105 protein-coding genes and 2 tRNA genes (2 of these 107 running past the window's edge) are annotated in these 111,945 nt (G+C 71.9%); 33 read left to right on the top strand and 74 right to left on the bottom strand.

Annotated features, from left to right (window positions below):
• Window positions 1–417: the beginning of a tRNA dihydrouridine synthase DusB gene (gene dusB, locus ABZ386_RS00745; RefSeq protein ID WP_356617338.1), read on the bottom strand. Its footprint begins 717 nt before the window's first position; the window shows 417 of its 1,134 coding nt (coding positions 1–417); it begins with the start codon at window positions 415–417; its stop codon lies off the left edge, out of view.
• 78 nt (window positions 418–495) lie between these two features.
• Between dusB and ABZ386_RS00740 the strand changes: the two genes are divergently transcribed.
• Entirely contained in the window at window positions 496–1,947 is a 1,452-nt protein-coding gene (locus ABZ386_RS00740) for an MFS transporter (protein WP_358962750.1), read from the top strand.
• Between the two features lie 118 nt (window positions 1,948–2,065).
• Window positions 2,066–2,275 carry a hypothetical protein gene (locus ABZ386_RS00735; RefSeq protein WP_114252269.1) on the top strand — a complete coding sequence of 70 codons (210 nt, stop codon included), beginning with the start codon at window positions 2,066–2,068 and terminating at the stop codon, window positions 2,273–2,275.
• A 36-nt stretch (window positions 2,276–2,311) separates the two neighbouring features.
• Here the strand turns inward: ABZ386_RS00735 and ABZ386_RS00730 are convergent, their stop codons facing one another.
• From ABZ386_RS00730 to ABZ386_RS00710, 5 genes are all read right to left on the bottom strand, one after another.
• Complete coding sequence (locus ABZ386_RS00730; RefSeq protein WP_356617342.1) at window positions 2,312–3,226, bottom strand: GNAT family N-acetyltransferase; 915 nt, start codon at window positions 3,224–3,226, stop codon at window positions 2,312–2,314.
• 50 nt (window positions 3,227–3,276) lie between these two features.
• The gene (locus ABZ386_RS00725) at window positions 3,277–3,864 is read right to left on the bottom strand and encodes a TetR family transcriptional regulator (protein ID WP_356499428.1); all 588 of its coding nucleotides are present in this window, start codon (window positions 3,862–3,864) and stop codon (window positions 3,277–3,279) included.
• Window positions 3,865–3,890: 26 nt separating this feature from the next.
• Complete coding sequence (locus ABZ386_RS00720; RefSeq protein ID WP_358962747.1) at window positions 3,891–4,895, bottom strand: aldo/keto reductase; 1,005 nt, start codon at window positions 4,893–4,895, stop codon at window positions 3,891–3,893.
• A gap of 102 nt (window positions 4,896–4,997) precedes the next feature.
• Window positions 4,998–5,612: a LysE family translocator gene (locus ABZ386_RS00715; RefSeq protein ID WP_351346295.1), complete on the bottom strand. Its 615-nt coding sequence runs from the start codon at window positions 5,610–5,612 to the stop codon at window positions 4,998–5,000.
• A gap of 152 nt (window positions 5,613–5,764) precedes the next feature.
• Window positions 5,765–7,147 carry a glycine--tRNA ligase gene (locus tag ABZ386_RS00710; RefSeq protein ID WP_114252284.1) on the bottom strand — a complete coding sequence of 461 codons (1,383 nt, stop codon included), beginning with the start codon at window positions 7,145–7,147 and terminating at the stop codon, window positions 5,765–5,767.
• 171 nt (window positions 7,148–7,318) lie between these two features.
• On the opposite strand from ABZ386_RS00710, the gene ABZ386_RS00705 reads away from it, so the two are divergent.
• Genes ABZ386_RS00705 through ABZ386_RS00690 form a run of 4 tightly spaced genes read left to right on the top strand, consistent with a single transcriptional unit; the run spans window position 7,319 to window position 10,479 of the window.
• Window positions 7,319–8,311, top strand: coding sequence for a zinc ABC transporter substrate-binding protein (locus tag ABZ386_RS00705; RefSeq protein ID WP_351346291.1), 993 nt, complete (start codon window positions 7,319–7,321; stop codon window positions 8,309–8,311).
• A gap of 20 nt (window positions 8,312–8,331) precedes the next feature.
• A complete protein-coding gene (locus ABZ386_RS00700) occupies window positions 8,332–9,099 on the top strand; it encodes a metal ABC transporter ATP-binding protein (RefSeq protein WP_114257389.1) in 768 nt (255 codons plus the stop codon).
• Entirely contained in the window at window positions 9,099–10,001 is a 903-nt protein-coding gene (locus ABZ386_RS00695; RefSeq protein ID WP_114252288.1) for a metal ABC transporter permease, read from the top strand. Before ABZ386_RS00700 ends, ABZ386_RS00695 begins: the two co-directional genes overlap by 1 nt.
• Before the next feature lie 58 nt (window positions 10,002–10,059).
• Window positions 10,060–10,479 carry a transcriptional repressor gene (locus ABZ386_RS00690; protein WP_358962744.1) on the top strand — a complete coding sequence of 140 codons (420 nt, stop codon included), beginning with the start codon at window positions 10,060–10,062 and terminating at the stop codon, window positions 10,477–10,479.
• A 140-nt stretch (window positions 10,480–10,619) separates the two neighbouring features.
• On the opposite strand, the gene ABZ386_RS00685 is transcribed toward ABZ386_RS00690, so the two are convergent.
• Genes ABZ386_RS00685 through ABZ386_RS00670 form a run of 4 tightly spaced genes read right to left on the bottom strand, consistent with a single transcriptional unit; the run spans window position 10,620 to window position 12,695 of the window.
• The gene (locus ABZ386_RS00685; RefSeq protein ID WP_351346288.1) at window positions 10,620–11,453 is read right to left on the bottom strand and encodes an isoprenyl transferase; all 834 of its coding nucleotides are present in this window, start codon (window positions 11,451–11,453) and stop codon (window positions 10,620–10,622) included.
• Window positions 11,454–11,483: 30 nt separating this feature from the next.
• Window positions 11,484–12,230, bottom strand: a complete 747-nt coding sequence (recO, locus tag ABZ386_RS00680; RefSeq protein ID WP_351346286.1) for a DNA repair protein RecO — start codon at window positions 12,228–12,230, stop codon at window positions 11,484–11,486.
• 46 nt (window positions 12,231–12,276) lie between these two features.
• Entirely contained in the window at window positions 12,277–12,492 is a 216-nt protein-coding gene (locus ABZ386_RS00675; RefSeq protein ID WP_031111682.1) for a hypothetical protein, read from the bottom strand.
• On the bottom strand, window positions 12,489–12,695 hold the full coding sequence (locus ABZ386_RS00670) for a hypothetical protein (protein WP_114252301.1): 207 nt from the start codon (window positions 12,693–12,695) through the stop codon (window positions 12,489–12,491). The genes ABZ386_RS00675 and ABZ386_RS00670 overlap by 4 nt, the downstream gene beginning before the upstream one ends.
• Before the next feature lie 197 nt (window positions 12,696–12,892).
• Between ABZ386_RS00670 and ABZ386_RS00665 the strand changes: the two genes are divergently transcribed.
• From ABZ386_RS00665 to ABZ386_RS00655, 3 genes are all read left to right on the top strand, one after another.
• On the top strand, window positions 12,893–13,390 hold the full coding sequence (locus tag ABZ386_RS00665) for a GNAT family N-acetyltransferase (protein ID WP_351346283.1): 498 nt from the start codon (window positions 12,893–12,895) through the stop codon (window positions 13,388–13,390).
• 94 nt (window positions 13,391–13,484) lie between these two features.
• Window positions 13,485–13,967, top strand: a complete 483-nt coding sequence (locus tag ABZ386_RS00660) for a cupin domain-containing protein (protein WP_351346281.1) — start codon at window positions 13,485–13,487, stop codon at window positions 13,965–13,967.
• Between the two features lie 72 nt (window positions 13,968–14,039).
• On the top strand, window positions 14,040–15,530 hold the full coding sequence (locus ABZ386_RS00655) for an alpha/beta hydrolase (protein WP_358962742.1): 1,491 nt from the start codon (window positions 14,040–14,042) through the stop codon (window positions 15,528–15,530).
• A 2-nt stretch (window positions 15,531–15,532) separates the two neighbouring features.
• Here the strand turns inward: ABZ386_RS00655 and ABZ386_RS00650 are convergent, their stop codons facing one another.
• The 3 genes from ABZ386_RS00650 to ABZ386_RS00640 all read right to left on the bottom strand — a co-directional run bounded on the left by ABZ386_RS00650 (window position 15,533) and on the right by ABZ386_RS00640 (window position 18,060).
• Window positions 15,533–16,684, bottom strand: coding sequence for an abortive phage infection protein (locus tag ABZ386_RS00650; protein ID WP_358962740.1), 1,152 nt, complete (start codon window positions 16,682–16,684; stop codon window positions 15,533–15,535).
• A 95-nt stretch (window positions 16,685–16,779) separates the two neighbouring features.
• Window positions 16,780–17,217, bottom strand: a complete 438-nt coding sequence (locus ABZ386_RS00645; protein ID WP_356669181.1) for a protein phosphatase — start codon at window positions 17,215–17,217, stop codon at window positions 16,780–16,782.
• 105 nt (window positions 17,218–17,322) lie between these two features.
• Window positions 17,323–18,060: a FadR/GntR family transcriptional regulator gene (locus ABZ386_RS00640; protein WP_351346275.1), complete on the bottom strand. Its 738-nt coding sequence runs from the start codon at window positions 18,058–18,060 to the stop codon at window positions 17,323–17,325.
• Between the two features lie 241 nt (window positions 18,061–18,301).
• On the opposite strand from ABZ386_RS00640, the gene ABZ386_RS00635 reads away from it, so the two are divergent.
• From ABZ386_RS00635 to ABZ386_RS00615, 5 genes are read left to right on the top strand one after another with little or no spacing between them, the layout of a single operon-like run.
• Window positions 18,302–19,933 carry an ABC transporter substrate-binding protein gene (locus ABZ386_RS00635; RefSeq protein ID WP_358962738.1) on the top strand — a complete coding sequence of 544 codons (1,632 nt, stop codon included), beginning with the start codon at window positions 18,302–18,304 and terminating at the stop codon, window positions 19,931–19,933.
• Between the two features lie 4 nt (window positions 19,934–19,937).
• Complete coding sequence (locus ABZ386_RS00630) at window positions 19,938–20,900, top strand: ABC transporter permease (protein ID WP_355712902.1); 963 nt, start codon at window positions 19,938–19,940, stop codon at window positions 20,898–20,900.
• An 8-nt stretch (window positions 20,901–20,908) separates the two neighbouring features.
• Complete coding sequence (locus tag ABZ386_RS00625) at window positions 20,909–22,882, top strand: dipeptide/oligopeptide/nickel ABC transporter permease/ATP-binding protein (protein WP_355712905.1); 1,974 nt, start codon at window positions 20,909–20,911, stop codon at window positions 22,880–22,882.
• 38 nt (window positions 22,883–22,920) lie between these two features.
• The gene (locus ABZ386_RS00620; protein ID WP_355712981.1) at window positions 22,921–23,940 is read left to right on the top strand and encodes an ABC transporter ATP-binding protein; all 1,020 of its coding nucleotides are present in this window, start codon (window positions 22,921–22,923) and stop codon (window positions 23,938–23,940) included.
• A complete protein-coding gene (locus ABZ386_RS00615; protein ID WP_355712908.1) occupies window positions 23,937–24,869 on the top strand; it encodes a dihydrodipicolinate synthase family protein in 933 nt (310 codons plus the stop codon). The genes ABZ386_RS00620 and ABZ386_RS00615 overlap by 4 nt, the downstream gene beginning before the upstream one ends.
• Window positions 24,870–24,941: 72 nt before the next feature.
• On the opposite strand, the gene ABZ386_RS00610 is transcribed toward ABZ386_RS00615, so the two are convergent.
• The 5 genes from ABZ386_RS00610 to leuA form a co-directional block, all read right to left on the bottom strand.
• Complete coding sequence (locus ABZ386_RS00610) at window positions 24,942–25,604, bottom strand: response regulator transcription factor (protein ID WP_351346265.1); 663 nt, start codon at window positions 25,602–25,604, stop codon at window positions 24,942–24,944.
• On the bottom strand, window positions 25,601–26,779 hold the full coding sequence (locus ABZ386_RS00605; RefSeq protein ID WP_356617399.1) for a histidine kinase: 1,179 nt from the start codon (window positions 26,777–26,779) through the stop codon (window positions 25,601–25,603). The genes ABZ386_RS00610 and ABZ386_RS00605 overlap by 4 nt, the downstream gene beginning before the upstream one ends.
• A 109-nt stretch (window positions 26,780–26,888) precedes the next feature.
• Complete coding sequence (locus ABZ386_RS00600) at window positions 26,889–28,985, bottom strand: MMPL family transporter (protein WP_358962735.1); 2,097 nt, start codon at window positions 28,983–28,985, stop codon at window positions 26,889–26,891.
• 145 nt (window positions 28,986–29,130) lie between these two features.
• Window positions 29,131–29,829 carry a TerB family tellurite resistance protein gene (locus tag ABZ386_RS00595; RefSeq protein WP_114252322.1) on the bottom strand — a complete coding sequence of 233 codons (699 nt, stop codon included), beginning with the start codon at window positions 29,827–29,829 and terminating at the stop codon, window positions 29,131–29,133.
• A gap of 186 nt (window positions 29,830–30,015) precedes the next feature.
• On the bottom strand, window positions 30,016–31,737 hold the full coding sequence (leuA, locus tag ABZ386_RS00590; protein ID WP_351346259.1) for a 2-isopropylmalate synthase: 1,722 nt from the start codon (window positions 31,735–31,737) through the stop codon (window positions 30,016–30,018).
• A gap of 335 nt (window positions 31,738–32,072) precedes the next feature.
• Between leuA and ABZ386_RS00585 the strand changes: the two genes are divergently transcribed.
• From ABZ386_RS00585 to ABZ386_RS00575, 3 genes are read left to right on the top strand one after another with little or no spacing between them, the layout of a single operon-like run.
• Window positions 32,073–33,134, top strand: coding sequence for a M4 family metallopeptidase (locus ABZ386_RS00585; RefSeq protein WP_351346257.1), 1,062 nt, complete (start codon window positions 32,073–32,075; stop codon window positions 33,132–33,134).
• 20 nt (window positions 33,135–33,154) lie between these two features.
• Window positions 33,155–33,421 (top strand): protealysin inhibitor emfourin, encoded by a 267-nt coding sequence (locus tag ABZ386_RS00580; protein WP_114252327.1) that lies wholly within the window; start codon window positions 33,155–33,157, stop codon window positions 33,419–33,421.
• Between the two features lie 46 nt (window positions 33,422–33,467).
• Window positions 33,468–34,802, top strand: a complete 1,335-nt coding sequence (locus tag ABZ386_RS00575; protein ID WP_358962732.1) for a GH1 family beta-glucosidase — start codon at window positions 33,468–33,470, stop codon at window positions 34,800–34,802.
• On the opposite strand, the gene ABZ386_RS00570 is transcribed toward ABZ386_RS00575, so the two are convergent.
• The 3 genes from ABZ386_RS00570 to ABZ386_RS00560 all read right to left on the bottom strand — a co-directional run bounded on the left by ABZ386_RS00570 (window position 34,792) and on the right by ABZ386_RS00560 (window position 36,832).
• The gene (locus tag ABZ386_RS00570; protein WP_351346329.1) at window positions 34,792–35,604 is read right to left on the bottom strand and encodes an SAM-dependent methyltransferase; all 813 of its coding nucleotides are present in this window, start codon (window positions 35,602–35,604) and stop codon (window positions 34,792–34,794) included. The two genes, ABZ386_RS00575 and ABZ386_RS00570, sit on opposite strands and share 11 nt — an antisense overlap.
• Before the next feature lie 113 nt (window positions 35,605–35,717).
• A complete protein-coding gene (locus ABZ386_RS00565) occupies window positions 35,718–35,969 on the bottom strand; it encodes a DUF397 domain-containing protein (protein ID WP_114252333.1) in 252 nt (83 codons plus the stop codon).
• Window positions 35,966–36,832, bottom strand: a complete 867-nt coding sequence (locus ABZ386_RS00560) for a helix-turn-helix transcriptional regulator (protein WP_356617359.1) — start codon at window positions 36,830–36,832, stop codon at window positions 35,966–35,968. Before ABZ386_RS00560 ends, ABZ386_RS00565 begins: the two co-directional genes overlap by 4 nt.
• A 248-nt stretch (window positions 36,833–37,080) precedes the next feature.
• Between ABZ386_RS00560 and ABZ386_RS00555 the strand changes: the two genes are divergently transcribed.
• Complete coding sequence (locus tag ABZ386_RS00555; protein WP_351346250.1) at window positions 37,081–37,527, top strand: ATP-binding protein; 447 nt, start codon at window positions 37,081–37,083, stop codon at window positions 37,525–37,527.
• A 12-nt stretch (window positions 37,528–37,539) separates the two neighbouring features.
• On the opposite strand, the gene era is transcribed toward ABZ386_RS00555, so the two are convergent.
• Window positions 37,540–38,502: a GTPase Era gene (era, locus tag ABZ386_RS00550; protein ID WP_351346248.1), complete on the bottom strand. Its 963-nt coding sequence runs from the start codon at window positions 38,500–38,502 to the stop codon at window positions 37,540–37,542.
• 160 nt (window positions 38,503–38,662) lie between these two features.
• Between era and ABZ386_RS00545 the strand changes: the two genes are divergently transcribed.
• Together ABZ386_RS00545 and ABZ386_RS00540 are read left to right on the top strand one after the other, a co-directional pair.
• Complete coding sequence (locus ABZ386_RS00545; protein ID WP_356669997.1) at window positions 38,663–39,973, top strand: ammonium transporter; 1,311 nt, start codon at window positions 38,663–38,665, stop codon at window positions 39,971–39,973.
• Window positions 39,970–40,308: a P-II family nitrogen regulator gene (locus ABZ386_RS00540; RefSeq protein ID WP_053669183.1), complete on the top strand. Its 339-nt coding sequence runs from the start codon at window positions 39,970–39,972 to the stop codon at window positions 40,306–40,308. Before ABZ386_RS00545 ends, ABZ386_RS00540 begins: the two co-directional genes overlap by 4 nt.
• Window positions 40,309–40,331: 23 nt before the next feature.
• Here ABZ386_RS00540 and ABZ386_RS00535 read toward each other — a convergent pair whose 3' ends face one another.
• The 3 genes from ABZ386_RS00535 to ABZ386_RS00525 form a co-directional block, all read right to left on the bottom strand.
• Window positions 40,332–40,808, bottom strand: coding sequence for a hypothetical protein (locus ABZ386_RS00535; protein WP_351346244.1), 477 nt, complete (start codon window positions 40,806–40,808; stop codon window positions 40,332–40,334).
• Between the two features lie 160 nt (window positions 40,809–40,968).
• Window positions 40,969–41,322, bottom strand: a complete 354-nt coding sequence (locus ABZ386_RS00530; RefSeq protein WP_351346242.1) for a cytidine deaminase — start codon at window positions 41,320–41,322, stop codon at window positions 40,969–40,971.
• Between the two features lie 27 nt (window positions 41,323–41,349).
• A complete protein-coding gene (locus ABZ386_RS00525; RefSeq protein ID WP_355712987.1) occupies window positions 41,350–42,171 on the bottom strand; it encodes a helix-turn-helix transcriptional regulator in 822 nt (273 codons plus the stop codon).
• A gap of 145 nt (window positions 42,172–42,316) precedes the next feature.
• Between ABZ386_RS00525 and ABZ386_RS00520 the strand changes: the two genes are divergently transcribed.
• The gene (locus ABZ386_RS00520; protein ID WP_355712932.1) at window positions 42,317–43,762 is read left to right on the top strand and encodes an MFS transporter; all 1,446 of its coding nucleotides are present in this window, start codon (window positions 42,317–42,319) and stop codon (window positions 43,760–43,762) included.
• Here ABZ386_RS00520 and ABZ386_RS00515 read toward each other — a convergent pair.
• The 7 genes from ABZ386_RS00515 to ABZ386_RS00485 all read right to left on the bottom strand — a co-directional run bounded on the left by ABZ386_RS00515 (window position 43,724) and on the right by ABZ386_RS00485 (window position 50,667).
• A complete protein-coding gene (locus tag ABZ386_RS00515) occupies window positions 43,724–44,083 on the bottom strand; it encodes an MmcQ/YjbR family DNA-binding protein (RefSeq protein WP_356672550.1) in 360 nt (119 codons plus the stop codon). The two genes, ABZ386_RS00520 and ABZ386_RS00515, sit on opposite strands and share 39 nt — an antisense overlap.
• Entirely contained in the window at window positions 44,080–45,390 is a 1,311-nt protein-coding gene (locus ABZ386_RS00510; RefSeq protein ID WP_355712937.1) for a hemolysin family protein, read from the bottom strand. The genes ABZ386_RS00515 and ABZ386_RS00510 overlap by 4 nt, the downstream gene beginning before the upstream one ends.
• 7 nt (window positions 45,391–45,397) lie before the next feature.
• Complete coding sequence (ybeY, locus tag ABZ386_RS00505; protein ID WP_358962728.1) at window positions 45,398–45,895, bottom strand: rRNA maturation RNase YbeY; 498 nt, start codon at window positions 45,893–45,895, stop codon at window positions 45,398–45,400.
• Window positions 45,896–45,909: 14 nt separating this feature from the next.
• Window positions 45,910–46,977, bottom strand: coding sequence for a PhoH family protein (locus tag ABZ386_RS00500; RefSeq protein ID WP_114252348.1), 1,068 nt, complete (start codon window positions 46,975–46,977; stop codon window positions 45,910–45,912).
• A 179-nt stretch (window positions 46,978–47,156) separates the two neighbouring features.
• On the bottom strand, window positions 47,157–48,293 hold the full coding sequence (locus ABZ386_RS00495; RefSeq protein WP_351346231.1) for a PfkB family carbohydrate kinase: 1,137 nt from the start codon (window positions 48,291–48,293) through the stop codon (window positions 47,157–47,159).
• 140 nt (window positions 48,294–48,433) lie between these two features.
• On the bottom strand, window positions 48,434–49,723 hold the full coding sequence (locus tag ABZ386_RS00490) for a glucarate dehydratase family protein (protein ID WP_356499403.1): 1,290 nt from the start codon (window positions 49,721–49,723) through the stop codon (window positions 48,434–48,436).
• Window positions 49,720–50,667: a 5-dehydro-4-deoxyglucarate dehydratase gene (locus ABZ386_RS00485; RefSeq protein ID WP_351346229.1), complete on the bottom strand. Its 948-nt coding sequence runs from the start codon at window positions 50,665–50,667 to the stop codon at window positions 49,720–49,722. Before ABZ386_RS00485 ends, ABZ386_RS00490 begins: the two co-directional genes overlap by 4 nt.
• A 95-nt stretch (window positions 50,668–50,762) precedes the next feature.
• Here ABZ386_RS00485 and ABZ386_RS00480 point away from each other — a divergent pair, with 95 nt between their 5' ends.
• On the top strand, window positions 50,763–51,545 hold the full coding sequence (locus ABZ386_RS00480) for an IclR family transcriptional regulator (protein WP_351346227.1): 783 nt from the start codon (window positions 50,763–50,765) through the stop codon (window positions 51,543–51,545).
• 226 nt (window positions 51,546–51,771) lie between these two features.
• Window positions 51,772–53,085 (top strand): MFS transporter, encoded by a 1,314-nt coding sequence (locus ABZ386_RS00475; protein WP_358962726.1) that lies wholly within the window; start codon window positions 51,772–51,774, stop codon window positions 53,083–53,085.
• A gap of 3 nt (window positions 53,086–53,088) precedes the next feature.
• On the opposite strand, the gene ABZ386_RS00470 is transcribed toward ABZ386_RS00475, so the two are convergent.
• The 10 genes from ABZ386_RS00470 to hrcA form a co-directional block, all read right to left on the bottom strand.
• Window positions 53,089–54,081, bottom strand: coding sequence for an adenosine deaminase (locus ABZ386_RS00470; protein ID WP_351346223.1), 993 nt, complete (start codon window positions 54,079–54,081; stop codon window positions 53,089–53,091).
• A gap of 20 nt (window positions 54,082–54,101) precedes the next feature.
• Window positions 54,102–55,007 carry a ribonuclease Z gene (locus ABZ386_RS00465; RefSeq protein ID WP_358962723.1) on the bottom strand — a complete coding sequence of 302 codons (906 nt, stop codon included), beginning with the start codon at window positions 55,005–55,007 and terminating at the stop codon, window positions 54,102–54,104.
• Window positions 55,008–55,012: 5 nt separating this feature from the next.
• Window positions 55,013–55,366, bottom strand: coding sequence for a histidine triad nucleotide-binding protein (locus ABZ386_RS00460; RefSeq protein ID WP_114252364.1), 354 nt, complete (start codon window positions 55,364–55,366; stop codon window positions 55,013–55,015).
• Between the two features lie 123 nt (window positions 55,367–55,489).
• Complete coding sequence (locus ABZ386_RS00455; protein WP_351346219.1) at window positions 55,490–58,693, bottom strand: S41 family peptidase; 3,204 nt, start codon at window positions 58,691–58,693, stop codon at window positions 55,490–55,492.
• A 72-nt stretch (window positions 58,694–58,765) separates the two neighbouring features.
• Complete coding sequence (locus ABZ386_RS00450; protein ID WP_351346217.1) at window positions 58,766–59,323, bottom strand: hypothetical protein; 558 nt, start codon at window positions 59,321–59,323, stop codon at window positions 58,766–58,768.
• Window positions 59,324–59,372: 49 nt separating this feature from the next.
• Window positions 59,373–59,765 (bottom strand): VOC family protein, encoded by a 393-nt coding sequence (locus tag ABZ386_RS00445; protein ID WP_351346215.1) that lies wholly within the window; start codon window positions 59,763–59,765, stop codon window positions 59,373–59,375.
• Between the two features lie 18 nt (window positions 59,766–59,783).
• Entirely contained in the window at window positions 59,784–60,524 is a 741-nt protein-coding gene (locus ABZ386_RS00440) for a 16S rRNA (uracil(1498)-N(3))-methyltransferase (RefSeq protein WP_351346213.1), read from the bottom strand.
• A complete protein-coding gene (locus ABZ386_RS00435) occupies window positions 60,521–61,609 on the bottom strand; it encodes a nitronate monooxygenase (protein WP_355712967.1) in 1,089 nt (362 codons plus the stop codon). Before ABZ386_RS00435 ends, ABZ386_RS00440 begins: the two co-directional genes overlap by 4 nt.
• Window positions 61,610–61,709: 100 nt before the next feature.
• Entirely contained in the window at window positions 61,710–62,846 is a 1,137-nt protein-coding gene (gene dnaJ, locus ABZ386_RS00430; RefSeq protein WP_351346209.1) for a molecular chaperone DnaJ, read from the bottom strand.
• Complete coding sequence (gene hrcA, locus ABZ386_RS00425; RefSeq protein ID WP_031111606.1) at window positions 62,846–63,862, bottom strand: heat-inducible transcriptional repressor HrcA; 1,017 nt, start codon at window positions 63,860–63,862, stop codon at window positions 62,846–62,848. Before hrcA ends, dnaJ begins: the two co-directional genes overlap by 1 nt.
• A gap of 172 nt (window positions 63,863–64,034) precedes the next feature.
• Here hrcA and ABZ386_RS00420 point away from each other — a divergent pair, with 172 nt between their 5' ends.
• The gene (locus ABZ386_RS00420; protein WP_351346206.1) at window positions 64,035–64,766 is read left to right on the top strand and encodes an MBL fold metallo-hydrolase; all 732 of its coding nucleotides are present in this window, start codon (window positions 64,035–64,037) and stop codon (window positions 64,764–64,766) included.
• 31 nt (window positions 64,767–64,797) lie between these two features.
• Complete coding sequence (locus ABZ386_RS00415) at window positions 64,798–65,601, top strand: DUF3097 domain-containing protein (protein ID WP_351346204.1); 804 nt, start codon at window positions 64,798–64,800, stop codon at window positions 65,599–65,601.
• 126 nt (window positions 65,602–65,727) lie between these two features.
• On the opposite strand, the gene hemW is transcribed toward ABZ386_RS00415, so the two are convergent.
• Entirely contained in the window at window positions 65,728–66,960 is a 1,233-nt protein-coding gene (gene hemW / locus ABZ386_RS00410; protein WP_351346202.1) for a radical SAM family heme chaperone HemW, read from the bottom strand.
• 48 nt (window positions 66,961–67,008) lie between these two features.
• Window positions 67,009–69,234 carry a SpoIIE family protein phosphatase gene (locus tag ABZ386_RS00405; protein WP_358962721.1) on the bottom strand — a complete coding sequence of 742 codons (2,226 nt, stop codon included), beginning with the start codon at window positions 69,232–69,234 and terminating at the stop codon, window positions 67,009–67,011.
• Window positions 69,235–69,336: 102 nt separating this feature from the next.
• Between ABZ386_RS00405 and ABZ386_RS00400 the strand changes: the two genes are divergently transcribed.
• On the top strand, window positions 69,337–73,413 hold the full coding sequence (locus ABZ386_RS00400) for a HAMP domain-containing protein (protein WP_358962718.1): 4,077 nt from the start codon (window positions 69,337–69,339) through the stop codon (window positions 73,411–73,413).
• Window positions 73,410–73,889 (top strand): response regulator, encoded by a 480-nt coding sequence (locus ABZ386_RS00395; RefSeq protein ID WP_356499393.1) that lies wholly within the window; start codon window positions 73,410–73,412, stop codon window positions 73,887–73,889. The genes ABZ386_RS00400 and ABZ386_RS00395 overlap by 4 nt, the downstream gene beginning before the upstream one ends.
• On the opposite strand, the gene ABZ386_RS00390 is transcribed toward ABZ386_RS00395, so the two are convergent.
• The 3 genes from ABZ386_RS00390 to lepA all read right to left on the bottom strand — a co-directional run bounded on the left by ABZ386_RS00390 (window position 73,877) and on the right by lepA (window position 78,498).
• Window positions 73,877–74,302 (bottom strand): MarR family transcriptional regulator, encoded by a 426-nt coding sequence (locus ABZ386_RS00390; RefSeq protein ID WP_351346196.1) that lies wholly within the window; start codon window positions 74,300–74,302, stop codon window positions 73,877–73,879. The genes ABZ386_RS00395 and ABZ386_RS00390 overlap by 13 nt on opposite strands.
• Window positions 74,303–74,491: 189 nt before the next feature.
• Entirely contained in the window at window positions 74,492–76,366 is a 1,875-nt protein-coding gene (locus ABZ386_RS00385) for an AMP-dependent synthetase/ligase (protein WP_114252386.1), read from the bottom strand.
• A 263-nt stretch (window positions 76,367–76,629) separates the two neighbouring features.
• The gene (gene lepA, locus ABZ386_RS00380; protein ID WP_114252388.1) at window positions 76,630–78,498 is read right to left on the bottom strand and encodes a translation elongation factor 4; all 1,869 of its coding nucleotides are present in this window, start codon (window positions 78,496–78,498) and stop codon (window positions 76,630–76,632) included.
• A 240-nt stretch (window positions 78,499–78,738) separates the two neighbouring features.
• Here lepA and rpsT point away from each other — a divergent pair, with 240 nt between their 5' ends.
• Window positions 78,739–79,005 carry a 30S ribosomal protein S20 gene (gene rpsT, locus ABZ386_RS00375; protein WP_010042013.1) on the top strand — a complete coding sequence of 89 codons (267 nt, stop codon included), beginning with the start codon at window positions 78,739–78,741 and terminating at the stop codon, window positions 79,003–79,005.
• 196 nt (window positions 79,006–79,201) lie between these two features.
• Here the strand turns inward: rpsT and ABZ386_RS00370 are convergent, their stop codons facing one another.
• Complete coding sequence (locus ABZ386_RS00370) at window positions 79,202–79,597, bottom strand: nuclear transport factor 2 family protein (protein ID WP_351346191.1); 396 nt, start codon at window positions 79,595–79,597, stop codon at window positions 79,202–79,204.
• Window positions 79,598–79,698: 101 nt separating this feature from the next.
• On the opposite strand from ABZ386_RS00370, the gene ABZ386_RS00365 reads away from it, so the two are divergent.
• Complete coding sequence (locus ABZ386_RS00365) at window positions 79,699–80,124, top strand: VOC family protein (protein WP_351346189.1); 426 nt, start codon at window positions 79,699–79,701, stop codon at window positions 80,122–80,124.
• Window positions 80,125–80,135: 11 nt separating this feature from the next.
• Here the strand turns inward: ABZ386_RS00365 and holA are convergent, their stop codons facing one another.
• The 9 genes from holA to leuS form a co-directional block, all read right to left on the bottom strand.
• A complete protein-coding gene (holA, locus tag ABZ386_RS00360) occupies window positions 80,136–81,125 on the bottom strand; it encodes a DNA polymerase III subunit delta (protein ID WP_358962713.1) in 990 nt (329 codons plus the stop codon).
• 345 nt (window positions 81,126–81,470) lie between these two features.
• Window positions 81,471–81,716 (bottom strand): hypothetical protein, encoded by a 246-nt coding sequence (locus ABZ386_RS00355; protein ID WP_356499387.1) that lies wholly within the window; start codon window positions 81,714–81,716, stop codon window positions 81,471–81,473.
• A gap of 38 nt (window positions 81,717–81,754) precedes the next feature.
• Window positions 81,755–82,636: a YceI family protein gene (locus tag ABZ386_RS00350; RefSeq protein ID WP_351346185.1), complete on the bottom strand. Its 882-nt coding sequence runs from the start codon at window positions 82,634–82,636 to the stop codon at window positions 81,755–81,757.
• Window positions 82,637–82,810: 174 nt separating this feature from the next.
• Window positions 82,811–83,647, bottom strand: a complete 837-nt coding sequence (locus tag ABZ386_RS00345; RefSeq protein WP_351346183.1) for an arylamine N-acetyltransferase — start codon at window positions 83,645–83,647, stop codon at window positions 82,811–82,813.
• A gap of 4 nt (window positions 83,648–83,651) precedes the next feature.
• Window positions 83,652–86,216, bottom strand: a complete 2,565-nt coding sequence (locus tag ABZ386_RS00340; RefSeq protein ID WP_356499715.1) for a ComEC/Rec2 family competence protein — start codon at window positions 86,214–86,216, stop codon at window positions 83,652–83,654.
• 14 nt (window positions 86,217–86,230) lie between these two features.
• A complete protein-coding gene (locus tag ABZ386_RS00335; protein ID WP_356499385.1) occupies window positions 86,231–87,427 on the bottom strand; it encodes a helix-hairpin-helix domain-containing protein in 1,197 nt (398 codons plus the stop codon).
• A 119-nt stretch (window positions 87,428–87,546) separates the two neighbouring features.
• The gene (locus ABZ386_RS00330) at window positions 87,547–88,392 is read right to left on the bottom strand and encodes a DegV family protein (protein ID WP_114252404.1); all 846 of its coding nucleotides are present in this window, start codon (window positions 88,390–88,392) and stop codon (window positions 87,547–87,549) included.
• A gap of 72 nt (window positions 88,393–88,464) precedes the next feature.
• A complete protein-coding gene (locus ABZ386_RS00325) occupies window positions 88,465–89,205 on the bottom strand; it encodes a hypothetical protein (RefSeq protein ID WP_358962707.1) in 741 nt (246 codons plus the stop codon).
• Between the two features lie 161 nt (window positions 89,206–89,366).
• Window positions 89,367–92,240, bottom strand: coding sequence for a leucine--tRNA ligase (gene leuS / locus ABZ386_RS00320; protein ID WP_358962704.1), 2,874 nt, complete (start codon window positions 92,238–92,240; stop codon window positions 89,367–89,369).
• 466 nt (window positions 92,241–92,706) lie between these two features.
• Between leuS and ABZ386_RS00315 the strand changes: the two genes are divergently transcribed.
• Together ABZ386_RS00315 and ABZ386_RS00310 are read left to right on the top strand one after the other, a co-directional pair.
• Window positions 92,707–93,969, top strand: coding sequence for a ferric reductase-like transmembrane domain-containing protein (locus ABZ386_RS00315; RefSeq protein WP_358962701.1), 1,263 nt, complete (start codon window positions 92,707–92,709; stop codon window positions 93,967–93,969).
• Window positions 93,966–95,579, top strand: a complete 1,614-nt coding sequence (locus ABZ386_RS00310; protein ID WP_114252412.1) for an NADH-quinone oxidoreductase subunit NuoF family protein — start codon at window positions 93,966–93,968, stop codon at window positions 95,577–95,579. Before ABZ386_RS00315 ends, ABZ386_RS00310 begins: the two co-directional genes overlap by 4 nt.
• 117 nt (window positions 95,580–95,696) lie before the next feature.
• Here ABZ386_RS00310 and ABZ386_RS00305 read toward each other — a convergent pair.
• The 10 genes from ABZ386_RS00305 to ABZ386_RS00260 form a co-directional block, all read right to left on the bottom strand.
• Window positions 95,697–95,769 (bottom strand) — tRNA-Ala (locus tag ABZ386_RS00305).
• Between the two features lie 124 nt (window positions 95,770–95,893).
• A complete protein-coding gene (locus ABZ386_RS00300) occupies window positions 95,894–96,127 on the bottom strand; it encodes a hypothetical protein (RefSeq protein ID WP_006136074.1) in 234 nt (77 codons plus the stop codon).
• A 3-nt stretch (window positions 96,128–96,130) separates the two neighbouring features.
• Entirely contained in the window at window positions 96,131–96,304 is a 174-nt protein-coding gene (locus ABZ386_RS00295; protein ID WP_114252414.1) for a hypothetical protein, read from the bottom strand.
• 200 nt (window positions 96,305–96,504) lie between these two features.
• A tRNA-Ala gene (locus ABZ386_RS00290) sits at window positions 96,505–96,577 on the bottom strand.
• Window positions 96,578–96,650: 73 nt separating this feature from the next.
• Window positions 96,651–97,316, bottom strand: coding sequence for a histidine phosphatase family protein (locus tag ABZ386_RS00285; protein ID WP_351346162.1), 666 nt, complete (start codon window positions 97,314–97,316; stop codon window positions 96,651–96,653).
• Window positions 97,313–97,759 carry a ribosome silencing factor gene (rsfS, locus tag ABZ386_RS00280; protein ID WP_358962698.1) on the bottom strand — a complete coding sequence of 149 codons (447 nt, stop codon included), beginning with the start codon at window positions 97,757–97,759 and terminating at the stop codon, window positions 97,313–97,315. Before rsfS ends, ABZ386_RS00285 begins: the two co-directional genes overlap by 4 nt.
• A gap of 104 nt (window positions 97,760–97,863) precedes the next feature.
• The gene (locus ABZ386_RS00275; protein ID WP_358962695.1) at window positions 97,864–99,582 is read right to left on the bottom strand and encodes an LCP family protein; all 1,719 of its coding nucleotides are present in this window, start codon (window positions 99,580–99,582) and stop codon (window positions 97,864–97,866) included.
• A 16-nt stretch (window positions 99,583–99,598) separates the two neighbouring features.
• Entirely contained in the window at window positions 99,599–100,342 is a 744-nt protein-coding gene (gene nadD / locus ABZ386_RS00270; RefSeq protein ID WP_355715876.1) for a nicotinate-nucleotide adenylyltransferase, read from the bottom strand.
• An 85-nt stretch (window positions 100,343–100,427) separates the two neighbouring features.
• A complete protein-coding gene (locus ABZ386_RS00265; RefSeq protein ID WP_094057638.1) occupies window positions 100,428–100,592 on the bottom strand; it encodes a hypothetical protein in 165 nt (54 codons plus the stop codon).
• A gap of 173 nt (window positions 100,593–100,765) precedes the next feature.
• Window positions 100,766–100,924, bottom strand: a complete 159-nt coding sequence (locus tag ABZ386_RS00260; RefSeq protein ID WP_198678153.1) for a hypothetical protein — start codon at window positions 100,922–100,924, stop codon at window positions 100,766–100,768.
• 125 nt (window positions 100,925–101,049) lie between these two features.
• On the opposite strand from ABZ386_RS00260, the gene ABZ386_RS00255 reads away from it, so the two are divergent.
• Window positions 101,050–102,177: a M48 family metallopeptidase gene (locus ABZ386_RS00255; RefSeq protein WP_351346323.1), complete on the top strand. Its 1,128-nt coding sequence runs from the start codon at window positions 101,050–101,052 to the stop codon at window positions 102,175–102,177.
• Window positions 102,178–102,291: 114 nt separating this feature from the next.
• Here the strand turns inward: ABZ386_RS00255 and ABZ386_RS00250 are convergent, their stop codons facing one another.
• From ABZ386_RS00250 to proB, 5 genes are all read right to left on the bottom strand, one after another.
• Window positions 102,292–103,362 carry a hypothetical protein gene (locus tag ABZ386_RS00250; protein ID WP_351346153.1) on the bottom strand — a complete coding sequence of 357 codons (1,071 nt, stop codon included), beginning with the start codon at window positions 103,360–103,362 and terminating at the stop codon, window positions 102,292–102,294.
• An 89-nt stretch (window positions 103,363–103,451) separates the two neighbouring features.
• The gene (locus ABZ386_RS00245; RefSeq protein WP_351346151.1) at window positions 103,452–104,054 is read right to left on the bottom strand and encodes a hypothetical protein; all 603 of its coding nucleotides are present in this window, start codon (window positions 104,052–104,054) and stop codon (window positions 103,452–103,454) included.
• A 143-nt stretch (window positions 104,055–104,197) separates the two neighbouring features.
• The gene (locus tag ABZ386_RS00240) at window positions 104,198–105,484 is read right to left on the bottom strand and encodes a glutamate-5-semialdehyde dehydrogenase (protein WP_356499375.1); all 1,287 of its coding nucleotides are present in this window, start codon (window positions 105,482–105,484) and stop codon (window positions 104,198–104,200) included.
• 82 nt (window positions 105,485–105,566) lie between these two features.
• Window positions 105,567–106,025 (bottom strand): hypothetical protein, encoded by a 459-nt coding sequence (locus ABZ386_RS00235; RefSeq protein WP_114252433.1) that lies wholly within the window; start codon window positions 106,023–106,025, stop codon window positions 105,567–105,569.
• A 134-nt stretch (window positions 106,026–106,159) separates the two neighbouring features.
• Window positions 106,160–107,266 (bottom strand): glutamate 5-kinase, encoded by a 1,107-nt coding sequence (gene proB, locus ABZ386_RS00230; protein WP_114252435.1) that lies wholly within the window; start codon window positions 107,264–107,266, stop codon window positions 106,160–106,162.
• A gap of 316 nt (window positions 107,267–107,582) precedes the next feature.
• Here proB and ABZ386_RS00225 point away from each other — a divergent pair, with 316 nt between their 5' ends.
• Window positions 107,583–109,619 carry a hypothetical protein gene (locus ABZ386_RS00225; RefSeq protein WP_358962691.1) on the top strand — a complete coding sequence of 679 codons (2,037 nt, stop codon included), beginning with the start codon at window positions 107,583–107,585 and terminating at the stop codon, window positions 109,617–109,619.
• A 178-nt stretch (window positions 109,620–109,797) separates the two neighbouring features.
• Here ABZ386_RS00225 and ABZ386_RS00220 read toward each other — a convergent pair whose 3' ends face one another.
• Both ABZ386_RS00220 and ABZ386_RS00215 read right to left on the bottom strand, forming a co-directional pair.
• Entirely contained in the window at window positions 109,798–111,006 is a 1,209-nt protein-coding gene (locus ABZ386_RS00220; protein ID WP_114252440.1) for a glycosyltransferase, read from the bottom strand.
• Between the two features lie 204 nt (window positions 111,007–111,210).
• Window positions 111,211–111,945 carry the 3' end of a hypothetical protein gene (locus ABZ386_RS00215; protein WP_358963652.1) on the bottom strand. The gene runs 1,344 nt beyond the window's last position, so the window shows 735 of its 2,079 coding nt (coding positions 1,345–2,079); its start codon lies off the right edge, out of view — the gene reads right to left on this strand; its stop codon occupies window positions 111,211–111,213.

The raw sequence follows: 111,945 nt of genomic DNA, 5'->3' as shown, positions 1-111,945 counted from the left end.
GGCGCCGCTGACGGCTTCGCGCAGGATGGCACGGAGCAGGTTCCGCTTGTACGGCAGGGCGGAGCCGCCGCCCTTGCGGGTCACCTTCGGGACCGGGCAGCCGAAGTTCAGGTCGATGTGGTCGGCCAGGTCCTCCTCCGCGATCATGCGGACGGCCTTGCCGACGGTGACCGGGTCCACGCCGTACAGCTGGATCGACCGGGGCCGCTCACTCGCGTCGAAGTGGATGAGCTGCATGGTCTTCTCGTTGCGCTCGACCAGCGCCCTGGTGGTGATCATCTCGCTGACGAACAGGCCCTTGCCGCCGCTGAACTCCCTGCACAGGGTGCGGAAGGGCGCGTTGGTGATCCCGGCCATGGGGGCCAGGACGACGGGCGGCTGGACGGTGTGCGGGCCGATCTGGAGGGGCGTGGACATGCCTCCATTGTGCCGTGCAATGAAAAGGCAAAATTCATTAGTTAGCCACACTATTGAATTCGGCGTACGATGGAACCCATGCCCGAGCTCAGTCACCGCCGCCGCATGCTGGTGCTCGCGATCTGCTGCATGAGCCTGCTGATCGTGAGCCTGGACAACACGGTCCTGAACGTGGCCCTGCCGTCGATGCAACAGGACCTGCACGCCAGCACGTCGGGCCTGCAGTGGACGATCGACGCGTACACGCTGGTCCTGGCCTCGCTGCTGATGCTCGCGGGCTCCACGGCCGACCGGATCGGACGCAAGCGCGTCTTCATGGCGGGCCTGGTCGTCTTCACCCTCGGCTCGGTGCTGTGCTCGCTCGCGCCGAACCTTCAGGCCCTGGTCGCGTTCCGGATGGTGCAGGCGGTGGGCGGCTCGATGCTGAACCCGGTCGCCATGTCGATCATCACCAACACGTTCACGGACCCCCGGGAGCGGGCCCGGGCGATCGGCGCCTGGGGCGCGGTGGTCGGCATCTCCATGGCCGCCGGGCCACTGGTCGGCGGCCTGCTCGTCGAATCGGTCGGCTGGCGCTCGATCTTCTGGATCAACCTGCCGGTGGGGCTGGCGGCCCTGCTGCTCACCCTGCGCTTCGTCCCCGAGTCCCGTGCGCCCAGGGCCCGCCGGCCCGATCCCGTAGGGCAGGTGCTGGTGATCGCGCTGTTCGGTTCGCTGACGTACGCGATCATCGAGGCGCCGAGCACGGCCTTCGCGTCCCTGGCCCCGCTGGTGATCCTGGCCCTGGCGGCCCTCGCCGCCCTGCTCCGGTACGAACCGCGCCGCGCGGAGCCGCTGATCGACCTCCGCTTCTTCCGCTCGGCGCCGTTCAGCGGGGCGACGGTCATCGCCGTCAGCGCGTTCGCGGCGCTCGGCGGCTTCCTGTTCCTGTCGACGCTGTATCTGCAGAACGTGCGGGGTCTGACCGCCCTGGAGGCGGGGCTGTGGATGCTGCCCATGGCCGTGCCGACGTTCCTGTGCGCGCCGCTGTCCGGCCGCCTGGTGGGCTCGCGCGGACCCCGGCTCTCCCTGCTGATCGCGGGCCTGGCGATGACGGCGAGCGGCGTGCTCTTCGCCGCGTTCGAGGCCGAGACGTCGAACGTCACGCTCTTCCTCGGCTACGTTCTGTTCGGTGTCGGCTTCGGCTTCGTCAACGCGCCCATCACCAACACGGCGGTCTCCGGCATGCCGCGGGCCCAGGCGGGCGTGGCGGCGGCGGTGGCCTCGACGAGCCGGCAGCTCGGGCAGACGCTGGGGGTCGCGGTGGTGGGGGCGGTGCTCGCGTCGGGCGTGGGCGCGTCCTCGTACCGGGAGGCGTTCGTGTCGGCGGCGCGGCCCGGCTGGTGGATCCTGGCGGCCTGCGGGTTCGCGGTGCTGGCACTGGGGGCGGTGACGAGCGGGCGCTGGGCCCGGGGGACCGCCGAGCGGGCCGCCACGGCGCTGGAGTCGGCGGAGGTGCGGGACGCGGTGGTGACCGCGGACCGCTCCTGAGTGCCTCCTCACAGCCTGATAACCGGCTCCCTGGGAAGCCCTGTTGATGTTGGTCGTGCTGCACACTCCTTGCTGCGAGCAGACCGGATCGGCCGGATTCCTGGACGCGGGAGGCGTCATGGCGCAGAGCGACACGAGCAAGGTGAGCCGCTGGGACCAGCACGGCCGGGAGCACGTGGTGCGGGTGCGGCGCACGGGCGTGCAGCGCACGATCAGGTGCGACACCTGCGGCTGGCGCAGAGGCGCGCAGTTCCTGCCCTGGCTGAAGGCGGAGGAGCACCTGGCGGAGGCCCACCAGGCGACGGTGGACCCGACGTCCGCGGCGTGATGCGCCCGGCAGGACCTGGCAGGGGCCTGGCAGGACCTAGTAGAGGATCGAGGGCAGGTAGGCCCCGTCGGGCTCGTTGTACAGGCCGATGGTCATCAGGCTCATCAGCTGGACGACCTTGAGGCCGTGGGACAGGCACCACCGGAGCAGTGCGCTGTCACCGGTGGGTACGAGGATGCCCGGGCCGCGGAACTGCGGGGCGGAAGCGATCAGGGCCTGGAGGTCCGGGGTGGTCTCGCCCACGGCGTGCGCGAAGAAGGCGAGGTCGGTGGCGTAGCCGGTGACGCGTCCGGCGCGCTCCACGACCCGGGCGGTGCCCTGTTTGAGCGCGTCGGCGACCTCGCCGCCGCGGTCGACGCCGTGGACCTGCCGGCACACGTCGTTGCAGGCGCCGAGGTCCGCGTCCGTGGCCTCCCGCACCGTGTACCCGGGCATCGCTTCCTGGAGCGGTGGTCCCTGTACGCAGGCCAGTGTGGCCCGGTGGACGAAGCCCAGGCTCACGTACAGGGAGAACGACCTGTTGTGGTAGCCGCTCTGCAGGAGCCGGATGCCGGGTGCCCCGCGTTCGGTGGCCCGGTCCATGACGTCCCGCATGAGGCGGCGGCCCACGCCCGCGTTCTGCACGGTGGGGTCGACGGTGATGGGCCCGACCCCGACGACGGGCGAGCGTTCGTCGAGGAAGTTGCTGCCCACGACCCGCCCGTCGAGCTCGGCGACGACACTGTAGAACCCGGGGTGGGTCAGGGCGCCCTCGATCAGCGCGACGCCCACCTCGGGGCTCGGGAAGTCGGGTGGGAACGCGTGCTCCTTCGCGATGCCGGCGAAGGCCTCGTAGCAGATCCGGCCGCACTCAGCGGCATCGTCGGCGGTACCCGGGCGCAGTGTGAGTTCCACGATCGCCATCCCCTTCTTTCGCGCGTCCCGCGCGGCGACCCGCCCCTCGCTTCCCATCCTGTGCCCCTGCCGCCGACGGCGCACCCGGTGGGCGGCCCGCCAAGGAACTAGGCGCGCAACCCCCGCACCAGCAGGTCGACGACCGCCTCGAAGTCGGCCTCGACGCCTGGTTCGCGCCACTCCTGCGCGTAGCCCGGGTCGTGGAAGCGGGCCGTCGCCTGGAAGACCGCGCGGGCCGTGGCCTCCGGGTCCGCCGCGGTGAAGGAACCGCTCTCGGCACCGGCCCGGATCACCCGGGCCAGCTGGGCGGTGAGATCGGCGATGTGCTCGCTCACCGCCGTGCCGTTCTCGCCCGTGAGGACCGAGTACGTGGCGAACAGTTCCGGATCGTCGCCCGCCTTGCGGCGCTTCGCGGCGAACAGCGCGGCGAGCCAGTCCCGCAGCCGGCTCTCCGGGTCGCGGTCCGCGGCGGCGATCCCGGACAGTTCGCCGGACGTGCGGTCCAGCCAGCGCTTGGTGACCGCCTCGCGCAGCGCCGCCTTCGTCCGGAAGTGGCGGTAGACACTGCCGTGGCTGACACCGAGCGCGCGGGCCACGTCGACCACGGTGGCCTTGGCCGGGCCGTGGCGGCGCAGCACCTCCTCGGTGGCTTCGAGGATGCGCTCGGCGGTGAGGATCTCGCTGGTCGGTGCCATGCCCACGACCGTACCCGGAGCCCGGTTCAGCGCTCGACGTGCGTCAGCTGCGCCGCCGGGTAGCGGGCGCCGGCGGCGGCACCGGCCGGTACGGCCTCCTCGATCGCGGCCAGGTCGGCGGCGTCCAGCGTGACGTCCAGCGCGCCCAGGGCCTCGGTGAGCCGGTCGCGGCGGCGGGCGCCGACCAGCGGCACGATGTCCGCGCCGCGGCTGAGCACCCAGGCGATGGCGATCTGCGCGACGGTGACGCCCTTCTGCTCGGCGATCTTCCGCAGCGCCTCGACGAGGTTCAGGTTGTGCCGGAGGTTGTCGCCCTGGAATCGCGGGGACATCGCCCGGAAGTCGCCCGGGGCGAGCTGCCGGTCGGCGGTGAAGTGCCCGGAGATCAGGCCGCGGGAGAGGACTCCGTACGCCGTGATGCCGATGCCCAGCTCACGCGTGGTCGGCAGGATCTCGTCCTCGATGCCGCGCGAGAGGAGGGAGTACTCGATCTGGAGGTCGGAGATCGCTGCCGTGGCGGCGGCGCGGCGGATGGTCCCGGCGCCGACCTCGCTGAGGCCGATGTGCCGCACGTAGCCCTTCTCGACCAGTTCCGCGATGGCGCCGACCGTCTCCTCGATCGGCACGTCGGGGTCGAGGCGGGCGATGCGGTAGACGTCGATATGGTCGACGCCGAGCCGCTGGAGGGAGTAGGCGGCGAAGTTCTTGACGGCCGCGGGCCGGCCGTCGTAGCCGGACCAGCCGCCGTCCGGGTCGCGCAGGGCGCCGAACTTGACGCTGACCAGGGCCTGTTCGCGCCGGGCGGCGGGGGCAGTGCGCAGGGCCTCGCCGATCAGCAGTTCGTTGTGGCCCATGCCGTAGAAGTCGCCGGTGTCGAGCAGGGTGACGCCCGCTTCGAGCGCTGCGTGGAGGGTCGCGAGGGATTCGGCCCGGTCCGCCTCGCCGTACAGGGCGGACATGCCCATGCAGCCGAGGCCGAGGGCGGAGACCTGGGAGCCGGTGGTTCCGAGGGTTCGGGTTGGCATCGTCATGCCTTCCACTGTCACATGACAGCTGACAGATTTCAATATCTGTCATTCGATATCCGTCAGCCGAAGCCTGTCATGCGATACCTGTCATTCGCTACTTGTCAGCTACCGCGCGGTGACCGCCAGCTTCGCGCCCAGCGCCACGAACGACCCGGCGAACCCCCGGCGCAGCCACGCCATCACCCGGGGCCGCCCCAGGACCTGGCTGCGCACGGACGCGGCCAGCAGCCCGTACGCGGCGAACACCAGGAAGGTGACCAGCATGAACACCCCGCCGAGCCCGGCCATCCGCACCAGCGCGTGCGGTTCGCCGGGGCTCACGAACTGCGGCAGGAACGCGAAGAAGAAGATCGTCAGCTTCGGGTTGAGGATGTTGATCAGCACACCCCGCACGATCACCCGCCGCGCGGACAGCGGCGCGGGCTCCCCCTCCTCGACCGCGAGGGCGTCCTTGTCGCGCAGCGTGGCCCACGCCATGTACAGCAGGTAGGCGACCCCGGCGTACTTCAGCACCTGGAAGGCGGTCGCGCTGGCGTGCAGCAGCGCGGCGACGCCGGTGACCGTGGCCAGCAGATGCGGGACGATCCCGAGCGTGCAGCCGACGGCCGCGACGACACTGGCGCGGCGGCCCCGGGACAGCGCGGCGGCGAGGGTGTAGACGACGCCGGTGCCCGGCGTGGCGACGACGACCAGGGTCGTCAGCAGGAACGCGATGCTCATGCCCCCACCCTGGCGCCGCCCCGCACCCGGATACAGGACCAATCGGCGCCGGACCTGAGGGACCAATCCCGCGCGCCGCGTCCGGCGCCGTACAACGCGACGGTGCCGGGCCCCCGAGAGGGGACCCGGCACCGTCGTACGACGTGAGGCGGTCAGCAGCCGATCAGCCGGGCCGCCAGGTAGCCCTCGATCTGGTCGAGGGAGACGCGCTCCTGCTTCATCGAGTCGCGCTCGCGGACGGTGACCGCGTTGTCCTCGAGCGTGTCGAAGTCGACGGTCACGCAGAACGGCGTACCGATCTCGTCCTGGCGGCGGTAGCGGCGGCCGATGGCGCCGGCGTCGTCGAACTCGATGTTCCAGTGCTGGCGCAGCGCCTGGGCGAGGCCCTTGGCCTTCGGCGACAGCTCCGGGTTGCGGGACAGCGGCAGGACGGCGACCTTCACCGGGGCGAGGCGGTGGTCGAGGCGCAGCACCGTGCGCTTCTCCATCTTGCCCTTGGCGTTGGGCGCCTCGTCCTCGACGTAGGCGTCCAGCAGGAACGCCAGCATCGCGCGGCCCACACCGGCCGCGGGCTCGATGACGTACGGCGTCCAGCGCTCGCCGGCCTCCTGGTCGAAGTAGGTGAGGTCCTGGCCGGAGGCCTTGGCGTGGGCGCCGAGGTCGTAGTCGGTGCGGTTGGCCACGCCCTCCAGCTCGCCCCACTCACTGCCGCCGAACTGGAAGCGGTACTCGATGTCGGCGGTGCGCTTGGAGTAGTGGGAGAGCTTCTCCTTCGGGTGCTCGTACCACCGCATGTTCTCCTCGCGCAGGCCCAGGCCGGTGTACCAGTTCCAGCGCTGCTCCATCCAGTACTCCTGCCACTTCTCGTCCTCGCCCGGCTTGACGAAGAACTCCATCTCCATCTGCTCGAACTCGCGGGTGCGGAAGATGAAGTTGCCGGGCGTGATCTCGTTGCGGAAGGACTTGCCCATCTGGGCGATGCCGAACGGCGGCTTGCGGCGCGAGGTGGTCTGCACCTGGGAGAAGTTGGTGAAGATGCCCTGCGCGGTCTCGGGGCGCAGGTAGGCGATGGAGCCGGAGTCCTGCGTGGGGCCGAGGTGGGTGGACAGCAGGCCCGAGAACTGCTTGGGCTCGGTGAACTGGCCCTTGTTGCCGCAGTTGGGGCAGTTGACGTCGGCCAGGCCGTTCTCCGGCAGGCGGTTGTGCTTGGCCTCGTAGGCCTCCTCCAGGTGGTCCGCGCGGAACCGCTTGTGGCAGGAGGTGCACTCGGTCAGCGGGTCCGTGAAGGTGGCGACGTGGCCGGAGGCGACCCAGACCTCGGGGGCCAGGATCACGGACGAGTCGATGCCCACGACGTCCTCGCGCGACGTCACCATGTAGCGCCACCACTGGCGCTTGAGGTTCTCCTTGAGCTCGACACCCAGCGGGCCGTAGTCCCAAGCGGCGCGCTGGCCGCCGTAGATCTCACTACAGGGGAATACGAAGCCACGGCGCTTGCTCAGGCTGACGATGGTGTCGATCTTGTCGGCGGCCACGGTGCTCTCTTCATTACGACGACGGGCGACGAAGCGAGATGCTTCCAGCGAATGCCTCAGGTTACCGGCGGGGGCGCCCCCTCAATCAAATCGCTCCCCCTCCCGCGGCCTCAAGGCCCCGGTCAGGACGTTTGTTGACAACGGTTTCCATATTTGTTGAAAATGAGTGTCATGAACGTACGACGACGCCTCATACCCGCCGCCCTGGCCTCCGCTCTCGGCCTGGGCGCCCTCACCGCCTGCTCCAGCGACAGCGCGGCCTCGGGCAACACGGACAAGTTCGACGTCGTCGCGTCGTTCTATCCGATGGCGTTCCTCGCCGAGCAGATCGGCGGGGACCACGCGAACGTCACCAGCCTGACCGAGCCCGGCCAGGAACCGCACGACCTGGAGATCAGCACCAAGCAGCGGGCGCAGCTGGAAGAGGCCGACGCGGCGCTCTTCCTCAAGGGCCTGCAGCCCGCCGTCGACGAGGCCGTGCAGCAGACCGACATCAAGACGAAGATCGACGCGGCCACGCTCACCACCCTCGAGGACCACGGCACCGGCGGCCACAGCCACGAGGGCGAGGAAGGCCACGCCGAGGAGGGCCACGCCGAAGAGAGCCACGCCGAGGAAGGCCACTCCGAGGAGGAGGAGCACGCCCGCGACCCGCATGTCTGGCTGGACCCGGTGAAGTACGCCGAGGTCGCCCAGGGCGTGGGCAAGGCCTTCGAGAAGGCCGACCCGGACCACGCGGCCGACTACAAGAAGAACACCGAGGCCCTGGTCAAGAAGCTGAACGGCCTCAACGGCGAGTTCGAGAACGGCCTGAAGAACACCAAGACCAAGGTCTTCTTCACCAACCACGCCGCCTTCGGCTACCTCGCCGAGCGCTACGGCCTCACCCAGGAGGCCATCTCCGGCCTCGACCCCGAGAGCGAGCCCAGCGGCGCCCGGGTCAGGGAGCTCCAGCAGGAGGCCAAGGCCGACGGCGTCACCACCGTCTTCTACGAGACACTGGTCTCCGACAAGACCGCCAAGACCCTCGCCCGCGACGCGAACCTGAAGACGGACGTCCTCGATCCGCTGGAGGGCATCACCGACAAGTCCCGCGGCGACGACTACTTCCAGGTCATGGAAGCCAACCTCAAGGCCCTGCAGAAGGCCCTGGGAGCCAAGTGATCGACCCATCGGAGGACGGCATGAACGAGCCCGTCGTATCCCTGCGCGGCGTCCGCGCCGACCTGGGCTCGCGCCCCGTCCTGCGCGGCATCGACCTCACCGTGCGCCGCGGTGAGGTCGTCGCGCTGCTCGGCGCGAACGGCTCCGGCAAGTCGACGGCCGTGCGCAGCGTGATCGGCCAGGTGCAGACCGGCGCCGGCGAGATCGAGCTGTTCGGCACGGACCGCCGGCGGTTCCGCGACTGGCACCGCGTGGGCTACGTCCCGCAGCGCACCACGGCCGCGTCCGGCGTGCCCGCCACGGTGACCGAGGTGGTGCTCTCCGGCCGCCTGTCCCGGGCCCGCTTCGGCATGCTGCGCAAGGCGGACCACGCGGCCGTGCGCAAGGCCCTGGAGCTGGTCGGCATGGCGGACCGGGCCAAGGACCCGGTCGACGCCCTCTCCGGCGGTCAGCACCAGCGTGTCCTGATCGCCCGCGCGCTGGTCTCCGAGCCCGAGCTGCTGATCATGGACGAGCCGATGGCGGGCGTCGACCTCGCCAGCCAGGAGGTGCTCGCGCACACCCTCCGCGAGCAGGTCTCCCAGGGCACGACGGTCCTGCTCGTGCTGCACGAACTGGGCCCCCTGGAGCCCCTCATCGACCGGGCCGTCGTCCTGCGCGACGGCTGCGTCGTCCACGACGGGCCGCCCCCGAAGGCCGTCGGACAGCACGCCCTGCCCGGCCACGACCACGTACACCCGCACGCGCCGGCGGGCACCGAACCGATCCGCACGGGACTGCTGAGCTGATGGACTTCCTCGACTACGCCTTCATGCAGCGGGCCCTGCTCGCCGCCGTCCTGGTCGGCATCACCGCCCCGGCCGTCGGCATCTACCTCGTGCAGCGCCGCCAGGCCCTGATGGGCGACGGCATCGGCCACGTGGCGATGACCGGCGTCGGCCTCGGCTTCCTGCTGACCTGGTCCCCGGTGTGGATGGCGACCCTCGTCTCCGTCCTCGGCGCGGTCCTCATGGAGCTGATCCGCTGGTACGGCAAGACCCGCGGCGACATCGCCCTCGCGATGCTCTTCTACGGCGGCATGGCCGGCGGTGTGATGTTCATCAACCTCGCGCCGACAGGCTCCAACGCCAACCTCACCTCGTACCTGTTCGGCTCGCTGTCGACGGTCTCCGAGTCGGACGTCACGGCGATCTCCGTCCTGGCCGCCTTCGTCGTCCTGGTCACCCTGGGCCTGCGCCGGCAGCTCTTCGCGGTCAGCCAGGACGAGGAGTTCGCGCGGGTGACGGGCCTGCCGGTGCGCGCCCTGAACCTGCTGACGGCGATCACCGCGGCCGTCACGGTCACGGTGGCGATGCGCGTGGTCGGCCTGCTGCTGGTCAGCGCGCTGATGGTGGTGCCCGTCGCGGCCGCCCAGCAGATCGGCCGCAGCTTCGCCGCGACCTTCGCGATCGCCGTCGCCATCGGCGTGAGCGTGACGATCGGCGGCACGGTCACCTCGTACTACCAGGACGTGCCGCCCGGCGCGACGATCGTGCTGCTGACCATCGGCGCGTTCATCGTGCTGACGGCGCTCGCGGCCCCGCTGGCCCGCCGCCGCGCCCGGGCCCGGACCGCCGCGGACGCCACCGCGGACCCGGCGGAGTGTGCCATTCCGGGCAGCCGGGAGGCGACCGACGAGGTCGGCGTCTGACCGCCCCCACCCCGGGCTGGCACAATGGCCCGGGCAAGGCAGACGTGAGGAGGCAACGGTGACGACCGCTGGACCGTCCGTGAAGGGCCGCGCCACCAAGCAGCGTGCCGCCGTGGCGGCGGCCCTGCAGGAGGTCGACGAGTTCCGCAGCGCGCAGGAACTGCACGACATGCTCAAGCACAAGGGCGACTCGGTCGGGCTCACCACGGTCTACCGCACCCTGCAGTCCCTCGCCGACGCCGGCGAGGTCGACGTCCTGCGCACCGCCGACGGCGAGTCCGTCTACCGCCGCTGCTCCACCGACGACCATCACCACCACCTCGTGTGCCGCAACTGCGGCAAGGCCGTCGAGGTGGAGGGCCCGGCCGTGGAGAAGTGGGCCGAGGCCATCGCCGCCGAGCACGGCTACGTCAACGTGGCCCACACGGTGGAGATCTTCGGCACGTGCGCGGAGTGCGCGGCTGCCATCGGCGGTTGAGCCGTTGGGCGCCGCGTGGGCGAGGCCCGGCCGTCGGCTGCGGGCCCGTGGTGGCCGGGCGCGCCCGCGCGGCGGAGCCGCATATCGATGCAGCCCCGCGCCCCTGAGGGAACCGCGCCGCCCCGGCCTGTGAAGCGCCGCTACTCCTGCCTGCCCTCCATGGCCAGCAGTTCCTCGTTCGGGATGGCGCCGCCGAAGCGGCGGTCGCGGGAGGCGAACTCCAGGCAGGCGCGCCACAGGTCACGCCGGTCGAAGTCCGGCCACAGCACGTCCTGGAAGACCATCTCGGCGTAGGCGCTCTGCCAGAGCAGATAGTTCGAGGTGCGCTGCTCGCCGCTCGGGCGCAGGAACAGGTCCACGTCCGGCATGTCCGGGTAGTACATGTACTTCGCGAAGGTCTTCTCGTTGACCTTCGACGGGTCGAGCTTGCCGCTCTTCACGTCCTCCGCGAGCGCCTTGGCCGCGTCCGCGATCTCGGCCCGGCCGCCGTAGTTCATGCAGAAGTACAGGGTCAGCCGGTCGTTGCCCTTGGTCTGCTCCTGGGCGATCTGGAGCTCCTTGGCGACGGACCGCCACAGCTTCGGCATCCGCCCCACCCAGCGCACCCGCACGCCCAGCTCGTCGAGCTGGTCCCGGGTCTTGCGGATGAAGTCGCGGTTGAAGTTCATCAGGAAGCGCACCTCTTCCGGCGACCGCTTCCAGTTCTCGGTGGAGAAGGCGTACAGGGAGATGGCGCCCACGCCCATCTCGATGGCGCCCTGCAGCACGTCCAGGACGCGCTCGGCGCCGACCTTGTGCCCCTCGGTGCGGGGCAGGCCGCGCTCCTTGGCCCAGCGGCCGTTGCCGTCCATGACGATCGCCACATGCTGCGGTACGAGCTCCCCGGGGAGCTTCGGCGGCCGCGCGCCGGACGGGTGCGGCTCCGGCGTCCTGTACTCCCGGCGCTGCCGGCCCAGGATCCCGCGTACGGCCATGTGTTTCTCGTCTCCTCGTGCTTGCTTGTCTTACTTCTCGACGTAGCGCAGGGAGCGCAGCCCGCGCTCCATGTGCCAGTGCAGATAGGCGGACACCAGCCCGCTGCCCTCCCGGACGTAGCGCGGCTCGCACGCGTCCGCGGTCTCCCAGTCTCCCGTAAGCAGTGCGCCGAGGAGTTCCAGGGCCTGGGGCGAGGGTACGACGCTGCCGGGCACCCGGCAGTCCACGCAGACGGAACCGCCCGAGGCGACCGAGAAGAAGCGGTTGGGCCCGGGCATTCCGCACTTCGCGCAGTCGGTGAAGCTCGGGGCGTAGCCGTTGACGGCGAGGGACCGCAGCAGGAACGCGTCGAGCACGAGGTGCGGCGCGTGCTCCCCCCGTGCGAGGGTCCGCAGCCCGCCCACGAGCAGCAGGTACTGCTGCACGGCCGGCTCCCCCTCGTGGTCGGTGAACCGCTCGGCGGTCTCCAGCATGGCGGTGCCGGCGGTGTACCGCGCGTAGTCGCTGACGATGCCGCCGCCGTACGGGGCGATGGTCTCGCTCTGTGTGCACAGCGGCAGGCCGCGGCCGACCAGCTCGCTCCCCTTGGCGAAGAACTGCACGTCGACGTGGGAGAAGGGTTCGAGGCGCGCACCGAACTTCGACTTCGTCCGGCGCACGCCCCGGGCCACCGCACGTACCCGGCCGTGACCGCGTGTGAGCAGCGTGATGATCCGGTCCGCCTCACCCAGCTTCTGGGTGCGCAGCACGATGCCGTCGTCGCGGAACAGACTCATGCGGCCATTCTCGCCTACGCGGAGGCCCCCCGGACCGCGAGGTGGGTCAAGGAACCTCCCCTCGACTGCGTGCGTTGGCGTACGCGGTCGCCGCGCGCAGCCGCTCGGCCGGGGTGGCGTGCCGGACGGCACCGGGGTCGGCGTCCCACTCCTTGCCGCCCCCGTACGGCCTCAGCTGCACATAGGGCCCCTCATGCCCCATGACGATGCCGAGGCGTCCGCTGCGGGTGTCCACGACGTACGCGCCGACCGGGGGCTTCATCGCAGCACCGCCGCGAGCCGCCGGGCGGTCTCCACGGTGCACCGGCCCAATTCCACGAGCGGGCAGGGTGCTTCCCGCGCAAGACTCACCGGGTCGAGCCCCAGTGACGGCAGGATAATTCCGGCCTTGGCGAGTTCTGCCCGCAATTCTTTCACCGCATCCTCCGCTTCTTCGACGCAGAGCGCCGAGTGTCGTGCCTCCACCGTGCTCCCCTTCCTTTTGGAATTTCACTCTTCGCATCCCCTTGGTGACGCTCCGCGTCTACACTCGGGAAGGGTCTGTGCCCCTACAACTGCGGCGCGGCACAAAGAGGTTCGGCAATGGCCAACGGTTCCTGTGAGTTCTGCCTGCGGTTTTTTCCCGGCCGGTGCGCAGGAAGCCGATGGGCCACAATCAGGCCATGGATGCGGGTATAGCGGCGAAGAAGACCCGGCCCGGCCGGCGCCCGGAACCGGAATGGTCCTTGCGCCCGGCGGAACCGGCCGACGTGGAGGCGATTGCGGAACTGCGGGCGGTGGTGATGCGCCCGGATCTGGAGCGGCTGGGCCGTTTCGACGAGCACCGGGTCCGGCAGCGTTTTCGCGACGGCTTCTCGCCGCGGCACACGTCGGTCGTCCTGGCCGGCGGCGCCTTCGCGGGCAGCGTCGCCCTGCGCCCCGCCGAGGACGGCCACTGGCTGGAGCACTTCTACCTCGCCCCGGACCTGCACGGCCGGGGCCTGGGCTCGGCCGTCCTGCGCACCCTGCTGAGCGGGACGGACGCCGCCGGCGCAGTTGTCCGCCTGAACGTCCTGCAGGGCAGCCCGGCCCAACGCCTGTACGCCCGCCACGGCTTCACGGTCGAGAGCCAGGACCCGGTCGACGTCTTCATGCTGAGACACCCGAGGGCCAGGCCCTAGTCCGCCGGCCCGCCCTCGTCCTCCGTCCAGCGGCCGATGACCGGGCGGCACGCGGCGTGGGAGAGTCCCCGTAGCGCCTCACGAAAGGGATCCCATGTCGTACCCGGAGCCGCGTTACCTGGGCGAGAACGGTGAGATCAACGCCGTGTTCAGGTCCGCCGACACACCGCCCGACATCGTCTCGCCGGGCGGCACCACCACCCACTACCTCGCGAGCCACGCCTCCACGGGAGGGGAGTTCGGGCTGTACAAGGTGGACATGGGGCCGAAGGCGCCGGGTGCGAAGACGCACTTCCACCGGAGCATTTCCGAGTCCTTCTACGTGCTGTCCGGCGAGATCGAGCTGTACGACGGCGAGCGCTGGGTCACCGGGCGGCAGGGCGACTTCCTGTACGTGCCGGTCGGCGGACTGCACGCGTTCCGGAACGACAGCGACGACCCCGTCTCCATGCTGATGCTGTTCTCGCCGGGCGCCCCGCGCGAGGAGTACTTCGAGCGGGTCGCCGAGTTCGCGCAGCGCGGCGGGGAAGAACTCCGGGAGTTCCAGGTGCGGCACGACAGCTACTTCATCCAGTAGGGGGTAAACCCCCTGGAACATCCGGCAGTTGCCCGGATGTGGAGCGGGGCGGGGAGCCGTCAGGCTCGGGGCATGAAGCAGATCACGCGCAATGCCTCACTGCTCGCGGCCTCCGCCGTCCTGCTCGGGCTCGCCGTCCCGCTCACCGCGTCCGCGGACCAGCCCCCGGCCGCCGGGCCGCCCTCACCGGCCTGGACCGACTGCGAAGGCAGCGGCCTCGACCCCAGACAGCGGTGCGCCACCGTGGACGTCCCCATGGACTACTCCGACCCCGACGGCCGGACGATCCGCATCGCCGTCTCGCGCATCCCCGCCGAGAAGCCCTCGGCCCGCCGGGGCACGCTGTTGCTCATACCGGGCGGCCCCGGCGGCGACAGCCTCCACGACCCGTCCGGCAAGGGGCAGAAGCTGCCGCAGCAGGTGCGGGACGCCTACGACCTCGTCGGGTTCGCGCCGCGCGGCATGGCGCCCTCCACCGCCGTCGACTGCGAGCTCGACCCCGCCGACCTCGGCACGACCAAGCTCCTGCCCTGGCCCGACACGGACGGCTCCGTCGCCGGGAACATGGCCACGGCGCGGCGTACGGCCGAGGCCTGCGCCCGCAACGGCGGGGAGCTGATCCGGCACATCAGCACCGCCAACGAGGCCCGTGACCTCGACCGCGTCCGGGCCGCCCTCGGCGAGCGGAAGATCTCCGCCTGGGGTGTCTCGTACGGCACGTACGTCGGCGCCGTCTACAGCCAGCTGTTCCCGCACCGCACCGACCGCATCGTGCTGGACAGCAACGACGACCCGGACCCCACCCGCGTCACCCGGGGCTGGCTCGCCGCCTTCGAGAGGGGCGTCGAGGACAACTTCCCCGAGTTCGCACGGTGGGCGTCGCAGCCCGGCAATCCGCACCGGGTGGCCCGTACGCCCGCCGAGGTCCGCTCCGGCTTCCTGAGCCTGGCCGCCCGCCTGGACCGCGAGCCCCTCCCCTGGCCCGGCGCGAACCCGCCGCGGCTCGACGGCAACGCACTCCGCCAGACCATGCTGACCAGCCTCTACGACCCCGACGACTACCCGGTCCTGGCGAAGGCGATCCTGGCGGCCCGCAAGGGCACCGTGCCGCCCGCGCCCGAGTCCCCGCCCGAGTCGGTGCTGCAGAACGTGGCCGCGGTCGGCGTCGGCACGATCTGCAACGACGTCGACTGGCCCGACTCCGCCGCCGCCTACCAGAAGGACGTCGACGAGAGCCGGGCGACGTACCCGCTGACCGCGGGCATGCCGCGCGGGCCGATGGTGTGCGCCGCCTGGCCGTTCGCGCCGAAGGAGCCGGCCGTCCGGGTCACCGACGAGGGGCCGTCGAACATCCTGCTCGTGCAGAACGAGCGGGATGTCGCCACCCCGCTCAGCGGCGCCCTGAAACTCCGTCAGGCCCTCGGTCGGCGGGCCGTCATGGTCACCGTGAACTCCACCGGCCACGACGCCTACCTCGCCAACGGCAACGCCTGCGGCGACCGGACCGTCTCCCGCTTCCTGGCCACCGGGCAGCGGCCCGGATCCGACCGGTACTGCGCGTGACGTCAGCGGTGGCCCGCCGCCCCGTACCGGCGGGCCACCGCGTGGAACGCCTCCTTCGGCTCCCAGTGCCAGCCGGAGGCGGGGTCGTCCGGGCGGTCCTTGACGGCCTTCGTGATGGCGTACGTCGCCATGTCGAGGTCGAGGCGGGGCTCGTCCGGGCGGTGCGGGGCGTCCGCGCTGAGGAACTCGAAGGTCATCGCCGCGTACAGGCCCATCGAGGTGAAGACGTCGAGCAGTTCGCCCACGTACTCGGCCTGGACGCGCTCACTGCGCACGAGGTCGCCCTTGATCTCCGGCGGCTCCTTGTCGTAGTCGACGACGTCCCAGCCCATGCCGCCGGTCTCGGGGGCGCCGACGTAGGCGCACGTGCCGAACTCGGTGATGGCGAGCGGCTTGCCCCAGCGCAGGTACCGCTTCAGCTCGCGGACGTAGTCGGACCGCTGCGCGAAGTACGAGTAGTAGTCGATGCCGACGATGTCGAAGAGGGACCAGTCCGGGTCGTCGATGCTCTGGGCGGCGGCATAGCTCAGGTTGCCCCGGAAGACGGAGCGGCCGGTCCTCGCGGCCTTCGCGGTGAAGTCGGCGAGGCGGCGCATCGTCCGCGGCCAGTCGACCGTGCCGTTCTGGAGGTTCCGGATGCGCTCCAGGACCGTCTCGCCCGGCAGGATGCCGGGGACGAACAGCCAGAACTCGCAGCCGACGCTGAGGTCGACACTCGCGCCCTGCCGCCGCAGCCGCTCCGCGAACCGGCCGGTCTCGGCGAGGTGCTCCAGGATGTCCCGCTGCGGGGCGTCCCCGAGGGTGGGCTGCAGCCAGACGTGCAGCCCGCGTTCGGCGGCCTCGGCGGCGGTGGCGGTGAGCCGCTCGACGCCGTCTCCCGTGACGTCGACGGTGTCGGCGTGCAGGTCGTCGCGGATGGCCCGCACATCGGCCCGCATCCGGCGGGCGCTCCACGCGGTGCCCGGCGTCTCCCCCGCTCCGACCGTGTAGACGACGCCCCGCCTGCGCAGCCCTCCGCCGCTGGGCCGGGCTTGTGCCGCCCGGGCCTGTCCCGCCGTTCCCACCGCCCCCGCGACCCCCGCCGCGGCCGCCCCGGCCAGGAACCGCGCCCGGCTGATCCCCGTCGCCTGCTTGTTGCCCTTGGTCTCTGCCATGCTCCTCACTGTGGCGGGGCGGGCGCCGGGTCCGCTGTCGGCCGTCGGTCTACGGCGGCGCGACCAAGGTATGAGGTGCCGTGCCGAAGGAGGGCTCAGCCCTCGGCGAACCGGCGTACGTACCGCCGCTGCCAGGGCGTTTCCACCGCGTGCCGGTCGTAGTGCCGGCGGACGTACGCCACCGCCTCCTCGCCGGGGACGCCGTCCAGGACCGCGAGGCAGGCCAGGGCCGTGCCCGTGCGGCCGCGGCCGCCCCCGCAGGCGATCTCCACGCGCTCCCCGGCGGCCCGCTCCCACGCCACCAGCAGGGCCGTGCGGGCGGCCGCCCGGTCCGTCGGGAGCCGGAAGTCGGGCCAGCGGATCCAGCCGGACTCCCAGGGCACCTCGGGCGGCTGCCTGCCGAGCAGGTAGATGCCGTAGGAGGGGGTGGGGGCGGCCGGGTCGAGGGGGTGGCGCAGGCCCCGGCCGCGGATCAGCCGGCCGGAGGGCAGCCGCAGTACGCCGGCGTCGCGCTCGCTCCACAGCTCACCCATGTCGGCATCCTCGCTCTCGTCGGCCGTCCGGAGGCCCATTCCAGCGCGTCCTCGCGGCCCGGGCGACCTGGTTCACCGACAGCCGAAGCGGAACCGCGCCCCCGCTCACCCCACCCCTCGCGGCCCCTGTGCCGCCCGCGCCTCGATGCCCCGGAAGTGGACCGCCATGGCCCGCTGCGCGCCCTCCGCGTCGCGGGCGCGCAGCGCCGTGACGATGTCGCGGTGGCGGCGGGCGGTGGTCCCGGGGGACGGGTCGTCGGGCCGGCCGCGGGCGCCGGAGACCCGGCGGAAGACCGTCCAGAAGGCGGCGAGGAGCTGCGGGACGAGGTCGTTGCCGAGGGAGGCGTACAGGACCTCGTGGAACTCGCGGTCGAGGTCGGAGAAGGAACGGCCCGGGCCCGAGGTGTCCGCGCCGCCGGTATCGGCGGCGGACTCCATCCGGGCCACCACGTCCTCCAGCTTGTCCAGTTCCGCCTCGGTGACCGTCGCGGCGACCCGGCGGATCAGCCCCACCTCCAGTACCTCGCGGACCTGGAGGATCTCGGCGAGGGCGGCGGTGTCGTCGTCGTGCCGGGCCAGGGTGCGGAAGGTCAGGCCGTCGACGAGCGGGGTGAGGGAGGCCCGGCCGACGTAGGTGCCGTAGCCGTGTCTGATCTCGACGATGTCGAGGGCCTGGAGGGCCTTGAGGGCCTCGCGGACGGAGTTGCGGCTGACGCCGAGGGCCTCCATCAGCTCGGCCTCGGTGGGCAGCGGCGCGCCGGCGGTGAGTCTGCGGTCGAGGATGAGCTGCACGACCTGGCGCTGTATCCGGCTGGTCCTGGGCTCCTCGGACATGCGCCGCATCGTACGCGCCCCGGACGTCCCACGTCCCACCTCTGGCGGTACCCGATGGCCGAGCTGCCCTGATAAGCCGTCAACTCACGCCAATCACAACGCCATTGGTCCGACCTCTGGCAGATACGCCATTCGTGTGCGATCCCTTGACCGCCCCCACGGGCGCTCCTATGGTCGCGCTGACCGCAGGACGTAGGACGTCGTATCTCCTCAGCTCTTCCCCTTGCCAGACCTCTCCGCTGGAGGACCCGTGCGCGACGTGACCCACGACGTGCCGGCGCTGCACCGCCGGTCGTTCCTGAAGTACACCGGCGCGCTGGGCGCGGCCGCCGCCGTCTCCGCGTCGCTGTCGGCCTGTTCGTCCGGGCCCGAGTCCACGAACGACACCGGTGACGGCGGCAGCGGGGCGAACCGCACGCTCACGGCGGTGATCGGCTACGGCAACGACGGCAGCTGGGACCCCACCCAGACGGCGTCCGCGTTCTGCATGGCCGCCAACAACCACATCTACGAGGGCCTGCTGGACACGGACCCGATCTCCCGGGAGCCGTACGCGGCCCTGGCGACCGAGGTGCCGAAGGACCCGGACGGCACGTCCTGGAAGTTCACGCTGCGGGCCGGTGCCAAGTTCCACGACGGCAAGCCCGTGACCGCCGACGACGTGGTCTTCGTCTTCGACCGGATCCTCGACCCGGACACCCAGACCCTCGCCAAGGGCTTCTTCGCGAGCTGGCTGAAGGAGGTCCGCAAGATCGACGAGCGGACCGTCGAGCTGGTGCTCAAGTTCCCCTTCCCCGACGGGCTGTCGCGGCTGACGCTCGCCAAGATCATGCCGAAGCACGTGTTCTCGCGGCCGGGCGCCTGGGACGACGCCATCAAGGGCAAGGCGATCGGCTCGGGCCCGTACCGGCAGACCGCGCACCACCCCAAGTCGAACACCACCTTCGAGGCGTTCGACGGCTACAACGGCCCGCGCAGGCCCGCCTTCGCGAAGATGAACTGGCTGACCATCGTGGACGCGGCGCCCCGCGTCGCGAAGATCTCGGGGTCGAGCGCGGGCGCGCAGATCGCGGACAACATCCCGTACGCCAACATCGGGCAGCTGGAGAGCGGCGGGCTGACGGTCGCCGGCGGGGCCGGGATGAACAACCTGTTCCTGATGTTCAACACGCAGCACAAACCGTTCGACGACGTACGCGTGCGCCAGGCCCTGCACTACGCCATCGACACCGACAAGATGGTGGAGGTCGCGCTCAAGGGCCACGGCAAGCCGTCGAGTTCCTTCCTGGACGAGAGCAACCCGTCCTACCGCCGGGCGAAGACCGTCTACGACTACGACCCCGACAAGGCGAAGGCGCTGCTGAAGGAGGCCGGGGTCAGGGGGCTGAGCATCGACATCCTGGCGGTGAACGTCAGCTGGATCGTCGACTGCCTGCCCACCATCAAGTCCTCCTGGGACGCGATCGGCGTGCGGACGACCCTGTCCCCGCAGGAGACCACGGCCGTGTTCACGAAGATGGACCAGAAGCAGGACTACCAGGTCGTCGCCGCCGCCTCGAACCCCAACCAGTTCGGCCTCGACGCCGACCTGATCATGCACTACAACTACGGGCCCGAGAACCTGTGGATGCAGTACACGCGGTGGGCCTCCGACCCGGTCGCCAAGCAGCTCTTCAAGGACATGGACCGGGCCACCCGGGAACCGGACCCGGAGAAGAAGAAGGCGATGGTCCAGGACTACATCGACGTCGTCGCCGAACAGGCCGTGCTCTACCCGGTCGTCCACAACGAGCTGATGACGGCCTGGGACCCCGAGCGGCTCAGCGGCATAAGGGCCCAGCCGTACCCGGGCATCAACCTCCTCCAGGCCAAGTGGGCCTGAGCGGATGACGGCCGTCCTGCGGATCCTGCTGCGCCGGATCGCCCTGCTCGTACCGCTGATGCTCGGCATCGTGCTGTTCGTGTTCCTGGTGATGCGGTTCTCGGACGTCGACCCGGCGTCCGCGTTCTTCCAGGGCGCCAACCCCACGCCCCGGCAACTGCACGACTTCCGCGAGGAACACGGCCTGCTCGACCCGCTGCCCGTGCGCTACGCCGCCTTCGTCGCCGACCTGCTCCACGGCGACCTGGGCACCAGCGCGCTGACCCGGGCGCCGGTGATCGACCAGGTCACCACCGCGCTGCCGCTCACCCTCCAGCTGACCTTCCTCGGCCTCGGCATCGCGGTCGTGCTGTCCCTGCTGGGCGGGGTGACCGCGGCGATCTACCGGGACCGGCTGCCCGACCAGATCATCCGGGTCGTGTCGCTCACCGGGGTCGCCGCTCCCGGCTTCTGGCTGGCGCTGCTGATGATCCAGTACCTGGCGGTCGACCTGGGCTGGTTCCCGACCGGCGGCTACATCAACCCGGCCGACTCCTTCACCGGCTGGCTGAAGACCATGACCCTGCCGGCCTTCGCGCTGTCGCTGCCGGTGGCGGCGCAGCTGACCCGGATCGTGCGGACGGCGGTGGTGGAGGAGCTGGACAAGGACTACGTACGGACGGCGATCGGGAGCGGGCTGCCGCCGCACGTGGTGGTCGGGCGGAACGTGCTGCGCAACGCGCTCATCAACCCGCTCACCGTGCTCGGACTGCGCGTCGGCTACCTGCTCGGCGGGGCGGTCGTCATCGAGACGATCTTCTCGCTGCCCGGCATGGGCAAGTTGATGATCGACGCCGTGAAGAACGGCGATCCGGCCGTCGTTCAGGGCGTCGTGCTGACCACGGCGGCCGGGTTCGTCGTCGTGAACCTCGTCATCGACGTCCTGTACCTGCTGGTCAACCCGCGACTGAGGGATGCGTCCCCATGATGACCCGCATGACGACCCGCAAGGGCCTCACCGAGGCGCTGTCCCGGCCCGGCCTCCGGCTGCGCGGCTGGCGCCGGCTGCCGCCGCTGTCGAAGGTCGCCGTCTGCTTCCTGGCGGTCGTCGTCCTCATGGCGCTGCTCGCGCCGCTCCTCGCCCCGCACGACCCGCTCGACCAGCAGCCGCCCGTCGACGGCACCGGGCATCCGTCCGCCGGGCACTGGATGGGCCAGGACAGCCTCGGCCGGGACATCCTCAGCCGGCTGATGTACGGGGCGCGCTGGTCGCTGGCGATCGGGCTCGGCGCGACCGGGCTCGCCCTGGTGGCCGGCGCCCTGCTCGGGGCGATCGCCGCGACCTCCCGCAAGGCGGTCGACGAGACGCTGATGCGCTGCCTGGACGTGGTGATGGCGTTCCCGGGCATCGCGCTCGCCGCGGTGCTGGTGGCGGTGTTCGGCGGCGGGATCACGGTGCTGATCTGCGCGATCGCGTTCCTGTTCACCCCGCCGGTGGCCCGGGTGGTGCGGGCGAACGTCCTCGACCAGTACGGCGAGGACTATGTGACGGCGGAACGGGTGATCGGCGCCCGGACCCCGCACATCGTGCTGAAGCACGTCGCGATCAACTGCGCCGCGCCCGTGCTGGTGTTCTGCACGGTCCAGGTCGCCGAGGCGATCGTCTTCGAGGCGTCGCTGTCCTTCATCGGGGCGGGCGTGCGGCCGCCCGACCCGTCCTGGGGCAGTGTCATCGCCGACGGCAAGAACATGGTGCTGACCGGGGGCTGGTGGGCGACCGTGTTCCCCGGGCTGCTGATGCTGGTCACGGTGCTGTCGCTGAACATCCTGTCCGAGGGTGTGTCCGACGCCTGGGCGGCCCCGTCGGCCCGCGAGGTGGACGTTCCCGAGGGTGACCGGCTGGAGGCGCCGGAGCCCGGCAGCGGGGAGGTCGTACCGCTGCCCGGCCTGACGGAGGCGGCCCGCAGGCTGCGGGCCCGGGCCCGGCACGTCCCCCGGGACGGGCAGCCGGTGCTGGCGGTGGAGAACCTCGCCATCGGCTTCGACGAGCGGCACGGCGGCGTCGACATCGTGGACGGCGTCAGCTTCGAGGTGCACCCCGGCGAGGTGCTCGGGCTGGTCGGCGAGTCCGGCTGCGGCAAGTCCCTCACCGCGCTGGCGATCATGGGACTCCAGCCGAAGGGGGCGCGCGTCCGCGGCCAGGTCCGCTTCCGGCAGCGGGACCTGCTCGCCGAGCCGATGCGCGTCCGCCGCAGGCTCCTCGGCCACGAGATGGCGATGATCTACCAGGACGCGCTGTCGTCCCTGAACCCGGCGATGACGATCCGCGCCCAGCTCAAACAGGTCGTACGGCGGGGCGGGCGGCGCAGTCCGGCCGAGCTGCTCACCCTGGTCGGCCTCGATCCCGAGCGGACCCTGCGCAGCTATCCGAACGAACTGTCCGGCGGGCAGCGCCAGCGCGTCCTGATCGCCATGGCCCTGTCCCGCGACCCGAGTCTGATCGTCGCCGACGAGCCGACGACCGCCCTCGACGTCACCGTGCAGGCGCAGGTCATGGAGCTGCTGCTGCGGCTGCGCGAGGAGCTGGGCTTCGCGCTGATCCTCGTCTCGCACGACCTGGCGCTGATCGCGGACGTCACCGACCGGGTGGTGGTGATGTACGGCGGGCAGATCGTGGAGACGGGCGTGACCGCCGACCTGGTCCAGGCCCCGGCCCACCACTACACGCGCGGCCTGCTCGGCAGCGTGCTCTCCCTGGAGTCGGGGCAGGAGCGCATGACGCAGATCAGGGGCGTCGTGCCGTCCCCGGCCGACTTCCCGGCGGGCTGCCGCTTCGCCGACCGGTGTCCCCGGGCGAGCGAAGTCTGCCGGACGACGGCCCCGGTGCCGGCCGGTACGCCGGCCCACACGGCGGCCTGCCACCACCCGGCCATAGAGCTGGCGACGACGGAGACCGAGGCCGTGTCATGAGTGCCCTGACCGGCGACGACGGAGACCGAGGCCGTGTCATGAGCGCCCTGGTGGAGCTGTCCGACGCCCACGTCGTCCACAGGGCCCGCAGCGGCGGCGTGTTCACCCGCGACCGGGTGTACGCCCTGACCGGCGCCGACCTGGCCATCACGCCCGGCGAGACCGTCGGCGTGGTCGGCGAGTCGGGCTGCGGGAAGTCGACGCTGGCCAAGGTCCTGGTGGGGGTGCAGCGCCCGACCCGGGGGACGGTGTCCTTCCGGGGACAGGACCTGTGGGCGATGCCGCCCGGCGAGCGCCGCCGGGCCGTCGGCAGCAGCACCGGCATGATCTTCCAGGACCCGTCGACGGCCCTGAACCGCCGCCTGACCGTCCGGCAGATCCTGCGGGACCCGCTGGACGTGCACGACCGGGGCACACGCGCTCAACGCGACGATCGGGTCCGGGAGTTGATGTCCCTGGTCGGCCTCCCCCGGGCCCTCGCGGACGCCCTGCCCGGCCAGTTGTCCGGCGGGCAGCGGCAGCGCGTCGCGATCGCCCGGGCCCTGGCGCTCGACCCGGACCTGGTCGTGGCCGACGAGCCGACCAGCGCCCTGGACGTGTCGGTCCGGGCCCAGATCCTCAACCTCCTGCTGGACCTGAAGGAACGCCTCGGCCTGGCCCTGGTGTTCGTCTCGCACGACATCCAGACGGTACGGCGGATGAGCGACCGGGTGATCACGATGTACCTGGGCCGGATCGTGGAGGAGACCCCGGCCGCCCTGGTCACCGACTCCGCCCGGCACCCGTACACCCGCGCCCTGTTCTCCGCCACGCCCGGACTGCTCGACCCGATCGACCCGATCCCGCTGGTCGGTCCCGTCCCGTCGGCGACCCGACCGCCGAGCGGCTGCCCGTTCCGCACCCGCTGCTGGAAGGCCGACGGGACCTGCGCGGACGAGATGCCGGGCTTCTCCGCCGCGTCGGCCCCCGCGCACCGCTTCCGCTGCCACCATCCTGTCCGGGAGGACGAGTCGACCCGCGACCTCGTCCGCCGCCGCGACCCGATGGAGGCCCCATGACTTTCGCCCCGCTGACCGGTGTCATCCCGCCCGTCTGCACGCCCCTGACACCGGACCGCGAGGTGGACGTCCCCTCGCTGCTCAGGCTCGTCGACCATCTGGTGGCCGGCGGGGTGCACGGGCTGTTCGTCCTCGGCTCGACCTCGGAGGCGGCCTTTCTGACGGACGCGCAGCGCAGGCTGGTGGTCGAGTCGGTCACGGGGCACGTGAGCGGGCGGCTGCCGGTACTGGCCGGGGCGATCGACATGACCACGCCCCGGGTCCTGGACCACGTGGCGTCGGTGACCTCGGCGGGCGCGGACGCGGTCGTCGTCACCGCCCCCTTCTACGCCCGCACCCACCCGGCGGAGATCGCCCGCCACTACCGCGCGGTCGCCGCCGCGAGCCCCGTCCCGGTCATCGCCTACGACCTCCCCGTCGCCGTCCACACCAAGCTGCCCGCCGAGGTGGTCCTGGAGCTGGCCGCCGACGGCGTCCTGGCCGGGCTCAAGGACTCCAGCGGCGACCTGGCCGCCTTCCGCCAGGTCGTCACCGGCGCCCGGGACCACCAGGGCATCAGCGGCTTCAGCGTGCTGACCGGCTCCGAGCTGGTCGTCGACGCGGCCCTGGCGATCGGCGCGGACGGCACGGTGCCCGGCCTCGGCAACGTCGACCCGCACGGCTACGTCCGCCTGGACCGCCTGTGCCGCGACGGGGACCAGAAGGGGGCCCGGGCCGAACAGGAACGTCTGTGCGCCCTGTTCGGCATGGTGGCCGTGGGCGACCCGGCCCGCATGGGCCCGAACTCCTCGGCGATCGGCGCCTTCAAGGCCGCGCTGCACCTGCGGGGCGTGATCGACTGCCCGCTCACGGCCGAGCCGCAGGTGCCGCTGTCGCCGGACGAGGTGGAGCGGGTCGGGAAGTACCTGGCCGCGGCCGGGCTGCTCTAGAACGCGTCCGCCGGGAGGCGCCGGAACTCGATCGTCTCGTACGCCTCCCGGACGCCCGTCCCGTAGAGGATCTCAGACGCTCCCCGGCGTCACCATGCCCGACTCGTACGCCACGATGACCAGTTGCGCCCGGTCCCGCGCCCCCAGCTTGCCCATGATGCGGCTGACGTGGGTCTTCGCGGTCAGCGGGCTCAGGCCCAGGGCCTCGGCTATCTCCGTGTTGGTGAGGCCGCGCGCGACCAGCCCGAGCACCTCCCGCTCACGGTCGGACAGGCACTCCGGGCCGCCGCTCGCCGGGGCCGAGGGGCTGCGCAGGAACCGCTCGATCAGCCGTGCCGTGGGCCCGGGCGACAGCAGGGACTCGCCGGCCGCGACCGTGCGGATGGCGTCGAGGAGTTCGGCGGGCCTGGTGTCCTTGACCAGGAACCCGGAGGCGCCGGCGCGCAGGGCCGCCACGATGTTCTCGTCGGTGTCGTACGTGGTGAGGACCAGGACCCGCACGCCCGCGAGGTCCTCGTCGGCGGCGATGAGCCGGGTCGCCTCGATGCCGTCGAGGTCGGGCATGCGGATGTCCATCACCACCAGCTCGGCGCGTGCGGCGCGGGCCAGCTCCACGGCCTGCCGGCCGGTGGCGGCCTGGCCGACGACCTCCATGTCCCGGGCCGACTCCACCAGCATCGCGAACGCCTCCCGGACCAGGGTCTGGTCGTCCGCGAGCAGCACCCGTATCGTCATCCGGCTCTCTCCCCCGTCGTGATCAGCGGCAGGACCGCCGTCACCTCGAAGCCGCCCCCGGCACGCGGTCCGGCGTCGAGTGTGCCACCCACGCTGCGGGCCCGCTCCCGCATTCCGACGAGCCCGAAGCCGGGCGTGCCGCCCGGAGCCGGTCCGGTGCCGTCGTCGCTGACCCTCAGGTGCAGGGCGCCCTGGTGCTCGTCCAGTTCGACGCGGACGGCCGGTTCGGGCCCGGCGTGCCGTACGGCGTTCGTCAGCGCCTCCTGCACGATGCGGTAGGCGGCGGCGCCGACGGCGGGCGGTGCCTGCCGGATCCGTACGGTCTGCTCGACCCGGGCACCGGCCAGCCGCGCGGCCTCCACCAGGTCGTGCAGTCCGTCGAGGCCGGGCAGTGGGCCGCGGGTGTCCGGGGTGTCGTGCTCGCGCAGCACCTCCAGCGTCGTACGGAGTTCGCCGCGGGCGCTGCGGCAGGTCTCCGCGATGTCGTCGAGGGCCTTGGCGACCGTCGCGCGGTCCAGGCGCTCGGGGTCGGCGGACAACACGTGGGCGGCGACCGAGGTCTGCACGCCGATGAGGGTGATGCTGTGCGCGAGCAGGTCGTGCAGGTCCCGGGCGATCCGCAGCCGCTCCTCGGCGACCCGTCGCCGGGCCTCCTCCTCCCGGGTGCGTTCGGCCCGTTCGGCGCGTTCCACGATGGAGGCCACGTACTGCCGGTAGAAGCGCACGTCGACGCCGCAGAACAGCACGGCGACGACCCAGCCGGAAGCCTTCAGCAGTCCCAGCGCCTCCTGCGCGCTGATGGTGAGCAGCACGCCCACCGCCAGGGTGATGACGCCGATGCCGACCAGGACGGTGCGCAGCGGCCGGCCGGTGACGGCGACGGTGTACAGGGCGACGTAGGCGGCCTGGGTGGCCGCGGTGTGCGGGTAGTCGAGGAAGTGGTAGGGGAACACGCAGGTGATCACGGCGACCAGGACGAGCACCGGACGGCGGCGGCGCCACACCAGCGGCACGTGGGAGACGAGCAGCAAGGCCCAGCCAAGCGCGTCGGGCCTGCGGCCGTCGTCGACGAACAGCGCGAGAGCTGCGGCGACAAAGGCCACCGAGACGGCGAGCAGCGCGTCGTTGCGCAGTGCTTTCGGGGCGGTCAGGGGGTCGCGGTTGATCGCGGCCATGACCTTGTCGGCGGTCCGCGACCAGGTGGCCTGCGTGGTGGTGGGTGACTGCACGGGCTTCATCCTGGGTGCGGAGGACGCCCCTCCGGGAGGGGAGGGGCGTCGTCGGTCAGGGGGCGTTGGCGGGCAGAGGGTGCCGCTCCTTCGACGGAACCGTCGGTTCCGGTGCCCGGGACAGCCGTCCCGGCCACCACACCCGCCGCCGCAACAGCACGCTCGCCGTGGTCACCAGGTACGTCCGCACCAGGAACGTGTCCAGCAGCACCCCCACCGCGATGACGAACCCGAGTTCCACCAGCCCGACCATCGGCAGCGTCGTGAGCACCGCGAACGTCGCGGCGAGCACCACGCCCGCGGAGGCGATGACCCCGCCCGTCGTCCGCAGCGCGGTGAGCGCGGCCGCCTCCGGCTCGGCGCCCTTCACGGACTCCTCCCGCATCCGGTGCATCAGGAAGATGCCGTAGTCGACACCGAGGGCGACCAGGAACACGAAGGACAGCAGCCAGAGCCCCGGATCGGTCCCGGCGAAGCCGAACACCGGCTCGAAGACCAGCCCCCCGATGCCGAGGGCCGCGCCCCAGACGGCGACCACGGCCGCCAGCAGCAGCAACGGCGCGACCAGGCTGCGCAACAGCCCGACGAGGATGACGAACACCGCGGCGAGCACCAGCGGCACGATCACCTTCCGGTCCCGCGCCTCGCTCTCGGCCAGGTCGATCTGCTGGGCGCTGGGCCCGCCGACATAGGCGCCCCGGGGATCGAGCCCGGCCCGCAGCGCCTCGATGGTGCGGGCCTCGGCCGGTGTCTCCGGCGGCGCGGTGGTGAAGACGGCGATCTCGGTCCAGCCCGCCCCGCTGCGCCCGGGGACCGCCTCGGCGACACCGTCGGTCGTACGCGCCCGGTCCAGTACCTCGTCCGCGCGGTCCTCGGGCGCCATGACCGTCACGGGCCGGCTGCTGCGCTCGGGGTACTCGCGGGCCAGCGTCTGCATCGCGGTGATCGACTCGGGCCGCTCCGTGAAGGAGTCCTCCTGCTTGAGGCTGCCGGACAGGTTGAGCGTGCCGAGCGCGAGGGCGCCGAGCAGCACGGCCCCGCCGACGAGGACGGTCGCGGGCCGGCGCGTCGCCGAGCTGCCCATCGCGGCGAACAGGGACCGCCGGGCCTGGGGCTCGCTGCCGAACGCCGGGACCAGCGGCCAGAAGACGCGCCGCCCGAGCAGCACCAGCACCGCGGGCAGCAGGGTCGTCATGGCGATCAGCGCGGCGAGCACCCCGACCATGCCGACCGGGCCCATGCCGCTGCTGCTGTTGAGGTCGGCGGCGAGCAGGCACAGCAGCCCGGCGGCGACGGTCCCGGAGGAGGCCAGGACGGCCGGCCCGCAGCCGCGCAGGGCGGTGCGCATGGCGTCGTACGGCCGCTCGTGGCGCCGCAGTTCCTCGCGGTAGCGGGCGATGAGCAGCAGCGCGTAGTCGGTGCCGGCGCCGAGGACCAGCACGGTCATCACGCCGCCGCTCTGCCCGGTGACGGTGATGTCGAACAGTTCGTGCAGTCCGTACCCGGCGGCCATCGCCGTGGCGGCGGCGACGCCCGCGACGGCGAGCGGGACCAGCCACAGGAACGGGCTGCGGTAGATGAGGACGAGCAGCACGGTGACGACGCCCAGGGTGGCGAGCAGCAGCGTGGCGTCGAGCGTCCCGAACACCTTGTTCATGTCGGTGTTCAGCGCCCCGGGCCCGCCGACCTCGACGCTCAGTCCGCCGCCGCCCTCGGCGACGTCCCGCACCCCGTCGACGAAGGCGTCCCGCGCCTGTTCGTCCTGGCCCGGCTGGGTGCTGGACACCGGGTACATCAGGGTGGAGCCGTCCTCGGACGGGACGCCCCGCGGCTCACTCGTCAGTTCGTGGGCGCCGCGCACCTCGGCGATCTGCTCGGCGGCCGTGCGCCGGTCGGCGTCGGTCAGCCCGCCGTCCCGGTGGTAGACGAGCACCAGGTCGGTCGACTCGCCTCCGGGCAACTGGTCCTGGATCCGCGCCACCTGCGTGGAGTCGGCGCTGTCGGGCAGGTAGTCGACGGCGCGGTTCTGCTGGATGTCGGCGAACTTCCCGGCGAGCGGCCCGAGCAGCACGAGCGCGGCGAGCCACAGCCCGACCACCGCCCAGGGCACGGCCCGCCGTCGCCGCCCCGTACGGGTCCTCACGTCCCCCATCTCCGGCTCCCTCCGGTCGGGTGTCTGGAACGGACTCCAGACTCCCGGCCCACGGGGACCGGCACGTCGGGCGTGAGACCGAGCCGGGGGTTACTGCCGGGGGCGGTGCGGGCGGCGGATTACTCCCCGGGGAGTACCGCCGGTGCTACGACGGGGTACGGGCCGCCGCCGCGAGCAGGCGGGTCACCTCGTCGGAGCAGATCGTGAGGGCCGCGCCCACGGTCGCGAGGACGTCCCGCTCGGCCGGTGTGTACGGCCCGTCCGCGAGGGCGATGCGGGCGCCCTGGAGCAGGATCGATTCGCGGCCGACGGTGGCGAGGTGCGGGGCGAGCGGGTCCAGCGCCTCGTGGAGCTCTATGGCCAGCCCCGCGCCGCAGGGTTCGCCGGTGATCCGGCCGGTGTCGGCCTCCAGCGCCTCGACGAGGGCGGCCAACTGCTCCTCGGTGCAGTCGTCGAAGCCGGCCGCGCGCACGGCGAGGACGGCGGACTCCAGTGCCGTACGGGATCCGGTGCCGCCCGCGGCGAGCACCGCGAGGGCGACGGTGTGCACGGCGTCGCGGAGCATCGCGGAGAAGCGGGTGGTGGTCGGGTGGTCGAGGACGTCGGTGCCGAAGTGGCGGCGGCAGGCGGCGCACTCCACGACCGGGCCGGTCTCGCCGCGCGGCAGCACGGGCAGGCCGAGCAGGGTGAAGCGGCGTTGTCCGGTCAGCCGCTGGTAGTTGCGGTCGCCGCCGCAGCCGGGGCAGAAGAACTCCCCGTCACCGGCGGCCGTCCACGCGGTACGGGTGCCCAGGATGCGCGAAAGCCTGGCGGCACGGCCGTTTCGTCCCCGTCCTGGCAGCACGTCGCACCTCCGTCACGCCGCACGGCAGCGTCGCCGCGCTTGCGTGATGTTAGCCACATCTGTGAGGAGGAGTCAGCACCCCGGAGGAGACCTTTCCGTGACCCTCACAGCAATTGGCCGGTATGTGACGGGGCTCCGCCCGCCGGACATCGGCGGACGGAGCCCTCAAACCGCCTGCGAGGCTGGTCAGCGCGTTGCGCGGTTGACGGCCGAGACGACGGCCTTCAGCGAGGCGCGCGTCGTGTTCGCGTCGATTCCGATCCCCCACAGGACCTTGTCGTCGATCGCGCATTCGATGTAGGAGGCGGCCTGCGCGGAGGCGCCCTCGCTCATCGTGTGCTCCTGATAGTCCAGCAGGCGTACGTCGATGCCGATGGACTGCAGCGCGTCGAAGAAGGCGGAGATCGGGCCGTTGCCGGAGCCGGTGAGGACGGTGTCCTGGCCGTCGACCGTGGCCTCCACCGTCAGCGTGTCCACGCCGTCGGTGTCGGTCGTCGACTGGTTGTTCTTGACCTGGATCCGGCCCCAGGGGTTCTGGGGATTGGGCAGGTACTCGTCCTGGAAGACGGCCCAGATGTCCTTCGGCGTGACCTCGCCGCCCTCGGCGTCGGTCTTCGCCTGGATGAGCTTGGAGAACTCGATCTGCATCCGGCGCGGCAGGTCCAGCTTGTGGTCGTTCTTCAGGACGTACGCGATACCGCCCTTGCCGGACTGCGAGTTGACCCGGATGACCGCCTCGTAGGAGCGGCCGACGTCCTTGGGGTCGATGGGCAGGTACGGCACGGCCCACTCGATGTCGTCGACGGTGACGCCCTTGGCCTTCGCGTCGGCCTCCATGGCGTCGAAGCCCTTCTTGATGGCGTCCTGGTGGGAGCCGGAGAAGGACGTGTAGACCAGGTCGCCCACGTAGGGGTGGCGCGGGTGGACCTCCATCTGGTTGCAGTACTCCCACGTGCGACGGATCTCGTCGATGTCGGAGAAGTCGATCTGCGGGTCGACGCCCTGGGAGAACAGGTTCATGCCCAGGGTGACCAGGTCGACGTTGCCGGTGCGCTCGCCCTGGCCGAACAGGCAGCCCTCGACGCGGTCCGCGCCGGCCATCAGCGCCAGCTCGGCGGCGGCGACGGCGGTGCCGCGGTCGTTGTGCGGGTGGACCGACAGGCAGACGTGCTCGCGGCGGGAGAGGTTGCGGCCCATCCACTCGAAGCGGTCGGCGTGGGTCGAGGGCGTGGAGCGCTCGACGGTGGCGGGCAGGTTGAGGATGATCTCGCGGCCCGGGCCGGGCTGCCAGACGTCCATGACCGCCTCGCAGACCTCCAGCGCGAAGTCCAGCTCGGTGTCGGTGAAGATCTCGGGCGAGTACTGGTAGCCGAATTCCGTCTCCGGACCCAGCAGCTTCTCCGCGTACTCCATGACCAGGCGCGTGCCGTCGACGGCGATCTGCTTGATGTCGTCCTTGGAGCCGCGGAAGACGACCCGGCGGAAGACCGGCGCGGTGGCGTTGTACAGGTGGACGGTGGCCCGCTTGGCGCCCTTCAGGGACTCCACCGTGCGCTCGATCAGGTCCTCGCGGGCCTGGGTCAGTACGGAGATGGTGACGTCGTCGGGGATGGCCCCCGGCTCCTCGATGATCGACCGTACGAAGTCGAAGTCCGTCTGGCCCGAGGCCGGGAAGCCGACCTCGATCTCCTTGTAGCCCATCTTGACCAGCAGGTCGAACATCGCGCGCTTGCGGGCGGGCGACATGGGGTCGATCAGGGCCTGGTTGCCGTCGCGCAGGTCGGTGGAGAGCCAGCGGGGGGCGGTGGTGATGCGCTTCTCCGGCCAGGTGCGGTCCGGGATGTCGACCTGCTCGTAGCGGCCGTACTTGTGGATCGGCATGGAACTGGGCTGCTGGCGGTTCGCCATGATGCTTAGGGCTCCTCAGAGGGTGTCCGGAAGGACGGCCGACGACGCAGCACCAAGCTCCGCGGGGAGGGAGTCGGCCTCGACTACAGGCCCTCGCCGCGGCAGCTAAGGAGAAGCAGCCCGAAACGCATGATGCGCAGCATGCTAGCCGAGCCTCTTCCCTGCGCGTGGGGTCGTATCAGTATGCGGGACCCGACACCCAAACGGGACAAAAAGTGCGCTATCCCACTTCGCCATACCACCCACCACGGAGAGTGAGGTTCGTTGTCCCGGTATTTCACCAATCATGGTGGCGACTAGTGACAGTCCCGTCACGCAGTGCAAGGGTGCCGGGCATGACGACTCACGGGGGCTTCGAGCCCGTCTTCTGCACCATCGTCCCGCCGCACGTCCTCGACAAGCTCGCCCAGGCCGAGGACCCGGCGCTCGCCGGCCCGGCCCGCCGCACCCTGCAGCGCGACGCCTACGAGCGCACCCAGCGCCGCCTCACCACGGTCATCGGCGCGACGGCCGTCGCCTCGGTCGCCGACGGCACACCGCAGCGCACCATCCACGACGCCCGGCACGGCACCGACCTGCCCGGCCACAAGGTCCGCGGGGAGGGCGACGCCCCCGGCAAGGACGCCACCGTCAACCGCGCCTACGCGGGCCTCGGCGCCACCTTCGAGCTGTTCCTGCGCGCGTACGGGCGCGACTCGATCGACGGGAACGGCCTGCCGCTGAACGCGACCGTGCACTACGACCGCGACTACAACAACGCCTTCTGGAACGGCGAGCAGATGGTCTTCGGCGACGGGGACGGCGAGATCTTCCTCGACTTCACCATCCCGATCGACGTCATCGGCCACGAACTCGCCCACGGCGTCACGCAGTACACCGCCAACCTCACGTACTTCGGGCAGCCCGGCGCGCTCAACGAATCCCTGTCGGACGTCTTCGGCGCCCTCATCAAGCAGTACACGCTCGGCCAGACCGCCGCCGAGGCCGACTGGCTGATCGGCGCGGGCCTGCTCGCCCCACGCGTGACTGGCAAGGCGCTGCGCTCCATGAAGGCACCGGGCACCGCGTACGACGACGACGTCCTCGGCAAGGACCCGCAGCCCGCGACCATGGACGACTTCGTCCGCACCGGCCGCGACAACGGCGGCGTCCACATCAACTCCGGCATCCCGAACCACGCCTTCTACCTCGCGGCCACGACCCTCGGCGGCCACGCCTGGGAGCGGGCGGGGCAGGTCTGGTACGACGTGCTGACCGGCGGCGAGCTGAAGGAGCAGGCGATGTTCGTGGACTTCGCCACGCTCACCGTCAAGGCGGCGCGGGAGCGGTTCGGCGACGGCGAGGAGCTGGACGCGGTGTCGAAGGCCTGGGAGCAGGTCGGGGTGCGGACCCTGTAGTTCCGTACTAGACAGGTGCCATGCGGATTCAGGTGAGGCGCACGGGCGGGTTCGCGGGCATCGAGCGGCACGCCGAGGTGGACACCTCGGGCCGGCCCGATGCCCCCGAATGGCACGCCCTGGCCGAGCGGGCCGTCGCCGCCGGCCGGAGCACACCGCCGGTCGGGGTCCCGGACGGCTTCAGCTACCAGATCACGGTGGACGGGAAAACGGTGTACGCGGCCGACCCACGGCTCACGGACGAACAGCGCCGGCTGATCTCGCGCGTGCTGAAGGAGGGAGCCTAACGGCCGGTTCCCGCTCGGCCGTTGACTTCTGTTACCAGCGGTACGGATGATCCAGCGCATGGCGACTGACGCAGGCAACCCGACCCCCCGTTTCCCGGCCGGTTTCCTCTGGGGCGTGTCGACCTCGGCGCACCAGATCGAGGGCGCCGCGGACGAGCGCGAGCCGTCCGTGTGGGACGCGTTCACGGCCGAGCCGGGGCGGATCAAGGACGGCTCGACGGCGGCGGTGGCCTGCGACCACTACCACCGCCACCGCGAGGACGTGGCGCTCCTGGCCGGCCTGGGCGTGAACGCGTACCGCTTCTCGGTCTCCTGGCCGAGGGTGCGCTCCGGCAAGGGCCTGGACTTCTACGACCGGCTGGTCGACGACCTGTGCGCGGCGGGCGTGCGCCCGGTGCCGACGCTGTTCCACTGGGACCTGCCGGCCGGCCTGGACTGGCTGGAGCGGGACACGGCGGCGCGCTTCGCCGAGTACGTGACGCGGGTCGCCGAGCGCCTCGGCGACCGCGTGACCAAGTGGATCACCCTCAACGAGCCCGCCGAGCACACCCTGCTGGGCCACGCCCTGGGCGTGCACGCGCCGGGCCGGCAACTGCTGTTCGACGCGCTGCCGGTCGCCCACCACCAGCTGCTCGCCCACGGCCTGGCCGTGCGGGCCCTGCGCGCCTCGGGCGCCACGGACATCGGCATCGCCAACTCGCACGGGCCGACCTGGGCGGCGTCGACCGAGGCGGCGGACGTGGAGGCGGCCGACTTCTACGACGTGCTGCTGAACCGCCTGTTCGCGGACCCGCTGCTGCTGGGCCGGTACCCGGAGGGCATCGGTGAGCTGATGCCGGGGGACGTCGAGGCCGACCTGAAGGTGATCGCCGAGCCGCTCGACTGGTACGGGATCAACTACTACGCGCCGACCCGGGTGGGCGCCCCGCAGGGCGCGGAGATCGAGTTCGGCGGGGTCACCATGCCCGCCGAACTGCCCTTCTCCGTGCGGGAGATCGAGGGCCACCCGGTCACCGACTTCGGCTGGCCCGTCGTCCCCGAGGGCCTCACCGAACTCCTCACCGGCTTCCGCGACCGGTACGGCGACCGGCTCCCGCCCGTCGTCATCACCGAGAACGGCTGCTCCTACCCGGGCGTCGACGACCAGGAGCGCATCGCCTACCTCGACGGGCACATCCGGGCGCTGCACCGGGCGGTGGCGGCGGGCGTCGACGTGCGCGGCTACTTCGTGTGGTCCCTGCTCGACAACTTCGAGTGGGCGGAGGGCTACGCACGCCGCTTCGGCCTGGTCCACGTCGACTTCGGGACCCTGGAGCGGACCCCGAAGGCCTCCTACCGCTGGTACCGGGAGCTGCTGCGGGCGCAGGCGCCTACGGCTTGATGCCGACCCCGGTCCACAGGCTGACCTCGGCGTCCGTCGGGGCCTCGCCCTCGGTGGCGTCGGGCCGCCAGCGGTGTCCGACGGCGATGCCCGGGTCGAGCAGCTCCAGGCCGTCGAAGAAGCGGGCGACGTCCTCCCGGGAGCGGAACTGCACGGGCGTTCCGGCCGTGGTGTAGATGTCGGTGACCTTCTGCCAGGTGGCGGGGTCGAAGTCGGGCGTGCAGTGGCTCAGCGCGAGGGCGCTGCCCGAGGGCAGGGCGTCCAGCAGGCGGCGCACGATGCCGTACGGGTCCTGGGCGTCGGTGACGAAGTGCATCAGGGCGTTGAGGGACAGCGCCACCGGGCGGTCGAGGTCCAGGACCTCGGCCAGCTCGGGCGCGTTCAGGAGCGAGGCGGGGTCGTTGACGTCGGCCTCTATGTACGTGGTGCGGCCCTCGGCCGAGCTGCGCATCAGGCGCTCGGCGTACTTGAGGACGAGCGGGTCGTTGTCGGCGTAGACGACCCGGGCGTCGGGGACCACGGACTGGGCGACCTGGTGGAGGTTGGGCTCGGTGGGGATGCCGGTGCCGATGTCCAGCCACTGCCGGATGCCGTGCTCCCGGGCCAGGACCCGGGTGGCGCGGTGCATGAAGGCCCGGTTCTCGCGGGCGCACACGAAGATGGCGGGGTAGGCCTCGGCGACTCGTTCGGCGGCCTGCTTGTCGACCTCGAAGTGGTCCTTGCCGCCGAGGTAGTAGTCGTACATGCGGGCGGAGTGCGGCCTGCTGGTGTCGATGTCCCGCGCGGCCTGCGAGTGGGTCATGGGGGGGTGCCTCTCGGTGGGGGGTGGTGGTGCGCCGGCGGTGCCGGGCGGGGGCGGCCCGGTGGGTTCCGTCGGTGGTCACGTGCGGACGGCGAATCCGGTTCAGTGGGCTTTCAGCGGGCCGTCAGATGGTCGGCGAGGCCCTGCTTGACCCCCGCGACGAACGCGGTGATCTCCTCGGGCGTGTAGATCAGGGCGGGGCCGGCCGGGTCCGCCGACTGGCGGACCGCCACGCGGCCGTCGGCGAGCTGCTTCGTCTCGACGCACTGGCCCCCGTTCGGGCCGCTCCAGGGACGTTCCCAGCCCTGTTCCCCGAGGTCCGACGCGGGCATCCCGTTGTAGACGGTGCCCTGGGCGATGGTCATGAGTACTCCTTCCGCATGCGGTTCAACAGCGCCTTGCTGTCCGCGGACGAGGTCTTCAGCGACAGCCGGTTGTGCGCCTCCAGATGGGCCACGACGTCGGCGCGCTGGTCCAGGTAGACGGAGGCGGAGAGGATCTCGCTGTAGACGATGTCGGGCAGCTCCCGCTCCTCGAACCGGAAGTAGGTGAAGGGTGCGCACGCCCCGACGTGGGCGCCGGCGGAGAACGGCACGATGTCGACGCTGACGTGCTCCAGCTCGGACACCTCCAGCAGCCGGTCGATCTGCTCCCGCATCACCTCGGGGCCGCCGACCACGCGGTGCAGCACGGCCTCCTCCATCACCACCCACAGCGTGGGCGCGTCCGGTCTCGTGAGCAGGCTCTGGCGGCGCAGCCGCAGCTCCACGCGCCGGTCGAGGTCGTCCTCGCTGTCGTTGGGGAAGCCGCCGCGCAGTACGGCGCGCGCGTATCCGGGGGTCTGGAGCAGGCCGGTGACGTACTGCGGCTCGTAGGTGCGCAGGGTTCTGGCGCCGGTCTCCAGGCTGACGTAGGCGGTGAACCAGGACGGCATCACGTCCCGGTAGGGGTGCCACCAGCCGGGCTCGTTGGCCCGCTCGGCCAGGGCGACGAACTCGTCGATCTCCTGCCGGCCCGCGCCGTAGGTCTCCAGCAGCTTCTCGACGTAGAGGATCTTCAGGCCGACCTCGGCCTTCTCCAGGCGGCGGATGGTCAGCGGTGTCACGCGCAGGGCCTTGGCCGCATCGTCGAGGGAGAGGCCCGCGGCCTGGCGGGCCTCCTGGAGCCGGCGGCCGAGGATCATGCGGAGGACGGTGGGGGCGCCGGTGCCTGATCGCGCGTCGTTCACGCACTGCCTCCCTGAGGGGTTGTCACCGGCGTGGGCCTGAGCAGGAGTTGATCGTTCCGCCGTATCCGGGGGCGGCGCGATACCGTCCTTCTGAAATTATCAGGGAGATGGTTGCAGCGTGAACTGCACTGCGCGCATAGTTGCTTCTGTGACCAGGAGCCGGAACTGCGAACTCCCCTTGTCCGGACGGTCCGTTGTCCGCTCGTCCCTTCCATGACTGCGCCCATCCCCCACGGAAGGCGAACGCCGTGTCCCCCCACACGACTTCCACCCCCCGGTTCCTGGACGCGGTGCGCCCGGGCCGCACCCACTGGCTGGAGCTGCCGCCGCACCGGGCCAGTGTCAGAGCCGCCCGGCATGCCACGCGGGCGCGGCTGGCGGCGTGGCAGGTGCCCGACGAGGTGTGCGCGAACGCCGTCCTGCTCGTGTCCGAGCTGGTGACCAACGCCGTGCTGCACACGCTCAGCGAACGGATCCTGTGCGGTGTGCGGCTGCTGCCGGAGGAGTGCTTCCGGCTGGAGGTCCACGACGGGGACCTCACGGGCCGCGGCATCCCCGAACGCTGCCCCGGCCCGGACGACGAGGGCGGCCGCGGCCTGCTGCTGGTCCGGGAGATAGCCGACAGCTGGGGCATCACCCGCTCGCCCCTCACCGGCGGAAACGCCGTGTGGGCGAGCCTGGCGACGGTGTCGTAGCGCCTGGGGGCCTCAGAACCCCAGTTTGCGCAACTGCCTCGGATCCCGTTGCCAGTCCTTCGCGACCTTCACGTGGAGGTCGAGGAAGACCGGTGTGCCCAGCAGGGCCTCGATCTGTTTGCGGGACTTGATGCCGACCTCCTTCAGGCGCTTGCCCTTGGGGCCGATGATGATGCCCTTCTGGCTGGGGCGCTCGATGTAGACGAAGGCGTGGATGTCGAGGAGGGGCTTGTCGGCGGGGCGGCCCTCGCGGGGGAGCATCTCCTCGACGACGACCGCGATGGAGTGGGGCAGCTCGTCGCGGACGCCCTCCAGCGCGGCCTCACGGATCAGCTCCGCGATCATGACCTGCTCGGGCTCGTCGGTGAGCTCGCCGTCCGGGTAGAGCGCCGGACCCTCCGGCAGCAGCGGGACGATCAGGTCGGCCAGCAGGCCCACCTGCTTGTCGCCGACCGCCGACACCGGGACGATCTCCGCCCACTCGAAGCCCAGCTCCTTGCCGAGCTGGTCGACCGCGATGAGCTGCTCGGCGAGCGTCTTGCCGTCCACCAGGTCGGTCTTCGTGACGATCGCGATCTTCGGCGTCTTCTTGATGGACGCCAGTTCCTTCGCGATGAAGCGGTCGCCGGGGCCGAGCTTCTCGTTCGCCGGGAGGCAGAAGCCGATCACGTCCACCTCGGCCCACGTCGTGCGCACGACGTCGTTGAGCCGCTCGCCCAGCAGGGTGCGCGGCTTGTGGAGCCCCGGGGTGTCGACCAGGATCAGCTGGGCGTCCGGGCGGTGCACGATGCCCCGCACGGTGTGCCGCGTCGTCTGCGGCTGGTTCGCCGTGATCGCCACCTTCTGGCCGACCAGAGCGTTCGTGAGGGTGGACTTGCCCGCGTTGGGGCGGCCCACGAAGCAGGCGAAACCGGCCCTGTGGACGGCTCCGGCAGGCTCTTCGGATGACTGGGTACGAACGCTCATGCCGCCCATTCTCCCTGATCCCCGAAGCCGCCCCGTACCGGACGTGCGCGGTGAGCTTCCGGAAACCCTCACGCAACGAAACGTCACGGAAACACACCCGTACGCAACCGGAAACGCACGCCGGTGACCCTCTGACGAGCCCCCGGAGCCCCCACCCGTTGGAGACACCGTGCCCCTGGCCGCCGCACACGCCGACACCGGCGACACCGCCTGGCTGCTCGCCGCCACCGCCCTCGTCCTGCTGATGACCCCGGGCCTGGCCCTGTTCTACGGCGGCATGGTCCGCACGAAGAGCGTGCTCAACATGCTGATGATGAGCTTCGTGTCGATCGCCCTGGTCACGGTGGTGTGGCTGGCGGCCGGCTACTCGCTCGCCTTCGGGGAGGATGCCGCCGGCGGGCTCATCGGCGGGCTCGGCCACGCCGGCATGGGCGGCCTCGGTCCGGACAGCGTCCACGGCACGGTCCCCACCCTCCTCTTCGCCACCTTCCAGCTCACCTTCGCGATCATCACGGCCGCCCTGGTCAGCGGCGCGGTCGCCGACCGGGCGAAGTTCGGGGCGTGGCTGGTCTTCGTGCCCGTGTGGGCGCTGCTCGTATACGTTCCGGTCGCGCACTGGGTGTGGGGCCCGGGTGGCTGGATCCTGGAACGGCTCGGCGCGCTCGACTTCGCGGGCGGACTGCCCGTGGAGATCGTCTCCGGCGCCTCGGGACTCGCGCTGTGCCTGGTCCTGGGCCCCCGCCTGGGCTTCAAGAAGGACTCCATGCGCCCGCACAACCTGCCCATGGTGATGCTCGGCGCCGGTCTGCTCTGGTTCGGCTGGTTCGGCTTCAACGCCGGCTCCGCGCTCGGTGCCAACGGCCTCGCGGCCGCCGCGTTCCTCAACACCCTCGCCGCGGGCTGCACCGGCCTGCTCGGCTGGCTCTTCGTCGAGCAGAAGCGCGACGGCCACCCGACGACCCTGGGCGCCGCGTCCGGCGCGGTCGCCGGTCTGGTCGCCATCACCCCGTCCTGCGGGTCGGTCTCCCTGCTCGGCGCGCTGGTCGTCGGCCTCGCCGCCGGCACGGTCTGCTCGTATGCCGTGAGCTGGAAGTTCAAGCTGAACTACGACGACTCCCTGGACGTCGTCGGCGTCCACCTGGTCGGCGGTGTCATCGGCACGCTCCTCATCGGCGTCTTCGCCGTGGAGTCGATGACCGGCGGCGCCGAGGGCCTCCTGTACGGCGGCGGCCTCGCCCAGCTCGGGAAGCAGCTGGTGGCCGTGGTGGTCGTCGCGGCGTACGCGTTCGGGGTGACGTACGGGATCGGCAAGCTGATCGACGTCACGATGGGCCTGCGGGCGAGCGAGGAGCAGGAGCGGACCGGCCTGGACCTTACGGTGCACGCCGAGACGGCCTACGATCACGGGGTCCTGGGCCACGGCGCCCCGGTCTCCTCCTCCGTCGTCTCCCCCGCCCAGAAGGTCACCCCCCAGGCATGAAGCTCATCACCGCGATCGTCAAGCCGTACCGCCTCGACGAGGTCAAGAACGCCCTGCAGGAACTCGGCGTGCACGGTCTGACCGTCTCCGAGGCCAGCGGCTACGGCCGGCAGCGCGGCCACACCGAGGTGTACCGCGGCGCCGAGTACCAGGTGGACCTGGTGCCGAAGGTCCGGATCGAGGTCGTCGTCGAGGACGCGGACGCCGAGGCCGTCATCGACGCGGTCGTGAAGGCCGCGCACACCGGCAAGATCGGCGACGGCAAGGTCTGGGCGCTGCCCGTGGACACGGTCGTGCGGGTGCGGACGGGCGAGCGCGGCCCCGACGCGCTCTGACACCGGGGCCGCCTCGCTGCGGCTCAGTCGAACACGAACGGGCCCGGTGACTGCGGCCCGGCCGCCGTGCAGGTGATGGTGATGCCGAAGACGGTCATCTTCAGCGAGCCGCCGAAGGCCTCCAGGCTGTCGCCGGAGGCCACGGTGCCGTTGAGGGGGCCGACCTCGACGGGGGCGCCGGCGGCCATCGCCGGGTTCTCCTTGCCGGTGAAGGTGACGGTGCCGCCACCGGCCTTCACCAGCGTGAGCGTGGACGAGATCGAGTCCGCGCCGAGCGCGATCGGTGCGGTGATCGCGGAGGACTTGACGGTGACGGTGGCGGCGGTGCCGTCCTGGGTGGCCGTGAGCGTGGCGGTGCCGCTGCCGAAGGTGCCGCAGTCGGCGTTGATGGTCGCCGTCTGGGGGGTGACGGCGAGGGCCGCGGGGGCGAAGGCCAGCCCGGTGGCCGCGAGGGCCCCGGCCGCCAGTGCCGCACCTGCTCCGATTCGCTTGCATCTCATGGGATTCCGGCTCCGTTTCCGTGTGGGGGGACGGCTCGGGTCGCATTGCGGAGAGCCGAACCTGACGGTCCGTCGGAACTGACGGTTCCATTGATGCGCGAGGTGCGGGCGGCGGCAAGGTTGAAATCTGGCCTACTTACCGCCGGTTACACCATGGACTTCAGCCAGCGGTCACCGTGGCGCGAACCGTTCCGTCCGGACCGGCCAGCAGCACCGGCGTCCCGGCCCCGCCGAGGTCCCGTACCGCCGCCCGGTCCTCGTCGGACACGGTCTCCGCCTGCGTCACCACCGCCGCCGCCTCCAGCGAGGTCGCCCCGGAGGCCACCGCCATCGCCACCGCCGTCTGCAGGGCGCTGAGCTTCAGGGACGCGAGGGCCACCGTCCCCGCGACATACGTACGCCCGGTCTCGTCGCGCACGGCCGCCCCCTCGGGCACGCCGTTGCGGGCCCGGGCGGAGCGGGCCAGGGTGACGATCTTGCGGTCCTCGGGGTCAAGCGCGCTGGTGTCGGTCATGAGCCGAGCATACGGAGCGAAGCAGGGTTATCCGGCCACGGGGTACAGGGCTCCCCGGCGCCCCTCCGGCGAGGCCAGCCACTCCAGCTTGGCCGCGGTGTCCGCCTCGTCCAGCGGGGTGTGCAGGACGATCGTCAGGTCGGGCCGCACCGGCACCTTCAGCGCCGTCGCCTCCACGCACAGCAGTCCCACCAGCGGGTGGTCCAGCTCCTTGCGGATCTGCCCCGCGTCCTCGATGTCCCGCTCCTCCCACAGCCGGACGAACTCGGGGCTCGCGGCCCTCGCCCGGGCCAGGACCTCCCGGTAGCCCTCGTCGTCGGGGTGGGCCGAGCAGGCCGCGCGGAACTGCGCGACGACCGCCCGGGCGTTCCGCTCCCAGCTGCGCGAACGGGACCGGTACAGCGGGTCGGTGAAGAAGTCGACGAGACAGTTCTGCGTGTAGTCGGGACGCATGCCGAGCACGATCGCGGCGGCGTCGTTGTACAGCACGCAGTTGTAGTACGCGTCCATGATGTGCGCCGGGTACGGCATCCACGTGTCGATCAGCCGCCGCAGCCCGTCGCACATGTCCCGCCGCTCCGGCTCCACCGCGGGCACCGGCGGATTGAGCCCGGCCAGCAGGTACAGGTGCCGCCGCTCGGCGTCGCGCAGCCGCAGCACCCGGGCGACGGAGTCCAGGACCTGCGGGGAGACGGAGATGTCCCGGCCCTGCTCCAGCCACTGGTACCAGGAGGCCCCGACACCGGCGAGCACGGCGACCTCCTCGCGCCGCAGCCCCGGCGTCCGGCGCCGGGCCCCGCCGTCGGGCAGGCCGACCTCGGCCGGGGAGACGCGGGCGCGCCGGCTCATCAGGAACTCACGCAGCTCGCTCCGCCGTTGGGACTTCAGCACGTCCTCGGGCACGTAAGGATCCCCTCGTTCTTGCCTGGTGGTGCCACCACCAGGACAACTTGCCGCTCCCCACGGCTATTCCGGCGGACGCAGGCTCGTGGGCATGGCGATCGACACCTCCCGTCCCCCAGCGACCGCACGGCCCGGCAGCCCCCGGCTGTCGACGCGCGACAAGCTCGTCCTCTTCGTGCTGTGCGCGGCCCAGTTCATGGTCGCGCTCGACTTCTCCGTCCTGAACGTCGCCCTGCCCGTCCTCGGCGCGGACCTCGGCATGAGCCAGTCCGCGCTGCAGTGGGCGGTCACGGCGTTCGCGCTGCCGTCCGGCGGCTTCCTGCTGCTCTTCGGCCGGATCGGCGACCTGTACGGCCGCCGCAGACTGTTCCTCTCCGGCCTCGCCCTGTTCGGCGCGGCCTCGCTGCTGGCGACCTTCGCCTGGGACCCGGCGTCGTTCCTCGCGGGCCGGGCGCTCCAGGGGATCGGCGCGGCGGCGATCGTGCCGACCGGCATGTCCCTGCTGACCACGACGTTCGCCGAGGGACCCGCCCGGGACCGCGCCCTCGGCATCTCGGGGACGCTGCTCTCCCTCGGCTTCACCGTCGGCATGGTGGCCGGCGGTGTGCTGACCGATCTGCTCGGCTGGCGCTCGACGATGGGCCTGCTGACGCTGTTCGCCCTGATCGTGCTGCCCCTGGCCCCCGCCTTGCTCCCCGAGTCCCGCACCCCGGACCGACCTCGCCTGGACGTGCCGGGCGCGGTCACCGTCACCGGCGGTCTGCTGTCCCTGATCTACGCCCTGTCGACGGCGGCCGACCACGGCTTCGGCCGGACGGACGTGCTGGTGACCCTGGTCGCCGGCGTGCTGCTGCTCACCGCCTTCGCCGTCGTCGAGTCGCGTACCGAGGCGCCCCTGGTGTCCCTGCCGATGCTGCGCCGCCGCACGGTGGCGTGGGGCAACCTGGGCGGTCTGGTCACCTTCTCGATGATGTCGACGGTCGTCTTCGTGCTGACGCTGTACCTCCAGGAGGTGCTGCGCCTGTCGGCCTTCGAGACGGGCCTGGTCTTCGGTGTGCAGGGCGTGCTGTCGGCGGTGGCGGGCTCGTACGCCCCGAGGGTCATCGGCCGCCTCGGCGCCCACCGCACCCTGGTCGTCTCGCTCGCGGGACAGGGCGTGCTCATCGCCGCCCTGCTGGGGCTCGGCACGGGCGGCTGGTCGGTCTGGCTCGCCACGGCCGGCGTCGCGCTGGCCAGCATGAGCCATCTGGGCGCGATCATCTCCTACGGCGTGACCGTCACCTCCGGGGTGCCCGACGAGGAGCAGGGCCTGGCCACCGGCCTGGTCACCTCCACTCAGCAGGTCGGCATCACGGTCGGCATCCCGCTGCTGGGCGTGCTCGCGACGACCTCCGGTGACCTGCTGTCCGGCGTGCACACCGTGCTGGCCCTGGACGCGGCGATCGTGCTGGCGGCCGCGGTGCTGGTCGCGGTGGGTCTGCGGCCCCGCAGGGGCGCCTCAGGAGCGGTCGAGGCGGAGGCGCTCGGCGCGCGGTAGGCCGGCGACGACCAGGTCGTAGGAGTCCTCGACGAGCTCCCGGACCAGCTGGTCCGGGAGGCCGCCGTCGGCCGTGACCGTGTTCCAGTGGCGCTTGTTCATGTGCCAGCCGGGGACGATCAGGCCCGGGTGCTCCTCGCGGAGCCGGATCGCGTCCTCCGGGTCGCACTTGAGGTTGACCGTCAGGGGCCGCGCGTCGAGGTACGACAGGGCGAACAGCTTGCCCCGCACCTTGAAGACGGAGATCTCCGGGCTGAACGGGAAGTCCTCGACGGCCGCGTTGAAGGACAGGCAGAAGGCGCGCAGCTCCTGGGGCGTCATTCCGGCTTCTCCTCCTCGTCCCGGGGTGGGTCCACCGGGCCCACCGGCTCCGCCAGCACCGTCACGATCTTGTTCCGGCGGCCGGCCGCGGCCTCGGCGGTCAGGCGCAGCTCCCGGCCGTCGGGGAGTTCCACGACGGCCGACGCGCCGGCGATGGGGACCCGGCCCAGGGCCTTCGCGAGCAGACCGCCGACCGTCTCGACGTCCTCGTCGTCGAAGGCGTCCAGGCCGTACAGCTCGCCCAGGTCGCCGATGTCGAGGCGGGCGGTGACCCGGTAGCGGTCCCCGCCGAGGTCCTCCACCGGGGGCAGTTCGCGGTCGTACTCGTCGGTGATCTCGCCGACGATCTCCTCGAGGATGTCCTCGATGGTGACGATGCCGGCCGTGCCGCCGTACTCGTCGATGACGACGGCTACGTGGTTGCGTTCCTTCTGCATCTCGCGCAGCAGGTCGCCGGCGTTCTTGGTGTCGGGCACGAAGAACGCCGGGCGCATCGCCGTGGACACCTGCTCGGACTCGGCGTCGCGGCTGATGTGCGTCTTGCGGACCAGGTCCTTCAGGTACACGATCCCGACGATGTCGTCCTCGCTCTCGCCGGTGACCGGGATGCGGGAGAAGCCGGAGCGCAGGGCGAGGGTGAGGGCCTGGCGGATGGTCTTGAAGCGCTCGATGACCACCAGGTCCGTGCGCGGGACCATGACCTCCCGTACCAGGGTGTCGCCCAGTTCGAAGACGGAGTGCACCATGCGGCGCTCGTCGTCCTCGATGAGGGACTCCTTCTCGGCGAGGTCGACCAGCGCCCGCAGCTCCGCCTCGGAGGCGAAGGGGCCGCGCCGGAAGCCCTTGCCGGGGGTGAGCGCGTTGCCGATGAGGATCAGCAGCGACGGGATCGGGCCCATGACCCGGGCCAGCGGCACCAGGACGTACGCGGAGACCGTCGCCGTGTTCAGCGGGTGCTGGCGGCCGATGGTGCGCGGCGAGACGCCGACGGCGACGTACGACACGAGGACCATGACCGCGATGGCGATCAGGAGGGCCTCGGTGGTGTGGTCGAACTCCATCAGGCAGCCGTACGTGATCAGCGCGGCGGCGGCCATCTCGCAGGCGACGCGGACCAGCAGCGCCACGTTCAGATAGCGCGTGGGGTCGGCGGCGACCTGGGAGAGCTTGGCGCTGCCCCGGCGGCCGGAGCGCACGGCCTCCTCGGCGCGGAAGCTGGAGACGCGCGCGAGGCCCGCCTCCGCGCAGGCGGCGAGCCAGGCGACCACGACCAGGGCGATCGCGCCGAGGGCGAGCTGCGGACTCATGGGCGGCTTACGAGACGGTCGGCGCCGGGGACTGGCCGGTCAGGCCCCGCTCCGCGCGCCAGCCGTCCACGATGGCCGCCTGGAGGCCGAACATCTCGGCCTTCTCGTCCGGTTCCTCGTGGTCGTAGCCCAGCAGGTGCAGCACGCCGTGGACGGTGAGCAGTTGGAGCTCCTCGTCCATGGAGTGCTGCGTCTCCGCTTCCTTGCCCTGCTTCTCGGCGACCTCGGGGCAGAGCACGATGTCGCCGAGCAGCCCCTGCGGCGGCTCGTCGTCGTCCTTGGACGGCGGACGCAGCTCGTCCATCGGGAAGGACATGACATCCGTGGGGCCCGGCAGGTCCATCCACTGGATGTGGAGCTGCTCCATGGCGTCGGCGTCCACGACGATCACCGAGAGTTCGGAGAGCGGGTGGATGCGCATCCGCGCGAGCGCGTAGCGGGCGATGTCGAGGATCGCCTGCTCGTCGACCTCGGTGCCGGACTCGTTGTTGACGTCGATCGACATGGTGCTGTGTGTGTCTACTTCCCCTTGTGCGCGGACTTGCCACGGCTCTTGTGCGCGCCGTTCTGGGTGCCGTGCTTGGTGTCGTACTTCTCGTACGCGTCGACGATACGGCCCACCAGCTTGTGCCGTACGACGTCGTGGGACGAGAGCCGGGAGAAGTGGACGTCCTCGACGCCGTCCAGGATGTCCTGCACCTGGCGCAGACCGCTCTTCGTCCCGTCCGGGAGGTCGACCTGCGTCACGTCACCCGTGATCACGATCTTCGAGTCGAAGCCGAGGCGGGTGAGGAACATCTTCATCTGCTCGGGGCTCGTGTTCTGCGCCTCGTCCAGGATGATGAAGGCGTCGTTGAGCGTGCGGCCGCGCATGTAGGCGAGCGGCGCGACCTCGATCGTGCCCGCCGCCATCAGGCGCGGGATCGAGTCCGGGTCGAGCATGTCGTGCAGCGCGTCGTAGAGCGGGCGCAGGTACGGGTCGATCTTCTCGTAGAGCGTGCCCGGGAGGAAGCCGAGCCGCTCGCCGGCCTCGACCGCCGGGCGGGTCAGGATGATGCGGTTGACCTGCTTGGACTGCAGGGCCTGCACCGCCTTGGCCATCGCCAGGTACGTCTTGCCGGTGCCCGCGGGGCCGATGCCGAAGACGATCGTGTGCTTGTCGATCGCGTCCACGTAGCGCTTCTGGTTGAGCGTCTTGGGACGGATCGTGCGGCCTCGCGAGGACAGGATGTTCTGCGTGAGCACCTGGGCCGGGGTCTCCTGGCCGTCGCTCTCCCCGTTCTCGCTCGCCTTCAGCATGGCGATCGAGCGTTCCACTGCGTCCTCCGTCATCGGCTGCCCGGTGCGGAGCACCAGCATCATCTCGTCGAACACGCGCGAAATGAGGGCGACGTCCACGGGGTCGCCGACCGCGCTGATCTCATTGCCCCGGACATGGATGTCGGCCGCCGGGAAGGCCTTCTCGATCACGCGCAGGAGGGAGTCGCCGGACCCCAGGACGGTCACCATGGGGTGCTGGGCGGGGACGGTGAACTGCGCTCTCGCCTGCTCCTGCGCGGGGGTGTGAGCTGTGGGTGTCTGAGTCATGGGCCGGCGCTTAAGGCCTGCGGTTCCTCCTCGTCACGGCCGCACAGCTGAGGGCGGCCTCGCGATTCCCAGGGTACGACGGGGGAGTGACAACGCCGTAGGGGTTTTGGGCGTGGGGTTTGAAACGGACGCGACAGCTCCCGTCAACCGACCGTGCCGGGAGCGGCAGCCGCGGGGCGTCACGCCGAGCGGCGGAACCCGATCGTCGGCACGGCCCGCCGCAACGGCCAGGGCCTCACCAACTCCTCCGACACGAGCCCGGCAAGGAACCCGTACCGCCGCAACGCCGCCGGATCCTGCCCCTCGACCGACTGCACCCGCCGCCACCACGCCGCGATCTCCGACCACCCCGGCGCCGACAACGACCCCCCGAACTCCTGCACCGACAGCGCCGCCGTCAGCCCGGCGAACGCCAGCCGGTCCGCCAGCGGCCAGTCCGCCAGTGTCCCGGCCACGAACCCGGCGACGAACACGTCCCCGGCCCCCGTCGGATCCAGGGCCTCGACCTCGATGGCCGGCACCTCCGCCGTCTCCCCCGTACGCCGGTCCACCGCGTACGCCCCGTCCGATCCGAGCGTGACCACCGCGATCGGCACGTACTCGGTCAGGGCGTGCGCGGCCGCCCGGGGGGAGTCGGCGCGCGTGTACCGCATGGCCTCCTCGGCGTTCGGCAGGAACGCCTCGCAGTGCCGCAGGTCGGGCAGTGCCGCCAGGTCCCACGCGCCGGTGTCGTCCCAGCCGACGTCGCCGAAGACGCGGGTGCCCTTGCTCGCGGCCTGGGCGATCCAGGGCGCGCTGACACCGGGCGCGAGGGAGGCGACGGCGGCGCGGGCGCGGGGCGGGCACTCGGGGGCGGGCTCCTCGGGGGGCGGTTCGTGGCCGTGCGAGACCATCGTGCGCTCCCCCTCGTACGCCATGGAGACGGTCACCGGGGAGTGCCAGCCGGGCACCGTGCGCGACGGGGAGAGGTCGATGCCCTCGCCGTGCTCCAGGGCGTCCCAGCAGTAGTCGCCGTAGTGGTCGTCGCCGAAGGCCGCCGCGAGGGACGTCCTCAGGCCGAGGCGGGCCAGCGCGGTGGCCATGTTGGCGACGCCGCCGGGGCTCGACCCCATCCCGCGGGCCCAGGACTCCGTCCCGCGGACCGGGGCGGAGTCGAGGCCGGTGAAGATGATGTCGAGGAAGACGGTGCCGGTGAGGTAGACGTCCCAGGGCGGGTCGTCCGGCGTGCGCAGCGGGGCGAGGGGATCGACCTGGGTCTGGCGGTGCGATCCCTTTCCGGCCGGGCCCTTTCCTGCCGGGGCGGTGGACGCGATCACGATGCGCTCCCTGACGTGGTGCGGATCAGGCCAGTGTGCACCACATCACCGGCAACGTGACGCCGATCACGCCGGACCCACCCGTCCCGTCAGCTCGCGCCGGGCTCCGCGCGCCCCCCGCCCCGCAAAAAGCGCAGGCCCTACCAGCGCGGCACCGAGGGGGTCACCCAGGCGGGGTCGGCGATCCGCATGGCCGCCGCGTCGTCGCGGTCCCGCAGCGCGCCGTCGTCGTCCAGCCACCGCCGGTGCAGTACGGCCAGCCGCTCGCGGTCGAGCTCCACGCCGAGCCCGGGGGCGTCGGACACCGTCACCTTGCCGCCCTCGAAGGCGAGCCGTTCGGTCAGGACGTCCTCGGACTGCCAGGGGTAGTGGGAGTCGCAGGCGTGGTGGAGGTCCGGGACGGTGGCCGCGACGTGGGTCATGGCGGCGAGGGAGATGCCCAGGTGGGTGTTGGAGTGCATGGACACGCCGACGCCGAAGGTGCGGCAGACGGCGGCGAGTTGCTGGGTGTTGCGCAGTCCGCCCCAGTAGTGGTGGTCGGAGAGCACGACCTGGACGGCGTCCTTGCCGAACGCCTCCTTGATCTCGGCGAAGGTCGTCACGCACATGTTGGTGGCGAGCGGCACGCCGGTCTTCGCGGCGACCTCGGCCATGCCGGTGGTGCCGAGGGTGGGGTCCTCCAGGTACTCGAGGACGTCCCCGAGTTCCTCGGCCACGCGCAGGGAGGTCTCGACCGACCAGGCGCCGTTGGGGTCCAGCCGCAGCGGGTGCCCGGGGAAGGCCTCGGCGAGGGCCCGTACGGCGGCGATCTCCTCGTCCGGCGGGAAGACGCCGCCCTTGAGCTTGAAGGAGGTGAAGCCGTACCGCTCCGTGAACCGCCGGGCCTGCTCCACCACCCCGGCCGGATCGACGGCGGCACCCCAGTCGTCCCGCTCGGCCGGCACGCCCTCGGGGTGGCCGGCCCACTTGTAGAACAGGTAGGCGCTGTACTCGACGGCGTCGCGCACCTTGCCGCCGAGCAGCGCGTGCACGGGCAGTCCGAGCGCCTTGCCGAGGGCGTCGAGGCAGGCGACCTCGAAGCCGGAGACGACGGACAGCCGCAGCTTGTCGGCCGTCTGGACGCCCCGCAGGCCGCCGACGTCGACGGCGTTCTCCACCCGGGAGGCGTCCACGGCCACCTCGTCCGCGACCGTGAACAGCCCGTTCAGATCGCTGACCTGGCGTCCCTTCAGCCGCTCGGCGAAGGGCCGGGCCGGCTCCAGGTACTTGGTGTCGCCGTAGGTCTCCCCCACGCCGGTGATCCCGTCCGCCGTGACGACCTCGACGATCAGCCGGGGCGTGTACGGCTGGTGCACGCCCTGCGTGTTCAGCAGCGGCGGGTCCGCGACCAGGATGGGCGTCAGCCGTACGTCCGTGATGGTGAGGTTCACAGGGCGGCTCCCACGAGGTCGAGTCCGGCGGTGAGGACGGCGCGGAGGGCGGCCAGGTCGGCGGGCGAGGGGTCGGTGAGCGGGGCGCGGACGGGGCCCACGGCGTGCCCGCGCAGCCGGGCCGCCGCCTTCACCAGCGACACGGCGTACCCGGGGACGCGGTCGCGCAGTTCGACGAGGGGGACGTAGAAGCCGCGCAGCAGTTTGTCGACGGTGCCGTGGTCGCCGTCGCGCAGGGCGGTGAAGAAGGCGCCGGCGATCTCGGGGGCGAAGGCGTGCACGGCGGAGGAGTAGGCGGGGACGCCGACGGTGGCGTAGGCGCGGGCCTGGATCTCGGCGGTGGCGGCGCCGTTGAAGAACAGGAAGTCCTCGGGCGCGGCCAGCGTGAGGCGTTGCAGCCGGTCGAGGTCGCTGTGGCCGTCCTTGAGGCCGATGACGTTCGGCAGGGCGGCGACCCGCTTGAGCGACTCGGCGGTGAAGGCGACCTGGCCCCGCTGGTAGGCGATCAGGGGCAGTGACGTGCGGGCGGCGATCTGTTCCAGCTGGGCGACCAGGCCGTCCTGCGGGGCGGCGACGAGGTAGTGCGGGAGGACCAGGAGCGCGTCGGCTCCGGCGTCCTCGGCGATGCGCGCGAAGCGGACGGCCTGCGCCCAGCCGTAGCCGATGCCCGCGACGACGGGGACGCGGCCGGCCGCCTCCTCGACGGTGAGGCTGACGACCTGCCGGTACTCGTCCTCGTCGAGGGAGAAGAACTCGCCGGTGCCGCAGGCGGGGAAGACCGCGCCGGGCGAGGCGGCGAGCCGGTCCGCGAGGTAGGCGCGGAAGCCGTCCGGGTCGAGGGTGCCGTCGTCGCGGAAGCTGGTCAGCGGGAACGACAGCACGCCGCCCGCCATGCCCTCCCGCAGCCGGTGTGCGACCGCTGCCGGTCCAGCGCTCACGAGCATCTCCTTATGTAGACGCCATCTACGTATGAGAATGAAGGTTAGATATACGAACAGGGGGCGTCAACCGCGCGCGGCGGCCCGATTACCATCGGCGCATGTCAGACACAGGGGGCGTCCGCGAGGTGAAGTCCGCGGCGCGCACGGTCGAGCTGCTGGAACTCCTCGCGGCGCGCGGCGACCGCCCGGCCCGGCTCCAGGAGCTGGCCGCTGAACTCGGCGTGCCGCGCAGCTCGATGTACGCGCTGCTGCAGACCCTGATCGCGCACGGCTGGGTCCGCACCGACGTCACCGGCTCCCTGTACGGCATCGGCATCCACGCCCTGCTCACCGGCACCAGCTACCTCGACTCCGACCCCCGGGTCCGGGTCGTACGGCCGTATCTCGACGAGGCATCCGAGGCGCTCGGCGAGACGATCCACATGGGCCGGCTGGACGGCCGGGACGTGGCGTACCTGGCCACGCGGGAGTCGCACGAGTACCTGCGGACCATCAGCCGGGTGGGGCGGCGGCTGCCCGCGCACGCCGGCGCCCTGGGCAAGGCGCTGCTGGCGGAACGCCCCGACGCGGAGCTGCCCGAGGGGCCGTACGAGGCGCTGACCCCGAACTCGCACACCAGCCGGGAGTCCCTCGCGGCCGACCTCGCGCGGACCCGGGCCCGCGGCTGGTCCGAGGACCGCGAGGAGGGCGTGCCCGGGATCGTCGGCTTCGGGTTCGCGCTGCGCTACGACACCCCCGCGCAGGACGCGATCAGCTGCTCGGTGCCGGTCGCCCGGCTCACCCCGGAGCACGAGGAGCGCATCGTCGCCGTGATGCGGGAGATCCGGGCGAAGATCGAGGCGACGGCGCCGGCGGGGGCCGGATCGGTGCACTGGCGCTAGCCGAAGGCGCGGACATCACCTCGTAAAAGAGCGCTCGTTCACCCGAAAAGGGCGCTCTTCTACCCGGACTTCACCACCCCAAACGCAACGTGCTCCACATCACACCCCCTGGGCTCCCGTGCCCGACTGCTTGCTTGATACAAATTGCCCGCGCGTTCCTGTCCGTCGACGGTCGTCGCCCATCCCCCTTTCTCTTCCGCTCCTTTCGCATGCCCTGGGAACGCCCGTGCTCGCCCCCCGCACCACACCCTGGCCCCTCGTCGCCCTTTTCACGGCCGGGTACCTCGCTCCGTATCTGCTGCCGACCACCGTCGGCCGGCTCGACTCGGACCTTCCGCTCTCCGCCACGCAGGCCGGTGCCGTCGGCAGCGCCCTGCTGCTGAGTTCGGCCGCCGCCGGTTTCGCCCTCGCCTCACGGGTCGAACGGATCGGGGCCCGCGCCCTCGCCCGCCTCGGTCTCGCCCTGGCCCTGCTCGGCTACGGCGGTGCCGCCCTGACCACCGCCGTCCCGGCCGTCGTCGCCGGTGCGATGGTCGGCGGGTTCGGATCCGGCACGGCCACCACCGTCGCCGCCACCCTCATCGCGGCCCAACGGGACCCGCACCGGGCCTCCACCGCCGGGCTGCTCAGCGTCTCCGCCCTCGCGGGCGCGGTGTATCTGACCGTGCCGCACCTCGGCCCGGGGCACGGCCTGCCCCTGGCCGCGATCGCCCTCACGGCCCTGGCCGTGTGGCCGCTGACCGGCCGCCTCCCGGCCGGTACGCCCGCCGCTCCCGCCCGGCAGGACAAGGCCCGGTTGCCGCACGCCCGTTCGGGGCTGGTGCTGGCCGCCGCCATGGTGTGCTGGTCGCTCGCCCAGAACTCCCTGTGGGGCGTCAGCGGACGGATCGGGCTGACGCAGGCCCACCTCAGCGAGGCCACCGTCGGTGCCGTCTTCGCCGTGGCACTGGGCGCCGGACTGACCGGCGTCCTGGCCGCGGGCGCGCTCGGGGCACGGCTGGGACGCGCGGTGCCGATCGGCGCGGGCACGGTCCTCATCGCCGGCTGCATCGTGCTGAGCGCCTCCGCCACCGGCCTGACGAGCTTCGCGGCCGGCGAGATCGCCTGGAACACGCTGTACCCGGTGGTGCTGTCGTACCTGATCGGGCTCGCCGCCTCGCTCGACCCGCGCGGGCGCTGGGCGGTGCTGGTCGGCTCGGCGTCCTCGCTGGGCACGGCCGCCGGGCCGCTGACCGGCAGTGTGCTCTCGGCGCAGGCCGGGTTCCCGGCCATGGGCGCGGTCCTCGGCGCCGGGCTGCTGATGATCGCCCTGCCGATGACCGCCGTCGCCCTGCATACCGGCGGACGCCCGCTGCTGCCCGGCGCGATCCGCCGCCGCGGCGGGCACCCGGCCGCCCTGGTCGCCGCCGCCACCGGCACCCCGACCGGCGCGATCCCCGAGATCGGCGCCCCGGAGCAGCCGGTGGTGGAGATCCCCGTGGACACCCCCGCCGTCCCCGCCCAGCGCGCCTACGGCAAGGCGGGGTCGGAGGTCCTCTGACCCCTACGCGAAGGTGTACGCCTCGACTTCGGCGAGGTACCGCGCCCGCAGCTCCTCGTCGTCCTCCAGGAACGAGGCGAGGAAGGAGTTGCGGGCGAGTTCCCGCAGCCGCTCCTCGCCCAGGCCCAGCGTGTCGCGGACGGCGTCGAAGTTGTCGCCGGCGTAGCCGCCGAAGTAGGCCGGGTCGTCGGAGTTGACCGTGCACATCAGGCCGGCGTCCAGCATGGCGGGCAGCGGGTGGTCGGCGAGGGTGTCGACGGTCCGCAGCCGGACGTTGGACAGCGGGCAGAGCGTCAGCGGCACCCGGTCCCGCACCAGCCGCTCCACCAGCGCCGGGTCCTCCACGCAGCGCAGCCCGTGGTCGACGCGCTCGACGCCGAGCACGTCCAGCGCCTGGGTGATGTACTCCGGCGGGCCCTCCTCGCCCGCGTGGGCGACCCGCCGCAGGCCGAGCGCGGCGGCGGCCTCGTAGACCTCGCGGAACTTCACCGGCGGGTGCCCGACCTCGGCCGAGTCGAGGCCGACGCCGGTGATCCGGTCCAGGTACGGCCCCGCCGCGTCGAGCGTGGCCAGCGCCGACTCGGCGGACTCGTCGCGCAGGAAGCACAGGATCAGCCGGGTCGAGACGCCGTGGTTCGCCTCGCTGCTCCCCAGCGCGCGCCACAGCCCCTCGACGACCGTGCCGAGTTCCAGCCCGCGGCTGGTGTGGGCCTGCGGGTCGAAGAAGATCTCCGCGTGCCGCACGCCCTGCGCGGCGGCCCGGGCCAGGTAGGCGTTCGCCAGGTCCTCGAAGTCCCGCTCGGTGCGCAGGACGGCCATGAGCTCGTAGTACAGGTTCAGGAACGACTGGAGATCCTCGAAGCGGTAGGCCTCGCGCAGCTCGTCCGTATCGGCGTACGGCAGCGTGACGCCGTTGCGCGCGGCGAGCTCGAAGGCCAGTTCCGGTTCCAGGGTGCCTTCGATATGAAGGTGCAGTTCGGCTTTGGGGAGGGACATCAATTCATCGTACGGCCGTTTCACCGACGCTTCGGAACCGGCACCCTCAGTAGGTCGTGCGCCACGGTCAGCTCACCGTCGTACCCGGCGGCCCGCGCCTGCCGCTCGAACTCGTCCGGGTCGGTGTAGCGCTGGCTGAAGTGGGTCAGCACCAGGTGCCGCACCCCGCTCTCCTGGGCCACCCGCGCGGCCTGAGCCGCCGTCAGGTGACCGTGCTCCACGGCGAGTTCCTCGTCCTCGTCGAGGAAGGTCGACTCGATGACGAGCAGGTCGCAGCCCTCGGCCAGCGCGTACACCCCGTCGCAGAGCCGGGTGTCCATGACGAACGCGAACCGCTGCCCGCGCCGCACCTCGCTGACGTCCTCCAGCGACACCCCGCCGAGCGAGCCCTCGCGCTGGATCCGGCCGATGTCCGGGCCCTTGACGCCGTGCGCGGCGAGCCGCTCGGGCAGCATGCGGCGGCCGTCGGGCTCGACGATCCGGTAGCCGTACGACTCCACCGGGTGCGACAGCTTCCGGGCCTCCAGTGTGTAGGCGCCGGTGCGGGCGAGGGGCCCGTCGGAGGCCACCGGGGCCTCGGTGATGCCGACTGTCTCGCGGTAGGCGGTGGCGTACCGGAGCCGGTGGAAGAAGCGCTGCCCGGAGCGGGGGTAGTGGGCGGTGATCTCGTGCGGGACCTTGTCGAGGTTGATGCGCTGGATCACGCCGGCGAGGCCGAGGGAGTGGTCGCCGTGGAAGTGCGTGACGCAGATGCGGTTCAGGTCGTGCGCGGCGACCCCGGCGCGCAGCATCTGGCGCTGTGTGCCCTCACCGGGGTCGAAGAGGATGCCTTCGCCGTCCCAGCGCAGCAGGTAGCCGTTGTGGTTGCGGTGCCGGGTGGGGACCTGGCTGGCGGTGCCGAGGACGACGAGTTCGCGTACGGACAAGGCGGTTATCCCGGGGGCCATTCGAGGCCGCGGCCGCCGAGCACGTGGCCGTGCACGTGCCAGACGGTCTGGCCGGCGCCGCTGCCGGTGTTGAAGACGAGGCGGTAGCTGTCGAGCTTCTCCTCGTCCGCGACGGCCTGGGCCTCGCGCAGCACGTCCGCGGTGAGGGCGGGGTCGGCTGCGGCGAGGGCGGCGGCGTTCTCGTAGTGGGCCTTGGGGATCACGAGGACGTGGGTGGGTGCCTGGGGGTTGATGTCGCGGAAGGCGACGGTGGTGTCCGTCTGGCGGACGATCGTCGCCGGGATGGTGCCTGCGACGATCTTGCAGAACAGGCAGTCGTCCTGGGGTTCCCCTGCCATTTTTCCTCCGGGGGTTGGCCGAATTCGGTCCGACTCGGGCATCGTATCGTCGTCGGGTGCGGGTGCCGTTTGGCTGGTCGCGCCCACGCGGCGGAGCCGCACATCGACACAGCCCCGCGCCCCTCAGAGGGTCGGGACAGCCGGGGGAGTTTTCGCGGGACTGGTCTCCAAACGCTCCAACGCGATGCGGATGGCCTCGTCGAGCTGCACATCCCTGCCCGCCACGTGATCCTGCGGGCGCTGCACCACCTCCACGTCCGGATCCACGCCGTGGTTCTCCACCCCCCACCCGTAGCCCTCCAGCCAGAAGGCGTATTTCGGCTGGGTGACCAGGGTGCCGTCGACCAGGCGGTAGCGGCTGTCGATGCCGATGACGCCACCCCAGGTGCGGGTGCCGACGACCGGGCCGATGCCGAGGGCCTTGATCGCGGCGTTGACGATGTCGCCGTCGGAGCCGGAGAACTCGTTGGCTACGGCGACGACCGGGCCCCGGGGCGCGTCGCGCGGGTAGCTCTCGGCGCGCATGCCGCGGGGCAGGTCCCAGCCGACGACGCGGCGGGCCAGTTTCTCCACGACGAGCTGGGAGGTGTGGCCGCCGCGGTTCTCGCGGACGTCGACGACCAGGCCCTCGCGGGCGACCTCGACGCGCAGGTCGCGGTGGATCTGGGCCCAGCCGGGCGCCTGCATGTCGGGGACGTGCAGGTAGCCGAGGCGGCCGCCGGACTTCTCGTGGACGTAGGCACGTCGGTCGGCGACCCAGGCGTGGTAGCGCAGCGGCTCCTCGTCGGCGACCGGGACGACGACGGCGTGCCGCGGGTCGCCGCCGCCGGACGGGGAGATGGTCAGCTCCACCGGCTTGCCCGCCGTGCCGATCAGGAGCGGGCCGGGTCCTGCGACCGGGTCGACGGGCTGCCCGGCGATCGCGACGATGGCGTCCCCGGGGCGTACCGCGACGCCGGGCGCGGCCAGCGGGCTGCGGGCGTCCGGGTCGGAGGTCTCGGAGGGCAGGATGCGGTCGACGCGCCAGCTGCCGTCCTCGTGGCGGGAGATGTCGGCGCCGAGCAGGCCCTGACGGGGGCCGCCGCCGCGGCCGCCGCGCGGGGTGACGTAGGCGTGCGAGGTGCCGAGTTCGCCCTGGACCTCCCACAGCAGGTCGACGAGGTCGTCATGGGTGGCGCACCGGTCCACGACCGGGCGGTAGCGGTCGAGGACGCCGTCCCAGTCGACGCCGCTCATGTCCGGCCGCCAGAAGTGGTCCCGCATGATGCGGCCGTTCTCGTCGAACATCTGCCGCCACTCGGCCGCCGGGTCGACGAACTGGCGTACGCGGCCGAGGTCGACGGTGATGTTGGTGTCGCTGTCGTCGTCGTTCGAGGCGCGCCGGTCGCTGGGGACGACCTTCAGCCGTCCGTCGGTCCACAGCAGCACCCGCTTGCCGTCGCCGCTGACCTCGAAGTGGTCGGCGTCGACGGCGAGGTGCTCGACGCGCTGCTGGGCGAGGTCGTACCGCTCCAGCTCGGACTTGGGCTCGGGGTCGTCCGGGGTGGCCCGGGACGCGCCGAGCACACCGGCGACCGGGTGGCGCAGCCACAGCACGCCGTCCTTGGCGGCCCGCAGGTTGGAGTAGCGGGCGGCCTCGACCGGGAAGGGCACGATGCGGTCGGCGAGGCCTTCGAGGTCGATGCGGGTGGTGGGGGTGCCCTCGCTGTCGGGGGTCTCCTCCCGGTCGGGCGTCTCGAAGGACCGGCCGTGCCGCTGCGGCCCGAACGGTGACGGGGTCGTGGCCGCGAGGGTGATGAGGTGCGGCCGGGCGCCTTCGACGAAGGCCAGGTCGAAGACGTGCTCGTCGTAGACGGGGTCGAAGGAGCGGGTCGACAGGAACGCGAGGTGCTTGCCGTCGGCGGTGAACGCGGGCGCGTAGTCCTGGAAGCGCAGCGGGGTCGCCTCGGTGACCGACAGGTCGGTGGTGTTGGCGAGCTTCAGCTGACACAGGGGCCGCGGGCCGGGGTGGGACCAGGCGAGCCAGGTCGAGTCGGGTGAGAAGACGAGCCCCGACACGTCGCCGTCCTCACTGCGGTCGACTTCCCGCACCTCGCCGGTCTCCCGCTCGACGAGCAGCAGGCGCCCGTCGTGGGAGGCCACGGCGGCGCGGCTGCCGTCGGGCGCCATGGCGAGGTCCAGTACGCGGCCGAGCTGTCCGGCGGCGAGCCGGCGCGGCGTCGCCCCGGGGGCGAGGCCGGTGGCGGGCGCGAACTCCAGGGCGTCGTCGCCCTCGGCGTCCGTCACCCACACCACCCACTCCTCGCCGTCCGTGCGGAAGGCGCGCGGCATCCGGGCCCGTACGCCGGGCGTCGCGGCCAGCGCGCGGGCGGGGCCGGAGCGGTGGGTGACCCAGTGGACGGAGCCGCGCACGGAGACGGCGCTGCCCCGCGCGGTGTGGTCCGGGGACGCCGACCCGAACCAGCGGGCGGCGTTGACCGGGAACGGCTGGAGGTCGACGCGCTGCCCGCCGAGGCGCACGTCGAGCCGACGCGGCTCGGCCCCGTCCAGGTCGTCCAGCAGCCAGAGTTCACCGGCGCTGGAGTAGACGACCCGGCTGCCGTCGGTCGCGGCGTGCCGGGCGTAGAAGCCTTCGAGGGGGGTGTGGCGGCGCAGGTCGGAGCCGTCGGCGAGGGAGGAGTACAGCGCGCCGGTGCCCTCGTGGTCGGAGAGGAACGCGACCCGGTCCCCCACCCACAGCGGGTACTCGATGTTGCCGTCGAGGTCCTCGTGGAGCCGGACGAACTCGCCGTCGCCTTCGCGGTCGATCCACAACTTGCCCGCCGTACCGCCCCGGTACCGCTTCCACCAGGCCGCCTCGCGTCCCATGGGCGCGGACAGCAGCACCGTGTGCGGGCCGTAGGCGATGTCGCCGACGGGGCCGTAGGGCAGGGTGGCGGCCGGGCCGCCGTCGAGCGGGACGGCACGCGCCCAGGTGCGGCGCAGGCTCGCCTGCCCCTGGGTGCTGATCGCCAGTACCTCGCCGTCCGGGGTCCAGCCGCGCACCTGGGTCTTCAGACTCCCCCAGTACGTCAGGCGCTTGGCGGGGCCTCCGTCGACGGGGGCGATGTGCACCTCGGGGGCGCCGTCCCGGGTGGAGGTCCAGGCGACGGTGGTGCCGTCCGGGGAGATGCGGGGCTGGGTCACCGGCACGTTGTCGGCGCTGACCCGCCAGGCCCGGCCGCCGTCGAGCGGGGCGAGCCACACGTCGTCCTCGGCGGTGAAGGCGACCAGGTCGCCGTGCACGTGCGGGAACCGGAGATAAGCAGGCGATGCGGACTGTGTCACCCGATCACCCTATGCAGCAACGGCGCGCCGCGGACAGACTTCGGATCACTTGCCGTTCGCCCCTCGCGTACGTCACTTGCCCTCGACGGGGCGGCAGTCGGGGTACCGGTCGCACCAGATGGTCTGTGTGACGGTCACGGTGACGGTGGGCCCGGGCTGCCCCTGGGTGGGGCCGCCGCCCACGGGCGGCGGGCTGGTGGCGTTGCAGTCGCCGAGCCCGTCCACCTCGAACCAGACCTTGCCGTCGACCTTGGCGGTGATGTTCCCGCGCACGCAGGCACCCTCGACGGCGTGGGTGACCTTGCCGTCGACGGTGATCTCCTTGCCGTCCTTCGTCTCACCCTGGCAGTCGACGGTGGCGACGGTCTTCTCGCTCGCCGAGGGCGACGGTGCCGACGTCTTGCCGGTGTCGCCGTAGGAGGCGGTGCAACTGAGCCAGCGCACGCCCGCCTTCTGCCGGTCGAGTTCCTTGGTCACGGCCTCGTCGGTGGTGTACGCGACGGCCGCGGAGCTGATGCCGCTGCCCGGCTCGCACGCGACGGCCCCGCCCACGGCGACGGCCCCGAACACCGCCGCGACAGCCACCTGCCGGCCGCGCGGCCCCCGCCAGATCCTCCTGTACGCCCCCATGAAGGGGAGCCTGCCACTGACGGGGGCGGCGCGGTAGGGCGCAAAGGCGTCAACCGCGCAGCAGCAGCCACTCCTGAAGCTCCACCAGGTTGCCCTCGGGGTCCTTGAGGTGGGCGACCCGCATGCGGTCGGTCATGGGCGCCGGGCCGTGCAGGATCGTGGCGCCGCGCAGCGTGATCTCCTCGCAGTACGCGTCCAGCGCGTCCACCCGCAGCACGACGAGGGACCGGTGCCCGGTGGCCGCGTCCCCCACCTCGTCGAGCACCTCGGCCATCATCGACCGGTCCTGCAGCGCGATCCCCGCGGAGCCGACGGCCGGGCTGAACTTCTCGTACGGCCCCTCGGCCGCCCCCGACTGGGGCTTGAGGCCGAGGATGTCGCCGTAGAAGCGGTAACACGCGGCGAAGTCGGTGACGAGCAGGCGTACTTGGGCGAGTTCCACGGTTCCTCCAAGGGGGGGTCAGGACCAGCGGCCGGTACGAGCCAGGAGCACGGCGGCGGCCGCGGTCCCGGCGGTCGATGTGCGCAGCACACTGCGCCCGAGGCGGTACGCCCCGGCCCCCGCCTCCTCGAACAGCGCCAACTCCTCCGGCGCCACGCCCCCTTCGGGCCCCACGACCAGCACGATCTCGCCGGGCGACGGCAGTTCGGCCGTCGCCAGCGGCGCGTCCCCGCTCTCGTGCAGCACGGCGGCGAAGTCGGCGCCCGCCAGCAGCGCCGCGACCTGCTTGGTCGTGGCCGTCTCCGCGACCTCGGGGAACCGCACCCGGCGCGACTGCTTGCCGGCCTCCCGTGCCGTGGCCCGCCACTTGCCCAGCGCCTTGGCCCCGCGGTCGCCCTTCCACTGCGTGATGCAGCGCGCCGCCGCCCAGGGCACGATCGCGTCGACGCCGACCTCGGTCATCGTCTCGACGGCCAGCTCCCCCCGGTCCCCCTTGGGCAGCGCCTGTACGACGGTCAGCCGCGGCTGCTCCGGCGGCTCCTCGCTCACCGAGTCCAGCTGGACGATCAGCCGGTCCTTGCCCTCGGTGTCGAGCACCACGCAGTCCGCCCAGCGCCCGGCCCCGTCGGTGAGGACCACGTCCTCGCCGGGCCGCAGCCGCTTCACGGAGACGGCGTGCCGCCCTTCCGGCCCGTCGAGGACGTACCGGCCGCCGCCGCCCGCGTCGAAGTGGTCGACGACGAAGACCGGCGCGGTCATCGAAGGCCTCCACCCGGGATGCCGCCGCCCGACAACGCTGTCCTGGCGGCGGCGAGTTCACCGGCCAGCACCTCCACCAGCTGCCCGGCGGGCAGCTCCCGCGCCATCCGGTGCCCCTGCCCGGCCCACAGCGCCATGCCCTGCGCGTCACCGGCCTTGGCGGCGGCCTTGCGCAACGGCGAGGTGAGGTGGTGGATCTCGGGGTAGGCGGCGGGCGCGTACGGGCCGTGCTCGCGCAGGAACCGGTTGACGAGGCCGCGCGCCGGCCGCCCGGAGAAGGCCCGGGTCAACTCCGTGCGGACGAACAGGGGGTTGGTCAGCGCCTGCTTGTGCAGGGCGTTCGCCCCCGACTCGGGCGTGGCGAGGAACGCCGTGCCGAGCTGGGCCGCGCTCGCGCCGGCGGCGAGCACCGCGGCGATCTGGCCGCCGCGCATGATGCCGCCGGCGGCGATGATCGGGAGGTTGACGGCCTCCCTGATCTGGGCGACCAGCGACAGCAGGCCGATGCCGGAACCGTCCGTCTCGGGGATGTCCCGGTGGGTGCCCTGGTGACCGCCGGCCTCGACGCCCTGCGCGATGACCGCGTCCGCGCCCGCCCGTTCGACGGCCCGGGCCTCGTCGGGGGTGGTGGCGGTGACCAGGACGAAGGTGCCGACGCGGTGCAGGGCGTCGACGACCTCGCGGCTCGGGGCGCCGAAGTGGAACGACACGACGGGCACGGGGTTGTCGCGGAGCACCGCGAGCTTGGTCTCGTAGCCGTCGTCGCGGCCGCTGTCGGGGTCGCCCAGCTCGGCCTCGTACCAGGTGGCCTCGCCGGCCAGCTGGTGGGCGTAGACGTCGACGGCGGCCGGGTCGGCGTACTCCGGCTGCGGCATGAAGAGGTTGACGCCGAAGGGCCTGCCGGTGAGGCTCCTCAGCTGCTTGATCTCCTCGTACATCCCGTCGGCGGTCTTGTACCCGGCGGCGAGGAACCCGAGCCCGCCCGCCTCGCACACGGCGGCGGCGAGCTGCGGCACGGAGACGCCGCCCGCCATGGGGGCCTGCACGATCGGGAGGGGGAAGAGATCGGTCAGAGCGGAGGACATGACCGCATGTTGTCACGTCCTCCGAACAACTCCGAAACCGGCCTGCCGTGTGGCATAGACCAGAGGAACAACCTCTCGACCGCCACCCGGAAGACTCCCGTCAGCGCCCGTTGAAGGCGTCCTTCAGCCGGGAGAACAACCCCTGCTGACCAGGCTGGAATTGCCCCTGAGGCCGCTCCTCGCCGCGGAGCTTCGCCAGCTCGCGCAGGAGGCGTTCCTGTTCGGGGTCGAGCTTGGTCGGGGTCTGGACCTCGACGTGGACGATGAGGTCGCCGCGTCCGCCGCCGCGCAGGTGGGTGACACCGCGGCCGTGCAGCGGGATCGACTGGCCGGACTGGGTGCCCGGGCGGATGTCGACCTCCTCCAGGCCGTCCAGCGTCTCCAGCGGCACCTTCGTGCCGAGGGCCGCCGCCGTCATGGGGATGGTCACCGTGCAGTGCAGGTCGTCGCCGCGCCGCTGGAACATGGCGTGCGGCAGCTCGTGGATCTCGACGTAGAGGTCACCGGCCGGACCGCCACCGGGCCCGACCTCGCCCTCGCCGGCCAGCTGGATCCGCGTGCCGTTGTCGACACCGGCCGGGATCTTGACCGTGAGCGTGCGGCGGGAGCGGACCCGCCCATCGCCCGCGCACTCCGGGCAGGGCGTCGGGACGACCGTGCCGAAGCCCTGGCACTGCGGGCACGGGCGGGACGTCATGACCTGGCCCAGGAAGGACCGGGTGACCTGCGACACCTCACCGCGGCCGCGGCACATGTCACACGTCTGGGCGGAGGTGCCGGGGGCGGCGCCTTCACCGTTACAGGTGTTGCAGACGACGGCCGTGTCGACCTGGATGTCCTTCGTCGTGCCGAAGGCCGCCTCGTCCAGCTCCACCTCGATGCGGATCATGGCGTCCTGGCCCCGGCGGGTGCGCGAGCGCGGACCGCGCTGCGACGCCGTGCCGAAGAACGCGTCCATGATGTCGGAGAAGTTCCCGAAGCCACCGGCTCCGAAGCCGCCCGCGCCACCGCCCTGGGCCTGCGAGAGCGGGTCGCCGCCGAGGTCGTAGACCTGCTTCTTCTGCGGGTCCGACAGCACCTCGTAGGCGGCGTTGATCTCCTTGAACCGCTCCTGGGTCTTCGGATCGGGGTTGACGTCCGGATGCAGCTCGCGGGCGAGCCGCCGGAAGGCCTTCTTGATCTCTTCCTGCGACGCGTCGCGGCGCACGCCGAGTACGGCGTAGTAGTCCGTGGCCACTACGACTCCGCCAGGATCTGTCCGACGTACCGTGCCACTGCGCGTACCGCTCCCATCGTTCCCGGGTAGTCCATGCGGGTCGGTCCGACCACGCCGAGCTTGGCGACTGCCTCGCCGCCCGAACCGTAGCCGACCGACACGACGGACGTGGAGTTGAGTCCTTCGTGGGCGTTCTCGTGACCGATACGGACGGTCACGCCCGGATCCTTGGCCTCGCCGAGCAGCTTGAGGAGCACGACCTGCTCCTCCAGCGCCTCCAGCACCGGCCGGATCGTGAGGGGGAAGTCATGACCGAAGCGGGTCAGATTGGCGGTGCCGCCGATCATCAGCCGCTCCTCGTTCTCCTCGACGAGCGTCTCCAGAAGCGTGGAGAGCACCGTGGAGACCGTACCCCGGTCCTCGTGCTCGAAAGCCTCCGGGAGATCCTCCACCAGACTCGGCACATCCGCGAAACGGCGGTTCGCCACCCGGCTGTTGAGGCGCGCGCGCAGATCCGCGAGCGAGGCCTCGCCGAAGGGCGCCGGGCAGTCGACCACCCGCTGCTCGACCCGCCCGGTGTCCGTGATCAGCACGAGCATCACCCGCGCGGGCGCCAGGGAGAGCAGCTCCACGTGGCGCACGGTGGACCGGGTCAGCGACGGGTACTGCACGACGGCGACCTGGCGCGTGAGCTGCGCGAGCAGCCGTACCGTGCGCGCCACGACGTCGTCGAGGTCGACGGCGCCCTCCAGGAAGTTCTGGATCGCGCGCCGCTCGGGTGCGGTCATGGGCTTGACGCCGGCGAGCTTGTCCACGAACAGGCGGTAGCCCTTGTCGGTGGGGATGCGCCCGGCGCTGGTGTGCGGCTGGGCGATGTATCCCTCGTCCTCCAGGGCCGCCATGTCGTTGCGGACGGTCGCCGGGGAGACGCCGAGGTTGTGCCGCTCGGTGAGGGCCTTGGAGCCGACCGGCTCCTCGGTGCCGACGTAGTCCTGGACGATGGCGCGCAGCACCTGAAGCCTGCGTTCACTGAGCATCGCGCACACCTCCAGAAGTCTCCGCCTGCTGCCCCGCCGATTCGCGGCCTGGCACTCTGCGCGTGCGAGTGCCAATGTTCCCCGGCCCAGTGTACGGCGGTGGGGTACGCCCCCGGCAAGGCTGGTCGTGCGGCGTCGTGCCCCGGGCGGGGCGCACCGCTAGCGTCGCCGTATGACGGTGACTTGGGAAGAGCTCGGGTGGGAGCGCGTGGCCGCCGGGGTGGGGCGGTGCCGGCTGCCGGTGTGGGACTGCACGGCGGGGCTGGTCGCCGGCGAGGACGCGGCCCTCGTGATCGACGCCGGGTCGAGCCCGGCCGAGGGCGCGCGGTTGCGCCAGCAGGCGCAGTCGCTCACCGGTCACCGTGTGACACATCTCGCGCTGACCCATCCCCACTTCGACCACGTCTTCGGGGCGGCGGCGTTCCCGGGGGCGGAGGTCTTCGGCGCGGTCGGCGTGGACGCGGTGCTGACCCGCGCGCGGGACCGCGAGGAGCTGTACGCGGACGCGGTACGCAACGGCCTGAACGAGACGGTCGCCCGGGAGTCGGCGGACCGGCTCGTCCCGCCCCGGCACCTGGTGTCCGGCGAGTGGACCCTGGACCTGGGCGGCGGGCGCCAGGTGCTGCTGGCGAACGTGGGCCCGGGGCACACCGCGCACGACCTGGCGGTGCTGGTGCCGGGCGATCCGGAGGTGGTGTTCTGCGGCGACCTGGTCGAGGAGTCCGGCGAGCCCCAGGCGGGCCCGGACGCCGTGCCGTCGCACTGGCCGGCCGCGCTGGACCGGCTGCTCGCGCTCGGCGGTGAGGACGCGCTGTACGTCCCCGGTCACGGAGCGGTGGTGGACTCGGCGTTCGTCCGGGCCCAGCGGGACGCGCTGGCGACCCGTTTCGGCGTGTCTCCGTGACCACCCGCCCGGTTCTCCTATCGTCATCCGAATGCGCCAGTACTCTCCGGACCTGACCCCGCCGTGGAAGAAGCCCCAGCCGGTCCCCGAGGTCCCGGCGGAACCCGGCCTGGTGGTGGAGGAGCCCGGCAGCGGCTTCTGCGGGGCGGTCATCCGCTGCGAGGCCGGGACGGTGACGCTGGAGGACCGCTTCGGCAAGCACCGCGTGTTCCCGATGGAGCCGCGCGGCTTCCTGCTGGAGGGCAAGGTGGTGACGCTGGTCCGCCCCTCGTCCGGCGCCCCGGCCCGCCCCACCCGTACGGCCTCCGGTTCGGTGGCGGTGCCCGGCGCACGCGCGCGGGTGGCCCGCGCCGGCCGCATCTACGTCGAGGGCCGGCACGACGCCGAGCTGGTCGAGAAGGTGTGGGGCGACGACCTGCGCATCGAGGGCGTGGTCGTGGAGTACCTGGAGGGCGTGGACGACCTCCCGTCGATCGTCGACTCCTTCGCCCCCGGCCCCGACGCGCGGCTCGGCGTCCTGGTCGACCACCTCGTCCCCGGCTCGAAGGAGTGGCACATCGCCCAGTCGGTGACGAGCGACCACGCGCTGGTGGTCGGGCACCCCTACATCGACATCTGGGAGGCGGTGAAACCGTCGTCCCTGGGCATCGAGGCGTGGCCTTCGGTGCCGCGCGGGCAGGACTGGAAGACGGGGGTGTGCCGGGCGCTGGGGTGGCCGGAGAACACCGGGGCGGCGTGGCGGGGGATCCTGGCGCGGGTGCGGTCGTACAGGGACCTGGAGCCGGAGCTGCTGGGTTGCGTGGAGCGTCTCATCGACCACGTGACCGTGCCCTGACGTTTGCCGAGTCGTTCGCACATCGGGCCTGGTGGTCTGCTCTCCGCCACAGCGGAGGTGGTCCCTCGATCAGTTCGTCGACGCTGCCGAGCAGCTCGTGCTCCCCGCCGCAGCGGGGGTGGCCCCTCAGTCCACCAGGTCCCGCACCACCGCGTCCGCCAGCAGCCGCCCCCGGAGGGTGAGCACTGCGCGCCCCTCCTCGTACGGCGTCTCCTGGAGGAGACCGTCCGACAGGGCGCGGCGGGCGGCGGCGAGGCCCTGGTCCCGCAGCAACGACAGCGGCACTCCCTCCCGCAGCCGCAGCTCCAGCAGAATCCGCTCGACCCGCCGGTCCTCCTCCGACAGCACCTCACGCCCGGCCCCGGGCGACCTCCCCGAAGCCAGCGCGGCGGCATACGCGCCCGGGTGCTTCACGTTCCACCACCGCACCCCGCCCACATGACTGTGCGCGCCCGGCCCGGCCCCCCACCAGTCGGCCCCGCGCCAGTACAGCTCGTTGTGCAGACACCGCCCCGCCGCGGAGGTCGCCCAGTTCGACACCTCGTACCACTCGAACCCGGCACCCGAGAGCACCTCGTCCGCGATCAGGTACCGGTCGGCATGCACATCGTCGTCGGTCATCGGCACCTCGCCCCGGCGGATCCGCCGCGCCAGCTGCGTCCCCTCCTCCACGATCAACGCGTACGCGCTGACATGGTCCGGCCCGGCCCCCAGCACCGCGTCCAGCGACGCCCTCCAGTCCTCGTCCGACTCCCCCGGCGTGCCGTAGATCAGGTCGAGGTTCACATGCTCGAACCCGGCCGCCCGGGCCTCCGCGACACAGGCCTCCGGCCGACCCGGCGTGTGCGTCCGGTCCAGCACCTTCAGCACGTGCTGCCGCGCGCTCTGCATCCCGAAGGAGATCCGGTTGAAGCCCCCCTCGCGCAGGGCGGCCAGATACGCGGGATCGACCGACTCCGGGTTCGCCTCCGTGGTGACCTCGGCATCCGCCGCCAGCCCGAACTCGTCCCGGACGGCCCGCAGCATCCGTACGAGGTCACCGGCGTCCAGCAGCGTCGGCGTACCGCCGCCGACGAACACCGTACGGACGGGCCTCGGATCGTCCCCCAGCACCTTCCGCGCCAGGCGGATCTCGTCGACGAGCGTCTCGGCGTAGTTGTCGCGGGAGGCGAGCACGCCGCCGGTGCCGCGCAGCTCGGTCGCCGTGTAGGTGTTGAAGTCGCAGTAGCCGCAGCGGGTGGCGCAGTACGGGACGTGCAGGTAGAACCCGAGCGGGCGGTCGGCGGCCCCGGCGAGCGCGGACGCGGGCAGCGCGCCGTCCTCGGGGACCGGCTCGCCGTCGGGGAGAGCGGAAGGCATGCCTTCCATTGTCCAGCACCCGCGCGGTGCCTCCGCCCGGAGCAGCGGTCACTCCGCCTGGAGCACCAGCAGCGCCAGATCGTCCGCCGGGGGCCGTGCCCCGAACTCGTGCACGAGCCGGTTGATCCGCTCGGCTATCAGCTCGGCGTCCAGCCCGGCGCACCCGGCCAGCGCCGCCGCGAGCCCGTCCCCGTCGTCGAACTGGCGGGATCCGGAGCGGCGCTCGGTCACGCCGTCGGTGACGCACAGCAGCGTGTCGCCGGAGCGCAGCTCGAAGGTCTCGCTGCTGTACGTGGCGTCCTCGACGACGCCCAGCAGGGTCTGCGGCTGGGCGCACGTGTGGACCTCACCGCCCGCCCCGAGCAGCAGGGGCAGCGGGTGCCCGGCGGAGGCGACGGTGCAGCGGACGCCGCCGTCGAAGGGGACCAGTTCGCCGTAGAGCAGGGACAGGAAGCGCGTCTGGGGGCCGTCGCCGGGCGGGGTCGGTCGCGCGCCCGCGGCGACCAGCGCCCGGGCCGCCGCGTCCGCGGCCTCCGTGGCGTCGTCGAGCAGGAGCTGGTTGAGGCGGTCGAGGACGTCGGCCACCCGGTAGCCCTCGCGGGCCAGCAGCCGCAGCCAGGGCCGGGCGAGGCCGATGACGACGGCGGCCTCGGGCCCCTTGCCCTGGACGTCGCCGACTGCGAAGCACCAGCGGCCGTCGCCGGCCGGGAACAGGTCGTAGAAGTCGCCGCTGGGCCCGCCCTTGTCGTACGGCTCGTAGACGAGGGCGCTGCGCACCCCCGGGATCTCGGCCACGGCGCCGGGCAGCAGTCCGCGCTGGAGCACGGCGCTGATGGTGGCCTGCCGGGCGTACTGGCGGGCGGCGCCGATGGCGAGCGCGACGCGGCGGCTCAGGTCCTCGACGAGTCCGGTGATCTCGTCGGGGAAGCCGGCGGTGCCGGACCGTCCGAGGACGAGGGTGCCCAGCGGACGGCCCCCCGCGACCAGCCGGTACGCCAGTGCCTGTCCGCGTTCGCCGGGCGCGTCGCCGAGCGCCCGGCCGGGCCAGGGGTAGTCGACGGGCCCGGTCCGTAACGGGTCGGAGGGGGGCGGCGGGTCCTTCTCCAGGGCCCGGCGCAGGTCCTCGATGTGGTTCTCGCTGGCGTGCCAGACCCGGGCCAGCCGGGGCCCGCCCGCTCCGGCCCCGCCGCCCCAGCCGCCGCCGGTGGCCTCGTCCTCCAGCCAGACCGCGCACCAGTCGGCGAGCCGGGGCACGATCAGCTGCCCGGCGAGGGCGGCGACCAGGTCCTCGTCGAGCTGCCCGGCGAGCAGGTCGGAGGCCTCGGCGAGGAAGGAGAGGGCACCGCGGCCCAGCCAGGCACCGTCCCGGCCGTCCGGCCCGTCACGGCCCTCGTGACGGTCCCGCCAGTCCCGCAGATCACTCCAGTCCCGCCAGTCGCGCAGCCCGTGATGGTCCCGGGAGTCGCGCAGAACGTGGTGGTCCGGGGAGTCGCGCAGAGCGTGGTGGTCCGGGGAGTCGCGCAGCCCGTGGTCGTGGGGAGAATCACGCAGGCCGTGAGTCGAGTCGGGCTCGCTGTGCCGGTTCGGGAGGTCGCGGTGCCCCCGCGGGTCATGACCGGCCTCCCAGCCGTACCGAGGCTCCGGTGCCAGGATCTCCGCCACGCGCAACCCGCGCGCCAGCGCCTGCTCCCCGGCGTACGCCTCGATCTGCTCCCCCGCCGCGCACCCCGCGGCGGGCAGCCGCGCCCACACGGTCTTCCGGCCCGTGCGGTACGTGATCCCCCACGCCTCGCAGAGCGCGCCGACGAGCCGCAGGCCGCGCCCGTACTCGGGGGTGTCGTGCGGTGTCTCCGGCTCGCCGCCGCGCGGGGCGCGGGAGGGGTGGTGGTCGGAGACCTCGACGACGAGCGCGGTCGTGGCCTGGTCGTCGCCTTCCAGCCGGCACTCCATCTCGACGTCGGTGCCGGCGTGCACGACCGCGTTGGTGACGAGTTCGCTGACGACGAGCGTGGCGTCGTCGGCGAGGCGGTCGGTGAGGTGCTCGGCGCCGGGCAGGCCGAGGCCGGTCCACTCGGCGAGCGCCGCGCGCACCAGGGCGCGCGCGGCGCCCGGCGCGACGGAACTGCCGGCCAGGGTCGCGCGCGCCCGCGCGCACTCCTGTGCGGCCCCCTCGGCGACGGGCCCTTCTTGTGCGGGCACGGGCGTCTCCCCAGCGTGTGCAGGCGCCTCTGAGGCCCGGGAAGCGGTCTCCCGTTGCGTCGGAATGGCCCCCATGGACAGCTCCCCGGGCAGTTCGTACGAATACGCCACAGTCGATGCCGACAGAGTGACAGACTGGCCACGCCCATAAGCGCCGAGTTACCGAAGTGGGCCGCCATGAGTGAGAACAGTGCTACTCCTGTGGTCGAAGACCGGTACGAAGACGGTCAGATTCGTGCATCCGATCTCCGTCCGCTGCTCGCGGCCATGACAGCCGCACGCGACGGCGACTTCACCAAGGTGCCGGAAACCGGCCACGGGATGGTGGCCGAACTCAACGCGGTCTTCAACCAGATCATGGACCGCAGCATCCACTTCACCACCGAGGTGCGGCGCGTCAAGCGCGAGCTGGTGCGGCACGGCCGGCTCGACGAGCGGCTGTCGGCGAGCCCGGGTCAGGGACTGTGGACGTCCCGCGTCGACGACGTCAACCAGCTGCTCGACGCGCTGGTCGCCCCGGCGGCGAACGCGACGCGCGTGCTGGACGCGGTGGCCGGCGGCGATCTGACCCAGCGGGTCGATCTGCACGACGGGACCCGGCAGTTACGCGGCGACCTGCGTCGCATGGGCCGGGCCGTGAACAAGATGGTGGACCAGCTGTCCCTGTTCACGGGCGAGGTGACGCGGGTCGCGCGCGAGGTCGGCACCGAGGGGCGGCTCGGCGGCCGGGCCAAGGTGCAGGGGCTGTCGGGCAGTTGGCGGGACGTGACGGAAGCCGTCAACACGATGGCGTCGCGGCTGACGGCCCAGGTACGGGACATCGCGGCGGTGACGACGGCGGTGGCGCGCGGCGACCTGACCCGCACGGTCACGGTCGAGGCCACCGGCGAACTGCTGGAACTGAAGCTGACCGTGAACACGATGGTGGACCAGCTGTCCGCCTTCGCCGACGAGGTCACCCGCGTCGCCCGCGAGGTCGGCACGGAGGGCCAGTTGGGCGGCCGGGCGCAGGTCCGGGGCGTGTCCGGGGTCTGGAAGGACCTCACCGACAACGTCAACTTCATGGCGTCGAACCTGACGTCGCAGGTCCGCAACATCGCCCAGGTGACGACGGCCGTGGCCAACGGCGATCTGTCCCAGAAGATCACGGTCGACGCACAGGGCGAGATCCTGGAGCTGAAGTCGACGATCAACACGATGGTCGACCAGCTGTCCGCCTTCGCCGACGAGGTCACCCGCGTCGCCCGCGAGGTCGGCACGGAAGGCAACCTCGGCGGCCGGGCGCAGGTCCGGGGCGTCTCCGGCGTCTGGAAGGACCTCACCGACAACGTCAACTTCATGGCGGACAACCTCACCTCCCAGGTGCGGAACATCGCGCTCGTCTCCACCGCCGTCGCCCAGGGCGACCTCGGCAAGAAGATCACGGTGGAGGCCAAGGGCGAGATCCTGGAGCTGAAGTCGACGATCAACACGATGGTCGACCAGCTGTCCGCCTTCGCCGACGAGGTCACTCGCGTGGCCCGCGAGGTCGGCACGGAAGGCAACCTCGGCGGCCAGGCGCAGGTCCGGGGCGTCTCCGGCGTCTGGAAGGACCTCACCGACAACGTCAACTTCATGGCGCTGAACCTGACCTCCCAGGTCCGCAACATCGCCCAGGTCACCACCGCCGTCGCCAACGGCGACCTGTCGAAGAAGATCACGGTCGACGCCCGCGGCGAGATCCTCGAACTGAAGGACACCGTCAACACGATGGTGGAGCAACTGCGCGCCTTCGCCGACGAGGTGACCCGGGTCGCCCGGGAGGTCGGCACGGACGGGCGGCTCGGCGGCCGGGCGCAGGTGCTGGGCGTTTCGGGCGTCTGGCGGGACCTGACGGACAACGTCAACTACATGGCCGACAACCTCACCTCGCAGGTGCGCAACATCGCCCAGGTCGCGACGGCCGTGGCCCAGGGCGATCTGTCCCGGAAGATCGACGTGGACGCGCGGGGCGAGATCCTGGAGCTGAAGACCACCATCAACACGATGGTCGACACGCTGTCCTCGTTCGCCTCGGAGGTCACGCGCGTGGCCCGCGAGGTCGGCTCCGAGGGCCAACTGGGCGGCCAGGCCCGGGTGGAGGGCGTCTACGGCACCTGGAAGCGGCTGACGACCAACGTCAACGAACTGGCCCTCAACCTCACCACCCAGGTCCGCGCCATCGCCGAGGTCGCCTCGGCCGTGGCGCAGGGGGACATGTCCCGCTCGATCACCGTGGAGGCGCGCGGCGAGGTCGCCGAGTTGAAGGACAACATCAACCTGATGGTGGCCAACCTGCGCGAGACCACCCGCGCGAAGGACTGGCTGGAGTCCAACCTGGCCCGGCTCGCCGCCCTGATGCAGGGCCACCGCGACCTGATGGAGGTCGCCGACCTGATACTGCGCGAGCTGACCCCGCTGGTGAACGCGCAGTACGGCGCGTTCTACCTCGCCGATCCGGAGGAGGCCGGAGCGACGGTGCCCACCAAGGGGCTCGCCTTCATCGCCGGCTACGGCGCCGCCCAGGACGCGACCGTCGAGACCGGCGGCCTGCCGGTGCACGGCCTGGTCGCGCAGGCGGCCCGGGAGAAGAAGCGGATCCTGGTGGAGGGCGCCCCACCGGACTACATCAAGATCAACAGCGGGCTGGGCGAGGCGGCCCCGACCACGATCGTCATCATCCCGATCCTCTTCGAGGACAAGCTCCTCGGCGTCATCGAACTCGCCTCCTTCTCCCGCTTCTCCGATGTGCACCTGGCCTTCTTCGACCAGTTCGTCAACACCATCGGCGTCGCCATCAACACGATCATCGCCAACTCCCGCACGGAGTCCCTGCTCGGCGAGTCCCAGCGCCTCGCCATGCAGCTCCAGGAGCGCTCGGACGAACTGCAGAAGCAGCAGGGCGAGTTGCAGCGGTCCAACGCCGAACTGGAGGAGAAGGCGGCCCTGCTGGCCACGTCCTCGCAGTACAAGTCGGAGTTCCTGGCGAACATGTCGCACGAGCTGCGCACCCCGCTGAACTCCCTGCTGATCCTGGCCCGGCTGCTCTCCGACAACCCGGACGGCCATCTCTCCGACCAGGAGGTGCAGTTCGCGACGACGATCCACCGCTCGGGCTCGGACCTCCTCCAGCTCATCAACGACATCCTCGACCTGTCCAAGATCGAGGCCGGCCGGATGGACGTACGCCCCAAGCGGCTCCCCCTGATCAAGCTGCTCGACTACGTCCACGCCACGTTCCGCCCGCTCACCCTCGACCGGGGGCTCGCCTTCGAGGTGGCGGTCGGCGAGGACGTGCCGCGCGAGATGTACTCGGACGAGCAGCGCCTCCAGCAGATCCTGCGCAACCTGCTCTCCAACGCGATCAAGTTCACCGCGTCCGGCAAGGTCGAGCTGCGGGTGGACCGCGTGCAGGACGCCGAGCACCGCTATGCCCAGGACACCGACGACGTGATCGCCTTCACCGTGTCCGACACCGGCATCGGCATCGCGCCGGAGAAACTCGCGGTGATCTTCGAGGCGTTCCAGCAGGCCGACGGCACGACCAACCGCAAGTACGGCGGCACCGGGCTGGGCCTGTCCATCAGCCGGGAGATCGCGGGCCTGCTCGGCGGCCGGATCGTCGCCGAGAGCGAGCCCGGCAAGGGCTCCACCTTCACGCTCTACGTCCCCGTCGTCAGCCCCGGCCACACGGCCCCCGCCCCGGCCGAGGACCGCACCGACCCGCCCCTGCCCCTCCAGTCGGCCGCCGGACCGCTCTCTGCCGCTCCCGACGCGGACGACGCCTGGCCGTCGCCGACCAAGCTGGAGGCGTGGACGTCCGGCAGGCCGGGCCGGATCCTGCCCGGGCGGCGGGTGCTGATCGTGGACGACGACATCCGCAACGTGTTCGCCCTCACCCATGTCCTGGGCCGGGTCGGCATGACCGTGCTCTACGCGGAGAACGGCCGCGAGGGCATCGAGACGCTGGAGCGCAGCGCGGACGTCGAACTGGTCCTGATGGACATCATGATGCCGGAGATGGACGGCTACGAGACCATCTCCGCCATCCGCCGCACACCCCGCTGGGCCGGCCTGCCGATCGTGGCGCTGACCGCCAAGGCGATGCCCGGCGACCGGGAGAAGTCCATCGCCCGCGGCGCCAACGACTACGTGCCCAAGCCGGTGGACATCGACCGGCTGCTGACGGTCGTGTGCGAACTGCTGGACCCCGAGGGCGCGGAAGAAGAGGCATGAGCAGCGCGGGCGTACACCACCGACGCGCCGGGATCCTCCTGGTCGACGACATGGAGGACAACCTGATCGCCCTGGAGGCCGTGCTCGCCTCCCTGAACGAGCCGCTGGTGCGCGCGCGTTCCGGTGAGGAGGCGATGAAGGTCCTGCTGCGGCAGCCGATCGCCCTGGTCCTGCTCGACGTCCGCATGCCCGGCATGGACGGCTTCGAGACGGCCGCCCACATCAGGCGCCTGGACCAGACGAGAGACGTGCCGATCATCTTCCTCACGGGCGCGGACGACGATTCGGGCTACGCCTTCCGCGGCTACGCGACCGGCGCCGCCGACTACCTGACCAAGCCCTTCGACCCCTGGGTCCTCAGGGCGAAGGTCAGCGTCTTCCTGGACCTCTACCGCAAGGGCAGAGAGGTGGAACGCCTGCGCGCGGAGGTCCAGGACCTACGACGCCGGGTGGAGGGAGGCCCTCAGGCCCGCTGAGCGGTGAGCGCGACCCGGGCCAGGAGATCCCGGAACTGGGCCCGCTGTTCCTCGCTCAGCTCCGCGAGCAGCCGTGCTTCGGCGGCCGCGACATCGGCTCGCATGCGCTGCAGCTGCGCTCGGCCCTCGTCCAGCAGGATCACGTGGCGGGACCGCCGGTCCTGCGGATTCGGCCGCCGCGCCAGCAGACCCTGCCCCTCCAGGTCGTCGAGGAGGTAGGTCATCACCGTCCGGTCGAGACCGACCTGGCCGGCCAGTTCGAGTTGTGTCGGGGGCTTGTCCCCGGCCTCGGCCAACGCCATGAGCACCAAGTAGGCGCGTGATCCTCCGGGCAGCGTCTCCGCGGCCTCGGCCGCAGCGCGCCGCAGCGCCCCCGAGATCATACGAATCGCCCAGACCAGGTCGTTGTCCAAGGAAACACACTTGGCGCCGTCGTTCGATCGGCCACGGGGTTCAGAGGGCATCACATCACCGTAGCATCTTTCGGAATCGTCACAGATAGTCTGTCATACAGAACATCTTGACGGCATGCTCCCAGGGGCGCGGGGACTGCGCGAACGACCACGGTGAAGCCGCGGCCGTCGCACAGCCCCCGCCGCTCCCTACGCCTCGCGAGAGCCCTCGTACATCTCGTCGATCAGATGCCGGTACTCCCGCTCCACCACCGGCCGCTTCAGCTTCAGGCTCGGCGTGATCTCGCCGTGCTCCACATCGAGGTCCCGGGGCAGCAGCCGGAACTTCTTGATGGTCTGCCACCGCTGCAGCCCCTCGTTCAGCTGCTTCACATACCCGTCGACCATCTCCACCGTGACCGGCGCGGAGACGATCTCCGCGTACGACTTCCCCGCCAGTCCGTTCTCCTTGGCCCACTCGGTGATGGCGACCTCGTCGAGCGCGATGAGGGCCGTGCAGAAGTTCCGGTCCGCCCCGTGCACCAGGATGTTGGACACGTACGGGCACACCGCCTTGAACTGCCCCTCGACCTCCGCCGGCGCGATGTACTTGCCGCCGGACGTCTTGATGAGGTCCTTCTTGCGGTCGGTGATCCGCAGGTACCCGTCGGGCGACAGCTCCCCGATGTCCCCGGTGTGGAACCAGCCGTCCGGCTCCAGCACCTCGGCGGTCTTCTCGGGCAGCTTGTGGTAGCCCTCCATGATCCCCGGGCCGCGCAGCAGGATCTCCCCGTCGTCGGCGATCCGCACCTCGGTGCCGGGCAGCGGCTTGCCGACCGTGCCGGTGCGGTAGGCCTCGCCCGGGTTCACGAAGGAGGCGGCCGAGGACTCGGTCAGGCCGTAGCCCTCCAGGATGTGGATGCCGGCGCCGGAGAAGAAGTACCCGATCTCGGGTGCCAGCGCCGCCGAGCCCGAGACGCACGCCCGCAGATTGCCGCCGAAGGCCTCCCGGATCTTGGCGTACACCAGCGCGTCGGCGACCTTGTGCTTGGCACCCAGCCCGAACGGCACGGACGCGGTCCCGGTGCGCCGGAAGTTGTCCTGCGCGACCTTGGCGTACTCGCGGGCGACCTCGGCGGCCCACTGGAAGATCTTGTACTTGGCCCCGCCGCCCGCGCGCGCCTTCGCGGCGACGCCGTTGTACACCTTCTCGAAGATGCGCGGCACGGCCGCCATGTACGTCGGCTGGACGACCGGCAGGTTCTCGATGATCTTGTCGACGCGGCCGTCGACGGCGGTGACGTGGCCGACCTCGATCTGGCCGGAGGTGAGCACCTTGCCGAAGACGTGCGCGAGCGGCAGCCACAGGTACTGCACGTCCTCGCTGCTGACGAGGCCGGTCGCGGCGATCGCCTTCGCCATGTACGACCAGTTGTCGTGCGGGAGGCGCACGCCCTTGGGGCGGCCGGTGGTGCCGGAGGTGTAGATGAGGGTGGCCAGCTGGTCCTTCGTGATCGCGCCGACCCGCTCCTTGACCAGGTCGGGGTCCTTCTCCAGCCGGGCCGCGCCGCGCTTCTCCAGCTCGTCGAGGGTGAGGATCCAGTCGGCGGTCTCGACGCCGGCCGGGTCGACGACCACCACATGGGTCAGCTCGGGCAGCTCGGAGCGCTTCTCCTTCGCCTTCGCCAGCTGCTCGGCGTTCTCCGCGACGAGCACCCGGCTCTCGGAGTCGGACAGGATGTACGCGGACTCGTCGGCGTTGGTCTGCGGGTACACCGTGGTGGTCGCGGCGCCCGCGCACATGATGCCGAGGTCGGCGAGAATCCACTCGATCCGGGTGCTGGAGGCGAGGGCGACGCGCTGCTCGGGCTGCACGCCCAGCTCGATGAGCCCCGCCGCGATGGCGTAGACCCGCTCGGCGGCCTGCGCCCAGCTCAGCGACTTCCATTCGTCCGGCCCCTGTCCGGAGGACGAGGGGACCGGATACCGGTAGGCCTCGGCGTCCGGCGTGGCCGCCACGCGCTCCAGGAAGAGGCCCGCCACGGACGGCGGACGGTTCTCGATCAGTGTCTGTGTGTCGCTCACGACATCCTCCGGGGCCCGCGACAGTGCGGCTGGCTCAGGTGCGGCTGGTGGGTCCTCACGAGCTGCTGGTAACGCCGTTGTTTAACTCGCGAGTAACTATCGAGCAGGGATCAGAGTAAAGGTCGACCGGTCCCCGCGTAAGGGGCTGCGGCCTGTCACTTCGTACAGAGAGCTACCCCGTATGCGCACAGGGGCCCGCCGCACTTTCGCACGACGGGCCCCTGTTCTCCCCGGTTTGGGGCGTAACCCGCGGTAATCCGTGATTACTTCTTGCCCTTGCCCGACCCCGCGCTGTCATCGCTCGACAGGACGGCGATGAAGGCCTCCTGCGGAACCTCTACGGAACCCACCATCTTCATCCGCTTCTTGCCCTCCTTCTGCTTCTCCAGCAGCTTCCGCTTACGGGAGATGTCACCGCCGTAGCACTTGGCGAGGACGTCCTTGCGGATGGCGCGGATGGTCTCGCGGGCGATGACCCGGGAGCCGATGGCGGCCTGGACCGGCACCTCGAAGGCCTGCCGCGGGATGAGTTCCTTGAGCTTGGCGACGAGCCGCACACCGTAGGCGTACGCCTGGTCCTTGTGGGTGATCGCCGAGAAGGCGTCCACCTTGTCGCCGTGCAGCAGGATGTCGACCTTGACCAGGCTGGAGGTCTGCTCGCCGGTGGGCTCGTAGTCGAGCGAGGCGTAGCCGCGGGTCTTGGACTTCAGCTGGTCGAAGAAGTCGAAGACGATCTCGGCGAGGGGCAGGGTGTAGCGGATCTCGACCCGCTCCTCGGAGAGGTAGTCCATGCCGAGCAGCGTGCCGCGCCGGGTCTGGCACAGCTCCATGATCGAGCCGATGAACTCGCTGGGCGCCAGGATGGTGGCCCGGACGACCGGCTCGTAGACCTCCGAGATCTTACCCTCGGGGAACTCGCTCGGGTTGGTGACCGTGTGCTCGCTGCCGTCCTCCATGACGACGCGGTAGACCACGTTCGGCGCGGTGGCGATCAGGTCGAGCCCGAACTCGCGCTCCAGCCGCTCCCGGATCACGTCCAGGTGCAGCAGGCCGAGGAAGCCGACGCGGAAGCCGAAGCCGAGCGCGGCGGAGGTCTCCGGCTCGTAGACCAGCGCGGCGTCGTTGAGCTGGAGCTTGTCCAGGGCCTCGCGCAGCTCGGGGTAGTCCGAGCCGTCCAGCGGATACAGGCCGGAGAAGACCATCGGCTTGGGGTCCTTGTAGCCGCCGAGGGGCTCGGTGGCGCCCTTGGACTGGCTGGTGACCGTGTCACCGACCTTGGACTGGCGGACGTCCTTCACACCGGTGATCAGGTAGCCCACCTCACCGACGCCGAGGCCGTCGGCGCCGAGCATCTCCGGCGAGTTGGTGCCGATCTCCAGCAGCTCGTGCGTGGCGCCGGTCGACATCATCTTGATGCGCTCGCGCTTGTTGAGCTGACCGTCGATGACCCGGACGTACGTCACGACGCCCCGGTAGGAGTCGTAGACCGAGTCGAAGATCATGGCGCGGGCCGGGGCGTCCTTGACGCCGACCGGGGCCGGGACCTGCTCGACGACCTTGTCCAGCAGCGCCTCGACACCGAGCCCGGTCTTCGCGGAGACCTTGAGCACGTCGTCGGGCTCGCACCCGATGAGGTGGGCCAGCTCCTCGGCGAACTTCTCGGGCTGCGCCGCCGGCAGGTCGATCTTGTTGAGGACGGGGATGATCGTGAGGTCGTTCTCCATCGCCAGGTAGAGGTTGGCGAGGGTCTGGGCCTCGATGCCCTGGGCGGCGTCAACCAGGAGGATGGTGCCCTCGCAGGCGGCGAGCGACCGCGAGACCTCGTAGGTGAAGTCGACGTGCCCCGGGGTGTCGATCATGTTGAGGATGTGCGTGTTGTCCTTGTCGTGGGTGGGAGCCCACGGCAGACGCACCGCCTGAGACTTGATCGTGATGCCGCGCTCGCGCTCGATGTCCATGCGGTCGAGGTACTGAGCGCGCATCTGCCGCTGCTCGACCACTCCGGTCAGCTGGAGCATCCGGTCGGCGAGCGTGGACTTGCCGTGGTCGATGTGCGCGATGATGCAGAAGTTGCGGATCAGAGCCGGGTCGGTACGGCTCGGCTCGGGCACATGGCTAGGGATCGCGGGCACGCAGGGTCCTGATTCTTGAGGCGTCCGCAGTGTCTGCGGTCTCGGGTCGGATCGATACGTAGCCTCCATGGTCCCACGGGTGGCGACCGTGGACGGGTTTGGGCCGTGGATGGGCCCGCTGGTAGCCTGGGTGGCTGTGTCTCATGCCCTCTCGCAGGAGGCACGACCTCAAGAAATCACCCGGTACGGGAACCGTGCGGTTCAGTGCGGCCCCGTGCCAGAACCTGAAAAGGCTCATTCGTGGCGAACATCAAGTCCCAGATCAAGCGGATCAAGACCAACGAGAAGGCGCGGCTGCGCAACAAGGCCGTCAAGTCCTCCCTGAAGACCGCGATCCGCAAGGCCCGCGAGGCCGCTGCCGCGGGTGACGTCGAGAAGGCCACCGAGTACCAGCGCGCTGCCGCGCGTCAGCTCGACAAGGCCGTCTCGAAGGGCGTCATCCACAAGAACCAGGCCGCCAACAAGAAGTCGGCGCTGGCTCAGAAGGTCGCCGCGCTCAAGGGCTGACATCTGATGTGACCGCCGGAGGGAATCGAGCGGGCCCTCTCTCATCCGCTCCCGTCCGGCACCCTTTCGGGTCCGCGCGCGGCCTGCGTTCGCCACGCGGGCGCGGATCCAGCAGCTTGAACCGAAGGCCGGGTGGCTCTCCTGTTCCCCATGGGAGGCCGCCCGGCCTTCGTGCTGCTCAGGGCCTTCGTGCCGCTCAGGACCAGAACTCGTTGTTCTTGTCGATGTCCTCGACGCACTCGTCGAGGTCGGTGACCTTGTCGCCCACGATCCGGAAGATGATGCAGCCGGTGTCGTCGAGGTGCTTGCCGCCCCGCTCGGCCGTGAAGCGGGTCATGCCGACCGCGTGGCCGCGGCCGTCGACGGCGATGCCGATCAGCTCGGCACGAGCCGTCCCGTTGGTCTCCGCGCCGAGCCGTTCGTACATCTCGATGATCGAGTCCACGCCCTTGAAGTCGCCCGACAAGGGGTGATCTCCGGGTACGTGGTGTGTGGCGTCTCCCGCGATCAGTCCGCGCAAGGTGTCCATGTCACCGCGCGAGAAAGCCTCGAATCCCTTGCGGACCAGCGCTGCGTGGGGGTGTTCAGCCATGACCTTCGCCACCTCTCCGTCACTTGGCGACGTACGGCTGATACACCCGATTCTCCTCCTCGGCAGGAGGAGGGCGACTCGATCACGGCACAGTGGGGGGCATGGACGCAGACGACAGGAACGTGCTGGCCGGGGCCCGCGTGGCGACCCGGCTCCCCGCCCAGGACCTGGACCGGGCGCGGCGCTTCTACTCGGAGAAACTCGGCCTGGAGCCCGTCGACGAACGGCCCGGCGGGCTGCTCTACCGCTGCGGCGGCGGAGAGTTCGCGCTGTTCCGGTCGACGGGAGCCTCGCCCGGGACCTTCACGCAGATGGCGCTGGAGGTCGACGACATCGACGCCGTCGTGGCGGAGCTCAAGCGGCGCGGCGTGGTCTTCGAGGAGGTCGACGTCCCCGGCCTGCGCACGGAGGGCGGGATCGCCGAGGTCGAGGGGCACTACCCGAGCAAGGGCGCGCGGGGTGAACGCGGCGGCTGGTTCCGTGACAGCGAGGGGAACCTGCTGGGGATCGGTCAGCCGCTGTACTGAGCCCCCGGGTATCAGCCCCGGCCCCGGGAGCGCGCTGCCCGGGCGATCGCGACGACCGCCTTCTCCAGGGCGTACTCGGGGTCGTCGCCGCCGCCCTTCACGCCCGCGTCCGCCTCGGCCACCGCCCGGAGCGCCACCGACACACCGTCCGGCGTCCATCCGCGCATCTGCTGCCGCACCCGGTCGATCTTCCACGGCGGCATGCCCAGCTCCCGCGCGAGGTCGGCCGGCCGGCCGCCGCGTGCCGACGACAGCTTCCCGATCGCCCGGACGCCCTGCGCCAGCGCGCTCGTGATCATCACCGGTGCCACGCCGGTCGCCAGCGACCAGCGCAGCGCCTCCAGCGCCTCGGCAGCCCGGCCCTCGACCGCCCGGTCGGCGACCGTGAAGCTCGACGCCTCGGCCCGCCCGGTGTAATACCGCCCGACGACCGCCTCGTCGATGGTGCCCTCGACGTCCGCGACCAGCTGGGAGACCGCCGAGCCCAGCTCCCGCAGATCGCTGCCGATCGCGTCGACGAGCGCCTGGCAGGCCTCCGGCGTGGCGGACCTGCCCGTCGCGCGGAACTCCTGGCGCACGAACGCCAGCCGGTCCGCCGGCTTCGTCATCTTCGGGCAGGCCACCTCGCGCGCCCCCGCCTTGCGCGCCGCGTCGAGCAGACCCTTGCCCTTGGCTCCGCCGGCGTGCAGCAGCACGAGGGTGATCTCCTCGGCGGGCGCCCCGAGGTACGCCTTCACGTCCTTGACCGTGTCGGCCGACAGGTCCTGCGCGTTGCGTACGACCACGACCTTGCGCTCCGCGAAGAGCGACGGACTCGTCAGCTCGGCGAGCGTGCCGGGCTGCAACTGGTCCGGGGTCAGGTCCCGCACGTCCGTGTCGGCGTCGGCGGCCTTCGCGGCGGCCACCACCTCCTGCACGGCACGGTCCAGCAGCAGCTCCTCCTGGCCCACGGCGAGCGTCACCGAGGCGAGGGGGTCGTCATTCGCAGTCTTCCTGGCCATCGCGCCAAGCATCCCACGCGCCACTGACAACGCGCCGCACACGGGGCTCGTGACCGAGGGGCCGCGCACAGGGCTCGCGACTGAGGGGCCATGCCCAGGGCTCGCGGCCGACGGGGGCCCGCACACGGGGCTCGTGACCGAGGAGCCGCGCACAGGGCCCGCGGCTGAGGGGCCATGCCCAGGGCTCGTGGGCGACGGGCCGCGCACGGGGCTCGTGGGCGACGGGCCTCGCACGGGGCTCGTGGGCGACGGGCCTCGCACGGGGCTCGTGGGCGACGGGTCGCGCACGGGGCTCGTGGGCGACGGGTCGCGCACGGGGCTCGTGGGCGACGGGCCGCGGCAGTGTCACGGCTCCTCCCGCCAGCCCTCCCACTCCCCCGCGAACCGGTCCAGCTCATCGGGGTCCAGCCGCTCTTCCTCGTCCCGCAGGACGACCAGCCACTGCGCGTCCTCGGCGTCGTCCTCACCGGCCAGCGCGTCCCGCACGAGCCGCGGCTCCTCGACGACGCCGAAGCGCTCGGCCAGCGCCTGCACCACCTCTTCCGCGGCATCCCGGTCGGGCAGCACCAGCACATGTCGCACATCACTCACGCCGGACATTGTCCGACACCGCCTCGCGGCCCGGCCGCTCAGCCCTTGCGGACCACCTGCACGTCGAGGTCGACCCGGATGCTCGGCCCGACCACCGCGATGCCCCGCGCCAGCATCGTCTGCCAGCTCACGGTGAAGTCGTCCCGGTGCAGCTCGGTCGTGGCCCGGCAGGCCGCCCGCACCTCGCCCTCCATGCCGTTGCCCAGCCCCAGGTACTCGGTGTCCAGCGTGACCGTCCGCGTCACGCCGTGCAGCGACAGCGCCCCCGTCACGGCCCACCGGTTCCCGCCCTTGTGCACGAACCGCTCGCTGTAGAACTCCAGGGTCGGGAACCGCTCGACGTCCAGGAAGTCCGCCGACCGCAGATGGTCGTCGCGCATCCTCATGTTCGTGTCGATGGACGCCGCGTCGATCACCACGTGCATCGCCGACCGCTCGACCGGCTCGGCGATCCGTATGACCCCCGCGAAGGACGTGAACCGCCCGTGGATCCGGGCCAGTCCGATGTGCCGCGCCGTGAAGCCGATCGAGGAGTGCGCCGGCTCGATCTCCCAGTCACCCGGCGCGGGCAGCTCCGGCGGCCGGGCCAGCTGCAGCGTCACCTCACCGAGCGAAGCGAGCGCGTTCTCGCCGACCTGCGTGGTCGCCAGGTACGGCGTGTACCCCTCCGCCGACACCGCGAGCCGGTACTCCCCCGCGGGCACCGTCGTCAGGAACGACCCGTACGGGTCGGCTCCCCCGCTGACCACCGGACGCCCCATGGCGTCGGTGACCGCGAACTCCGCGTGCCGGACCGGCTCGTTGACCGGGTCCAGCACCCGGCAGGCCAGCACCCCGGCGCTCGGCGGCGTCGGCACCGCGGCCAGGGGACTCGTCCGTTGCACCCGGTTGCTTCGGCTTCCCAGCCAGCGGCCGATCATCCCCGACTCCCCTGTGTGACTCGAAATCGCCTGTTGATCACTGTTGATCACCAGTTGCCGAAGACGCATTCGACCACCAGTGAGGCTTTCGAGGCAACACGAGACCACATCACGGGAATCCAGCACATGTGCTGGCTCTGCACACGAGTAGCCCCGTGTCGCCCGAATTGATCCCTAGCCCGCCGGGCGCAGCACCGGCACCCTGTCGAGTTCGATGCCGAACCGCTCCCGATAGGCCCCGAGCACCTCCTCGTCCGTCCCCAGTTCCCGCGTCTCCCGCGCCCGCTCGCCCTCGGCCGAGGTCACCGTGAGCCTGCGCCCGCTGAGCGTGATCCTCCCTCCGTCCTCCGTGACCCGCGAGCAGACCAGTGACCGCGTGAAGTGCGAGACGGGCGACGTGCTGTGCCACCACGCCCCGGCCACGAAGTCGCCGAGCACCCGCGGCCTCACCTCCAGGCGGTACTGCGGCTTGCCGTCACGGATCACGTCCAGGTCCGCCGCCTCCACCGTGTCGTGCCCACCGCGCACCCCGGCCGCGTCCGGCCCCGCCTCCACGATCCGGAACGTGCCCGCGGGATCCTCCTGCTCCCCTCGCTCCCCGAACGCCAGCGGCAGGTGGCTGTGCGCCCCGAACCCGACGTCGGCCAGCCAGTCGCCCCCGTCCACCGTCCGCACCCGCAGCGCGAGATGGTCGTACGGGATCCCCAGCCGCTCCTCGTCCCCGTACACCCGTGCCGCGAGCAGCGCGACGTCGTACCCCAGCGCGGCCAGCAACGCCCCGAAGGCGCCGTTGAGTTCGTAGCAGAACCCGCCCCGCCGCGCGCCGACCACCTTCGCCAGCAGCCGCTCCTCCTCCAGCACGATCTCCTCGCCGAGATGGATGGAGAGGTTCTCGAACGGCACGGTCCGCAGATGGCACAGGTGCAGCTCGCGCAGCACGTCGACGGTGGGCCACGCCGGGTGCTCGACTCCCAGCCGGCGGAGATAGGCATCGACCTGTGCTGATTCCATGCCCTCAGTCTCGCGCCACGCTCAGCTCCCCGCCCTCTCCTACGACCGCCAGCGCGCCGTCCCGGTCGGTCCGCAGCACCGCCGCGCCCCCGGCCCGCAACGCCGCGACCGTGCCGGGCGCCGGATGGCCGTAGGGGTTGTCTTCGCCGCAACTGATGAGCGCCAGCCGCGGGGCCGCCCGGCGTATGAGGCCGGGATCTTGATACGCCGAGCCGTGGTGGGCGACCTTCAGTACGTCCACGCCGTCCAGCGCCTCCGCCGCCGGTGACCTGGCCAGCGCCCGCTGGGCCGGGGGTTCGAGGTCCCCGAGGAGCAGCAGGCGCAGCCCGCCCGAGCGGACCAGCATGGCGACACTGGCGTCGTTCGGCCCCTCCGGCGCCGGGTGGGCCGGGAGCATGCCCGGCGGTGCGTCCGGGGGCGGGCTCGGGGGCGGCCACACCACCTGCCAGGACAGCCGCCCCGTACGCCGCTGCTCCCCCACCGCCGCCCGCGTCACCGGAACCCGCCGGGCCGCCGCCGTCCTCCGTACGAACGCGGCCTGCTCGGCGGGCTCTTCGAAGCCGGTCGTCTCGATCGCGCCCACCGCCCGTCCCCGCAGCACCCCGGGCAGGCCCGCCACGTGATCGGCGTGGAAGTGGGTGAGCACGACCAGCGGGATGCTGGTGATGCCGAGGGAGCGCAGGCAGTGGTCGACGCGTTGTGGATCGGGGCCCGCGTCCACCACCACCCCCGAGCCCCCGCCCGCCGCGAGCACCAGGGCGTCGCCCTGCCCCACGTCGCACATCACCAGCCGCCAGCCCGGCGGCGGCCAGCCCGTGACCACCCTGGTCAGCGGCGGCGGCTGCACCACCACCAGCACCAGCAGCACGGCGCACACCCCGCACCACCAGGGATGCCGGAGCAGCCGCCGTCCGACGAGCAGCACGACCAGGGTCACGGCGGCGAGCAGCGCCGCGCCCGCCCAGCTGCCCGGCCAGTCCACTCCTCCGCCCGGCAGCGCGGCCCCGGTCCGGGCGACCTCGGCGATCCACTCGGCGGGCCACTGCCCGCACCACGCCAGGGCCTTGGCGGCCGGCATCCCCACCGGTGCCGTGGCCAGCGCGGCGAAGCCCAGCACGGTGGCCGGCGCGATCGCGAACTCCACGAGCAGATTGCACGGCACCGCCACCAGACTCACCCGCGCCGACAGCACGGCGACGACGGGCGCGCACAGGGCCTGCGCGGCGGCAGCCGCGGCCAGTGCCTCGGCGAGCCGGGGCGGCACCCCGCGCCGCCGCAGTCCGGCGCTCCAGCGCGGCGCGAGGGTGAGCAGAGCGCCGGTGGCCACGACGGACAGCAGGAAGCCGTAACTCCGCGCCAGCCACGGGTCGTAGAGCACCAGCAGCAGGACCGCCGTCGCCAGGGCCGGGATCAGGGATCTCCGGCGGCCGGTCGCGACGGCGAGCAGCGCGACGGCTCCGCAGGCCGCGGCCCGCAGCACGCTCGGATCCGGCCGGCACACCACGACGAACCCGAGTGAGAGCACGCCCCCGAGCACCGCGGTCCCCCGCAGGGAGATGCCGAGGCGAGGAGCGAGCCCCCGCCGCTCCGCCCGCTGCGCCAGGCCCGGCGGCCCGAGCAGGAGGGCGAGCAGAATCGTGAAGTTGGCTCCACTCACGGCGAGTGTGTGCGTGAGGTCGGTCTCCTTGAAGGCCTCCTCCAGCTCCGGGGTGATCCGCGAGGTGTCCCCCACGACCAGCCCCGGCAGCAGCGCCCGGGCGTCCGCCGGCAGGCCGTCGGTCGCCTCCCGCAGCCCGGCGCGCAGCCGTCCGGCGAGCCGCTGAGCCGCCGAGGGCTCTCCCACCACCTCCGGTCGGCCCTCGCCCCGCACCCGCAGCACGGCCGCGACCCGGTCACCGCCCGTCATCGCGGGCGCCAGCCGCGCACCGACCCGCAACCGCGTCGACGGCAACAGCCCGAGCCACGCCGAGCGCACCGGCCCGCCGGCCACCCGGCCAGGAGCGGACGGGCCCACGTCGACGATCATCAGCACCGGCGTCCGCGTCACCGTCGTCGCGCCGCCCGTCTCGTGGACGCGCCGCACCTCGGCGTCGATCAGCACGGCGGTCGGAGCGACATGGTCGCCCCGGACCCTGGGCCGGGTGAGCCGGGGGTCGGAGGTGAGCTCGACCTCGGCGGTCACCGTCGCGTACTGCCGCGCCAGGCCCGGCACGGGCCCCCGGCGCAGATCCGCCCCGTGCAGCCCGGCCGAGGCGGCAGCCGCGGCGACGCACAGCAGCACGGCGGCGGCCGACGCCCGCGGCCAGGACGCCCGCGCACCGCGCCGGGCCGACCACAGCAGCCCGGCGGCGACGAGACAGCCGGCCGCGATCCCCACGCCCCACCCGCCCGGCACGCCCAGCACCAGCGCCGCCGTGCCCCAGGCCGCGAGGGCGGGTGGGACGAGCCGCAGGTCCGTGGGTCCTTCCTGGCGCGGCCGGGCGATGCCGAGCCGGTGGCCGGAGGAGGCGTGCACGGACGACCGGGAGGGGCGGGCGTCAGGCGCGACCCCGCCCGGCCGCTCCGGCATGTCGAGGGCGCCCCTCATGGCCGTACGAGGTTCCGCAGGTCGGCGAAGCGGCGGTCGCCGATGCCGTTCACCTCGCGCAGCTCGTCCACGGAGCGGAAGCCGCCGTGCTGCGTGCGGTAGTCGATGATGTGCTGCGCCAGGACCGGGCCGACGCCCGGCAGCGTGTCGAGCTGGTCGAGGGTGGCCGTGTTGAGGGAGACCGGCGCCGCCGGCATCGCGCCGCCCGCCGCCGCACCGGCCGGGCCGCCGACGGGCGCACCGCCCGCCCCTGCCCCCGCGGCCGGAGCCGGGCCGCCGACGATCACCTGCTCGCCGTCCACGAGGAACCGGGCGCGGTTGAGACCGTCGGTGTCCGTGCCGGGCTTCACCCCGCCCGCCGCGCTCAGCGCGTCCGCGACACGGGAGCCGGCCGGCAGCCGGTGGATGCCGGGCTCACGGACCTTGCCGCCGACGTCCACGACGATCTCGGCCGCCCCCGCCTTCACCGGCCCGGCAGCAGCCGCCCCGGACGCACCGGGCGCACGCCTCTCCCCGGCCTGCCCGCTCTCCTCCCGCTGCCCGTACGGCGCCGCCGCACGCACCACCTCGGGCGGCCGCACGGACTGGGTCCGCCCGGCCCAGAAGTGCTGCACGGCAAACGCCGCGGCGGCGACCAGCACCACCGTCAGGGCGAGCACGCTCCGCCGCTCCAGGCCGCACCGCGCCTGCAACCACAGCGGCAGACGCTCCCGCAGCGCGAGCCCGGCCCGCTCCCGCCAAGCCCCCTCCTCGGCACGGCCGGCCTCGCCCTCTGCCGCGACCGGCAGGGCGACGGGCTCCCCATCGGGCCGGGCAGCCGCTTCGCGCCGTGCCCCGCCGAAAGCCCCGGAAGCGGGCGGCGGCCCCTGCCCCGACTCCCGCCGCTCCCCGGCCCGTTCGACCGGCTCGGCCCGTCCGACCGGCTCGGCGTGATCGACCGGCTCGGCCCGTTCGACCGGCTGTGCCCGTTCGATCGGCTGTGCCCGTTCGATCGGCTCGGCTTGATCGATCGGCTCGGCTTGATCGCCGAACAACACCTCGGCGCGCCTGCGGAGTTCCTCCGCCGAGGCGCGCCGCTGCCGCGCCCGCCCGCGTGCACCGAGCCGGCGATGACGGACACGGCCGTCGGACGCGGGCGCACGGCCCGGCCCACTGGTCGCAGTCGCTGTGCGTGAACGTGATCGAAGTGCCATGCGACGAGGATCGGCCACCTCGGCCCACCCGCGATGATCTTGGTCAATTCCCCGGGACAATCCACCGGTTGTGGAAAACTCCGTCCCTCACACGGGTGACCGGAGCCCCGCAGCAACGTTCACCGCGGCGAAACCACCACGCCCAGCAGCCCGGGTCCCGTATGCGCCCCGATCACCGCTCCGACCTCGCTGACATGGAGATCGGCCAGCCCGGACACCCGGGCCCGCAGCCGGTCGGCGAGGGCCGACGCCCGGTCCGGGGCGGCGAGATGGTGGACGGCGACATCGACCTGGGCGCTGCCGGCCCGGTCGGCCGCGATCTCCTCCAGCCGGGCGATCGCCTTGGACGCGGTCCGCACCTTCTCCAGCGGCTCGATACGGCCGTCGGCCAGTTGCAGCAGCGGCTTCACCGCGAGCGCCGAGCCCAGCAGGGCCTGCGCGGCACCGATCCGGCCGCCCCGGCGCAGGTAGTCGAGGGTGTCGACGTAGAAGTAGGCGGACGTGCCCGCGGCCCTCTTCTCCGCGGCTGTCACGGCCTCGTCCACCGTGCCGCCCGACTCCGCGGCCTGCGCGGCGGAGAGCGCGCAGAACCCGAGCGCCATCGCGATCATGCCGGTGTCCACCACCCGCACCGGCACCGGCGCCTGCCGCGCGGCGACGACGGCCGCGTCGTACGTGCCGGAGAGCTCGGCGGAGAGGTGGAGGGAGACGATGCCGGTGGCACCGGACTCGGCGACCTTGCGGTACGTCTCCTCGAAGACGGCGGGGCTGGGCCGCGAGGTCGTCACCGGGCGCCGCTTCTGCAAAGCCTGGGCGAGGGCGCGGGTCGAGATCTCGGTGCCCTCTTCAAGTGCGCGGTCGCCGAGGACCACGGTCAGGGGCACCGCTGTGATGCCGTGACGCTCCATCGTCCGGGCCGGCAGGTAGGCCGTTGAATCGGTGACGATCGCGACATGGCGGGACATGAGCTGGAGGTTACCTGCCGTAGTGCCCGCGCGGCAGCCCGGCCCCTCGGCCCCGCGCCGCGCGTGGCCGGATCAAGTGGTGCTCTCGGGGCGGGGTTTCTTCTGCCAGGGGTAGGTGGGACGCGGCCCCGGCGGGGTGATGGCGGGCCGTGTCGACTCGGGCGCCGGGCTCGACTGGGGGGTCTCCGGCCAGGTCTGCCCGGCCGTGGCGGCATCGGCGGCGGGTGCCTCGGGCCAGGGCGGCGGGGCAGCGGTCCGGGACTCCTCCGGCGTCGCCCAGTGCCGCAGCGCACCGGCCTCCACGTCGATCTGCGCGCTGAGCGTGTCCAGGTCGTCCTCGGCGAAGCGGCGGGCGCGGTCGCGGGCCGCCCAGCGCAGCGAGTCCGCGGAGCGCGTGATGCGCTCGGTGCGCTCGCGCAGTTCGGGCAGCCGCTCGGCGAGCGCGGTGCGGTCCGGCTCGGACTCCAGGCGCTTGAGCTCGTCGTCCAGCTCGTGTCCGTGCGCGCTGAGGCGTTCGAAGAGGCCCAGGGACTCCTTCAGGGACGCGTCCTCGGCGACGGCCGCGTGCAGCGCGTCCTGCGTGGCCCGCATCGACGTGCGCAGCTTGAGCCGGAGCTGGGCCAGTTCGCCCGCGGCGCCGGGCTGGGCGAAGGACTTGGCGCGCAGCGTGTGGTCCTCGACCGTGCGGCGGGCCTGGGTGATGCCGCGGTCCACACCGCGCTTGGCGGCACCGACCACCTTCACGGTCGCGTAGACGCCGAGCCCGAGAAAGAGCACGAAGAGCAGGGCGAATACTGCGATCACTGCTTCCACCGGCTCCTCCTCGGGATGTCGCGTGACACCTCACGTCGCTCTTCAACGGTAAACGCAACAGGCAGGTCCGGAGTTCCAGAAAGACCCCGAACCTGCCCGTAGGGGACCACCCCGAGAGTGGTCCACTGCCCCTCGCGTCTGCGCCGGGCTGCCCCTCGCGACTACGCCGGAACGATGTTCACCAGCTTGGGCGCACGCACGATCACCTTCCGGATCCCGGCGCCGCCCAGCGCGGCGACGACCTTCTCGTCCGCCAGCGCGACCTTCTCCAGCTCGTCCTCGGAGATCGACGGCGGGACCTCCAGCCGCGCCTTGACCTTGCCCTTGATCTGCACGACGCAGGTCACGGTCTCGTCGACGACGTACTGCGGGTCGGCGACCGGGAAGTCCTGGTGGACGACCGAGTCGGTGTGCCCCAGCTTGCGCCACAGCTCCTCGGCGATGTGCGGGGCCAGCGGCGCGACCATCAGCACCAGCGGCTCGGCGACGGAGCGCGGCACGGCCCCGCCCGCCTTGGTCAGGTGGTTGTTCAGCTCGGTGACCTTGGCGATGGCGGTGTTGAACCGCATGCCCTCCAGGTCCCCGCGCACCCCGTCGATCGCCTTGTGCAGGGCGCGCAGCGTGTCCTCGTCCGGCTCGGCGTCGACGACGGTCACCTCGCCGGTCGCCTCGTCGACGATGTTGCGCCACAGCCGCTGCAGCAGCCGGAACTGGCCGACCACCGCGCGCGTGTCCCACGGCCGGGAGACGTCCAGCGGGCCCATCGCCATCTCGTACAGGCGCAGCGTGTCGGCCCCGTACTCGGCGCAGATCTCGTCAGGCGTGACGGCGTTCTTCAGGGACTTGCCCATCTTGCCCAGCAGCCGGGAGACCTTCTCGCCCTGGTACCAGTAGGCGCCGTCGCGCTCCTCCACCTCGGCGGCCGGCACCGCGATGCCACGGCTGTCGCGGTAGACGTAGGCCTGGATCATGCCCTGGTTGAACAGCTTGTGGAACGGCTCGGCCGAGGAGACGTGCCCCAGGTCGTACAGGACCTTGGACCAGAAGCGGGCGTACAGCAGGTGCAGCACGGCGTGCTCGGCGCCGCCGACGTACAGGTCGACACCGCCGTGCGGCTGGCCCTCGCGCGGGCCCATCCAGTAGCGCTCGACCTCGGGGTCCACCAGCCGGGAATCGTTGTGCGGGTCCAGGTAGCGCAGCTCGTACCAGCAGGAACCGGCCCAGTTGGGCATGGTGTTGGTCTCACGCCGGTACTTCTTCGGGCCGTCGCCCAGGTCCAGCGTGACGTTGACCCAGTCCTCGTTGCGCGACAGCGGCGTCTCGGGCTGGGTGTCGGCGTCGTCCGGGTCGAAGGTGCGCGGCGAGTAGTCCTCGACCTCGGGCAGCTCCAGCGGCAGCATCGACTCGGGCAGCGCGTGGGCGATGCCGTCCTCGTCGTAGACGATCGGGAAGGGCTCGCCCCAGTAGCGCTGGCGGCTGAACAGCCAGTCGCGCAGCCGGAAGTTGACGGTGCCCTCGCCGACGCCCTTGTTTTCCAGCCATTCGGTGATGCGCGCCTTGGCCTCGACGACGCCCAGGCCGTCCAGGCTGACCTCGTCGTTCGACGAGTTGATGATCTTCGCGTCGTACGACGAGAAGGCGTTCTCCCAGGTGGAGGTGTCCGTGCCGCGGCCGTCGGTCGGCTCGACGATGCAGGTGATCGGCAGCTCGAAGGCGCGGGCGAACTCGAAGTCGCGCTGGTCGCCGACCGGGACGGCCATGATCGCGCCGGTGCCGTAGCCCATCAGGACGTAGTCGGCGATGAAGACCGGTACCTGCTCGCCGTTGACCGGGTTGGTGGCGTACGCGCCGATGAAGACGCCGGTCTTGTCCTTGGCCTCGGCCTGGCGCTCCACGTCGGACTTGGAGGCGGCCTGGGCGCGGTAGGCGGCGACGGCCTCGCCCGGGGTCGCGTGACCGCCGGTCCAGACGTCGTGCGTGCCCTCGGGCCAGGCGGCAGGGGTGAACTTCTCGACCAGCGGGTGCTCGGGCGCCAGCACCATGTAGGTGGCGCCGAACAGGGTGTCCGGGCGGGTGGTGAAGACGGTGATGCGCTCGCCGTCGATCGGGAAGTCGACCCGGGCGCCCTCGGAGCGGCCGATCCAGTTGCGCTGCTGCAGCTTGATGGCCTCGGGCCAGTCCAGCTCCTCCAGGTCCTCCAGCAGCCGGTCGGCGTAGGCCGTGATGCGCATGTTCCACTGGCGCAGCTTGGCCTTGAAGACCGGGAAGTTGCCGCGCTCGGAGCGGCCCTCGGCGGTGACCTCCTCGTTGGCCAGGACGGTGCCCAGCCCGGGGCACCAGTTGACCGGCGCGTCGGAGGCGTAGGCCAGCCGGAACTCTCCCAGGACGTCGGCCTTCTCGGCGGCGCTCAGCTCGCTCCACGCGCGCGTGTGCCCCGGAACGGGCCGCTCACCGGACTCGAACTCGGCGACCAGCTCGGCGATCGGCCGGGCCCGGCGGGCGTCGTGGTCGTACCAGGAGTTGAAGATCTGCAGGAAGATCCACTGGGTCCACTTGTAGTAGTCCGGGTCGATCGTGGCGAACGACCGGCGCTTGTCGTGGCCCAGGCCCAGCCGGCGCAGCTGGGACTTCATGTTCTCCATGTTGGCTTCGGTGGACACGCGCGGGTGCGTGCCGGTCTGCACCGCGTACTGCTCGGCGGGCAGGCCGAAGGCGTCGAAGCCCAGGGTGTGCAGGACGTTGTGGCCGGTCATCCGCTGGAAGCGGGCGAAGACGTCCGTGGCGATGTACCCCAGGGGGTGGCCGACGTGCAGGCCCGCACCCGAGGGGTACGGGAACATGTCCATGATGAACTTCTTGGGCCGGGCGACGATCTCCCGGTCGCCCGCCAGGTCGCCCTTGGGGTTGGGCGCGGCGTAGGTGCCGTCGGCGTCCCAGAAGTCCTGCCAGCGTGCCTCGATCTCGGCGGCCAGAGCGGCCGTGTAGCGGTGCGGCGCCGCCACCTCGGAGGTGGCGGCGGGGTTCGTCTCGCTCATGATCCTCAAAGCTCCATCGATCGTCTCTGCCTGCGGCTGGGTGGTTCGAGAAACGAAAAATCCCCTCGCACAGGAGGGGACGCCGCGCCGATTCCGGCCACTCGACTCGTCCGGTGGCCGGGACTGATCAGCGCGGCCCGCTAAGCAGAAGGCGTACGGCACGCATGGCGCTAGGGTACCGCAGGCCCCCAGCGCGTCGCGACGCGCTTCCGGTGGGCCGTCTCGGTGCCGAAAAGCTGAACCAGGGTCAAAAGTTACTTCGCGTAACAGTCGCTAAGGGACATCACAACAACCACATTGTCCTTTGATAACAACGCAATAACTCAAACCTCGTACCCATCGGTATGGCTCCGCTTAGAGTGCGGCAGCGGGACCGCTTTCCCGAACCGCTCGGAGTTGCCCCCATGAACCCTCATCGCAGTACCCCCTCACTCCCCCCGGTCGCCGGGATGTGGGGAGGCAGGTCGTGAACCCCAACGACTCCACGGCAGACGACTCCTTCGCCGAGTTCCTCAACTTCGGCGCGGGCGTGCTGTCCCTCGTGTGCCTGACCAGCTCGGTGATCTGGGGCCTGGTCGCCCAGGACCGGATCCTGCTCGACGCGCGCCGGCGCATCCTGGCGCAGGCCGTGCACCGGACCACGGCCGTCGCCTCGATCGCCTTCCTGCTGGTGCACATCGGGGTGAAGCTGGCCCTGTCCCACACCTCGTGGGTCGCCGCGGTGATCCCCTTCGGGCTGCTGTTCACCGACGAGGAGCTGGTCGCGGGCAGGTCGTTCCTGATCGGCCTGGGCACCCTGGCGGGCATGCTCATGATCTTCGTGGGCGTCACCGGCGTGCTCCGCAACCGCTTCGCCTCCCCCGCGCCGGTCGCGGCCCGCTGGCGGGCCATGCACATGCTGGCCTACCCGGCCTGGTGCGCCGCCCTCGTGCACGGCCTCTACGCGGGTCGCGCGGCGAAGCCGATCTTCGTGATCCTGTACTGCCTGTCCCTGGTCGGCGTGGCCGCGGCCCTCGCCCTGCGCGCGGCCCCGCGCCCGGTCAAGCGCAAGGTGGCCGACAAGATCGCCGCGCTCATCGGGCCCGGGGACGGCCAGGGCCGCAGAGACCTGGAGGAGAGCCGGGCGCGCGCGAGCGCCGGCTTCGCACTGCCCGGCTACGAGGGCCGGGAGGGCCGCGCGGGAGCGGCGGCGACCGCGTCCGGGCCGCTGTACGAGAGGGCAGAGCGCCCCTCGCCCCAGGAGTCCACGAGCGGCTTCGCCGCGGCCTACCGGGCCGTCTCGGGCCCGCCACGGGAACAGGCCTACGCGCCGGGGCCGACCACCAGCATGGAACTGCCGCTGGACCTGCAGCCCACGCAGACCATCCCGACCATGGACGGCCCCTCCAGCACCTCCGGCAACTGGCCGATCCCGTCCCCGCCGCCGGTCGGCGAGGCCCCGCCGTCGGCCTACGACCCGCTCCATGACACGGGCTTCAACATCCCGCCCTACGACCCCCTGCAGGACACCGGACAAAGCATCCCGGCCTATGGCAATCCAGGCGCCTCCGGCTATGGATCGAGTGACGTGTACGACACGGGTGAGACGAACGCCGTCCAGGACACGTATTACCCGAACGACACGTACAACAGCGGTCCCGCCACTGAAACACTGCCCGGTGCGTCCTACGACTTCGACGCACCGGGATCGGGCGAACCTTGGAACACGCCTTCCGGAGGCTTTAAGTGAACGAGGCCCTGCCCGACGTACCCGAAGTCCGCGTGGTCGGTCTTCCCCAGCTCACGTCGGGCTTCGACCTTGTCGATCGGCTCGATCTGCCCATGCATCTGAAGGTGCACGGGCCGCTCGAGCCGATGGGCGGCGAGCAGCTCGCGCAGCTCGCCGAACGCATCAACCTGAAGGGCCGCGGCGGCGCGGGCTTCCCCTTCCACAAGAAGCTGCGCTCGGTCGCCGAAGCGGCGATCAAGCGCGGCGTCCGGCCGGTCGTCGTCGTGAACGGCAGCGAGGACGAACCGGCCTGCCGCAAGGACACGGTGCTGATCAACCGTGCCCCGCACCTCATCCTGGACGGCGCCCTGCTGTGCGCCGAGGCCCTGGGTGCCCGCACGCTCGTGGTGGGGGTCACCCGTGAGTCCACACAGCGCTCCATGGAGGCCGCCCTCGCCGAACGCGGCCTCAGCAACGGCCGGCGTTCGGCGCTCCGCGCGCGCGTGCAGCGCAACCCGGTCCGCATGGTCACCGGCGCCGCCGCGTCGCTGATCCGCTCGATCGACGGCGGCCCCGCGGTCCCGCCCGGCCGCAAGGTCAGCGCCTCGCAGAACGGCGTCGGCGGCGCTCCCACGCTGCTGTCCAACGCCGAGACCTTCGCCCAGCTGGCGATCGCCGCCCGCATCGGCCCGGAGCGCTACGGCAACACCGGCCTGTACGACGAGCCGGGCACGGTCATGCTCACGGTCTCCGGGGCGGTCGCGCGCCCCATGGTGATCGAGGTCCCGACGGGCGTGCCGCTGCGCTACGTCCTGCAGCTGGCCGGCGCGCCGCCGGTGCCGCAGGGCGTGCTCACCGGCGGCTACCACGGCAAGTGGATCGACGCGGCGACGGTCAACGAGGCGATCGTCTCCCGCAACTCCCTGGACGCGGTGGGGGGCTCGCTGGGCGCCGGCGCGATCCTGCCGATCAGTCAGGACACCTGCCCGCTGGGCGAGTCGCTGCGGGTCGCCCAGTGGCTGGCCGAGGAGAGCGCGGGCCAGTGCGGGCCCTGCTACCTCGGCCTGCCGGCCGCCGCGCGCGGCCTGGAGGACATCCTCAACGGCGGCGGACCGGCCGCCCTGGAGGCGCTCAAGCAGGTCGCCAAGAACGTGAAGCGGCGCGGCGCCTGCTCGCACCCGGACGGCTCCGCGATGTTCCTGGAGTCGACCATCAAGGCGTTCACGGACGACCTGGCGGCCCACGTCCTCGGCAACGGCTGCGGACGGCGCGTGGAGGGCGTTCTGCCGCTCTTCGAGGGCGGCAGGGCCCCTACGGGCATCCCGGGCGGCGGCGAGTCCGAGGAGAACGGCCCGAGCCGCCAGAAGATCTACGTCGACTGGACGCTGTGCCGGGGCCACGGCCTGTGCGCCGACATCCTCCCCGAGGTGTTCCAGCTGGGCGCCGACGGCTTCCCGACGGTGGCGCAGGCGCAGGTGCCGCGGTACGCCGAGGCCAAGGCTCTACGCGCGGTGCGCCGCTGCCCGGCACTGGCCCTGCGCATCGAGGAGGACACGCGCGGGCAGGGCGCTCCCTCCCGCAACCTCCCGGTGCTCTCCCCGGGTCGCGGCCGCCGCGCCCTGGGCCGCTGAGCAGACGTAGCAGACGTATGGCGGGTTCCCCTCGGGGAGCCCGCCGTACGCGTATCCGAGCGGCGCACACAAGAAGGCGGGCCATCCGATCGGATGGCCCGCCTTCTTCATCTGCTGTGGAGCTAAGGAGAATTGAACTCCTGACCTCCTGCATGCCATGCAGGCGCTCTACCAACTGAGCTATAGCCCCTTGTTGCGCTCCGCCCGGTTTCCCTGGCGGCGACGCCAACATTACTGGTCCATCGGGCCCAACACCAAATCGGTTTTCCCTTGCCCGATATGACCGTTTTGCCGCCCCTCCAGCCGTCGAGCCGTCAGGCCGTCACGAACGAGTAGAACCGTTTGAGCGTGCAGTGCTCCTCCAGGAGCCGGCCGTAGATCGGCTCGCCCTCCAGCTCGCGGTACGTCTCGATCGGGTCGCCTTTTATGATCAGCGCCCGCGCGCACTCCTCGCACCAGTACTGGTAGTCGGGGTTGATCGGTTCCATGTCGCGGACGATCGGAGTCCCGCTGCCGCACCAGTCGCACTTCCGCCTGTGTGCACCCATCGATCAGCTCCAGCTGTGGCCGCAGGCCGTGCACACGTAGGAGATCCCGCCGTTGTCGCCGAGCATCTGGGCCACGTGCGCGGAACCGCAGGAAGGGCAGCTGAGGCGGGTGGACATGTCCCGTGTCAATGCTGCTCCGAGGAGGTGGTCGACCTCCTCGAGGATGCTCGCAGGCATCGCTACTCCCTCCCGTCGGGCCGCGCCCCCTTCCGGCCGTTTGATTCTGCCACGGCCGGACCAATACGGTCAGCGACGCCTCAGTACCAGTCCGGACACGGCACGCGTCGCGACCGTAGAGGTATACGCCTCAGCGGGCCCGGTGACTCAACGCGGGGCACGAAAAATCCCGCCCCCTGAACGGGAACGGGATCTTGACGTGGAGCTAAGGAGAATTGAACTCCTGACCTCCTGCATGCCATGCAGGCGCTCTACCAACTGAGCTATAGCCCCTCGCGTTCTCCCGGCGGGCCGGGCGAACAAGAAGAACTTTAGCCTGCGACCTGCCGGAAAGTGAAATCCGGGGTCAGTCGTCGTCACCGAGTACCGGTTCCGGCAGCGTGCCGGCGTTGTGCTCCAGCAGCCGCCAGCCGCGGGCGCCTTCGCCGAGGACGGACCAGCAGCAGTTGGAGAGTCCGCCGAGGCTCTCCCAGTTGTGGGGGTCGAGACCCAGGAGGCGGCCGATGGTGGTGCGGATGGTGCCGCCGTGGCTCGCCACGACGAGCGTGCCGCCCTCGGGGAGCTTCTCGGCGTGCCTGAGCACCACGGGGGCGGCGCGGTCGGCGACCTCGGTCTCCAGTTCGCCACCGCCCCGGCGCACGGGCTCGCCGCGCTTCCAGGCGGCGTACTCGTCGCCGTGCCGGGCGATGATCTCCTCGTGCGTCAGGCCCTGCCAGACGCCCGCGTACGTCTCGCGCAGCGCCTCGTCGTGGGTGACGTCGAGGCCGGTGAGCGTGGCGAGCTCGGCGGCCGTGAGCGCGGCCCGCTTCAGGTCGGAGGCGATGATCGCGTCCGGCTTCAGGGAGGCCAGCAGCCGGGCGGCGCGGCGGGCCTGGGCGACGCCGGTCTCGGTCAGCTCGACGTCCGTGGTGCCCTGGAAGCGGCGCTCCACGTTCCACGAGGTCTGGCCGTGCCGCCAGAGGATGATGCGGCGGCCCCGGCCCGGCTTGCCGGCCTCACTGAAAGCGCTCACCGCCAGTCACCGTCCAGTTCCGCCTCCTCCTCGGCCGCCTGCAGCTTGGCGTGCTCCTCGGCCTTGCCGCGGGTGGCCTTGGCGTCCTCGGGCAGCTCGAGCTCGGGGCAGTCCTTCCACAGCCGCTCCAGGGCGTAGAAGACGCGCTCCTCGCTGTGCTGGACGTGGACGACGATGTCGACGTAGTCGAGCAGGACCCAGCGGGCCTCGCGGTCGCCCTCGCGGCGCACCGGCTTGGCGCCGAGTTCCTTCGAGAGGCGCTCCTCGATCTCGTCGACGATCGCCTTGACCTGGCGGTCGTTGGGCGCGGAGGCCAGCAGGAAGGCGTCGGTGATGGACAGCACGTCACTGACGTCGTAGGCGACGACGTCGTGCGCCAGCTTGTCGGCGGCCGCCTGGGCGGCGGTGCTGATGAGCTCCTGGGAGCGGTCGGTCACGGTCACTACAAGGCTTTCGATCGGCGGTCACTTGCCCCCCAGGGTCTCACGGACCGCCGTGCGCCCCCCACGCGATTACGGGGATCACGTGGGGAGCACTCCCCTGCCGACTAGTCGGACGAGGGCTTGTAGTCCTGGCCGAGGACCACGGAGACGTCGGCGCTGCCCGGGAGCCGGCCCTTGGTGACGGAGCTCGTGGGCAGGCCGAGGGTCTTGGCGACCTCGACGGCGTTCGCCTTGTCGGCCGCGTCGCCGTAGACGACCTCGGACGTGGCCCGGGCGGCGGCCGTGCCGCCCTCCAGGAGGGTGAAGCCGCCGTTGAGGAGCACGACGCGGGCCTTGCCGGTGTTGTCCTTGACGCCGGTGGCGTTCTGGACGGAGACGCTGACGGCGGCGTCCTTGTCGGGGCTCTTGGCGGTGCCGCCGAGGACGTTCTTGACGATCCCCGCGCCGGTCCCGGCGCTGAGCGTGCCGTCGCTCTGGACGGGCAGCAGGTCCGTCTTGTAGTCGCCGCCCTTGGCGAGGTCGGAGAGCCTGGCGAGGAAGGTGCCGAGGTCCTTGTCGGTGAGGGACGGATCGAGGATCTGCTGAAGCGTCTGGATCGTGGTCGTCGCGGCCTGCGGGTCGGAGGACAGCTTGCGCAGCACACCCTGCAGGACCTGCCCGAAGCGCTCCAGCTGGGCGTTCTCCGTCTCGCCGGGGGCGCGGTAGGTGGCGTAGGCGACGGCCATCTTGCCGCTGAGGGTCTGGTCCTGGCCCTTGTTGACCAGGGGGGCCGCGCCCTTCTTCTTGGCGCCCGGGTCGGGCACGTCGGTGTCGGTGTCGACGTCGATGTTGCCGACGAGGTCGACGAGGTTCTGCAGGTAGGGGGTGTCCAGGCGCCAGGTGCCCTGGATGTCGGTGCCGAGGACCGTGTCGAGCGCGTCGCGGGTGCCGTCGGAGCCGTCGTCCTCGACCGACTTGGCGAGCGTCGTGGTGGAGCCGTCGTCGCTGGTCAGGGCGAGCGAATTGGGCAGCAGGACGGTGGTGCCCCGCTTGGTGGTGGTGTTGTCGACGAGGAGGGCCGTGGCGGTGCCGCCGCTCTTGGTGTCGTGCAGGTGGACGACGATCACGTCGCGTTTCTGGGCGCCCGTGGCGGTCGTGGTGCCCGTCGCGGAGTCGCCGGAGGACAGGCCGGGCAGCTTCCCGGCGTACCAGAGGTAGCCGACGCCGCCGACCGCGACGAGCGCGAGGACGACGACCAGGGCGATGACCCGGCTGCGGGCGCGGCGCCGGGCCTCCTCGCGGCGCTCGGTGCGGTTCTCGGTGAACTTCAGCCAGTCGATGACGTCCTCGGAGTCGCCGTCCGGCTCCTCGACGAAGGCGAACTGCTCGGTGTGGTACTCCCGGTCGGGCGTCTGCTCGCCCTCCGCCGGGCCGGCCTGCTGCGGGATGTGGGCGGTCTGCTGAGCCGTCTGCTGTGCGGTCTGCTCGGCGACGCGGGACTGCGCGCCGGCGCCGGCCGTGGCGTGCCCGTAGGGGTCGTGGCCGGTGCCCTGCGCGGAGCCGTAGGGGTCGTAGCCGTGGGCGGGGCCGGGCTGCTGCGGGCCGGTGCCGTAGTCGTACGCCGGCGGGGGCTGCTGCCCGGCCGTGCCGTACGGATCGTAGCCGTAACCCTGCTGGTGCTGCTGCCCCTGCTGTCCCTGCTGGGCGTACGGGTCGTACGCCTGCTGCTGGGACTGCTGGGTCTGCTGGGCCTGGACCTGCTGGTAGACAGGCCGGCCGTACTCGTCGTAGCCGACGACCTCGTACTGGTCGCCCCCGTACCCCGGGTCGTATCGGTCGTTCACCGGTGCCCCTCTCGGCTCACTCGCCGCGGTACAGCTCGCGCTTGTCGATATAGCGCACGACACCGTCCGGCACCAGGTACCAGATGGGATCGCCCTTGGCGACTCTCGCACGGCAGTCCGTGGAGGAGATGGCGAGGGCGGGGACCTCCACGAGCGAGACGCCGCCCTCGGGAAGTCCGGTGTCGTCGAGGTGGTGGCCCGGCCGGGTCACCCCGATGAAGTGCGCGAGGGAGAACAGCTCCGCCGAGTCCCGCCAGGTGAGGATCTGGGCGAGGGCGTCGGCGCCGGTGATGAAGAAGAGGTCCGTGTCGGGGTTGAGCGCGCGCAGGTCGCGCAGCGTGTCCACGGTGTAGGTGGGGCCGCCGCGGTCGATGTCGATGCGGCTCACGGAGAACTGCGGGTTCTCGGCGGTCGCGATGACCGTCATCAGGTAGCGGTCCTCGGCCGGGGAGACGCTGCGGTGGCTCTTCTGCCAGGGCTGGCCGGTCGGGACGAAGACCACCTCGTCGAGGTGGAACGCCGCGGCGACCTCGCTGGCCGCCACCAGGTGCCCGTGGTGGATCGGGTCGAAGGTGCCGCCCATGACACCGAGGCGGCGCTTGCCCGGCCGCGACGGGCTCTTGCCGGGGCCGTCGATCTGGCGAGGCGCCGTGGCGGCACGGCGGGGCTCCGAGTGTCGCTCGGTGCCGCTCGCCGTGTCCTGTGCCGGGTCGTGCGGCGTCTCGTTCGCCGGACCGGTAGGCATGTCCTGCTCTCCCATGCGTGCAGACCCTACCGGCCCCGCCTGAGGGCTCCGGCCGCCCCCGTGGTCCCCGGGGCACCCGCGCGGGGGCGCCCCGCCGGGCTCAGCGGTCGCGGTTGAAGCGGGTGGTGATCCACAGCAGGAGCAGCAGGATGAAGAGGGCGGCGCCACCGGTGAGGTAGGGGCTGAGGCTCTCGTGGTTACCGCCGTGCTCCTCGCCCTCGGCGGCGAGGGTGACCAACTGGGCAGCGGTGCTGTGGAAGCTCATCTTCGGCAGGACCTATCGCGTGTGGGCGGGTTAAAGACGTCGGCTCATCGTAAGCGGGCGCCTCACCCGCGATCACCCCGACTCCGCCTCTTCGTGCCGCGGGAGGCCGCGGGAGCCGCACGCGCTGCCGCCTGACCCGGTCCCGGGGCCCGGCGGGGAACCTTCGCGTCGCCTCAGTCGTCCTTCCGTCTGTAGCCACGCAGCAGGAACCACGCGGTCAGCGCACAGCCCACGAACATCACGACGAGCACGATCCGCAGGAACCCCGGCCCCCCTTGCTGGTCGGCTGCGCCGGCGGCCTCGGCGACCCAGGCGGCGGGGTGGTGCTCCATGGCGGTGGTTCCCTTCGCTGTACTGCCCGACCACCGTAACTCCGCCTAGGCTGGGCTCAGCCTCGGGGAAGCAAAAGGCCGCACAAGGGGCCGTAAAGGTCACACAGACGCACATGGGGGAAGACATGTCCGACGGCCACGAGCACAACGGGCACGAGCATGTGCCCAGCAGGCAGCGCAGGCGCTTCCCCGGAATCTCCTCGCGTACGTACGAGCACCCGGCCGACCGCTCCGCCCTGGTGGCCCTGCGCAAGCTGAGCGGTTTCGACACGGTGTTCAAGGCGCTCAGCGGCCTGCTCCCCGAGCGCAGTCTGCGGCTGCTGTTCCTGTCCGACTCGGTACGGGTCTCGGACCAGCAGTTCTCGCACCTGAACGTGATGCTGCGCGACGCCTGCTACATCCTGGACCTGGAGAAGGTCCCGCCGATGTACGTCACCCAGGACCCGCAGCCGAACGCGATGTGCATCGGCCTGGACGAGCCGATCATCGTCGTCACCACCGGGCTCGTCGAGCTGCTCGACGAGGAGGAGATGCGGGCGGTCGTCGGCCACGAGGTGGGGCACGCGCTGTCCGGCCACTCGGTGTACCGGACCATCCTGCTGTTCCTGACCAGCCTCGCCGTCCGGGTCGCCTGGATCCCGCTGGGCAATCTCGCGATCATGGCGATCGTGACCGGGCTGCGCGAGTGGTTCCGCAAGTCGGAGCTGTCGGCGGACCGCGCGGGGCTGCTGGTGGGGCAGGACCTGCGGGCGTCCATGCGCGGCCTGATGAAGATCGCGGGCGGCAACCACCTGCACCAGATGAACGTGGACGCGTTCCTCGCGCAGGCCGAGGAGTACGAGGCGGGCGGCGACCTGCGCGACTCCGTGCTGAAGATCCTGAACGTGCTGCCCCGCTCCCACCCGTTCACCACGGTGCGGGCGGCCGAGCTGAAGAAGTGGGCCGAGTCGCGGGACTACCAGCGGATCATGGACGGGCACTACCCGCGCCGCGACGAGGACCAGGACACCTCGGTCCGGGACTCCTGGCGGGAGTCGGCGAACCACTACACGACCCATGTGAAGAACTCCAAGGACCCGCTGATGAAGCTGGTCACGGACCTCGCGGGCGGCGCCGGCGACCTGGGCGACCGGGTCCGCCGCGGCTTCGGCGGCTTCACCGGTCCGACCTCCCAGAAGCCGCCCCGTGGCCCGGAGACACCGGGTTCGTCGGACACCCCGGGGGACGACCGGCCGCCGCGCGACGACAGCTGAGGCGCCTGCCGCAGGCGTCTTGGACAAGCGTCTGCCGCGGGCGTGGCGTCTGTGACAAGCGTCCGCCGCGGGCGCCGGTCGCGGGCGTCCGCGGGGCCCCGGAGTCCCGGCTGCTCAGACCTTCGGCTGCGCGCTCGTCGCCAACGAGCCGCACAGGGCCGTGGCGCTGCCCGTCGCGTAGGGATCCGTGCCCGCGGGGCCGCCCTCCTTGGCCGTCTGGCCGGCGAGGAGGGGGCGGAGGTGGTTCGTGGAGTCCTCGGCGCAGGACAGCGGGCCGGCCTGGACGTAGGAGACGACGAGCTGGGCCTGGTGCAGGCGCAGGTCGTCGCGGTCGAAGCGGAAGTGCAGCTCGCGCCGGACGGTGAACAGGGACGCCTCGGCCTTGTCACCGGCCCCGGCCGGCCGCAGCGCGTACACGAACGTGTGGTCCGCGGTCACCTCGAGCGTCGACGAGTCGGCCTCGGCGGCCTGCAGCGTGCCCTGGACCCGGACCCTGCGGTCCGCCAGCTCGGCCCGGGAGGGGTCGAAGCGGACGAGCCAGCCGGTGGGCGCGTGGCGTCCGTCCGCGGTGGGCCGGGCGAAGCTCTGGTCGAACTGGTCCAGCTGGTCCGCGGCGAGCAGGACCCGGACGGCCCGGACCTCACCGCCCGTGAGCACCTCGGGGTCGAGGGCCGAGCGGACGATGTAGTCCTTGGCCGTGGTCAGGGCGGCCACGACCTGGCTGTCGGAGAAGTGCGCGGTGCGCCGCGAGGCGGGCAGCGGCACGCCCTCCGCGCCGGTCTTGAACTGCGCGGCCGGGCTGCGCTCGTACAGGTACGCCAGATCGGCCGTACCGGGCACCTTGCCCTCGGGGGCGAGCGGGATGACGGTCATCCGCAGCGGCTCGACGGGCTCCGCGGCGGTGGGGGCCTGGTAGGGGTGCCGTACGCCCATGTAGATCGCGGTGCCGAAGGCGATGGCGATCAGCAGGACCAGGACCAGTGCCTGCCGGGACAGGCCCCGGCGCAGGGGCGGGCGGCGGCGCACTGCGGGGGCGTGGTCGGCCATGCGCTCCTGCGCGGAGAACTCCTGAAGACGGGCAGCACGGACGAACGACTCGTCGAAGACGACGGATCGGTACTCGTCCTCTCCACCTCCGGGAGCGCCCTCGGGTGTCCCCTCAGGTGGGTCTCCAGGCCCGCCCATATCTTCAGGGTAGGTCGCCGGAAGCCCGGGTAAACGCCGGGCTGGGCCACAAGTTCTGACAGGTTCTCACCAACACGGGCGGGTTCCGGTCAGGGGGTGCGGGGGATCACCGGGACGGCCGGCTGGGAGTAGTCGGCGGACGCGGAGGGCGTGGCCCCGCTGCCCTGTTCCACCCCGGTCGAGGCGGGCGGCGGGGCGGGCTCCTCGCGCTGGGAGGAGGCGCCCCGGTAGACCGCCGTGAAGGCCAGGGCGACCATGCCGATACCCATCACGAGGGCGAGCACCCAGGCGACCGGCCGGTGCCAGCGGACCTGTTTGGAGTACGGCCCCGTGCCCCCGTAGTGGTCCTCGAGGACGTCGGAGTCGTCGAACTCGTCGAGGTCGGGATCATGGCCGAAATCGCGGTGGCCGTCCGGGCCGTACCCGTCGTCGTACCGCTCGCCTCTGGTGCGGGCGCGGCGGGCCTCCGCCTCGGAGGCCTCGGCTCTCGCCTGTGCCGCGGCCAGGAGGCGCTCCACGGCGGTCGGCTCGTGCACCACGGCCGCGCGTACGAAGGCCTCGTCGAAGACCACGGAGGCGAACTCTTCGTCCGACACCCCGCGGTCGTGGTCGTCGTCGGGCTCCCAGCCGTCGGGAAACGGCGTGCCCCCCACGTCCTCCGGCACGGATCCAGAGTAGACCTGGGGGGTCATTTTGGGCAGACGGTATGGAAATTCATCCGCCGGTTGAGACGGCTTCCGCGGGGCGGCGACGGCGCGCGCCCGGCGGGCCCGCGCCTGCCGCACGTACCTGCGCCGTTCGGCATACCTCCGCGCCGCCGGACGCCGGAGGGGGCTCAGCGCCGTACGTGGCCGTCCCCGGTCACGATGTACTTCGTGCTGGTCAGTTCCGGCAGGCCCATCGGGCCGCGGGCGTGCAGCTTCTGCGTGGAGATGCCGATCTCGGCGCCGAAGCCGAACTGGCCGCCGTCGGTGAAGCGGGTGGAGGCGTTGACGGCGACCGTGGTCGAGTCGACCAGTTGGGTGAAGCGGCGGGCGGCCTGCTGGGAGGTCGTCACGATGGCCTCGGTGTGGCCGGAGGTCCACAGCCGGATGTGCTCGACGGCCTTGTCCAGGGAGTCGACCACGGCCGCGGCGATGTCGTACGACAGGTACTCCGTCTCCCAGTCCTCGGCCGTCGCCTCGACGACGGTGGCCTTGGAGTCCTTGGCGTAGGCCTGCACGCGCTCGTCGGCGTGCACGGTGACCCCGGCCTCCGCGAGGGCGTCCAGGGCGCGGGGCAGGAACTCGGCGGCGATGTCCTGGTGGACCAGGAGGGTCTCGGCGGCGTTGCAGACGCCGACCCGCTGGGCCTTGGAGTTGATCAGGATCTCGACGGCCATGTCGAGGTCGGCCTGGGCGTCGACGTAGACGTGGCAGTTGCCGGTGCCGGTCTCGATGACCGGGACGACCGACTCCTGGACGACCGTGTTGATCAGGGAGGCGCCGCCGCGCGGGATGAGGACGTCGACCAGGCCGCGGGCGCGCATCAGCTCGCGGACGCTGTCGCGGCTCTCGCCGGGGACGAGCTGGACGGCGTCGGCGGGCAGCCCGGCGCCGCCCACGGCGTCGCGCAGGACGCGCACGAGGGCCGTGTTGGACTGGTAGGCCGAGGAGGAGCCGCGCAGCAGGACCGCGTTGCCGGACTTCAGGCAGAGGGCGGCGGCGTCGACGGTGACGTTCGGCCGGCCCTCGTAGATGATGCCGACGACGCCGAGCGGCACACGGACCTGGCGCAGGTCGATGCCGTTGGGGAGCGTGGAGCCGCGGACGACCTCGCCGACCGGGTCGGGCAGGGCGGCGACGTCGCGCACGTCGGAGGCGATGGCGCGGATCCGCTCGGGGGTGAGCGTGAGCCTGTCGATCATGCCCTCGCTGATGCCGGCCTCGCGGGCCTTGGCGACGTCCTTGGCGTTGGCCTCGACGATCTCGCCCGTACGGACCTCCAGCGCATCCGCGATGGCGAGCAGCGCGTCGTCCTTCTCGGCCCGCGGCAGCGGCGCGAGGCTCGCGGCGGCGGCCTTGGCGCGGTAGGCGGCCTCGGTGACCGGGGACATCGAGTCGTACGGAGAAAGCGTGGTCATGAGGGAAGGGTAGTGCGCGGAGCGGGTCCGTTCACGGCGTGTTCCACACCCCGAGACACTTCCCGAGACCGGCCGGGCCGGTTCAGAACGGGTGGATTCCTACCGGTGACGCCGGCGGCGGCCCGTACCCCTCGGCGATGCGCTGGTGGTAGGTCGCGCGGTCGATGACCTCCAGGCCGACGATCTCCCAGGGCGGCAGTCCGGCGGTCTGCCGGTGCTCGCCCCACAGGCGCAGGGCGACGGCGGCCGCGTCGTGCAGGTCGCGGGCCTCCTCCCAGTAGCGGATCTCCGCGTGGTCGACGGCGTACCGGCTGGTCAGGAGGAAGGGGTGGTCGTGGGCGAGCTGCTCCAGGGCGCGCCGGACCTCGGGGAGGGGGGCCTCCTTGCCGGAGACGCTGAGGGTGACGTGCCACAGGCGCGGGGTGTCCGCGGGTTCCTCGCCCTCGAACCGGTCCCCGGCCGCCACACTGGTCAGGGCGCGCTCCTCACCGGCCGCGCGGGAGCCGGTACCACCACGGGACGCCGGGGCCCCAGGGCGCACTCGTCTCACGACGGCCTCCTTCGCTCAGCGGCGGTGCTGCGGAACAGTTCCCTGAGACAAAGTTGAGCAGGCCGCAAGGGATCGCGTGGCGGTTTTGCGGAACGTCCACCACCGGGAGCGGACGTTTCGACACATTACGGGTGCAGGAGGACCAGGTCGTCCCTGTGTACGACCTCGCGTTCGTACGCGGGTCCGAGTTCGCGGGCCAGTTCCCGGGTCGAGCGGCCGATCAGCCGGGGGATCTCCTTGGCGTCGAAGTTGACCAGTCCGCGGGCCACCGCGTGCCCGGCGCCGTCCCGCAGCTCGACCGGGTCGCCCGCGGTGAAGTCGCCCTCGACGGCGGCGATGCCGGCCGGCAGCAGCGACTTGCGGCGCTCCACGACGGCCTGGACGGCGCCGTCGTCGAGGGTCAGGGCGCCCTGCGGGGTGGAGGCGTGCTGGAGCCACAGCAGCCGGTCGGCGGAGCGCTTGCCGGTGGGGTGGAAGTAGGTGCCGGTGTCCTGGCCGGTCAGGGCGTCGGCCGCGTGGACGGCGCTGGTGAGGACGACGGGGACGCCGGCGGCGGCCGCGATGCGGGCGGCCTCGACCTTGGTGACCATGCCGCCGGTGCCGACGCCGGCCCGGCCCGCGCTGCCGATCTCGACGTCCGCGAGGTCGGAGGGGTCGCGCACCTCGGCGATGCGGGAGGTGCCCGGCCTGCTCGGGTCGCCGTCGTAGACGCCGTCCACGTCGGAGAGCAGGACCAGCAGGTCGGCGTGGACGAGGTGGGCGACCAGGGCGGCGAGACGGTCGTTGTCGCCGAAGCGGATCTCGTCCGTGGCGACGGTGTCGTTCTCGTTGACGATCGGGAAGGCGCCCATCGCGAGCAGCTTGTCCAGCGTGCGCGAGGCGTTGCGGTGGTGGGCGCGGCGGCTCATGTCGTCGGAGGTCAGCAGCACCTGGCCGACGCGGACGCCGTAGCGGGCGAAGGAGGCGGTGTAGCGGGCGACCAGCAGGCCCTGGCCGACGCTGGCGGCGGCCTGCTGGCGGGCCAGGTCCTTGGGGCGGCGGCGCAGGCCCAGCGGGGCGAGACCGGCGGCGATGGCGCCCGAGGAGACCAGGACGATCTCGCGCTCCCCGCCGCTGCGGACCTTGGCGAGCACGTCGACCAGCGCGTCCACGCGGTCCGCGTCCAGGCCGCCGGAGGCGGTGGTCAGCGACGAGGAGCCGACCTTGACGACGATCCTGCGGGCCTCGCCCACGGCCTGCCTTGCCCCTGCCACGTCGCCGTCCGTCCCCTCGCTGTGTTCCGCTCCCTCACCAGGAAATCTACGGGACGCGCGGATACGACGCCGAGCCGGTCCACGCTACGGACGGTGCGGGCGGGGTCACAGCAGGGCGGGACGCGGACGATTCCGGCCGCCCACGAAAAGGAACGTCATATTCCGCTACCACCCGCCAGCGCGACGGGACGCGGTGGCCCTCATCGGCCCGACGACACGCGCGTGTCGTCAGGAGGTCGCCGCGCGTTAACCCGGACGGCCGACCTGGTCCGCCCCGACGCTCCTGGAGACCGCAGTGCCCGTACCCCTCCCCCGCCCACCGGCCCTGTTGAAGGGGCTGGTCGCCGTCGTCCTGGCCGCCGCGTTCGCCGCCCAGGCGGTCGCGGCGCTGCTGCCCCACGTCCCGCTGCTGCTCGCCGCGACAGCCGTCTCCCTGGCCACCGAGGGTGCCCTGTACCGGTGGCAGCGCGGTGTGCTGTCGCTGTTCGCCAAGTCGCACGCGGACATCACCGTGCGGCACGTCCTGCGGGACCTGCTGCTGGTCGTGGCCCTGCTGCGGCTCGGCGAGCAGGACCGGGAGACGGTGTACGCCCCGCTGGTCGCCGGGCTGCTCGCGTTCTACGTGCTGCACTGCGCGATCCAGGCGGTCTCCGTGCTGGTCCGCCGCACCCGCACCCTGCCGGTGGTCACCCGGAACATCGACGCCTCGGCGCTGCGGCTGTCCCCGGCCCCGTCCGTGCTGCTGCGCCGCCCCGGGCACCGGCTGCTGGTGTTCGGCCTGCCGGCGACGGCCGGGCTGCTGGCGTCCGTGCCGGGCGACCGGCCGGTGTGCGCGGCGGCGGGCATCGCGCTCTCCCTCGCCCTCGCGCTCACCGGCCTCGGCGCGCTGCTGCTCCGGCTGCTGCCGGGACGCCGTCCGGCCGGCGAGCAGGAGGTGCTGGAGTGGTTCGACGGGTGGCTGGCCGCGTACCGGCCGACCGTCGGCCTGTACTTCTCCGGCGGTGCCTCCTCGGCCTACCAGGCGAACATGTGGCTGGAGCCGCTCGCCAAGCTGGAGGGCCGGCCGGTCATCGTGCTGCGCGAGCGGTTCATGGTGCAGAAGATCGCGGCGACGGACATCCCGATCGTGTGCCTGCCGAAGGTGTCCACGCTGATGCGGCTGGAGCACTCCACGCTCCAGGTCCTCATCCACCCGTCGAACTCCGGCAAGACCTCGCAGGTGCTGCGCATCCCCACGATCAAGCACACCTTCGTCAACCACGGCGAGAGCGACAAACTGTCCTCGTGCAACCCGTACGCGAAGGCGTACGACGAGGTGTGGGTGGCCGGCCCGGCGGCTCGCGAGCGGTACGCGCTGGCCGAGGTGGGCGTCGAGGACAAGGACGTGGTGGAGACGGGCCGCCCGCAGCTGGACGGCGTGACGCCGTACGCGGGTCCGCCGGCGGGGGCGTGGACGACCGTGCTGTACGCGCCGACCTGGGAGGGCTGGGACGGCAACCCCGGCAACACCTCGGTCGTGGAGGCCGGTGAGAACCTCGTGCGGGCGCTGCTCGCCGACCCGGGCGTGCGGCTGCTGTACAAGCCGCATCCGCTGACGGGGTCGGTGGACCCGCGCGCGGGCGCCGCCGATCTGCGCATCCGGGAGCTGATCCGGGCGGCCAACCGGGAGCGGGGGGAGGCGCGTCCGCCGGCCGGTGCGGAACTGGTCGCCCGCGCCGCCGAGCTGGACCGGCTCACCACGTCCGTCTTCCGGGCCGGGGCCGACACCGTGGAGCGGATGCTGGTGCAGTCGGCGCCGGAGCCGGGCCGCGCGGAGGCGGTGGCGCGGGCGACGGCGGCGTGGGAGGAGGCGTACTGGGCCTCGCTGCCGGAGGGTGAGCACCAGGTCGTGACGGACGCCCGGCCCGCGCTGTACTCCTGCTTCAACGTGGCCGACCTGCTGATCAGCGATGTGTCGAGCGTGATCAGCGACTTCCTGGCGAGCGGGAAGCCGTACGCGGTCGCCAACACCAGCGGGCTGGCCGAGGACGCCTTCCGCGCGGCGTTCCCGACGGTGGCGGCGGCGACGGTGCTGACGCCGGACGCGGCCGGGGTGCCGGACCTGCTGGAGACCGTCCGGCACCCGGAGAAGGACGGGCTGGCCGAGGCGCGCGCCGCGTTGAAGCTGCGCCTGCTGGGACCGGCCGAGCCGTCGTCGCAGGAGCGGTTCGGCGAGGCCGTACGGGCGCTGTGCGCGAAGGCCCGGGACCACCGGGTCCGGGTGGCGGAACGCCTGGCCGCGGAACTGCCCGGCCAGCGCACCGAGGCGGCGGTCCCGACCGCACCGCACTGACACACCGGACGACGAGACGACCGCGGGGCCACGGGGAGACATCCCGTGGCCCCGCACCGCTGTCGGCGCCAGCGTCGATGTCGGCCCGCATGCGGCATCAACCTCGGCACCCGCCTCCATGCGGCATCCGCCTCGGCGCCCGCCCGCACGCGGCGTCCCCCCACCGCGTCGCCCGCCGTCAAGCCGCCGGTCGTACCTCGCGGGAGGTCAGCACGCGCCGCGCTTTGCGCACAGCCCGTCGCATGAACGTGTCCACGCCGCCCTCGCGGTAGCCCGGGAAGGCGCGGGCCTCGCGGGGCTCGGCCAGGTAGACCGAGTCGGGGATGCCCGCGGCCTTGTCGCGGAAGTGCGGGTAGACGAGGTAGACCCGGCGGCCCTTCTTCTCCAGGAGGGCCGCCGCCTGCTTCTTCGCCTTGACGAACTTCACGACGTCCAGCAGCAGTTCGGGGCGCTGCTCGGCGACCAGGTGCAGACGCAGCCGCTCGTGGACCTTGAGGCGCTGGGCGACGCCCTCCGTCCAGTACGCGTCCATCAGCGGCTTGGCCAGCTCGAACTTGTGCCGGCGGATCTCCTCGCTGTCCGTCAGGAACTTGGGCCCGAACTGCGGCAGCAGGGTCACGAGGAAGGGCCGGACCATCAGCTGGTCGCGCCGGCCGCCCGCCGGGAGGTGCTCGGCGATGAGCTTCATCAGGGCGCGCGCGGAGTCGAAGCGCAGCGTGTAACTGCCGCTCTTGGTCACGTGCTTGCCGTCGTCACGGCCCACCAGGTAGTAGCAGGTGTGGTCGGCGACGACGGAGACGCCGTCCGCCCGCAGGTACGCCTCCATGGTGAACAGCGCGTCCTCGCCGGTGAACAGCGACTCGTCGAACCGCATGCCGTGCCGCTCGAGCAACGCGCGGCGGAACAGCTTCTGCGCGCTGAGCGTGAACTTGATGTTGGAGGAGAAGACGTCCGTCCGCTCCACCGTCTTGCCCCACATGGACTTCGGCGCGGAGCGGTTGACGCCCTCGACCTTGCCGAGGACGACGTCCGTGCCGGCGCGGTCGGCCATGGCGACCATCCGCTCCAGGGCCTCGGGGCCCAGCCGGTCGTCGGCGTCGAGGAAGAAGACGTAACGCCCGCTGGCCTTGGCCAGGCCGACGTTGCGCGGGCCGCTGGGGCCGCCGGAGTTCTCCTGACGGACCACCAGGACGTGCATGGGAGCCCGCTGGGCGAACTCCTCCAGGTACTCCCCTGTGCCGTCCGTCGATCCGTCGTCCACCGCGATGACCTCGATGCGCTCCGGATCGAGGGTCTGCGCCTCTACGGACGCGAGGCACTCGATCAGGTACGGCATCGCTTCGTACGCCCCGATGATCACGCTCACATCAGGCTGCGCAACGGTCACGTTTCCCCCTAGTCAATGGGATATTCCCCCCGTATCGCCTCATTCGCTACTTGGTAGACGGGTGATCGGGGCAAGCGGTTGCCTCGATCGCATGTTTTAGTGAGACACCTCACACGGTGAACCGACAGGATGCGGGAAAACGAAAAGGTTCGGCCCCCGAGGAAGACTCCTCGGGGGCCGAACCCTTCAGCCGGCGGCGGCAGTTCAGGCTGTGCCGACACCGTCCGTCTCACCGGCCGCGGAGACCCGCTGTCCGGGTACGGCGTTCGCCAGCGAGCTCTCGGCGGCGGCCGAGACCCTTGACTCCTGGCCGACGTTGCGCGTCTCGGCCTTGATGGCGAGGTTCGCGACCGCGGTGTTGAACTGGTCGATGGAGGTCGGCTCGTCCGGCCCCAGCAGGTACTGCTTGAGCTCCTTGCGGTCCTCGGCCAGCGGGTCGGCGGCCGGGTCGCGCACGGCGCTCAGCAGCTCGCCCAGCTCGTTCGCGCTGTTGGTGAGGATCACCGCGGCGCGCACCGCCGTGTTGTTCCGCTTGAACTCCTCGGCGCCCACCTCCGCGGAGTCCGTGACCGCGTACGGCTTGCCGCTCGCGATGAAGTCGGAGACCACGCTGGAGATGTCCGAGACCATCGCGTCGGAGACGTTGAAGCAGTCGTACAGCCGCGGCTCGGCGCCGGTGATGACGCGGTGCTCCCAGGTGGGGAAGGAACGCCAGTAGGCGTCGTTCCACTCGGCGCGCAGCCGGGCGACCTCCTCGTGCCGGGCGACGTCGACCAGCCCGTCACGGGTGGCCTCGGCCTCGTCGCGGCCCTTGTCGCCGCCGGTGCCGACCAGCTCGGCGATGCGGGCCTCGATCCGGGTCAGCTCGGACTTGGCCTTCGCCTGGGCGGCGCTGTCGGCGGCGAAGCGCGAGTCGGCGGCGCGGTCGGCGGCGGCCTT

The organism is Streptomyces sp. NPDC006140, assembly GCF_040628815.1.
In the GTDB taxonomy this organism is placed as follows: Bacteria; Actinomycetota; Actinomycetes; order Streptomycetales; family Streptomycetaceae; genus Streptomyces.
Note: the sequence above shows the minus strand (reverse complement) of the source record. Positions and strands in the feature narration are given on the sequence as shown.

Coding starts and splice junctions, on each gene's coding strand:
- ABZ386_RS00740 (WP_358962750.1), top strand. CDS start 496: ATGCCCGAGCTCAGTCACCGCCGCCGCATGCTGGTGCTCGCGATCTGC.
- ABZ386_RS00735 (WP_114252269.1), top strand. CDS start 2,066: ATGGCGCAGAGCGACACGAGCAAGGTGAGCCGCTGGGACCAGCACGGC.
- ABZ386_RS00730 (WP_356617342.1), bottom strand. CDS start 3,226: ATGGGAAGCGAGGGGCGGGTCGCCGCGCGGGACGCGCGAAAGAAGGGG.
- ABZ386_RS00725 (WP_356499428.1), bottom strand. CDS start 3,864: ATGGCACCGACCAGCGAGATCCTCACCGCCGAGCGCATCCTCGAAGCC.
- ABZ386_RS00720 (WP_358962747.1), bottom strand. CDS start 4,895: ATGACGATGCCAACCCGAACCCTCGGAACCACCGGCTCCCAGGTCTCC.
- ABZ386_RS00715 (WP_351346295.1), bottom strand. CDS start 5,612: ATGAGCATCGCGTTCCTGCTGACGACCCTGGTCGTCGTCGCCACGCCG.
- ABZ386_RS00705 (WP_351346291.1), top strand. CDS start 7,319: ATGAACGTACGACGACGCCTCATACCCGCCGCCCTGGCCTCCGCTCTC.
- ABZ386_RS00700 (WP_114257389.1), top strand. CDS start 8,332: ATGAACGAGCCCGTCGTATCCCTGCGCGGCGTCCGCGCCGACCTGGGC.
- ABZ386_RS00695 (WP_114252288.1), top strand. CDS start 9,099: ATGGACTTCCTCGACTACGCCTTCATGCAGCGGGCCCTGCTCGCCGCC.
- ABZ386_RS00685 (WP_351346288.1), bottom strand. CDS start 11,453: ATGGCCGTACGCGGGATCCTGGGCCGGCAGCGCCGGGAGTACAGGACG.
- recO (WP_351346286.1), bottom strand. CDS start 12,230: ATGAGTCTGTTCCGCGACGACGGCATCGTGCTGCGCACCCAGAAGCTG.
- ABZ386_RS00675 (WP_031111682.1), bottom strand. CDS start 12,492: ATGAAGCCCCCGGTCGGCGCGTACGTCGTGGACACCCGCAGCGGACGC.
- ABZ386_RS00665 (WP_351346283.1), top strand. CDS start 12,893: ATGGATGCGGGTATAGCGGCGAAGAAGACCCGGCCCGGCCGGCGCCCG.
- ABZ386_RS00660 (WP_351346281.1), top strand. CDS start 13,485: ATGTCGTACCCGGAGCCGCGTTACCTGGGCGAGAACGGTGAGATCAAC.
- ABZ386_RS00655 (WP_358962742.1), top strand. CDS start 14,040: ATGAAGCAGATCACGCGCAATGCCTCACTGCTCGCGGCCTCCGCCGTC.
- ABZ386_RS00650 (WP_358962740.1), bottom strand. CDS start 16,684: ATGGCAGAGACCAAGGGCAACAAGCAGGCGACGGGGATCAGCCGGGCG.
- ABZ386_RS00645 (WP_356669181.1), bottom strand. CDS start 17,217: ATGGGTGAGCTGTGGAGCGAGCGCGACGCCGGCGTACTGCGGCTGCCC.
- ABZ386_RS00640 (WP_351346275.1), bottom strand. CDS start 18,060: ATGCGGCGCATGTCCGAGGAGCCCAGGACCAGCCGGATACAGCGCCAG.
- ABZ386_RS00630 (WP_355712902.1), top strand. CDS start 19,938: ATGACGGCCGTCCTGCGGATCCTGCTGCGCCGGATCGCCCTGCTCGTA.
- ABZ386_RS00625 (WP_355712905.1), top strand. CDS start 20,909: ATGACGACCCGCAAGGGCCTCACCGAGGCGCTGTCCCGGCCCGGCCTC.
- ABZ386_RS00620 (WP_355712981.1), top strand. CDS start 22,921: ATGAGCGCCCTGGTGGAGCTGTCCGACGCCCACGTCGTCCACAGGGCC.
- ABZ386_RS00615 (WP_355712908.1), top strand. CDS start 23,937: ATGACTTTCGCCCCGCTGACCGGTGTCATCCCGCCCGTCTGCACGCCC.
- ABZ386_RS00610 (WP_351346265.1), bottom strand. CDS start 25,604: ATGACGATACGGGTGCTGCTCGCGGACGACCAGACCCTGGTCCGGGAG.
- ABZ386_RS00605 (WP_356617399.1), bottom strand. CDS start 26,779: ATGGCCGCGATCAACCGCGACCCCCTGACCGCCCCGAAAGCACTGCGC.
- ABZ386_RS00600 (WP_358962735.1), bottom strand. CDS start 28,985: ATGGGGGACGTGAGGACCCGTACGGGGCGGCGACGGCGGGCCGTGCCC.
- leuA (WP_351346259.1), bottom strand. CDS start 31,737: ATGGCGAACCGCCAGCAGCCCAGTTCCATGCCGATCCACAAGTACGGC.
- ABZ386_RS00585 (WP_351346257.1), top strand. CDS start 32,073: ATGACGACTCACGGGGGCTTCGAGCCCGTCTTCTGCACCATCGTCCCG.
- ABZ386_RS00580 (WP_114252327.1), top strand. CDS start 33,155: ATGCGGATTCAGGTGAGGCGCACGGGCGGGTTCGCGGGCATCGAGCGG.
- ABZ386_RS00575 (WP_358962732.1), top strand. CDS start 33,468: ATGATCCAGCGCATGGCGACTGACGCAGGCAACCCGACCCCCCGTTTC.
- ABZ386_RS00570 (WP_351346329.1), bottom strand. CDS start 35,604: ATGACCCACTCGCAGGCCGCGCGGGACATCGACACCAGCAGGCCGCAC.
- ABZ386_RS00565 (WP_114252333.1), bottom strand. CDS start 35,969: ATGACCATCGCCCAGGGCACCGTCTACAACGGGATGCCCGCGTCGGAC.
- era (WP_351346248.1), bottom strand. CDS start 38,502: ATGGGCGGCATGAGCGTTCGTACCCAGTCATCCGAAGAGCCTGCCGGA.
- ABZ386_RS00540 (WP_053669183.1), top strand. CDS start 39,970: ATGAAGCTCATCACCGCGATCGTCAAGCCGTACCGCCTCGACGAGGTC.
- ABZ386_RS00535 (WP_351346244.1), bottom strand. CDS start 40,808: ATGAGATGCAAGCGAATCGGAGCAGGTGCGGCACTGGCGGCCGGGGCC.
- ABZ386_RS00530 (WP_351346242.1), bottom strand. CDS start 41,322: ATGACCGACACCAGCGCGCTTGACCCCGAGGACCGCAAGATCGTCACC.
- ABZ386_RS00525 (WP_355712987.1), bottom strand. CDS start 42,171: ATGAGCCGGCGCGCCCGCGTCTCCCCGGCCGAGGTCGGCCTGCCCGAC.
- ABZ386_RS00520 (WP_355712932.1), top strand. CDS start 42,317: ATGGCGATCGACACCTCCCGTCCCCCAGCGACCGCACGGCCCGGCAGC.
- ABZ386_RS00515 (WP_356672550.1), bottom strand. CDS start 44,083: ATGACGCCCCAGGAGCTGCGCGCCTTCTGCCTGTCCTTCAACGCGGCC.
- ABZ386_RS00510 (WP_355712937.1), bottom strand. CDS start 45,390: ATGAGTCCGCAGCTCGCCCTCGGCGCGATCGCCCTGGTCGTGGTCGCC.
- ybeY (WP_358962728.1), bottom strand. CDS start 45,895: ATGTCGATCGACGTCAACAACGAGTCCGGCACCGAGGTCGACGAGCAG.
- ABZ386_RS00500 (WP_114252348.1), bottom strand. CDS start 46,977: ATGACTCAGACACCCACAGCTCACACCCCCGCGCAGGAGCAGGCGAGA.
- ABZ386_RS00485 (WP_351346229.1), bottom strand. CDS start 50,667: ATGCTCGTGAGCGCTGGACCGGCAGCGGTCGCACACCGGCTGCGGGAG.
- ABZ386_RS00480 (WP_351346227.1), top strand. CDS start 50,763: ATGTCAGACACAGGGGGCGTCCGCGAGGTGAAGTCCGCGGCGCGCACG.
- ABZ386_RS00470 (WP_351346223.1), bottom strand. CDS start 54,081: ATGTCCCTCCCCAAAGCCGAACTGCACCTTCATATCGAAGGCACCCTG.
- ABZ386_RS00460 (WP_114252364.1), bottom strand. CDS start 55,366: ATGGCAGGGGAACCCCAGGACGACTGCCTGTTCTGCAAGATCGTCGCA.
- ABZ386_RS00450 (WP_351346217.1), bottom strand. CDS start 59,323: ATGGGGGCGTACAGGAGGATCTGGCGGGGGCCGCGCGGCCGGCAGGTG.
- ABZ386_RS00440 (WP_351346213.1), bottom strand. CDS start 60,524: ATGACCGCGCCGGTCTTCGTCGTCGACCACTTCGACGCGGGCGGCGGC.
- ABZ386_RS00435 (WP_355712967.1), bottom strand. CDS start 61,609: ATGTCCTCCGCTCTGACCGATCTCTTCCCCCTCCCGATCGTGCAGGCC.
- hrcA (WP_031111606.1), bottom strand. CDS start 63,862: ATGCTCAGTGAACGCAGGCTTCAGGTGCTGCGCGCCATCGTCCAGGAC.
- ABZ386_RS00420 (WP_351346206.1), top strand. CDS start 64,035: ATGACGGTGACTTGGGAAGAGCTCGGGTGGGAGCGCGTGGCCGCCGGG.
- ABZ386_RS00415 (WP_351346204.1), top strand. CDS start 64,798: ATGCGCCAGTACTCTCCGGACCTGACCCCGCCGTGGAAGAAGCCCCAG.
- hemW (WP_351346202.1), bottom strand. CDS start 66,960: ATGCCTTCCGCTCTCCCCGACGGCGAGCCGGTCCCCGAGGACGGCGCG.
- ABZ386_RS00405 (WP_358962721.1), bottom strand. CDS start 69,234: ATGGGGGCCATTCCGACGCAACGGGAGACCGCTTCCCGGGCCTCAGAG.
- ABZ386_RS00400 (WP_358962718.1), top strand. CDS start 69,337: ATGAGTGAGAACAGTGCTACTCCTGTGGTCGAAGACCGGTACGAAGAC.
- ABZ386_RS00395 (WP_356499393.1), top strand. CDS start 73,410: ATGAGCAGCGCGGGCGTACACCACCGACGCGCCGGGATCCTCCTGGTC.
- ABZ386_RS00370 (WP_351346191.1), bottom strand. CDS start 79,597: ATGGCTGAACACCCCCACGCAGCGCTGGTCCGCAAGGGATTCGAGGCT.
- ABZ386_RS00365 (WP_351346189.1), top strand. CDS start 79,699: ATGGACGCAGACGACAGGAACGTGCTGGCCGGGGCCCGCGTGGCGACC.
- holA (WP_358962713.1), bottom strand. CDS start 81,125: ATGGCCAGGAAGACTGCGAATGACGACCCCCTCGCCTCGGTGACGCTC.
- ABZ386_RS00350 (WP_351346185.1), bottom strand. CDS start 82,636: ATGATCGGCCGCTGGCTGGGAAGCCGAAGCAACCGGGTGCAACGGACG.
- ABZ386_RS00345 (WP_351346183.1), bottom strand. CDS start 83,647: ATGGAATCAGCACAGGTCGATGCCTATCTCCGCCGGCTGGGAGTCGAG.
- ABZ386_RS00340 (WP_356499715.1), bottom strand. CDS start 86,216: ATGCCGGAGCGGCCGGGCGGGGTCGCGCCTGACGCCCGCCCCTCCCGG.
- ABZ386_RS00335 (WP_356499385.1), bottom strand. CDS start 87,427: ATGGCACTTCGATCACGTTCACGCACAGCGACTGCGACCAGTGGGCCG.
- ABZ386_RS00330 (WP_114252404.1), bottom strand. CDS start 88,392: ATGTCCCGCCATGTCGCGATCGTCACCGATTCAACGGCCTACCTGCCG.
- leuS (WP_358962704.1), bottom strand. CDS start 92,240: ATGAGCGAGACGAACCCCGCCGCCACCTCCGAGGTGGCGGCGCCGCAC.
- ABZ386_RS00300 (WP_006136074.1), bottom strand. CDS start 96,127: ATGGGTGCACACAGGCGGAAGTGCGACTGGTGCGGCAGCGGGACTCCG.
- ABZ386_RS00295 (WP_114252414.1), bottom strand. CDS start 96,304: ATGCCTGCGAGCATCCTCGAGGAGGTCGACCACCTCCTCGGAGCAGCA.
- nadD (WP_355715876.1), bottom strand. CDS start 100,342: ATGGGAGAGCAGGACATGCCTACCGGTCCGGCGAACGAGACGCCGCAC.
- ABZ386_RS00265 (WP_094057638.1), bottom strand. CDS start 100,592: ATGAGCTTCCACAGCACCGCTGCCCAGTTGGTCACCCTCGCCGCCGAG.
- ABZ386_RS00260 (WP_198678153.1), bottom strand. CDS start 100,924: ATGGAGCACCACCCCGCCGCCTGGGTCGCCGAGGCCGCCGGCGCAGCC.
- ABZ386_RS00255 (WP_351346323.1), top strand. CDS start 101,050: ATGTCCGACGGCCACGAGCACAACGGGCACGAGCATGTGCCCAGCAGG.
- ABZ386_RS00250 (WP_351346153.1), bottom strand. CDS start 103,362: ATGGGCGGGCCTGGAGACCCACCTGAGGGGACACCCGAGGGCGCTCCC.
- ABZ386_RS00245 (WP_351346151.1), bottom strand. CDS start 104,054: ATGACCCCCCAGGTCTACTCTGGATCCGTGCCGGAGGACGTGGGGGGC.
- ABZ386_RS00240 (WP_356499375.1), bottom strand. CDS start 105,484: ATGACCACGCTTTCTCCGTACGACTCGATGTCCCCGGTCACCGAGGCC.